At 67.7% G+C, this 115,343-nt stretch carries 102 protein-coding genes, 1 tRNA gene, 1 other RNA gene and 1 pseudogene (2 of these 105 cut by a window edge); 57 read left to right on the forward strand and 48 right to left on the reverse strand.

Translation table 11 applies throughout. The features are described from left to right. On the reverse strand, positions 1-666 hold the 5' portion of the coding sequence (locus tag ACT86A_RS14525) for a phosphotransferase (RefSeq protein ID WP_445092637.1). The gene continues 225 nt to the left of window position 1, outside the view; the window shows 666 of its 891 coding nt (coding positions 1-666); the start codon lies at positions 664-666; its stop codon lies off the left edge, out of view. Between the two features lie 439 nt (positions 667-1,105). Here ACT86A_RS14525 and ACT86A_RS14530 point away from each other — a divergent pair, with 439 nt between their 5' ends. The 4 genes from ACT86A_RS14530 (at position 1,106) to ACT86A_RS14545 (ending at position 2,770) form a co-directional block, all read left to right on the forward strand. Further along, positions 1,106-1,237: a helix-turn-helix domain-containing protein gene (locus ACT86A_RS14530; protein WP_445092792.1), complete on the forward strand. Its 132-nt coding sequence runs from the start codon at positions 1,106-1,108 to the stop codon at positions 1,235-1,237. 203 nt (positions 1,238-1,440) lie between these two features. Continuing rightward, on the forward strand, positions 1,441-1,764 hold the full coding sequence (locus ACT86A_RS14535) for a FitA-like ribbon-helix-helix domain-containing protein (protein ID WP_445092638.1): 324 nt from the start codon (positions 1,441-1,443) through the stop codon (positions 1,762-1,764). Further along, positions 1,764-2,189: a PIN domain-containing protein gene (locus tag ACT86A_RS14540; RefSeq protein WP_445092639.1), complete on the forward strand. Its 426-nt coding sequence runs from the start codon at positions 1,764-1,766 to the stop codon at positions 2,187-2,189. The genes ACT86A_RS14535 and ACT86A_RS14540 overlap by 1 nt, the downstream gene beginning before the upstream one ends. 404 nt (positions 2,190-2,593) lie before the next feature. Next, positions 2,594-2,770, forward strand: a complete 177-nt coding sequence (locus ACT86A_RS14545) for a hypothetical protein (protein ID WP_445092640.1) — start codon at positions 2,594-2,596, stop codon at positions 2,768-2,770. Between the two features lie 371 nt (positions 2,771-3,141). Here the strand turns inward: ACT86A_RS14545 and ssrA are convergent. The 4 genes from ssrA to recQ form a co-directional block, all read right to left on the reverse strand. Continuing rightward, positions 3,142-3,512: a transfer-messenger RNA gene (gene ssrA, locus ACT86A_RS14550) on the reverse strand. Positions 3,513-3,876: 364 nt separating this feature from the next. Then, the gene (gene smpB / locus ACT86A_RS14555) at positions 3,877-4,350 is read right to left on the reverse strand and encodes an SsrA-binding protein SmpB (RefSeq protein WP_445092641.1); all 474 of its coding nucleotides are present in this window, start codon (positions 4,348-4,350) and stop codon (positions 3,877-3,879) included. Between the two features lie 56 nt (positions 4,351-4,406). Beyond that, complete coding sequence (locus tag ACT86A_RS14560; protein WP_445092642.1) at positions 4,407-4,649, reverse strand: WLR motif membrane protein; 243 nt, start codon at positions 4,647-4,649, stop codon at positions 4,407-4,409. A gap of 158 nt (positions 4,650-4,807) precedes the next feature. Then, positions 4,808-6,682, reverse strand: coding sequence for a DNA helicase RecQ (recQ, locus tag ACT86A_RS14565; protein WP_445092643.1), 1,875 nt, complete (start codon positions 6,680-6,682; stop codon positions 4,808-4,810). A gap of 196 nt (positions 6,683-6,878) precedes the next feature. Between recQ and ACT86A_RS14570 the strand changes: the two genes are divergently transcribed. Together ACT86A_RS14570 and ACT86A_RS14575 are read left to right on the forward strand one after the other, a co-directional pair. After that, positions 6,879-7,916, forward strand: a complete 1,038-nt coding sequence (locus ACT86A_RS14570) for an NHL repeat-containing protein (RefSeq protein ID WP_445092644.1) — start codon at positions 6,879-6,881, stop codon at positions 7,914-7,916. A gap of 69 nt (positions 7,917-7,985) precedes the next feature. After that, positions 7,986-8,510, forward strand: coding sequence for a GNAT family N-acetyltransferase (locus ACT86A_RS14575; protein ID WP_445092645.1), 525 nt, complete (start codon positions 7,986-7,988; stop codon positions 8,508-8,510). Between the two features lie 246 nt (positions 8,511-8,756). Here the strand turns inward: ACT86A_RS14575 and hisN are convergent, their stop codons facing one another. Further along, positions 8,757-9,542 carry a histidinol-phosphatase gene (gene hisN, locus ACT86A_RS14580; RefSeq protein WP_445092646.1) on the reverse strand — a complete coding sequence of 262 codons (786 nt, stop codon included), beginning with the start codon at positions 9,540-9,542 and terminating at the stop codon, positions 8,757-8,759. A gap of 544 nt (positions 9,543-10,086) precedes the next feature. On the opposite strand from hisN, the gene prfB reads away from it, so the two are divergent. From prfB to ftsX, 5 genes are all read left to right on the forward strand, one after another. Beyond that, complete coding sequence (gene prfB / locus ACT86A_RS14585; protein WP_445092647.1) at positions 10,087-11,202, forward strand: peptide chain release factor 2; 1,116 nt, start codon at positions 10,087-10,089, stop codon at positions 11,200-11,202. Next, positions 11,203-12,063, forward strand: coding sequence for a mechanosensitive ion channel family protein (locus ACT86A_RS14590; protein WP_445092648.1), 861 nt, complete (start codon positions 11,203-11,205; stop codon positions 12,061-12,063). Positions 12,064-12,079: 16 nt separating this feature from the next. Continuing rightward, a complete protein-coding gene (locus ACT86A_RS14595) occupies positions 12,080-12,205 on the forward strand; it encodes a hypothetical protein (protein WP_445092649.1) in 126 nt (41 codons plus the stop codon). Positions 12,206-12,284: 79 nt separating this feature from the next. Next, complete coding sequence (gene ftsE / locus ACT86A_RS14600) at positions 12,285-12,974, forward strand: cell division ATP-binding protein FtsE (RefSeq protein WP_445092650.1); 690 nt, start codon at positions 12,285-12,287, stop codon at positions 12,972-12,974. After that, positions 12,974-13,879, forward strand: coding sequence for a permease-like cell division protein FtsX (ftsX, locus tag ACT86A_RS14605; RefSeq protein ID WP_445092651.1), 906 nt, complete (start codon positions 12,974-12,976; stop codon positions 13,877-13,879). Before ftsE ends, ftsX begins: the two co-directional genes overlap by 1 nt. Positions 13,880-13,994: 115 nt before the next feature. On the opposite strand, the gene ACT86A_RS14610 is transcribed toward ftsX, so the two are convergent. Next, positions 13,995-14,618: a Uma2 family endonuclease gene (locus ACT86A_RS14610; protein ID WP_445092652.1), complete on the reverse strand. Its 624-nt coding sequence runs from the start codon at positions 14,616-14,618 to the stop codon at positions 13,995-13,997. A gap of 193 nt (positions 14,619-14,811) precedes the next feature. On the opposite strand from ACT86A_RS14610, the gene ACT86A_RS14615 reads away from it, so the two are divergent. The 6 genes from ACT86A_RS14615 (at position 14,812) to ACT86A_RS14640 (ending at position 23,596) form a co-directional block, all read left to right on the forward strand. Continuing rightward, positions 14,812-16,200, forward strand: coding sequence for an acyl-CoA dehydrogenase family protein (locus tag ACT86A_RS14615; RefSeq protein ID WP_445092653.1), 1,389 nt, complete (start codon positions 14,812-14,814; stop codon positions 16,198-16,200). Positions 16,201-16,230: 30 nt separating this feature from the next. Next, on the forward strand, positions 16,231-17,460 hold the full coding sequence (locus tag ACT86A_RS14620) for an acyl-CoA dehydrogenase family protein (protein WP_445092654.1): 1,230 nt from the start codon (positions 16,231-16,233) through the stop codon (positions 17,458-17,460). Positions 17,461-17,597: 137 nt separating this feature from the next. Next, on the forward strand, positions 17,598-19,223 hold the full coding sequence (locus tag ACT86A_RS14625; RefSeq protein ID WP_445092655.1) for an acyl-CoA synthetase: 1,626 nt from the start codon (positions 17,598-17,600) through the stop codon (positions 19,221-19,223). Between the two features lie 181 nt (positions 19,224-19,404). Continuing rightward, positions 19,405-21,063 (forward strand): acyl-CoA synthetase, encoded by a 1,659-nt coding sequence (locus tag ACT86A_RS14630; protein ID WP_445092656.1) that lies wholly within the window; start codon positions 19,405-19,407, stop codon positions 21,061-21,063. 191 nt (positions 21,064-21,254) lie between these two features. Continuing rightward, on the forward strand, positions 21,255-21,815 hold the full coding sequence (locus ACT86A_RS14635; RefSeq protein WP_445092657.1) for a hypothetical protein: 561 nt from the start codon (positions 21,255-21,257) through the stop codon (positions 21,813-21,815). Between the two features lie 314 nt (positions 21,816-22,129). Next, entirely contained in the window at positions 22,130-23,596 is a 1,467-nt protein-coding gene (locus ACT86A_RS14640; RefSeq protein ID WP_445092658.1) for a PepSY-associated TM helix domain-containing protein, read from the forward strand. Positions 23,597-23,711: 115 nt separating this feature from the next. Here ACT86A_RS14640 and ACT86A_RS14645 read toward each other — a convergent pair whose 3' ends face one another. Next, positions 23,712-24,239, reverse strand: a complete 528-nt coding sequence (locus tag ACT86A_RS14645; RefSeq protein WP_445092659.1) for an ArsI/CadI family heavy metal resistance metalloenzyme — start codon at positions 24,237-24,239, stop codon at positions 23,712-23,714. A gap of 96 nt (positions 24,240-24,335) precedes the next feature. Between ACT86A_RS14645 and ACT86A_RS14650 the strand changes: the two genes are divergently transcribed. Further along, positions 24,336-24,695 (forward strand): Rv2640c family ArsR-like transcriptional regulator, encoded by a 360-nt coding sequence (locus tag ACT86A_RS14650; protein ID WP_445092660.1) that lies wholly within the window; start codon positions 24,336-24,338, stop codon positions 24,693-24,695. 107 nt (positions 24,696-24,802) lie between these two features. On the opposite strand, the gene ACT86A_RS14655 is transcribed toward ACT86A_RS14650, so the two are convergent. Further along, the gene (locus ACT86A_RS14655; protein ID WP_445092661.1) at positions 24,803-27,265 is read right to left on the reverse strand and encodes an FHA domain-containing protein; all 2,463 of its coding nucleotides are present in this window, start codon (positions 27,263-27,265) and stop codon (positions 24,803-24,805) included. Between the two features lie 565 nt (positions 27,266-27,830). On the opposite strand from ACT86A_RS14655, the gene ACT86A_RS14660 reads away from it, so the two are divergent. Then, positions 27,831-28,283, forward strand: coding sequence for an SRPBCC family protein (locus tag ACT86A_RS14660; RefSeq protein WP_445092793.1), 453 nt, complete (start codon positions 27,831-27,833; stop codon positions 28,281-28,283). A gap of 48 nt (positions 28,284-28,331) precedes the next feature. On the opposite strand, the gene ACT86A_RS14665 is transcribed toward ACT86A_RS14660, so the two are convergent. The 3 genes from ACT86A_RS14665 to galK all read right to left on the reverse strand — a co-directional run bounded on the left by ACT86A_RS14665 (position 28,332) and on the right by galK (position 31,659). Beyond that, complete coding sequence (locus tag ACT86A_RS14665) at positions 28,332-28,589, reverse strand: hypothetical protein (RefSeq protein WP_445092662.1); 258 nt, start codon at positions 28,587-28,589, stop codon at positions 28,332-28,334. Between the two features lie 12 nt (positions 28,590-28,601). After that, positions 28,602-30,332 (reverse strand): sodium:solute symporter family protein, encoded by a 1,731-nt coding sequence (locus ACT86A_RS14670; RefSeq protein ID WP_445092663.1) that lies wholly within the window; start codon positions 30,330-30,332, stop codon positions 28,602-28,604. 199 nt (positions 30,333-30,531) lie between these two features. Further along, complete coding sequence (gene galK, locus ACT86A_RS14675; protein WP_445092664.1) at positions 30,532-31,659, reverse strand: galactokinase; 1,128 nt, start codon at positions 31,657-31,659, stop codon at positions 30,532-30,534. 166 nt (positions 31,660-31,825) lie between these two features. Here galK and ACT86A_RS14680 point away from each other — a divergent pair, with 166 nt between their 5' ends. The 3 genes from ACT86A_RS14680 to ACT86A_RS14690 all read left to right on the forward strand — a co-directional run bounded on the left by ACT86A_RS14680 (position 31,826) and on the right by ACT86A_RS14690 (position 34,502). After that, on the forward strand, positions 31,826-32,380 hold the full coding sequence (locus ACT86A_RS14680; protein WP_445092665.1) for a pyruvoyl-dependent arginine decarboxylase: 555 nt from the start codon (positions 31,826-31,828) through the stop codon (positions 32,378-32,380). Then, positions 32,377-32,946, forward strand: coding sequence for a hypothetical protein (locus tag ACT86A_RS14685; RefSeq protein WP_445092666.1), 570 nt, complete (start codon positions 32,377-32,379; stop codon positions 32,944-32,946). Before ACT86A_RS14680 ends, ACT86A_RS14685 begins: the two co-directional genes overlap by 4 nt. A gap of 89 nt (positions 32,947-33,035) precedes the next feature. Further along, positions 33,036-34,502 carry a diguanylate cyclase domain-containing protein gene (locus ACT86A_RS14690; protein WP_445092667.1) on the forward strand — a complete coding sequence of 489 codons (1,467 nt, stop codon included), beginning with the start codon at positions 33,036-33,038 and terminating at the stop codon, positions 34,500-34,502. Between the two features lies 1 nt (position 34,503). Here the strand turns inward: ACT86A_RS14690 and ACT86A_RS14695 are convergent, their stop codons facing one another. The 9 genes from ACT86A_RS14695 to ACT86A_RS14735 form a co-directional block, all read right to left on the reverse strand. After that, complete coding sequence (locus ACT86A_RS14695) at positions 34,504-35,253, reverse strand: DUF6319 family protein (protein ID WP_445092668.1); 750 nt, start codon at positions 35,251-35,253, stop codon at positions 34,504-34,506. A gap of 132 nt (positions 35,254-35,385) precedes the next feature. After that, positions 35,386-36,588: a ketopantoate reductase family protein gene (locus tag ACT86A_RS14700; RefSeq protein ID WP_445092669.1), complete on the reverse strand. Its 1,203-nt coding sequence runs from the start codon at positions 36,586-36,588 to the stop codon at positions 35,386-35,388. Continuing rightward, on the reverse strand, positions 36,585-37,346 hold the full coding sequence (locus ACT86A_RS14705; RefSeq protein WP_445092670.1) for a DUF1684 domain-containing protein: 762 nt from the start codon (positions 37,344-37,346) through the stop codon (positions 36,585-36,587). Before ACT86A_RS14705 ends, ACT86A_RS14700 begins: the two co-directional genes overlap by 4 nt. Before the next feature lie 2 nt (positions 37,347-37,348). Then, positions 37,349-39,073, reverse strand: coding sequence for a dipeptide ABC transporter ATP-binding protein (locus ACT86A_RS14710; protein ID WP_445092671.1), 1,725 nt, complete (start codon positions 39,071-39,073; stop codon positions 37,349-37,351). Next, positions 39,070-39,969, reverse strand: coding sequence for an ABC transporter permease (locus ACT86A_RS14715; RefSeq protein WP_445092672.1), 900 nt, complete (start codon positions 39,967-39,969; stop codon positions 39,070-39,072). Before ACT86A_RS14715 ends, ACT86A_RS14710 begins: the two co-directional genes overlap by 4 nt. Before the next feature lie 2 nt (positions 39,970-39,971). Next, a complete protein-coding gene (locus tag ACT86A_RS14720) occupies positions 39,972-40,928 on the reverse strand; it encodes an ABC transporter permease (protein ID WP_445092673.1) in 957 nt (318 codons plus the stop codon). A 30-nt stretch (positions 40,929-40,958) separates the two neighbouring features. Then, positions 40,959-42,650, reverse strand: a complete 1,692-nt coding sequence (locus ACT86A_RS14725) for an ABC transporter substrate-binding protein (RefSeq protein WP_445092674.1) — start codon at positions 42,648-42,650, stop codon at positions 40,959-40,961. 65 nt (positions 42,651-42,715) lie between these two features. After that, complete coding sequence (locus ACT86A_RS14730; RefSeq protein ID WP_445092675.1) at positions 42,716-43,894, reverse strand: acyl-CoA dehydrogenase family protein; 1,179 nt, start codon at positions 43,892-43,894, stop codon at positions 42,716-42,718. Beyond that, positions 43,891-45,078 carry an LLM class flavin-dependent oxidoreductase gene (locus tag ACT86A_RS14735; protein WP_445092676.1) on the reverse strand — a complete coding sequence of 396 codons (1,188 nt, stop codon included), beginning with the start codon at positions 45,076-45,078 and terminating at the stop codon, positions 43,891-43,893. Before ACT86A_RS14735 ends, ACT86A_RS14730 begins: the two co-directional genes overlap by 4 nt. Positions 45,079-45,347: 269 nt before the next feature. Between ACT86A_RS14735 and ACT86A_RS14740 the strand changes: the two genes are divergently transcribed. Both ACT86A_RS14740 and ACT86A_RS14745 read left to right on the forward strand, forming a co-directional pair. After that, positions 45,348-46,229 carry a LysR family transcriptional regulator gene (locus ACT86A_RS14740; RefSeq protein ID WP_445092677.1) on the forward strand — a complete coding sequence of 294 codons (882 nt, stop codon included), beginning with the start codon at positions 45,348-45,350 and terminating at the stop codon, positions 46,227-46,229. Continuing rightward, positions 46,229-47,098, forward strand: coding sequence for a sulfurtransferase (locus tag ACT86A_RS14745; RefSeq protein ID WP_445092678.1), 870 nt, complete (start codon positions 46,229-46,231; stop codon positions 47,096-47,098). The genes ACT86A_RS14740 and ACT86A_RS14745 overlap by 1 nt, the downstream gene beginning before the upstream one ends. A 5-nt stretch (positions 47,099-47,103) precedes the next feature. Here the strand turns inward: ACT86A_RS14745 and ACT86A_RS14750 are convergent, their stop codons facing one another. Beyond that, on the reverse strand, positions 47,104-48,456 hold the full coding sequence (locus tag ACT86A_RS14750) for an FAD-binding oxidoreductase (RefSeq protein ID WP_445092679.1): 1,353 nt from the start codon (positions 48,454-48,456) through the stop codon (positions 47,104-47,106). 233 nt (positions 48,457-48,689) lie between these two features. Here ACT86A_RS14750 and ACT86A_RS14755 point away from each other — a divergent pair, with 233 nt between their 5' ends. Further along, positions 48,690-49,688: a DoxX family protein gene (locus ACT86A_RS14755; RefSeq protein WP_445092680.1), complete on the forward strand. Its 999-nt coding sequence runs from the start codon at positions 48,690-48,692 to the stop codon at positions 49,686-49,688. A 99-nt stretch (positions 49,689-49,787) separates the two neighbouring features. Here the strand turns inward: ACT86A_RS14755 and ACT86A_RS14760 are convergent, their stop codons facing one another. Both ACT86A_RS14760 and ACT86A_RS14765 read right to left on the reverse strand, forming a co-directional pair. Continuing rightward, the gene (locus ACT86A_RS14760) at positions 49,788-50,177 is read right to left on the reverse strand and encodes an STAS domain-containing protein (protein ID WP_445092681.1); all 390 of its coding nucleotides are present in this window, start codon (positions 50,175-50,177) and stop codon (positions 49,788-49,790) included. Between the two features lie 143 nt (positions 50,178-50,320). Next, complete coding sequence (locus ACT86A_RS14765; protein WP_445092682.1) at positions 50,321-51,115, reverse strand: SDR family NAD(P)-dependent oxidoreductase; 795 nt, start codon at positions 51,113-51,115, stop codon at positions 50,321-50,323. A gap of 548 nt (positions 51,116-51,663) precedes the next feature. Between ACT86A_RS14765 and ACT86A_RS14770 the strand changes: the two genes are divergently transcribed. Both ACT86A_RS14770 and ACT86A_RS14775 read left to right on the forward strand, forming a co-directional pair. Continuing rightward, positions 51,664-51,885: a hypothetical protein gene (locus ACT86A_RS14770; RefSeq protein WP_445092683.1), complete on the forward strand. Its 222-nt coding sequence runs from the start codon at positions 51,664-51,666 to the stop codon at positions 51,883-51,885. Positions 51,886-52,005: 120 nt separating this feature from the next. Beyond that, entirely contained in the window at positions 52,006-52,683 is a 678-nt protein-coding gene (locus ACT86A_RS14775; RefSeq protein WP_445092684.1) for a class I SAM-dependent methyltransferase, read from the forward strand. Between the two features lie 38 nt (positions 52,684-52,721). Here the strand turns inward: ACT86A_RS14775 and ACT86A_RS14780 are convergent, their stop codons facing one another. The 3 genes from ACT86A_RS14780 to ACT86A_RS14790 all read right to left on the reverse strand — a co-directional run bounded on the left by ACT86A_RS14780 (position 52,722) and on the right by ACT86A_RS14790 (position 56,588). Further along, a complete protein-coding gene (locus tag ACT86A_RS14780; protein WP_445092685.1) occupies positions 52,722-53,513 on the reverse strand; it encodes a PIG-L deacetylase family protein in 792 nt (263 codons plus the stop codon). 395 nt (positions 53,514-53,908) lie between these two features. After that, entirely contained in the window at positions 53,909-55,258 is a 1,350-nt protein-coding gene (locus ACT86A_RS14785) for a TIGR01777 family oxidoreductase (protein WP_445092686.1), read from the reverse strand. 523 nt (positions 55,259-55,781) lie between these two features. Beyond that, on the reverse strand, positions 55,782-56,588 hold the full coding sequence (locus ACT86A_RS14790) for a VOC family protein (RefSeq protein WP_445092687.1): 807 nt from the start codon (positions 56,586-56,588) through the stop codon (positions 55,782-55,784). A 589-nt stretch (positions 56,589-57,177) separates the two neighbouring features. Between ACT86A_RS14790 and ACT86A_RS14795 the strand changes: the two genes are divergently transcribed. Continuing rightward, entirely contained in the window at positions 57,178-57,720 is a 543-nt protein-coding gene (locus tag ACT86A_RS14795) for a YaeQ family protein (RefSeq protein ID WP_445092688.1), read from the forward strand. 149 nt (positions 57,721-57,869) lie between these two features. Here the strand turns inward: ACT86A_RS14795 and ACT86A_RS14800 are convergent. Beyond that, positions 57,870-57,943: transfer RNA gene (locus ACT86A_RS14800), tRNA-Met, on the reverse strand. Between the two features lie 512 nt (positions 57,944-58,455). Here ACT86A_RS14800 and ACT86A_RS14805 point away from each other — a divergent pair. Next, positions 58,456-58,998 (forward strand): transglycosylase family protein, encoded by a 543-nt coding sequence (locus ACT86A_RS14805; RefSeq protein ID WP_445092689.1) that lies wholly within the window; start codon positions 58,456-58,458, stop codon positions 58,996-58,998. Positions 58,999-59,073: 75 nt separating this feature from the next. Here ACT86A_RS14805 and ACT86A_RS14810 read toward each other — a convergent pair whose 3' ends face one another. Beyond that, the gene (locus ACT86A_RS14810) at positions 59,074-62,073 is read right to left on the reverse strand and encodes a UPF0182 family protein (RefSeq protein WP_445092690.1); all 3,000 of its coding nucleotides are present in this window, start codon (positions 62,071-62,073) and stop codon (positions 59,074-59,076) included. Positions 62,074-62,285: 212 nt separating this feature from the next. Between ACT86A_RS14810 and ACT86A_RS14815 the strand changes: the two genes are divergently transcribed. After that, complete coding sequence (locus ACT86A_RS14815; protein ID WP_445092691.1) at positions 62,286-62,867, forward strand: PPA1309 family protein; 582 nt, start codon at positions 62,286-62,288, stop codon at positions 62,865-62,867. Positions 62,868-63,198: 331 nt separating this feature from the next. Here the strand turns inward: ACT86A_RS14815 and ACT86A_RS14820 are convergent, their stop codons facing one another. Then, positions 63,199-64,224 carry a YlbL family protein gene (locus tag ACT86A_RS14820; RefSeq protein ID WP_445092692.1) on the reverse strand — a complete coding sequence of 342 codons (1,026 nt, stop codon included), beginning with the start codon at positions 64,222-64,224 and terminating at the stop codon, positions 63,199-63,201. A 128-nt stretch (positions 64,225-64,352) separates the two neighbouring features. Between ACT86A_RS14820 and ACT86A_RS14825 the strand changes: the two genes are divergently transcribed. From ACT86A_RS14825 to ACT86A_RS14835, 3 genes are all read left to right on the forward strand, one after another. Next, positions 64,353-65,759, forward strand: a complete 1,407-nt coding sequence (locus ACT86A_RS14825; RefSeq protein WP_445092693.1) for a zinc-dependent metalloprotease — start codon at positions 64,353-64,355, stop codon at positions 65,757-65,759. Positions 65,760-65,847: 88 nt separating this feature from the next. After that, the gene (locus ACT86A_RS14830) at positions 65,848-66,723 is read left to right on the forward strand and encodes a hypothetical protein (RefSeq protein ID WP_445092694.1); all 876 of its coding nucleotides are present in this window, start codon (positions 65,848-65,850) and stop codon (positions 66,721-66,723) included. Positions 66,724-66,740: 17 nt separating this feature from the next. Next, positions 66,741-68,114: an ABC1 kinase family protein gene (locus ACT86A_RS14835; protein WP_445092695.1), complete on the forward strand. Its 1,374-nt coding sequence runs from the start codon at positions 66,741-66,743 to the stop codon at positions 68,112-68,114. 413 nt (positions 68,115-68,527) lie between these two features. Here ACT86A_RS14835 and ACT86A_RS14840 read toward each other — a convergent pair whose 3' ends face one another. The 3 genes from ACT86A_RS14840 to ACT86A_RS14850 form a co-directional block, all read right to left on the reverse strand. Then, positions 68,528-68,851 (reverse strand): WhiB family transcriptional regulator, encoded by a 324-nt coding sequence (locus ACT86A_RS14840; RefSeq protein WP_445092696.1) that lies wholly within the window; start codon positions 68,849-68,851, stop codon positions 68,528-68,530. A gap of 137 nt (positions 68,852-68,988) precedes the next feature. Further along, complete coding sequence (locus ACT86A_RS14845; RefSeq protein ID WP_445092697.1) at positions 68,989-69,327, reverse strand: hypothetical protein; 339 nt, start codon at positions 69,325-69,327, stop codon at positions 68,989-68,991. A gap of 125 nt (positions 69,328-69,452) precedes the next feature. After that, positions 69,453-71,603 (reverse strand): ATP-dependent DNA helicase UvrD2, encoded by a 2,151-nt coding sequence (locus ACT86A_RS14850; RefSeq protein ID WP_445092794.1) that lies wholly within the window; start codon positions 71,601-71,603, stop codon positions 69,453-69,455. 148 nt (positions 71,604-71,751) lie between these two features. On the opposite strand from ACT86A_RS14850, the gene ACT86A_RS14855 reads away from it, so the two are divergent. Beyond that, the gene (locus tag ACT86A_RS14855) at positions 71,752-71,982 is read left to right on the forward strand and encodes a mycoredoxin (protein WP_445092795.1); all 231 of its coding nucleotides are present in this window, start codon (positions 71,752-71,754) and stop codon (positions 71,980-71,982) included. 46 nt (positions 71,983-72,028) lie between these two features. Here the strand turns inward: ACT86A_RS14855 and nudC are convergent, their stop codons facing one another. From nudC to ACT86A_RS14875, 4 genes are all read right to left on the reverse strand, one after another. Beyond that, a complete protein-coding gene (gene nudC / locus ACT86A_RS14860) occupies positions 72,029-72,934 on the reverse strand; it encodes an NAD(+) diphosphatase (protein ID WP_445092698.1) in 906 nt (301 codons plus the stop codon). Positions 72,935-72,980: 46 nt separating this feature from the next. Further along, the gene (locus ACT86A_RS14865) at positions 72,981-74,036 is read right to left on the reverse strand and encodes a potassium channel family protein (RefSeq protein ID WP_445092699.1); all 1,056 of its coding nucleotides are present in this window, start codon (positions 74,034-74,036) and stop codon (positions 72,981-72,983) included. 293 nt (positions 74,037-74,329) lie between these two features. Beyond that, positions 74,330-78,715, reverse strand: a complete 4,386-nt coding sequence (locus ACT86A_RS14870) for an ATP-dependent helicase (protein WP_445092700.1) — start codon at positions 78,713-78,715, stop codon at positions 74,330-74,332. 76 nt (positions 78,716-78,791) lie between these two features. Then, the gene (locus ACT86A_RS14875) at positions 78,792-82,175 is read right to left on the reverse strand and encodes an ATP-dependent helicase (RefSeq protein ID WP_445092701.1); all 3,384 of its coding nucleotides are present in this window, start codon (positions 82,173-82,175) and stop codon (positions 78,792-78,794) included. 180 nt (positions 82,176-82,355) lie between these two features. Here ACT86A_RS14875 and ACT86A_RS14880 point away from each other — a divergent pair, with 180 nt between their 5' ends. The 11 genes from ACT86A_RS14880 (at position 82,356) to ACT86A_RS14930 (ending at position 92,950) form a co-directional block, all read left to right on the forward strand. Further along, a complete protein-coding gene (locus tag ACT86A_RS14880) occupies positions 82,356-83,132 on the forward strand; it encodes an alpha/beta fold hydrolase (protein WP_445092702.1) in 777 nt (258 codons plus the stop codon). Between the two features lie 32 nt (positions 83,133-83,164). After that, positions 83,165-83,476 carry an MGMT family protein gene (locus ACT86A_RS14885; RefSeq protein WP_445092703.1) on the forward strand — a complete coding sequence of 104 codons (312 nt, stop codon included), beginning with the start codon at positions 83,165-83,167 and terminating at the stop codon, positions 83,474-83,476. A gap of 55 nt (positions 83,477-83,531) precedes the next feature. Further along, positions 83,532-84,287, forward strand: coding sequence for a VOC family protein (locus ACT86A_RS14890; protein WP_445092704.1), 756 nt, complete (start codon positions 83,532-83,534; stop codon positions 84,285-84,287). An 82-nt stretch (positions 84,288-84,369) separates the two neighbouring features. Next, the gene (locus ACT86A_RS14895) at positions 84,370-86,112 is read left to right on the forward strand and encodes an NTP transferase domain-containing protein (RefSeq protein ID WP_445092705.1); all 1,743 of its coding nucleotides are present in this window, start codon (positions 84,370-84,372) and stop codon (positions 86,110-86,112) included. Positions 86,113-86,652: 540 nt separating this feature from the next. Next, entirely contained in the window at positions 86,653-86,823 is a 171-nt protein-coding gene (locus ACT86A_RS14900) for a hypothetical protein (RefSeq protein ID WP_445092706.1), read from the forward strand. Between the two features lie 192 nt (positions 86,824-87,015). Further along, positions 87,016-88,815 carry an S-methyl-5-thioribose-1-phosphate isomerase gene (gene mtnA, locus ACT86A_RS14905; protein WP_445092707.1) on the forward strand — a complete coding sequence of 600 codons (1,800 nt, stop codon included), beginning with the start codon at positions 87,016-87,018 and terminating at the stop codon, positions 88,813-88,815. Continuing rightward, positions 88,812-89,387, forward strand: a complete 576-nt coding sequence (locus ACT86A_RS14910; RefSeq protein ID WP_445092708.1) for a 1,2-dihydroxy-3-keto-5-methylthiopentene dioxygenase — start codon at positions 88,812-88,814, stop codon at positions 89,385-89,387. Before mtnA ends, ACT86A_RS14910 begins: the two co-directional genes overlap by 4 nt. Beyond that, positions 89,384-90,076 (forward strand): acireductone synthase, encoded by a 693-nt coding sequence (mtnC, locus tag ACT86A_RS14915; RefSeq protein WP_445092709.1) that lies wholly within the window; start codon positions 89,384-89,386, stop codon positions 90,074-90,076. The genes ACT86A_RS14910 and mtnC overlap by 4 nt, the downstream gene beginning before the upstream one ends. A 160-nt stretch (positions 90,077-90,236) precedes the next feature. Next, complete coding sequence (locus ACT86A_RS14920) at positions 90,237-91,397, forward strand: Fic family protein (protein ID WP_445092710.1); 1,161 nt, start codon at positions 90,237-90,239, stop codon at positions 91,395-91,397. Between the two features lie 21 nt (positions 91,398-91,418). Further along, the gene (locus ACT86A_RS14925) at positions 91,419-91,607 is read left to right on the forward strand and encodes a Txe/YoeB family addiction module toxin (protein ID WP_445092796.1); all 189 of its coding nucleotides are present in this window, start codon (positions 91,419-91,421) and stop codon (positions 91,605-91,607) included. A gap of 173 nt (positions 91,608-91,780) precedes the next feature. Continuing rightward, the gene (locus ACT86A_RS14930; protein ID WP_445092797.1) at positions 91,781-92,950 is read left to right on the forward strand and encodes a Fic family protein; all 1,170 of its coding nucleotides are present in this window, start codon (positions 91,781-91,783) and stop codon (positions 92,948-92,950) included. A 573-nt stretch (positions 92,951-93,523) separates the two neighbouring features. Here the strand turns inward: ACT86A_RS14930 and ACT86A_RS14935 are convergent. Together ACT86A_RS14935 and ACT86A_RS14940 are read right to left on the reverse strand one after the other, a co-directional pair. Further along, the gene (locus tag ACT86A_RS14935) at positions 93,524-94,939 is read right to left on the reverse strand and encodes an MFS transporter (RefSeq protein WP_445092711.1); all 1,416 of its coding nucleotides are present in this window, start codon (positions 94,937-94,939) and stop codon (positions 93,524-93,526) included. A gap of 219 nt (positions 94,940-95,158) precedes the next feature. After that, entirely contained in the window at positions 95,159-95,992 is an 834-nt protein-coding gene (locus ACT86A_RS14940; RefSeq protein WP_445092712.1) for an oxidoreductase, read from the reverse strand. A 105-nt stretch (positions 95,993-96,097) separates the two neighbouring features. Between ACT86A_RS14940 and ACT86A_RS14945 the strand changes: the two genes are divergently transcribed. Then, entirely contained in the window at positions 96,098-97,075 is a 978-nt protein-coding gene (locus ACT86A_RS14945) for a LysR family transcriptional regulator (protein WP_445092713.1), read from the forward strand. Between the two features lie 951 nt (positions 97,076-98,026). On the opposite strand, the gene ACT86A_RS14950 is transcribed toward ACT86A_RS14945, so the two are convergent. Both ACT86A_RS14950 and ACT86A_RS14955 read right to left on the reverse strand, forming a co-directional pair. Next, on the reverse strand, positions 98,027-98,665 hold the full coding sequence (locus ACT86A_RS14950) for a Uma2 family endonuclease (RefSeq protein ID WP_445092714.1): 639 nt from the start codon (positions 98,663-98,665) through the stop codon (positions 98,027-98,029). 180 nt (positions 98,666-98,845) lie between these two features. Continuing rightward, entirely contained in the window at positions 98,846-99,298 is a 453-nt protein-coding gene (locus ACT86A_RS14955; RefSeq protein ID WP_445092715.1) for a VOC family protein, read from the reverse strand. 340 nt (positions 99,299-99,638) lie between these two features. Here ACT86A_RS14955 and ACT86A_RS14960 point away from each other — a divergent pair, with 340 nt between their 5' ends. The 11 genes and pseudogenes from ACT86A_RS14960 to ACT86A_RS15010 all read left to right on the forward strand — a co-directional run bounded on the left by ACT86A_RS14960 (position 99,639) and on the right by ACT86A_RS15010 (position 107,221). After that, positions 99,639-100,334 (forward strand): hypothetical protein, encoded by a 696-nt coding sequence (locus ACT86A_RS14960; protein ID WP_445092716.1) that lies wholly within the window; start codon positions 99,639-99,641, stop codon positions 100,332-100,334. A 5-nt stretch (positions 100,335-100,339) separates the two neighbouring features. Continuing rightward, the gene (locus ACT86A_RS14965) at positions 100,340-101,632 is read left to right on the forward strand and encodes an SRPBCC family protein (RefSeq protein ID WP_445092717.1); all 1,293 of its coding nucleotides are present in this window, start codon (positions 100,340-100,342) and stop codon (positions 101,630-101,632) included. Next, the gene (gene gvpJ, locus ACT86A_RS14970; protein ID WP_445092718.1) at positions 101,629-102,039 is read left to right on the forward strand and encodes a gas vesicle protein GvpJ; all 411 of its coding nucleotides are present in this window, start codon (positions 101,629-101,631) and stop codon (positions 102,037-102,039) included. The genes ACT86A_RS14965 and gvpJ overlap by 4 nt, the downstream gene beginning before the upstream one ends. Then, entirely contained in the window at positions 102,039-102,833 is a 795-nt protein-coding gene (locus ACT86A_RS14975) for a GvpL/GvpF family gas vesicle protein (RefSeq protein WP_445092719.1), read from the forward strand. The genes gvpJ and ACT86A_RS14975 overlap by 1 nt, the downstream gene beginning before the upstream one ends. A gap of 3 nt (positions 102,834-102,836) precedes the next feature. Then, positions 102,837-103,061 carry a gas vesicle protein GvpG gene (locus ACT86A_RS14980; RefSeq protein WP_445092720.1) on the forward strand — a complete coding sequence of 75 codons (225 nt, stop codon included), beginning with the start codon at positions 102,837-102,839 and terminating at the stop codon, positions 103,059-103,061. Between the two features lie 34 nt (positions 103,062-103,095). Further along, positions 103,096-103,428, forward strand: coding sequence for a gas vesicle protein GvpO (gene gvpO / locus ACT86A_RS14985; RefSeq protein WP_445092798.1), 333 nt, complete (start codon positions 103,096-103,098; stop codon positions 103,426-103,428). Continuing rightward, positions 103,425-103,862: a gas vesicle protein gene (locus ACT86A_RS14990; protein ID WP_445092721.1), complete on the forward strand. Its 438-nt coding sequence runs from the start codon at positions 103,425-103,427 to the stop codon at positions 103,860-103,862. Before gvpO ends, ACT86A_RS14990 begins: the two co-directional genes overlap by 4 nt. Then, positions 103,852-104,643 carry a GvpL/GvpF family gas vesicle protein gene (locus ACT86A_RS14995; protein WP_445092799.1) on the forward strand — a complete coding sequence of 264 codons (792 nt, stop codon included), beginning with the start codon at positions 103,852-103,854 and terminating at the stop codon, positions 104,641-104,643. Before ACT86A_RS14990 ends, ACT86A_RS14995 begins: the two co-directional genes overlap by 11 nt. Then, positions 104,640-104,849, forward strand: a pseudogene (locus ACT86A_RS15000) (gas vesicle protein); the annotation flags it as partial. The gene ACT86A_RS14995 and the pseudogene ACT86A_RS15000, both read left to right, overlap by 4 nt. 136 nt (positions 104,850-104,985) lie before the next feature. Continuing rightward, positions 104,986-105,291: a gas vesicle protein K gene (locus ACT86A_RS15005; RefSeq protein WP_445092722.1), complete on the forward strand. Its 306-nt coding sequence runs from the start codon at positions 104,986-104,988 to the stop codon at positions 105,289-105,291. Positions 105,292-105,517: 226 nt separating this feature from the next. Beyond that, positions 105,518-107,221 carry a metallophosphoesterase gene (locus ACT86A_RS15010; RefSeq protein ID WP_445092723.1) on the forward strand — a complete coding sequence of 568 codons (1,704 nt, stop codon included), beginning with the start codon at positions 105,518-105,520 and terminating at the stop codon, positions 107,219-107,221. Here ACT86A_RS15010 and ACT86A_RS15015 read toward each other — a convergent pair. The 7 genes from ACT86A_RS15015 to ACT86A_RS15045 form a co-directional block, all read right to left on the reverse strand. Beyond that, entirely contained in the window at positions 107,197-107,562 is a 366-nt protein-coding gene (locus ACT86A_RS15015) for a TfoX/Sxy family protein (protein ID WP_445092724.1), read from the reverse strand. The two genes, ACT86A_RS15010 and ACT86A_RS15015, sit on opposite strands and share 25 nt — an antisense overlap. Positions 107,563-107,819: 257 nt before the next feature. Continuing rightward, on the reverse strand, positions 107,820-108,587 hold the full coding sequence (locus tag ACT86A_RS15020) for a sirohydrochlorin chelatase (protein ID WP_445092725.1): 768 nt from the start codon (positions 108,585-108,587) through the stop codon (positions 107,820-107,822). Beyond that, the gene (locus ACT86A_RS15025; RefSeq protein WP_445092726.1) at positions 108,584-109,822 is read right to left on the reverse strand and encodes a uroporphyrinogen-III synthase; all 1,239 of its coding nucleotides are present in this window, start codon (positions 109,820-109,822) and stop codon (positions 108,584-108,586) included. The genes ACT86A_RS15020 and ACT86A_RS15025 overlap by 4 nt, the downstream gene beginning before the upstream one ends. Next, positions 109,819-110,229, reverse strand: coding sequence for a nitrite reductase small subunit NirD (gene nirD, locus ACT86A_RS15030; protein WP_445092727.1), 411 nt, complete (start codon positions 110,227-110,229; stop codon positions 109,819-109,821). Before nirD ends, ACT86A_RS15025 begins: the two co-directional genes overlap by 4 nt. 64 nt (positions 110,230-110,293) lie before the next feature. Then, positions 110,294-112,819 carry a nitrite reductase large subunit NirB gene (gene nirB, locus ACT86A_RS15035; protein WP_445092728.1) on the reverse strand — a complete coding sequence of 842 codons (2,526 nt, stop codon included), beginning with the start codon at positions 112,817-112,819 and terminating at the stop codon, positions 110,294-110,296. Positions 112,820-112,848: 29 nt separating this feature from the next. Beyond that, the gene (locus tag ACT86A_RS15040) at positions 112,849-114,402 is read right to left on the reverse strand and encodes a nitrate/nitrite transporter (protein WP_445092800.1); all 1,554 of its coding nucleotides are present in this window, start codon (positions 114,400-114,402) and stop codon (positions 112,849-112,851) included. 274 nt (positions 114,403-114,676) lie between these two features. Next, positions 114,677-115,343: the 3' portion of an MFS transporter gene (locus ACT86A_RS15045; protein ID WP_445092801.1), read on the reverse strand. 473 nt of this gene lie beyond the right edge of the window; only the last 667 of its 1,140 coding nucleotides appear in the window; its start codon lies off the right edge, out of view; the stop codon is at positions 114,677-114,679.

Genomic DNA, 115,343 nt, shown 5'->3' on the forward strand with positions numbered 1-115,343 from the left:
GATCGCGGCGGCGGTCCAGCACTCGATCGCCGTGTGCACCAGATCCCACTCCGGCGGGCCGATCACCGCCCGTCCCAATCCGGCCAGGATCACGTCGCCGTCGTCGCCGACCACCACTCCGTCGCCGCCGCCCGCGCCCTGGACAACCGACCAGGGCAGGCCCTGCGGAAGCACCTTCCAGCGGCCGCGCAATTCCTCCAGGTGTTTGCGCAGCCAGCGCCGGTCGTCCTCGGTCACCGTCTGCGCGGCGGCGATGTCGTCCTCCACCCGAGCCAGGGGCGACATCCGACGTAGTTCGAAACCCGGCAGCGGCAGCCGATGCAACTGTTCCAACGCCTGGGCGACATCGCCGGGCGTGCCGGGATGATGCGGCGGCAATTCCTGCCAGAAAGTCACCGGCCGTCCGTCGACCACGACCGGCTGCGGGATATTCGGGATGACTCGCGTCGCGGACACCCCACATGTCTCCAGCCATCGAGCCACGGCGACTTCCCGCGAGCTCGCCAGCTTCTGTTCCCGCCCACCGATCCGCACGACAATTCCGTCGCGCAGCCGGTAGACCCCCGGCGCGTCCACCGGCTCGGCATCGCTCGCGTCGATTCCGACGCCCACACAGGCGGCACGCAGAATCGACTGCATGCCGTTGCCCGTGACATCCGAGGTCATGACAGCTCCCCGCAACCACCTCGGGGGCAGTAGCACCGCATCTCGACTTCGAGCATCATGGCTTCTAGCATCATCCCAGCCATCCAGATACCGGGGGGCTAACACCCCATTTTCCCTGGTCGATTGACATTGATGCGGATATTCCACCAAGCTCAGCAATCAAACAGAATCCGCCAGATTCGCCCGAATTGCCCTGTTGCCCAGCTTCAGCACCTCGCCTGTACCCGGAAACGGAACACCATCGCCCGCAGCCGCGCAGCGGCGATGCCGCCGCCCGACTGCCGCAAAGAGTTACTCGAACCGGACCGATCTGCTGGAGGACTTCGCTGATCTGCGGCAACGGATCGAGGGAAGCGGGCCGCTCGGGTCGCAGTGATCACGGCCACGGACATCGGGCGGGCCAAAGAAGCATCTGAGCCCTGACGAAGTCGCCGAGATCATTGAGAAGTACGAGGCGGGCGCGTCGATGGTCCAACTGAAGGCTGATCACCACATCGCGAAGCGGACCGTGGCGAGGGTGCTTCGCGGGGCTGGGGTGACGATCAGGCCGAGGGGCGGACAGCGACGTTGAATGGCAATCATTCGATCCGGTCAGCATCAACTCTGTGTCTTTGGCCCCGCGTTCAGCGACCAGAACATTAGGCGGCAAACGCTAACCGCGTCAGCGGGTCAACGGGTCAACGGGTCAACGGGTCAACGGCAAAGAACATGGCATCCCCCGTGTTGGTCGTCAAAATGAGTGCAATCTGAGGGCATTCCGATATAATTGACGTCATGGCGACGATCAAGACACCGAAGACCCAGAAGGCGCGTAAGGCGACCGCCAAAAGCACAGTCGCCAAGGCGACACCGACTAACCTGAATGTTCGTAACCTCGATCCCGCCATCAAGGCGACCATTCAGCGCCGGGCCGCCCGTCACGGCCGGTCCATGGAAGCCGAGGTACGGGACATTCTCACTCGCGCCGCTACCGAGGGCGACACCTCCACACCAAGCCCGCTATCCGGAGCCGCCCTGCTTGCCCGGCTGGCCGAGCTTCGGCAAGCCCTTGATGGTGATGTGCCGGAAATCGGTGTGCGGCACGAGAATTCGAAATAGTGCTCATTCTCGACACCAACGTGATCGCAGCGGCCATGACACCGGAAAAGTATCCAATCGTGGCCGCCTGGTTGGTTACCCAGCCGACCGTCTACACGACTTCCGTCACGGTCATGGAGACCCTCAACGGCATCTACGCGCTCGACAAGGGTAGGAAGCGCGCCGCGCTCGACGTCGCGGCCGATGCCGTGTTCGCGCCCCTCGAGGCAGCTGGGCGGGTGCTGACGTTCGACTACGCTGCCGCCTTCTACTACGCGACACTAATGATGAAACGACCCAAACCAACGGCCGGTGAAGTCCTCGACGCACAGATCGCGGCCATCGCCCTGGCCCAGGACGCGACGCTGGCGACCCAGAACGTGAAGGACTTCGCAGGTAAGGGTGTGAAGGTGTTTGACCCGTCCACGGGCACACACCACGGATAGATACTGAACCGCGCGTCCACCTGCCGCGCAGATGCATCTCGTAGACGCTTGCTGTGTATGTCGGCCACTCCCGTTCGAGGACGGTCAGAAGCTGTGTGCCGCAGACCCTCGCGTTCACGAGATCCGGTCTAACCAGGTCTAACCATGACCGCGATCGAGCTTGCTCGCTACACCGTGGTCGCAGCGAGCCTCGTTGCTCAGTCAGTGTTCACGTTCTGCTCGGCGCATATGACCACTTACGCGACGATGACCCAGGGCTCGGCTCGCCAGGTGAGCGAGCGCACGTGGTCCCGGTGCCCACAATGCGGGGAGTCCGACGGCCCGCGATACCCCACCGGGCAACCGATGAAAGTCGGACTGGCACCGTGAATAAGTGGGGCACGCGCGAGACGAAACCTACCCAGGTGGCGATCGCGCCCGAGGCCGTCGCCCTCGGGCAACTGAGGTACGCGCCCGGCGTGCGGGACATCGACGCCGATGACCTGATCAAGGCCGCGGAGGAGTACGGCGTGATCGGCAGTGCGAGCGTGCGTAAGCTGCGCAAACTCCTGCTCGATCTCAGGTTCCCCGAAAAGAGCTGAGACCTGGGGGATTGTGAAGCTATTCACTCCAAAGTGACCGAAGGGGAATATGAAGACGCACGCATGGCGGACACTCGAGGAGTACAAGAGGGAAACCCGCTATGGCGGCCCGCACGGGACCTCACCCCCCCCCGGCTCCAGCACGGACTACTTCCAGACAGCACACCCTGCAACCCGCCAGCAGCGCTGTCTCTTCCAGGCAAAGACCGCCCTCAGACGTAACCCCAGCAGTCACACCAGCCCCAGGAGTCAAGAACACCCCATTGAGTTCAAACACCGACCAGTTGCCATTATCGCCGCTCAAAGACAATCAGCGAAACGCTGTCATATGACAAAAGAAGCCGCAGGTCGCTGACCTGCGGCTTCTCTTTGGGTGGAGCTGCCGGGAATCGAACCCGGGTCCTCCGCCGCGTCTTCAGGGCTTCTCCGTGTGCAGTCCGCTGTGCCTCTACTCGGATCTCCAGGTCCCGCGAACAAGCCCGGATGACGATCCCAGTCGCTGTGCGATGTCCCGTCCTACTCCGCGACCGAGCAGGACGGTGAGCCCTCTAGCTGATGCCGGCACCGGAGCCGAGGGCATACCCCGGGCCGACAGAGACGCTCTGCTGATTAGGCAGCGAGAGCGTACTCGCGCTGATGAGAATCGGCGCTTAATTGGTTGCAACGACGCTTACGGTGGTCTCTTGCCTGCACCGACACGCTTCCCCTGAATCTACGTACGCAGTCGAAACCGTTCAGCCCCGTACGCCCCGGCACCTTGCCGGGCTGTCCATACTAACACCGCTCAGCGGCCCGGATCATCCCGATTATCGGGTGCGCCGGACGCGACGTCCGGACTCGGATCGGCGGGCTTCGGCGCAAGCCGGACCACTACCGAGCCGGCAGTTCCCGCGCGGCGGGCGCTGTCCACTGGTCGTCGACCGCCGCGACGTGCGCCCGACCCTGACACCGCTGCAGCGGGCCGACGATACGACCGGGACGGGACCACGGGCCGGCGTCGCAGAGAACCACCCCGCGTCTGGTGACGAACGTCGGCCGCGTGTGCCCCCAATGGGGCGCCGCCGCCGAGGCGCTGGACACGAACGGGAGCAGCGCGAGCAGAGTGGTCAGCGCATGCCTTTCACCCGGCGTCCCAGTTCACGGGTCACCTCGCGCTCGGCGGTCCGCCTGGCCAGGTCCTGGCGCTTGTCATAGTCCTGCTTGCCCTTGGCGAGAGCCAGCTCGACCTTCACCTTGCCGTCGGAGAAGTACATCGACAGCGGAACCAACGTCTGGTTGCCCTCGCGCGACTTGCCGACCAGCCGCTCGATCTCACGCTTGTGCAGGAGCAGTTTGCGCACCCGGCGCGGAGAGTGGTTGGTCCAGGTGCCGTGGCTGAACTCCGGGATGTGCAGCCCACGCAGCCACACTTCGCCGTTGTCCACCGTCGCGAACGCGTCCACAAGGGATGCCTTGCCCTCACGCAGGCTCTTCACCTCGGTGCCGACCAACGCGATCCCGGCCTCGTAGATGTCCAAGATCGTGTAGTTGTGGCGCGCCCGGCGGTTGGTCGCGATAACCTTGCGCCCCTTCTCCTTCATAACGGTCCACTCTAAGTGACGTGGCAACCGGTTTATTCCCGCAGGTCGCGGAGCCGCTAGTGGGCGCGGCCCAGCACGAGATAGAGCACGAGAACGGCGAAGAACGCGACGAGCAACACCACCGTCGACATCCGCGGCACACCAGGACGGTCCGACGGCGGCCGGCGCCGCAGCCACACGCCCTCCACCGCGGGATCGATCCTGTTGCGGACAGTCGGCGCCGCGTCCGGGGTCTCGCCACCCGATAAGACAGCGGAAAGATCGCCGCCGTCATCACTGGAACCCTCATCCGGTGCCATAACCCAGCACGGTAGCCGCCGCGACAGCGACACGCCTTATTCCCGCGCGGCGCAACCCAATTGGAACCCGGGCCAGGCGGCCTCGAAAGGCCAGGGCGGGAGGGGGACGCTGGTGCGCATGTTGTCCACCACAATGTTTCGTGAGCACCGGCAGCGGCTCAGGCCTCGGCGAGTACTTCGAGCACCTGCTCGCCGTACTTCGCGAGTTTGTTTTCGCCGACACCGTTGACTTTGCCGAGTTCGGCGAGGTTCGTGGGCTTGTGTGCCGCGATCTCGCGCAGGGTGGCGTCATGGAAGACGACGTAGGCGGGAAATCCCTGTTCCTTGGCGGTCGCCGCGCGCCATTCGCGCAGCTTCTCGAACAGCGGCAGGTCGGCGGGCGTCATCTCGGCGGCCACCGACCGGGCGGCCTTCGCGGCGCGCGCAGACTTGGTTATCCGCTCGGACTCACGGCGCAGCAGCACCTGGCGTCCGTCGAACAGCACCTCGCTACTGGCTTCGGTGAGCGTCAGCACTCCGTAATCGCCGTGTACGGCCAGCAAGCCATGGGCCAGCAATTGCCGGACCACGCCGCGCCATTCCGTATCGCGCAGATCGGTGCCGATGCCGAAGACCTTCAGTTCGTGATGGTCGTGCTGCAGGATCTTCGGGCTCTTCTTGCCGAGCAGGATGTCCACGATGTGGCCGGCGCCGTAGCTCTGCCCGCGTTCGCGTTTGAGCCGCAGCACCGCCGACAGCAACTTTTGCGCGGCCACCGTGCCGTCCCAGGATTGCGGCGGCGACAGGCAGGTATCACAGTTGCCGCAGGGCAACCCGGGTTCGCCGAAGTACGCCAGGAGCTGGGTACGGCGGCAGCTCACCGCCTCGCACAGCGCCAGCATCGCGTCCAGGTGCAGCTGCAGCTGGCGGCGATGCGCGGCGTCGCCCTCGGAGGCATCGATCAATTTGCGCTGCTGCACCACATCGCTGAGTCCGTATACCATCCACGCGGTCGAGGGCGATCCGTCCCGGCCCGCGCGACCGGTCTCCTGGTAATAGCCCTCGACGGACTTGGGCAGGTCGAGGTGCGCCACGAAGCGTACGTCGGGCTTGTCGATGCCCATACCGAAAGCGATGGTCGCCACGACGACGAGACCGTCTTCGCGGAGGAACCGCGACTGGTTCGTCGCACGGGTGCGATTGTCCAAGCCGGCATGATATGGCACGGCGGTGATGCCGTTCTCGGTGAGGAAGGCAGCGGTCTTCTCCACCGAGTTCCGCGAGAGGCAGTAGACGATGCCCGCTTCCCCTGGATATTCGGTCTTGATGAATTCCAGCAGTTGCCGCTCGGGGCGGTTCTTCGGCTCGATCCGGTACTGGATGTTGGGCCGGTCGAAGCTGGACACGAAGCGCCGGGCCGCGCCGAGGTCGAGACGCTGGATGATTTCGTCCCGCGTCTTCTCGGTGGCGGTCGCGGTCAGCGCGATCCTCGGGACGTCCGGCCACCGCTCGTGCAGCATGGACAGGCCCAGGTAATCGGGCCGGAAGTCGTGGCCCCACTGGGAGACGCAGTGCGCCTCATCGATGGCGAACAGCGCCACCTTGCCCCGATCCAGCAACCGCGTGGTGGATTCCAGCCGCAACCGCTCCGGCGCCAGGTACAGCAGGTCGAGCTCGCCCGCGACGAATTGCGCCTCGACCGTGCGACGTTCGTCGGGGTACTGGGTCGAGTTGAGGAATCCCGCACGCACACCGAGAGCACTGAGCGCGTCCACTTGGTCCTGCATGAGCGCGATCAGCGGCGAGACCACCACGCCGACGCCAGGGCGTACCAGGGCAGGCACCTGGTAGCACAGTGACTTGCCGCCGCCGGTCGGCATGAGCACCAGTGCGTCACCGCCGGCGATCACGTGCTCCACGATGGCGCTCTGATCGCCACGGAAGCTGTCGTAACCGAAGACTCGGCGTAGAACCTGTTGCGCTGCAACGGATCCGGCGTCCGCACCGGACGCCTCGTCGATCGCTACAGCCGCGAAATCATCGGGGGGAGTCACCCGGCCCATCCTACGAGCGCTCGGTCCCGGTGGTATCGGTACGGTCCGGCGTTCACCCTGGTCGACCGCCGAGTTGTGCACCTGGGGATAACTGGATTCGGCTCACCCGATCGCAGCCCTCTGACGTGCGGATTTCCAGCACTGGCTGGAAATCGCCCACCTTACTGCCCCTTTCCACGCTGTTATGTTGTCGCTCATGGCAACAGGGATAGGCGATACCTCCGCCTGCGCTCCGGCCGTGCGCGGGGTGATGACGGACTACGTCCGGCTGCGCCCATCAAGAACCCGGGCGCGAGCGGCACTGCTCTGCGCCGTCGTCGTCGCAGGAGTCGCCGCCGCGATGCCGACAGCGCAGGCGGAGACATTTCCCGCCACCTGTTCGGACGGATGGGAAGCCACCACGGTGGTCGAGGGCGTCGGCAATCTGGAGAACCTCGATTCCGATGGGCACGGCGGCTTCTACGTCACCGGGATCATGGATGGGTACCTTGCGCACGTCGACCGCACCGGACGATTCGAGAAGCTGGTCACCGATCTGCACCGGCCGGCGGGCGTGCGCGTCGCGGGGCGGTACGTCTACTTCCTCACCGGTGACGGACTCAGCGAGCCGCCGGGCACACTCCAACGCTACGACACCGAATCCGGCGTGGTGCACGTCCTGCTGACCGGCCTGAACGGGCCCAACGGTCTGCTGTTGCTGCCCGATGGCAGCCTGCTGTTCACCACCATCGGCCTTGCCGGTCCGAACGGAATCTCGCGCTACTGGCCCGAGACGAACGAGTACGAGCGGGACTGGTCGAGCCTGCCCCCTGCCAACGGCGTCGCGCTGGCCGCCGATGGAAAGTCGGTCTACGTCGACACCATGACGCTGCAGATCCTCCGCGTCCCGCTGGACGATCCGGCGCACCCGGGTCCCGTCTCCGGCATCCCGGAACTGGTCGCACTGCCCGATGACATGGAGGCCACCCGCGCGGGCACACTCTTCGTCACCGATCACATCCTCGGCGCCGTCTACCAAGTGGATACCGCCACCGGCGCCACGTGCGCGATCATCACCGGCCTGATCAAACCCGGCCCCTTCCGCAATCCACCCGACGGTGCCACATCGGTACGCATCGACCGCGACGGGGAGTCCATGGCACTGTTCGTCACCAGTATGGACGGCACCCTGCGCCGCCTGCGCCCACCGGCTGGGGTTGATCTCACCCCGGCGACACCCCGCCGAGCTGGATAGGTCCGACACTCTCGGAGACGGCTGGTACGCACAACCGTGGAAAGGACGATCGTGGTCGAAGCGGCACCCATGGTGGCAGCAACCGCGGCGGACGCCGACGACGTCGCACGGCTGCGCGACCGGCTTGCGCAGTGGATGGTCGACAACCGCATCGGACAGTGGGTGCCGGGAGAGTATCCGGCGAAGATCGTGGCAGAGGAAGCGGCGCGGGGTGAGTGGTACGTATGGCGCGACGAGTCGGCGACGCTGGCGGCCGCCGTTCGCCTCATCTGGCGGGACCCGGAATTCTGGGGTGCGGACGACGGCACCGATGCCGGATACATCCACGGCCTCATGGTCGCTCCGGAACGGCGCGGCCGCGCCATCGGTCCGCGGATCCTCCAATTCTGCGCCGACCGCACCCTCGACCGCGGCATCACCCGGCAACGCCTGGATACCGCGTCGAACAACCAGGTTCTCCGAAAGTACTACGCCGTACAGGGTTTCATCGAACTCCGGGAAACAACGCTGCCGCCCCAATTCCATGGCACCAGCCACGTCATCCTGATGGAGAAAACCCTGAGCACACCGGCCCAGGTAGTCGAGAGCCCATAGGTGCAGGACGTGGTCCTGATCGGACGCCGGCCGGTGACATCGAGTCCCTCACGAACCAGCCCCGGCGCGGCTGCTCGACGGTCACGAACACGGTGGCATCCGGCCGTGCACACCGCGCCCGCCGTCACGACCGGGCGCGGTGCCCACAGTGCAACCTGTTCGACGGCGCCGCCGTTTCTGCGCCCGGCGGCGCGAGGAGGTCGACGCCGAACAGCAGGAAGCGACGCCGGTGCGGGACGGAATCAATCAGCCATGGAGGCGGTGCAGAACCTCGTCGTGGAGCAGGCCGTTGGTGGCGATGGCATCGCCGCCGTGCGGACCGGGTGTGCCGTCCAAGGAGGAGAAGCGGCCACCGGCTTCGCGTACGAGGATGTCCAGGGCGGCCAGGTCCCACAGGGATACTTCGGGTTCGGTGGCGATGTCGACGGCGCCCTCTGCCAGCAAGCAGTAGCTGAGGAAATCGCCGTAACCACGCACGCGCCACACCTCGTCGGTCAGCGCGATGAACCCATCGCGCATGCCGCGCTCGCGCCAACCGGACAGGCTGGAGAACGCCAGGCTGGCCGAGTCGAGTTCGGCGACGGCCGAGACCGAAATCTTCTCAGCCTGCCGGGCGTCGAAGCTCGACCACGCCCCCGACCCTGCGGCGGCCCACCAGCGCCGGACCAGCGCGGGGGCACTCACCACGCCGACGACCGGCTCCCCGTCGACCAGCAACGCGATCAGTGTCGCCCAGATCGGCACCCCGCGCACGAAGTTCTTGGTGCCGTCGATCGGGTCGACCACCCACTGCCGCCCGCTGAATTCGGCGGCGCCGCCGAATTCCTCGCCGAGCACCGAGTCGTCCGGCCTTGCCTCGGCCAGCACCTGCCGGATCGCCTTCTCCACCGCCAGGTCGGCGTCCGACACCGGCGTCAGGTCCGGCTTGGCGTCGACCTTCAGGTCCAGCGCACCGAAGCGAGCCCGGGTGATGGCCTCAGCCGTGTCGGCCAGCCGCAGGGCAAGTTCGAGATCGGAGGAATGCTCAGCCACGCCCCGCACCCTATCTGTCCAGCCGACCATACTGACCGCCATCCCGCTGGATGGCGGACCGGGAGCGAAGCCGAGTTCAACCCGACATCCGCCAGATCACGCGCTCATGTCTGCGCCTCGCCGGCGCTCAGCTCCGGCAGAACCGCGACGAGATCGGCAGCGTGCTTCCCCAGGACTCGGCATCGAACTGGTAGGTGGCTCGCATCACGCCGAGCACATATCGCCTCGCGCAGGAGAGAGTCGCCGGGTACCGAACGGAGTTCGACAAAGGTACTCGTCACCAAGTGAATCCGACGGCTGGTGGCCGCCTCGCTGATCAGGACACCAACTGCACCAATCGCGGTAGACGTTCAGGGTAGGAAACCATGACGCGTCCAGCACACCGCACCCACCCGGTGCCGGGTGAAGGGCGAGCACACGACATTCGGGCGATCGGCCCACTCGAACCAAGGGTCGCGCAGCACAGACGCGCCGGTGCCGTGCCGGATCACCCCGCGCACACTCGTGTGCCGCGCCGGTCGCGGGGCAGCTAGGCTTGACGATCGTGCATCCTGATGTTTCCGCTGATCTCGCCGAACTCGACGCCACCCTCAAGACGGTCGAATCGGTCCTCGACATCGACGAGCTGCGCCGTCGTATCGATGAGCTCGAGCATCAGGCGGCCGACCCCGACCTGTGGAACGACCAGGACCACGCGCAGCAGGTCACCAGTGAGCTCTCGCACGCCCAGGGCGAGCTGCGCCGGGTCGAGGAGCTGCGCCAGCGCCTGGATGACCTGCCGGTGCTCTACGAGCTCGCCGAGGAGGAAGACGGCGAGGGCAAGGTCACCGCGCTGGCGGAGGCCGACGCCGAGCGGGCCGCGCTGCACGGTGACGTGGAGGCGATGGAGGTCCGCACGCTGCTGTCGGGCGAATACGACAAGCGCGACGCGCTGGTGAACATCCGTTCCGGCGCGGGCGGCGTGGACGCCGCCGACTGGGCCGAGATGCTCATGCGCATGTACATCCGCTGGGCCGACCGGCACAAGTATTCGGTCGAGGTCTACGACACCTCCTACGCCGAAGAGGCGGGCATCAAGAGCGCCACCTTCGCGGTGAAGTCGCCGTACGCCTACGGCACCTTGTCGGTGGAGATGGGCACGCACCGTCTGGTGCGAATCAGCCCGTTCGACAATCAGGGTCGCCGCCAGACTTCCTTCGCCGAGGTCGAGGTGCTACCCGTGGTCGAGACCACCGACCACATCGAGGTGCCGGAGACCGAGATCCGCGTCGACGTGTACCGCTCGTCGGGTCCCGGCGGTCAGAGCGTCAACACCACCGACTCCGCGGTCCGCATCACCCACCTGCCCACCGGCATCGTGGTCACCTGTCAGAACGAGAAATCCCAGCTGCAGAACAAGATCTCGGCCATGCGCGTGCTGCAGGCCAAGCTTCTGGAGCGCAAGCGGCAGGAGGAGCGCGCCCAGATGGACGCGCTGAAGACCAACGAGGGCGCGTCCTGGGGCAATCAGATGCGCTCCTACGTGCTGCACCCCTACCAGATGGTCAAGGATCTGCGGACGAACCACGAGGTCAACAACCCGTCGGCAGTGCTCGACGGTGAGATCGACGGATTCATCGAGTCCGGTATTCGCTGGCGGATGCGGGAACAGGCGAGCTAGATGAACATCGCGGATATACAGGTGATCGCCTCCGCCGGTTTCACCACGTGGCTGCGCGGTGCGGGCCTGGAGATCGTGCTGCTCATTCTCGGGGCCGTGCTGTTCAGCCGGTTCGCCACCTACATCCGGGACCGAGTCACCCGCAGGATCGACGCCGGATTCCACAGCAGCGACGCGCTGGTGCGCACCGAGGCGGCGAAACACCGGCACGCGCTGGCCCAGGTGATCACGTGGGTGGTGCTGACCATCGTCTATGTGCTGATCACCATGGAGGTGCTGCGGCGCCTCGGTTTCGCCGTCACCGGCTTGGTCGCGCCCGCCGCGGTGCTCGGCGCGGCACTCGGTTTCGGCGCGCAGCGCATCGTCCAGGACATTCTCGCGGGATTCTTCCTGATCACCGAGCGACAGTACGGATTCGGCGATGTGGTCCGCATCGCGGTGACTGGAGCCGCGGAGCAGGCCGAGGGTACGGTCGAGGACGTCACGCTGCGGATCACCACGTTGCGCAACGCGGACGGTGAGGTGATCACCATACCCAACGGCCAGATCGTGAAAGTCACGAATCTATCGAAGGATTGGGCGCGCGCCGCGATCGACGTGCCGGTGGCCGCGAGCGCTGACATCACCAGGGTCAACGAGATCCTGCACGAGGTCGGTACAAAGGCGTACGGAGATATTCGTCTGAAGCCACTGTTGCTGGACGAGCCCACTGTGATGGGTGTCGAAGACCTCACCGTCGACCAGATGAACATCCGAATGGTTGCCCGGACTTTGCCCGGCAAACAATTCGACGTCGGACGCGAACTGCGGGTGCGTGTCGCCGCAGCCTTGCGCCGGGAGGGAATCAGTGAGACCACGTAGATCCACCGCGATCCTGATGGCCACCTGGGTCGCCACATTCGTGCTGTATGTATTCGTGAAACCAGATAAAACGACCACCGTGCCGGCCACGCTGGTCAACGCCATTCCGGTAGGGATGCTCACCGAGCCGCAAAACCAGTGAGCAGGCGGATGCGGCGCCGCGATGCTGCCACCGCTGACCGACGCCGGCCGCGCGCGGTTGCTGGTTACACTGGCTCCCCGTGATAACCATGCGGAACGTTACCAAGTCGTATCCGACCTCGACGCGGCCCGCGCTGGACAACATCACCGTCGATGTGGGCAAGGGCGAGTTCGTCTTCATCATCGGACCGTCCGGCTCGGGTAAGTCGACCTTCATGCGATTGCTGCTCAAAGAAGAGTCACCCACGGCCGGCGAGATCAGAGTCGCCGACTTCCGGGTCGACCGGTTGCCGGGCCGCAAAGTGCCCAAGCTGCGCCAGCGCATGGGATGCGTCTTCCAGGACTTCCGGCTGTTGCAGCAGAAGACGGTCTACGAGAACGTGGCGTTCGCGCTGGAGGTGATCGGTAAGAAACGCCAGGTCATCGAGCGGACCGTCCCCGAGGTGCTCGACATGGTGGGTTTGGGGGGAAAGTCCGATCGACTACCGACCGAGCTTTCCGGCGGCGAACAGCAGCGGGTGGCGATCGCACGCGCGTTCGTGAACCGGCCGCTGGTATTGCTGGCCGATGAACCGACCGGCAACCTCGATCCCGACACGAGCGCCGACATCATGATGCTGCTGGAGCGGATCAACCGCGTCGGCACCACGGTCGTGATGGCCACCCATGACAACCACATCGTCGACGCGATGCGCAGGAGGGTGGTCGAGCTCGATCACGGCCGCCTGGTGCGCGACGAGGCGACCGGCGTCTACGGGGTGGGCCGATAATGCGCGCGAGTTTCCTCTTCGGCGAGGTCGCGGCGGGGCTGCGCCGCAATGTGACGATGACCATCGCGATGATCCTGACCACCGCGGTCTCGCTCACCATGCTCGGTGGCGGTCTGCTCGCGGTGCGCATCGCGGACAAGACCGAGCAGTACTTCCTGGACCGCCTCGAGGTGCGGATGTACCTCACCGAGGAGGTCTCGGCCAACGATCCGGACTGCTCGCAGGACCCGTGCCGCTCGCTGATGGCCGATCTGAAGGCGACCGGCGGCGTGGAGTCGGTGCAGTTCCTCAACCGGGACGAAGCCATCCGCGAGGCCAAGGAAAAAACCTTCAAAGACCAGCCCGAGCTGGCCAAGTACGTCAGCGAGACGCCGCTGCCCGCGTCGCTGCGCGTGAAGATGGCGGACGCGCAGCTGTATCCGACGATCTACGAGAAGTTCTACGATCGGCCCGGCGTCGGCATGGTCCGCAACGACAAGGACATCGTGGACCGGCTGGTCAGCCTGTTCGACGGGATGCGCAACGCGGCGTTCGGACTGGCCGTGCTGCAGGCGCTGGCCGCGTTGTTGCTGATCGCGAACATGGTGCAGATCGCCGCGTTCACCCGGCGCACCGAGGTCGGCATCATGCGGCTGGTCGGCGCGACCCGCTGGTATACCCAGTTGCCCTTCCTGCTCGAAGCCGTGGCCGCCGCGCTGGCAGGCTCGGTGCTGGCGATGCTCGGTCTACTCGCCGCGCGCCCCTTGGTGATCGACCGCGCCCTCGGCGACCTGTTCGCCAGCAAGGTCTTCCCCCGCATCACCGGCGACGACATCGCGATGACCGCACTCGTCATCGCACCGGTCGGCATAGTGTTCGCCGCCCTGACGGCATACGGGACGTTGCGGTACTACGTGCGCGAATGATCGTCCGAGCCGGGATCGCTGCATCCGTTACGACCGGCTCGTCCACCCTCTACTACAGCCAGCGTAGAAAGTACGGTCGGCGTAGATAACCGGCCGGCCGGACCGCTGTGGGGTGTCACAGCACCAGATCAGTCAGCTGGTTCCAGTCGAGTTGGATCCGAATCGGCAGGTCGACGGCGAATGCGGTGCCGGGCTTCAGGACGCGGGCGAGGCGATAGTGCCCGACGCTGTGGTCGAGGCCAAAGGTCTCGATCGAGGTCACTTCGCTGTCCGACACGCTGACCAGCCAGTACCACGGGATACCAGCAGCCGCGTATTCGCCCATTTTCTCGAGGCGGTCGGTCTTGACGTGGCTGGGCAAGATGACCTCGACGGCGATCTTCAGATGCCGCGCGGGTACCGGTCGGACATCGGCGGGTACGCATTCGAACAACGCGATGTCAGGACGCCGAATGGTCGCCCGGGGCACCTCCCAGAGCACCACATCGAAATCGTGGTTGGCGTCCAGGCACGCCGACGGGTCTTCGCCCATGTGTTCGCGGGCCGCGGTCTCCAGCATCGCGAGCAGCCGGTGGACGGCTTTCTGATGTGCCCGGGTCGGTGATTCGCAGCGCACCGCATCGCCATTCACGACCTCCACCAGGCGGCAGAATTCCGCTGGAAGCTCGCGCCAGATGTCGACCGTGATCGGCTCGGGTTGGACGTTGTCCGGCCGTGCCCAGTCGAAGATCGCTGACATGAGGCGGATTGTAGTCGTGGACCACACCCCCAAGCCTCGTTGCCGGAAGCCGTCTCGCCGACGCCGAGTCCGTGTCCTGCCGGCCGAAGCCGATTCGGCAACCTCGACGCCTTTCTTACTCTGAAGTAAGATTGTCTTACTCAAGAGTAAGATTGCGGATAGCGCGCACCACCCATCCGAGGACAGGTAGCTGATGAGCACTCGAGACAACGCAACGAGGCGACGTCCGGACACGTCCGCGGTCGGCCTGAGTCAACCCAAGCGGGATTGGATGGGCGCGGCGATGCGAGTCATGACGACCATCACCGGCTCGGAACTGGTCGAGAGGTACAACCTGCGCAAGCCGATCGAGCGCGTCACCTACGAGGGCACCAAGACCGGCTTCCGCACACTCGGCGCTGCGACCCGCGCCTTCGCCAAGGTTGCCGGTACCGGCACACCGCAGCGCCTGGCGGCCAGCGAGGCGAAGGACAGGAACTACTTCGATCTCACCCCGACCGATGAGCAGCGGATGATCGTCGAGACGGTGCGAGAATTCGCCGCCGAGATCCTGCGCCCGGCCGCCGCCGCGGCCGACAAGGCGGCCGAAACCCCCCGCGATCTGCTCGGGCGGGCCGCCGAACTCGGCATCACCCTGATCAACGTGCCGGAGGAACTCGACGGCGCGGCCGCCGAACGCGGTGCGGTCACCAACTCGCTGGTCGCGCAGGCATTGGCGCACGGTGACATGGGGCTGGCCCTGCCGCTGCTGGCGCCCAGCGGCGTCGCGGTCGCTCTCGCGCAGTGGGGCAGCGATGCACAGCAGAAGACGTATCTGCCCTCGTTCACCGGGGAGAGCGTGCCGCAGGCATCGGTCGTGATCAGTGAGCCGCGCGCTCTGTTCGACCCGTTCGCGCTGCAGACGAAGGCAGTGCGCTCGCCGAGCGGCTACCGCATCTCGGGCGTGAAGTCCCTGGTACCCGCCGCCGCCGACGCCGAACTGTTCCTGGTCGCCGCCGAGTTGGACGGCCGTCCCGCACTGTTCGTCATCGAGTCCGACGCGCCCGGCCTGGTTGTCGAGGCCGACCCGAGCATGGGTCTGCGGGCGGCCGGACTGGGACGGCTGCTCCTGGACAACGTGACGGTCGCCGCGGACGCCATCCTGGGCGACGGTGACGCCACATCCCGCGCCGAGGAGTATGCCGACGCCGTGCGCCTGGCCCGCCTCGGGTGGGCCTCGCTCGCCGCCGGCACCGGGCAGGCGGTGCTGGACTACGTGATCCCGTACGTGAACGAGCGGGAAGCGTTCGGCGAGCCGATCTCGCACCGCCAGGCGGTGGCATTCATGGTCGCCGATATCGCGATCGAACTCGACGGCCTGCGGCTGGTGACCCTGCGCGGCGCCGCCCGGGCCGAGCAGGGTCTGCCCTTCGGCCGGGAAGCGGCGCTGGCCAGGAAGCTGGCCGCCGACAAGGGGATGCGGATCGGTCTCGACGGTGTGCAGTTGCTCGGTGGCCACGGCTACACCAAGGAACACCCGGTCGAGCGCTGGTACCGCGACCTGCGGGCGATCGGCGTCGCCGAAGGTGTCGTGCTCGTCTAGCCGGCTCGTTCCGTTTTCCAGGAGACCGCAATGATCAACCTCGAACTCCCCAAGAAGCTGCGGGCCAGCGCGAACCAGGCCCACCAGGTCGCGCAGGAGATCTTCCGCCCGATCTCGCGCAAATACGACCTCGGCGAGCACGACTACCCCGTCGAGCTGGACACCATGGCCGCCATGGTCGAAGGTCTGGCCGACTCCGGCACCCAGCAGATCGGTGGCGCCGCCGGTGGCCGTTCCGGCGACAGCGAGACCGACCGCCACGCCACCGAACTGCTCGGAAACACCAACGGCGGCAATATGTCCGCGCTGCTCAACGCGCTGGAGACATCGTGGGGCGACGTAGGCCTGATGCTGTCGATTCCCTACCAGGGTCTGGGCAACGCGGCGATCGCGGCAGTCGCCACCGACGAGCAGCTCGAGCGCTTCGGCAAGGTATGGGCGTCGATGGCGATCACCGAGCCGTCCTTCGGCTCCGACTCCGCCGCGGTGTCCACCACCGCCGTGCTCGACGGCGACGAGTGGGTGCTCAACGGCGAGAAGATCTTCGTCACCGCAGGTCAGCGCTCGACCCATATCGTGGTGTGGGCCACGCTCGACAAGCGCCTCGGCCGCGCGGCGATCAAGTCGTTCGTCGTGCCGCGCGACGCTCCTGGCTTGTCGGTAGCGCGGCTCGAGCACAAACTCGGCATCAAGGCATCCGACACCGCGGTGCTGCTGCTGCAAGACTGCCGGATTCCGAAGGACAACATCCTCGGCAGCCCGGAAGTCAACGTGGACAAGGGTTTCGCCGGGGTGATGCAGACCTTCGACAACACCCGCCCCCTCGTCGCCGCGATGGCGGTCGGCGTCGCCCGCGCCGCGCTCGAGGAACTGCGTTCCATCCTGACCGCCGCCGGCGTGCAGATCTCCTACGACACCCCGGCCAACAGCCAGCACGCCGCCGCCGCCGAATTCCTGCGGATGGAAGCCGATTACGAGTCCGCCTACCTGCTCGCGCTGCGCGCGGCGTGGATGGCGGACAACAAGAAGCCCAACTCGCTCGAGGCGTCGATGTCCAAGGCGAAGGCAGGCCGGACCGGCACCGACATCACCCTCAAAGCGGTCGAATTGGCCGGCACCATCGGTTACTCCCAGCGCACGCTGCTGGAGAAGTGGGGCCGTGACGCCAAAATCCTGGATATCTTCGAAGGCACCCAGCAGATCCAGCAACTCATCGTGGCGCGGCGCGTCCTCGGCAAGACCAGCGCCGAACTGAAATAGTTTGGTAGATCAACCGCGTCCGCCCGGCAGATTTACTGTGACCTACGCCACGAGGCACTGCTACGGTGGCGGTCGATACGCCGTACCGGTTCGCTAGGTCGAGTACCGAAGCGAGGGTCTTGTGGAGGTTTTTCGACATGAAGGTGATCCACGCCCTGGAGTTCGTGAAGGCGCTAGGGGTGCTGCGGAAAGGGGGCATCAGCGATCCCCGCGATCCGCTGGAGACGCTGCGGACGATGAAGGAGTCGAAGATCCTCGGCCCGCAGGCCACACTGATCCGGCACTCGGCCCGCGTAGCACCGGACGCGCCGGGCATCGCCGACGAGGCGGGCACGCTGACCTACCGTGAGCTGGATGAACAGTCGACCGCGATCGCGCGGGGGCTGCGGGCGGCAGGCATTACCGAGGGCACGGTGATCGCCGTGCTGGCGCGCGACCACCGCGGCCTGATCCTGTCCATGGCCGCGGCGGGCAAACTCGGAGTCCGGATCGCGCTGATGAATACCGGGTTCGCCAAACCGCAGTTCGCCGAAGTGTGCGCGCGCGAGAAGGTCAAGGCTGTGCTGCACGACAGCGAGTTCCTCGGCCTGCTCGACGCGCTGCCCGCGGACCTGCCGCGCTATCTCACCTGGGTCGACGAGGGCACCGAACTGCCCGCGAGCGCGCAGACGCTCGCGGACCTGATCGCGTCCAACTCGACCGAGCCGCTGCCCGCACCGGGCAAGCCGGGCGGCTTCATCATCCTGACCAGCGGCACCACCGGCCTGCCGAAAGGTGCGCCGCGCACCAAGGTCACTCCGCTGTCCACGGCGCAGTTCGTCGATCGCATCCCGTTTCCGCGCCAGGGCACCCAGGTGATCGTGTCGCCGCTGTTCCACAGCACCGGACTGGCCACTTGGCTGGTCGGCGCGGCCTTGGCCAACAAAGTGGTGGTGCGCCGCCGCTTCGATGCCGAGGCGACCTTGAAGTTGATCGCCGAGCACAAGGCCGACATGCTGGTGGCGGTGCCGACCATGTTGCACCGGATGGTCGAGCTCGATCCGGCGATCCGGGCCGCGTACGACACGTCGTCGCTGAAGGCGATCGTGCTGGCCGGTTCGGCGCTGTCGCCCGAGCTCACGATCAATGCCACCGAGGTGTTCGGGCCGGTGCTCTACAACCTCTACGGCTCGACCGAATGCGCGGTCGCGACGGTCGCCGAGCCGGCGGACCTCGCCCTGGCTCCCGGCACCGTCGGACGCCCGCCGATCACCTGCGAAGTGCGGCTCTACGACGACAACGACCAGCAGGTCACCGCCGTCGACACCACCGCGCGCATCTTCATCCGCAGCGGCGCACCGTTCGAGGGCTACACCGACGGCCGCACCAAGCAGATCATCGACGGCTACATGTCCAGCGGCGACGTCGGCCACTTCGACGCGAACGGCCTGCTCATGGTGGACGGCCGCGACGACGACATGATCGTCTCCGGTGGCGAGAACGTCTTCCCGCAGGAGGTGGAGAACCTGCTGCTGGAGCGACCCGACATCTTCGACGTGGCCGTGGTCGGCGTGGACGACGTCGAGTTCGGCAAGCGACTGCGCGCCTTTGTCGTCCCCGCGCCGGGCCACACGCCCGACGGGGCGGAGATCAAGTCGTACGTCAAGAGCAACCTCGCGCGCTACAAGGTGCCGCGTGAGGTGATCTTCCTGGATGACCTGCCCCGCAACGCGACCGGAAAGCTACTGCGTCGCGTGCTGGTGAACTACGAGGCCGAAACCTGATCGACGGGCCCGGTGAGATACACACACGACGACCCCGCCCTACCGATGGGTAGAAGTCGGCGAGATATATGACACCTTCGGTCACAGCTGCTTGCTAGTGTTGGCGACAACACTGGCTTTCGAGATCGGCACGTGAACCACTCGGAGGACGCCGGGTGGCACCGCCGGAAGGTTGTCGCAGATGTCTCTGTCCCTCCCCTCGCCGGCCGACACCGCCCGCAAGGCCGGTGATCTGGCCCGCGGCGTGAACGTGATGGTGAAGCGGCGGCTGTTCAATCCGCTGCGCCCGGACCAGGCGGTGCGCTCGGCGCGCAATATCCTGAAATTCGGCCCGTTCGCCGGGGTCGTCATGCACGCCGCGCAGACCAGGCCGCACGCCGTCGCCATCGTCGACGAGCGCGGCGAGCTGAGCTTCGGCCGGCTCGATGACGAGTCCAACGCCTTGGCCCGCGGACTGCGGGCCCACGGCATCACGTCCGGTGACGTGGTGGCTGTCCTGGCCCGCGACCACCGCGGCATGGTGCTGAGCCTGCTGGCCACCGGCAAACTCGGCGTGCGCGCGGTGCTGATGAACACCGGCTTCGCCAAGCCGCAGTTCGCCGACGTGGCCGAGCGCGAGCAGGTGAAGGCGGTGCTGCACGACAGCGAGTTCATCGACTTGATGAGCGCCGTCCCCGCCGCCATCCCGCGCATCCTGACCTGGGTCGACGAGACCGACAATGCCGATCCGACGATTGCGACCATAGATTCACTGCGCACGGGCCGTTCCACCGCGCCGCTTCCCGCGCCCGCCAAGCCCGGCGGCATGGTTATCCTGACCAGCGGCACCACCGGGACGCCGAAGGGCGCGTCCAGGGACCGGGTGAGCCCGCTCGCCTCCGCCCAGTTCGTCGACCGGGTGCCGCTGCCCGACAACGGCACCATGATCATGGCGGCGCCGATCTTTCACGGCACCGGATTGTCGCAGTTCACCCTCGGCCTCGCCCTCGGCAACCGGGTCATCTTCCAGCAGCGCCGGTTCGACCCAGTGCGAACCCTGGCCGATATCGCCCGGTACAAAGCGGATTCGCTGGTCGTGGTGCCCACCATGCTGCAGCGCATCCTGGACCTGGGCGACGACGTGCTGGCCGAGTACGACGTGAGCAGTGTCAAGGTGATCTTCGCGGCCGGCTCGGCCATCGCGCCGGACGTGGTGACCCGCACGCTGGACTACTTCAACGACAGCCTCTACAACCTCTACGGCTCCACGGAATGCGCCGTGATGACCGTCGCGACGCCCGCGGACCTGCGCAAGGCACCGACCACGGCGGGTAAGGCCCCGGTCGGCATCCGAATCGTGCTGCTGAACGGGAACCGCGAGCCGATCACCGAGCCGAACGTCACCGGAACGATTTTCGTGGACAACGGCTTCGCCTTCACCGGCTACACCGACGGCCGCACCAAGGAGATCGTCGACGGCATGATGTCCAGTGGCGACGTGGGGCATTTCGACACCGATGGACTGCTCTACGTCGACGGCCGCGACGACGACATGATCGTCTCCGGTGGCGAGAACGTCTTCCCGCTCGAAGTGGAGAACCTCATCGCGGGCCGCGACGACGTTTTCGAAGCCGCGGTGGTCGGCGTGGACGACCGCGAATTCGGCAAGCGGTTGCGCGCGTTCGTGGTCGCGGGCCCCGATTCGAAGCGGGACCCGCGCGAGATCAAGGACTACGTCAAGGCGAACCTGGCCCGCTACAAGGTCCCACGTGAGGTGGTTTTCCTCGACGAGCTGCCGCGCAACGCGACCGGCAAGCTGCTGCGCAAATCGTTGATCGAGAGGGAGATCGACGCGGGCTGATCCGCGTGTTCGCTGATCTGTGTGTTCGCTGATCTGTGTGTTCGCTGATCTGTGTGTTCGGAGCCCTCCGGGGCCGAGCGGACACTCGCTCCGTAAGGCGACTTGTTCCGCTTGGAAAGTGCAGGTCATGGCCTTTTTCTAGCGCGGGCCGCCCGGCCGGTCGCGCGCAATTCGTCAGCTATCATCATCGCGTGAGTATCGAGTTCCACCGGTCTGCCGCGGGTCGACGCGGCGCCATCGCGCGAGTGCGCGGTGGTTCGGCCGGTGCGATCTCCGGCGCTGTTTCCGTCGCGGCACACGGATGGGCGTCCGGCGGAATGCCGCCCGATACAACCACATTGACGCTGCTCGCTGCTTCGTCCGCCGTTATCGGCGCCTTGGTGGCGGGGTTGGCCCCGCTGCGCGAGCACTCGGCCGGGCTGATCGCCGCGCTCGTGGCCGGACAGCTACTCGGTCACTTCACCCTGGGAATCAGCTCGGGACACGTGCATCACGGTGATGTCCAGCTGACCCCCACCATGCTCGCCGCACACCTGCTCGCTGCGGTCGCCGCCTGCGTCGTGATCCATGGCGCCGAGACCGCGTACCGGATCGGGACCGCGGTGGTGTCCCGCGTGCTGCGGGTGCGCCACACTCCTGCGGTCGCGGATAGCGCACCGCTGCGGACGATCCATCGCGACCGCGTCATCCTGCGTGTGCTCGCGGCCGAATCACTGCGCACACGTGGTCCACCACTTCCGATCGCTGTCTGATCTTTCCCACACCCGGTGTACGGGAGCATCGTGGCGTGAGTATTGCTCGCGTTCAGGGCTTTCCGCCGTGCGCGGTAATTGCCGCGCCGCCTCGCACCCACGCCTGAGCGCGCAGAAACGATGCCGCCAGGACTGCGGCTGGACCGCGTCCGCCTGAGGACGCCGTCGTTCGCCACGTCCAGGTCTTCTATCGCCGAACATCGCTGCGCGTCGAACGTACCGGCCATCTGTCCGGTGTGCGCAAGACCGCTTTCCGCTCAGCAGGTAACGGCGTGCGTCCGGCCCGGGTTCCCCCTGTCAGAAACGAGACGATCGTGAGTACAACAGAAATCACCACGTCCGACGCCGAGTTACCCACGGTGTCGGACACCTCCGCCGACCCACGCCGATCCGCGAGCAACGGTCTGTACGCGCTGGCCCTGCGACTGCACTTCTACGCGGGTGTGTTCGTCGGACCATTCATCCTCATCGCCGCCGTCACCGGCGCGCTCTACGCGATCTCGCCGACACTCGAGTCGTTCGTGTCGCGCGACCTGCTGAGCGTCACGCAGAACGGAACTCCGAAACCACTGTCGCAACAGGTTGACGCCGCTATCGCCGCACGGCCGGACCTGCAGGTGGTCGCCGTCGCACCGGCGCCCGGCGCCGAGGACACCACCCGCGTACTGTTCAACGATCCCGCGCTGGGCGAGTCCGAGCGCCGCGCGGTATTCGTCGACCCGTATACCGCGCGGCCGGTGGGCGATTCCGTCGTCTATGGCAGCTCTGGCGCGCTGCCGATGCGCACCTGGATCGACAAACTGCACCGCGACCTGCACCTCGGCGAGCCCGGCCGGATCTACAGCGAGCTCGCCGCATCCTGGCTGTGGATTGTGGGGCTGGCCGGACTGGTCATCTGGGTGCGCCGTGTGCGGCGCCGACGCGCCCGCAATAGCTGGGGCTGGCTGTTCGCGGCCGACCGATCGCAACGAACGCGCGGGCGCACACTGAATTGGCATGGCGCGGTGGGCATGTGGGTGCTGCCCTTGGCGCTGCTGCTCTCGGTGACCGGCATGACCTGGTCGACGTACGCCGGGGCGAACATCACCGAGCTGCGTCAACAGCTCAGTTGGACCACCCCCACGGTCAGCACCACAGTGCCGGGAAATGCTGCGCCCGGGCATGATTCGGGCTCCGATCACCACAGTGGCACTCACGCGGCACCCGCACCCGTCGACTCGACCAACCGGATCGCCCAACTGGATCAGGTCTACGCGACGGCCCGCGCCGAAGGCATCACTCGAGCGGCCGAGATCACGATCCCCGCCGCACCCGGAAAAGCATTCGCGGTGAAGGAACGCCGGATACCCGGCACCTACACCGTCGACGCGGTCGCTATCGACGGCGCTACCGGCGCGGTCACCGATCGCCTCGCCTACGCCGACTGGCCGCTGATGGCCAAGCTCACCAACTGGGGCATCCAGTTCCATATGGGCCTGATGTTCGGGCTGCTCAACCAGTTGTTGCTGCTCGCGGCGATGATCGGGCTGATCACCGTGATCGTGCGCGGCTACCTGCTGTGGTGGCGCAGGCGACCGACTCGCGACGCGGGACGGTTCGCCATGGGCCGGGCTCCGCGGCGTGGCGCGTGGCGCCAGAGCACGCCGTGGCTGGTCGTGCCCCTGTTCGGCGCGGCGCTGGTGGTCGGCTGGTTCGTCCCGCTGGTCGGGTTGAGCCTGCTCGCCTTCCTCGCCGTCGACCTGCTGATCGGTCTCCTCAGGCGGGTACGCGCCACCTCGTAGTTCACCCAGACAGTGCGTGCGGCACAGCGGCCCCGGTCCGGGACACTGAATTGTCACGAACCGGAGCCCGCTCGCGCGTACGGACGAACACCGGTGAACTCGCTCCGGTGGTGGGTCAGTTGCAGCAGGTGGCACCGGAGCTGATGGCTTCCTGCTTCGCGGTCGAACCACAGCACGCGCCCTCCGCGACGGCTTCCTCGGCGGTGCCGCAGCACGCCTGGGCCGGTTCGGCGGCGAGGGTGGCCGCGCCGGCGAGTTCGGGTGCGGTGCCGAAGCTGTCACTGTCGGCCAGGACGGTGTAGACCTCCCAGCGTTCGTTGTCCGGTGCGGTGACCCAGACCTTGTCCTGGGTGGCGAAGCAACAGGTCGTGGCGATCTGCTCCTCGGTGCACAACCCCGCTTCGGACAGGCGGGCGATTTCGGCGTGGACCTGGTCGGAGGTTTCGACCTCGACACCGAGGTGGTTGACGCTGCCGCCGTGGCCGGGGTTCTCGATCAGCACCAGTTTCAACGGTGGTTCGGTGACGGCGAAGTTGGCGTAGCCCGGCTTGCGCTTGGCGGGCTCGGTCCGCAACAGAGTCGAGTAGAACTGCACGGCCTGGTCGAGGTCGTCGACATTGAGGGCGAGCTGGATGCGGGACATGATTACCTCCACTTGTGTGACATATATCGAAGAAGTGTTCAACGCCGAGTCTGCCACCTTTTCGACATATGTCAATAAAGTCGATAGAGTGGATGCATGCCCAAGACACTGCCCGTGATCGACATGTCCGCCCCGGTCTGCTGCACGCCGGTCGCGGCTGGGCCGGTCGACGACGCCGCCGCGCTGGAAGTAGCGCTGCGGTTGAAAGCGATCGCGGACCCGGTGCGGGTGAAGTTGCTGTCCCTGCTGCTGACCAGCACCCCCGGCGAGGAGCACAGCGGCGAACTCGCCGCAGCGGTGGGGCTGTCGGAGTCGACGGTCAGCCATCATCTCAGCCGGCTCCGCACCGCCGGGCTCGTGGAATCCGAGCGCCGTGGCATGAATACCTTCCACCGCGCCCGCCGCGATGCCCTGGCGGCGTTGTGCGTGGTGCTCGACCCCAACTGCTGCCGCTGAACTACACCCAGGGGCGTCCGGAGCCGGGAGTGCGTCCAGTCGGCGTCGACACCGAACGCCGTGCCGATCTGCGCAAATGCCGCACGCCGCCGCGCGCGGTGTCTGCGTCAGATTCTGGCGGGACGGGCACCGCGGCGTCGTGGGCGCAGCTGGTACAGGCGGTACCAAGCGAGCGCGAGGAAGATGGCCGCCAGACCGGCGACGACGCCCATGTCGAGCAGCCAGGTACCGAGGGAGTGTTTCCACAGCGGGTCGGGTCCACCCGGATGCGGCGAGAGCGTGTCGAGGTCGAGGGTGGCGGCTCCCGCGCCGAAGCCCCAACGGGACGGCGACAGGTAGGCCAGTTGCTCCAGGACGGGGGTGCCGGGCAGCCGCACCAGCCCGCCGGTGAGCACCAGTTGCGCCATCGAGAGCACGATCAGCAGCGGCAGTGTCTTTTCCGAGGTGTTCACCGCCACCGACACCAGCAAGCCCATCGCCAGCGACGCGATGCCCAGCAGTGCCATCGCCAGGATCAGCTCCAGTTCGACCGAGGTGAAGACCCCTTTCGGGGGCATAGTCTCCCCGATGGTGCCGATCACGAACAACACGGCCGCCTGCAGAATGGTGATCACGCCCAGGACCAGAAGTTTCGACAGCAAATAGACCCCGGCCGACAGGCCGGCCGCGCGTTCTCTGCGGTAGATCGTCTGTTCCTTGACGATCTCGCGAATCGAGTTGCCGGTGCCGACGAAGCACGCGGCGAACATCAGAACCATGAGCTTGGTCGGGGCATCGGTATTGGTTCCCGGCGCCCCGGTGAAACCCTCGCCCGACGGAATCGCGGCGATCAAGCCGCCCAGCAGCAGCGGCATCACACCGAGCAGCGCCAAATAGCTGCGGTCCGAAGCGATCACCGCTAGATATCGCCGGCACAGCGTGCTGAGCTGGCTGAACTTGGATTGCGGCGCGGGCGGCGGCGCCGGTGGGCGCTGCACTTGCGCCGGGCCGACATCGTCGGTCAGCCCGACCGCCACGTAGTGCTCGAAGCGCGGCGAATCCCGGAACTCGCCGGCCCAGTCGCGGTCCTCGTCGCGGTCGAATGCCTGGAACACCTCCGCCCAGCTGTGTTGCGCGAACTGCTGCAACCCCTCCGCGGGCGGCCCGTAATAGGCCAGCCTGCCGCCCGGCACCAGAACCAGCAGGCGGTCACAAGAATCGAGATTCGCGACGCTGTGGGTGACGACGATGACGGTCCGACCGTCGTGGGCGAGTTCGGACAGCATCTCCATGACCGTTTTGTCCAGGCCGGGGTCGAGGCCGGAGGTCGGTTCGTCGAGGAACAGCAGAGACGGTTTGGTCAGCAGTTCCAGGGCAACGCTCACACGCTTGCGCTGCCCGCCGGAGAGTCGATCGATGCGGGTGTCGGCGTGCCGGGCCAAGCCGAGTTCTTCCAGGACCTCATCGACCCGCTGCTCACGCTCCGCGGCGCGTGTATCACCGGGGAAACGTAGTTCGGCCGCGTAGAGCAGGGCGCGTCGCGTCGGAAGCTGGTTGTGCAGGATGTCTTCCTGCGGGACCAGCCCGATCCGGTGGCGCAGCTCCTCGTACTCGGTGTACAGGTCGCGTCCGTCGTAGCGGACCGTCCCCTCCGTCGCCGGCCGCAGCCCGGTGACGGCACCGAGCAGCGTCGATTTGCCCGCTCCGCTGGGTCCGATGACACCCACGAGCGAGCGCTGCGGAATGGGGAAGCTCACGCCGTCCAGGAGCACCTTGCCTTCCGCTGTGCGCACGATGAGGTTCTGCACCGAGACCGAGATGTCACCGGTGTCGACGGACTCTCGCAGCTCGTCGCCGACCAGCCGGAAGGTGGTGTGCCCCATGCCGATCAGGTCGGATTCCGACAGCTGCGCGGCTTCGACCCGGGAACCGTTGACGTAGGTGCCGTTGTGGCTGTCGAGGTCGACGACGCGATACCTGCCCGCGCCGATCACCTGTAGCTCTGCGTGATGGCGCGACACCATGAGATCGGGCACGACAACATCGTTGTCGGCGGCGCGTCCGACCCGCAGTGTGCCCGAGATGGTCCGTACCACCGCGCTGGGGCGGGCCGCCGGAGGCGACGATCGCGACACTCGCCGGGGACCACCCGGACCGAACTTCGTCACCGTGGCTTCATCATCGAGGTCGTAGCCGGGATCGGGGACGATCATCGTGTCCCCACCGTCATCGCCCGGCGTCTCGGGCTCGGCGACGGCGGATGTTTCCAGCGAGCAGGCCAGCTGCTCACCGTCCATGGCGTGACCGAGCTGGAACGTCTCGTCGTGGTCGATCAGCATCCGCTCCACGCGGTGACCGTCGAAAAAGGTGCCGTTGAGGCTGTGCGCGTCCTCGATTTCCCAACCGTTGGATCCCCGCTCCAGCACGGCATGCAAGGAAGACACCCGCGGATCGGTGACCACGATATCGGCGGCCGGATCGCGCCCGACCTGGTATGCGCCTCCGGCGCGCAGCCGATAGACGCGTTCTCGCGTCTGTACCACGAGAACCGGCGACTCGGAGAATTCCGTGGAGGAGCGCTCATCCGCCATAACGGGAGTATACGACCGCACCGCACGGTCGCCGCAATAGTCAGCCACGCGCACATCCCCGCACAGTGCCCGATTTATCCAGTTTCACACTCTGACACATCGGCCCTGACCAGCAGAAACCGATTCGTAGAGCAAATAATCGACGATATTTCAACGTCGTACTACCCGGCACCGAAGTCACTGAACGGCAACGCGGTCGAGCTTGCATTGGAAATGGCGGCCGAATTCGCGCCGAGAATCAAACCCGGACGCAATTTCGTCGCCGAAGATTTCCCACTTTGTTTCATCGCGCACATTTCACGTCGACACCGTGCCCGGCGACGATCAGCCGCGTTCACGTTGCGAGGCGGGTGCCCAATCCGCTTCGCGCGCTCCGGGTACGGTTCGACCGAGCCGCACCCGGCACACGATCTCCGGCGAAGGCGGTCGGCGCTGGTTTGTGCGCACTCTGCCCGGGTACGCGACCACATGTTCCGAGTCGCCCCCACGGGAGCGCTTGTCAACCGAAGACGCCTGGCCGTGCGTTTGCGTGGTCCGGCGAGGAAAGGGGTAGCAAGTGAGCACAATGGCCGCCACGGTGGACGTCGAGGTCCCGGTTCGCACCGCTTACAACCAGTGGACGCAGTTCGAGTCGTTTCCACAGTTCATGGAGGGTGTGGAAGCTGTCGACCAGCTCGACGACCGGCATACGCACTGGCGTGTCCATGTCGGCCCATCGACACGGGAGTTCGATGCGACGATCACCGAGCAGCATCCCGACGAACGGGTCGCGTGGAGGTCCGACAGCGGACCCAACCACGCCGGCGTCGTCACATTCCATCGGCTCGACGACACCCACACCAGGGTCACCGCGCAGATGGATGTCGATCCGGAAGGGTTCGTGGAGAACGTCGCCGACAAACTCGGCGTCCTGAAGCACCGGGTCAACGGTGACTTGCAGCGCTTCAAGCACTTCATCGAGGGTCACGGCCACGAAACCGGCGCTTGGCGCGGTGACATTCCCCGCCCGGGCGCCTGATCCGTGACAACCGGCGGCGCGACCCGCACCCGGGGGCGCCGCCGGGTTTCATTCCGCGTCCGTGGCGGCGGCGGTGTGGTCCGCGGGCCGGTGCGGTTCAGGAGGCACTTGGACCGGACGCAGCAGTGTCCAGACCAGGAAGGCCAGCGCTACCACGCCCATGCCGATCCCGGACCACAGGTTCACATTGACGCCACCGGTCTTGGCCTGCTCGGCCGCGGTGTCGTGCACCAAGCCGGTGACGACGAGCACGACCGCGTAACAGCCGAGTAGCGCGCCGACAATGGTGCGGATGTCGAAAAGCATTGCGGCAGCTCCTTATCCGACGAAAATGTTGAGGGCGATCACGAGTACGAGCGCGATGCCCGCCAGCAGGACCGGACGCTGATACCAGGGCAGCGTGCCGGCCTCGGGGTCGGTGCGCACCTCCTTGGGCGTCTGCGAGTACACCAGCCCGATCAACTCGGCCGCCGGCTTCGGCTGGGTCACCTGGGTGACCGCCACACTGACCACGATATCGACCACGAACGCGACACCGGCCGCGAGGAAACTCGATCCCTGGCCGGATAATTCGAACACCTTGGCCTGGTGCAGGATGAAAACGACGATCGCCGAACCTGTTCCGCAGATCAGACCCATCCAGCCCGCGGCGGGGGTCATCCGCTTCCAGAACATGCCGAGGATGAAGGTGGCGAACAGCGGCGCGTTGAAGAAGCTGAACAGCGTTTGCAGGTAGTCCATCATGTTGCTGAACCCGGAGGCGATGAACGCGGTGAAGATCGCGGCTACGGTCGCGCCCACGGTGGCCAGCCGGCCCACGCCCAGGTAGTAGCCATCGGACTGCTCGCGCCGCACGTACTGCTGCCACAGGTCGTAGCTGAACACGGCGTTGAACGCGGACACGTTGGCCGCCATGCCTGCCATGAACGCCGCGAGCAGGCCGGCGAGCCCCACGCCGAGCAGACCGTTGGGTAGCACGTCCTTCATCAGATACAGCAGTGCCTGGTTGTAGGTGGTGTCGCTGACGACATCCGGATTCGCCGTTTCCGCCGCCTTGTACTCGGCCATCTGCGGCACCAGGACCGCGCTGATCATGCCGGGAATCACCACGATGAGCGGGATGAACATCTTCGGGTAGGCGCCGATGATCGGGGTGCGCCGCGCCGCCGAGATGGAGTGCGTCGCCATCGCGCGCTGCACCTCGACGAAGTTCGTGGTCCAGTAGCCGAACGAGAGCACGAACCCGAGTCCGAACACGATGCCGAACACGGACAGGACGTTGTCGCCGAACCCGCTCAGCGCGTTGCCCGGCCAGGACTCGAGCTGCTGCGCGCCGCCCGGCGATGCGATGACCTTGTCCCGCAACCCTTCCCAGCCGCCGACCTGGTGCAGACCGACCAGGGTGAGCGGCAGCAGCGCGGCCACGATGACGAAGAACTGCAGCACCTCGTTGTAGATCGCGGCCGACAAGCCGCCGAGGGTGATGTAGGACAGGACGATCGCCGCGGCCACGATCACCGATACCCACAGCGGCCAGCCCAGCAGCACGTTCACGATCGAGCCGAGCAGATACAGGTTGACGCCCGCGATGAGAATCTGCGCGATGGCGAAGCTCGACGCGTTGACCAGGTGGGCGCCGGTACCGAAACGCCTGCGCATGAATTCCGGCACACTGCGTACTTTCGACCCGTAGTAGAACGGCATCATCACCACGCCGAGAAACAGCATCGCCGGAATCGCGCCGATCCAGAAGTAGTGAAAGGTCGGGAACCCGTACTCGGCGCCATTGGCCGACATGCCCATGATCTCGACCGCGCCCAGGTTGGCGGAGATGAACGCCAGACCGGTCACCCAGGCGGGCAGTGAGCGGCCGGACAGGAAGAAGTCGATGCTGGAGGACACGCGCTGCCTGGCCAGCAGACCGATCCCCAGCACGAACACGAAATACAATGCGACCAGCGCGAAATCGACGGGCTGCGCGTCCAGGCGCAGCGTCTCGGCGGCCTGGAAATGTGTGGCCGGCGCGGCCGAGTGCGATACGAGCGGCACGGCGGCTGGTACGGATGAATCGGCAAGCGGCACAGCGTCCTCCTGGCGGTGAAACCGAGCGACGAGCGCGATCGTGCGTCCTGCGGTCCGGTTGGCGCCTGACCGCCGCGTCGCCCGCCGAACAGTGTCGGCTGACACCTACTGTGCGCGATCGTGCCCCGCCCGCGTGGCACATTGACCCAGAAACCTGGACGTCCGCTCAGCCGACGCAGTGCGCTCCGGCCGCCGCTATCACCACGAACGTGCGAGGATCGGGCAGGCCCGCGTCCGCGAAACGTCGTCGCACCGCTGTCACCACGCCCCCGGTCTTCTCCCGATCGACCAAGGCGATGACGCTCCCGCCGAATCCGCCCCCCACCATGCGAGCACCGTGGGCGCCCGCGGCCAGCGCGGTATCGACCGCGGCGTCCAACGCTGGGGTGGAAACCTCGAAATCATCGCGCAGCGAGGCGTGACCCTCGGTGAGGATCGGGCCGATGCCGCGCGGGTCGACGCCATCTCGCAACTTCTCGGCAACCGCAAGTACCCGGGTGTTCTCGGTGACCACATGCCTGGCCCGGCGGCGCAGCACGGCGTCGGCGATCCGGTCGGTGTCGGCCGCGGAGGCGATGTCGCGCAAGGCGGCGACGCCGAGTGCCGCAGCCGCCGCCGCGCATTCGGCACGGCGTTCGGCGTATCGGCCGTCGACCAGCTGGTGCGGCTGCCCGGTATCGATCACCAGCAGCTGCAGCCCGAAGCTGTCCAGGTTGAACGGGATCTGCTCGTGGGCGACCCCGCGCGGCGCGTCGGTGTCGGCGGCGAAACCCCGGACGTCGAGCAACAGCGCGTGCCCCGCTGTGCACAGAATCGCGGCCGACTGGTCGAGCAGACCGGTCGGCGCGCCGGCATAGTCGTTCTCGGCGGACCGGGCTACCTCGATCAGCACGCGGTCGCTGACGCCGGGCGCGAACAGGTCCCGCAGCGCGACGGCCACGGCACACGACAGCGCCGCCGACGATGACAATCCCGCGCCGATCGGCACCTCGCCGTCCAAATCGAGGTCGACGCCCGGAATCCGGATCCCGCGCCGGGCGAACTCGGCGACCACACCGAGCGGATAGCGTGACCACCCCGGCACCCGCGCCCGCTGCGCGGCAAGCTCGGACACCGCGATGAGCACCGGCTCGCCGGGTCGCTGCCGCGAGCCGACGCGCACCCGCCCGTCGGTGCGCGCCGCCGCGGTACAGCGCATCACCAGCGGCAACGCGATCGGCAGGACGTAGCCGTCGTTGTAGTCGGTGTGTTCACCGATGATGTTGACCCGCCCCGGGGCCACCCATGTCCGCAACCTGGTACCTCGCTGTCCTCGTCGCTGCTGCCAGGCTACGAGACACGCCGCGGGAGCAGTGCGTTCGGCGGGTAGAGGTGCGCGATCGGCGTTCGTCCCGCACAGTCGATTTCGACGCCAAGTCCGGCCCGCAGATCTGTGGCCGCACCGGATTCGGGAGGGCAGCATGATTCACGACACCCCGCGCGGCGAGCGGCGCGCGCGGCCGAGGACCGATCGTTCGCGTCCGCTTCCCGCGCCACTGACGATCGAGGTAGGCGCGACGACCGGAGTGGGGTCGACCGCGATGTCGGCATTCGACGCGGCACTGCGCGGCCTCGGCGTGGGCGAGGCCAATTTGATCCGGCTGTCGTCGGTCATCCCGCCCCGCGCGACCGTCGAACGCATCGGCCGGGTGCGCAAGCCGATCGCCTGGGGCGACCGCCTGTACTGCGTGTACGCCGCCCGGCACGTGGACCGGCGCGGGGCGAGCGCCGCGGCTGGGATCGGCTGGGCGCTGCGCGACGACGGCTCCGGTGCGGGGCTGTTCGTGGAACACGAGGCCGAGACCGCCGAGGAGGTGACCGCCCTGATCCGAGCCAGTCTGGCCGACATGACCCGGCACCGCGGCGACGGCTTCGGCCCGGTTCAGCTGTGCACCGTCGACACCACCTGTACCGGCGATCCGGCCTGCGCGCTGGTCCTCGCGGCCTATCACACCAGCCCGTGGGGCCCGCGATGAACGAGATCTCCGTGACCGTCGAGACCGCGATCGCGGACGAACGCATCGAGATGTTCCACCGCCTGTACGAGGAGGCGTTCGGCCCGCTGCGCGCGAAAGCCATCGCTCGGCAGGTGCTGCATCCCGCCGAGTTCCGCGCGGAGATGAGCGACCCGCGGGTGCAGAAGCACGTGGCGCGCGACGGCTCTGGTGAACCGATCGGGGTGACCACGCTGACCAGGCACCTCGAGACCGTGCCGTGGATCAGCCCGGACTATTTCGCCGTCCGCTACCCCGAATACGCGGCTCGGGACGCGATCTACTACGCGGGTTTCACCCTTGTTACGCCAACTGCCCGACAAGGGGCGGCGTTCCATGCCATGATCACATCAGTTGTCCAGATTTTGGTTGCCGAGCGCGCTGCGGTCGGTTGGGACATCTGCTCGTACAACAACACTCGGTTCTCGTTTGCCGACAGTCTTCGGTCGGTGCTCGACGAACAGGCGAACGTCGAAGTCGCGGTAGAGGATTCACAGATCTACTACGCGGCCCGGTTCATCGGGGATGGAGCGACCAAGGGGGCCTGATGATATCCAGCGAATCGCCGGCGGGCGACCGCCGACGCCTCGGATTTTGCTGGTACGCAGTACTTCTGGGCGGCAGCGCAGCCGCGATCGTGACCCACCTGGCGATCGACTCGCCGCTGGTATCGTTCGTGACGTTGGTGGTCATCGTCGGCGAGACCCTCGCCATGATCGCGGTCGGACTGCACGTACACCGGCCGGCGCAGCCGCTGCCATGGTACCTGCTGTCGGCCTCCGCGGTGCTGTTCGCGATCGGCACCACGATGCGCGAGACCTCCGGTCACTGGCTGCATCCGATCGACCTACATCCGATCGACCTGCACCCGATCGACGACGCGTTCACCCTGCTCGGCTATCTCGGGGTCGGTCTCGCCGCGTTGATCTGGCTGTGGCCGCGCCAAGTCCACGGCGACTACGACCTGCTGCTCGACTCCGCCCTGATCGGGCTCGGCGCCCTGCTCGCCTCCTGGACGTTTCTCATCTCGCCGATCCTGCAGTCGACCGAACCCGGGCTGGACGCGCTGGTCGCGGCGACCTACCCCGTGCTCGACGCGCTGCTGCTCACCCTCGTCGCGCACTCGATGGCCACCTCCACCCGCGCGGAGACGTCGCTGTGGCTGCTGCACGCCGGGTTGATCGCCATCCTGCTCGGCGATCTGGGCTACAGCCTGGAGATGGCGAGAGCCACGAGCTTCGGCCGCGAGTTCCTGCTGGCTCCCCTGCTGGCCGCCTACGCCACCGTGGGAGCCGCGGCGCTGCACCCCACCATGGCAACGCTCGGTGCGCCGCGGCACATCCACCCGCACCACTCCAGGCAGCGCGCCAGCCTCATCGCGATCGCGCTGATCGTGGCCTCGTTGGTTCCGGTGGTCGGATCCAGCCTGGACTGGCTCGACCGCGTCGTGGTGTCGTCGCTGTTCGCGCTGTTGCTGATCGGCATGCTGGTGCGCAGCGAGCGTGCCATCGTGCGCAGCGCCCGCAGTGAACGGCGCGCGCAGTACCAGGCCGACCACGACATGCTCACCGGTTTGCTGAACCGGGCCGCGCTGCTGCGCGCGCTGCGCCAGCACCGCGAACGGTGGGCCGAGCAACCAATCTGCCTGCTGTTCATCGACTTGGACGACTTCAAGCGGGTCAACGACAGCTACGGACACGCGGTGGGCGACGAGCTGATCACGACCGCGGCGGCCCGGATCCGGCGTGTGGTGCGCCGCGAGGACCTCGTGTCCCGCTACGGCGGCGACGAATTCGTCGTGTTGTCCCCGCTCGCACGGCCGGAGGCATCCCTGCTGGCCGAGCGGCTGATCGGTGCGTTCGTCCGGCCGTTCGGGCTCAGCGCGGGCGAGATTCCGATCACCGCGAGCGTCGGGATCGCCTGCGCGGGTCCGCGCGGCACCAACGCCGCGGTGCACAACCTGATCCGGGACGCGGATGCGGCCATGTACCACGCGAAGCAGTGCTCGCTGGGTTACGCGTTCCACGAGGACGCGCGGCGCGAGCCCGCCACCGAGCGCCGGGCCTGGCGCGCGCCGACCCGGTCCACCAGCACCGCGGTGTGACTCAGTCGCTCAGTTCCTCCAGCAGGCGCCTGGCTTCCGCGAGCTCGGCCTGCAGCTGCTGCACTTTGGCTTCCTGCGCTCCGCGCAAGGTGTCCAAGATCCCGGCAACCACCTCGGCGACCTCCGGGTGCAGGATCTTGGCCGCCTGCGCGACCGCGGAACTGGCCACCGGCAGCCCGCGCACCGTGCGCTTCTTACCACTCACCACATCGACCGACCACTCGCCGTCGGCGGTGCCGGTCAGCGTCACCGTGACTTCGGGCGCCTTGGGCTTGCGGGCGGCGGGAGCCTTGGCGGCTTTCGCCGCGCTCGCCGCAGGCACCTGCTTGGCCGCGCCTTTGGCGGCGCTGTCGGGTTCGCTCGCTTCGGCAGCGCTCGTCAGCGGCTTCGGGGTCGGGGCGCTCGCGGGCGCGGGGCTCGTCACGCTCGACGACTGGGTCACAGCGGATTCCTTCCTGGTTGTCGACTTCGGCTGGGCAGCGGCACCGGCCGCCGCTCGCGGCGGCTTGGTCAAGGTCACCTCGGTCGGCGAGAAGGACAGTACATCCTTCGACCCGGTCGGCCGGATCTGCAGGAAGTCCCCATCGGCCGGATCGCCGAGCGCGATCACCTTGCCCGAGCGCCCCTCCGGGACGCCGACCGCGGCCGCGGTGAACCACACCATGGGCGGGCGACCGCCGGCGAGGTCTGTGGCGATCTGTTGAATCTCGCTGTCCGACAGGGGTTGCGGCTTGGTTCGTGGCAACGGCATGGTGACTCCGAGCGATGTTCGTGGTTGGCTGCGTGCACAGATGATGCCGCACCGCGCCGACAGATTCTCGGGGCAGGGTCGAATCCGGCCGGATAACCCCCGATCTGCCCAATCAGCGAATTTCTGGTTACATTACCGTCGCCCCCGTCCCCCGGCGGCCGATGGCGATGGGGCGAGTACATCCTCCGCCGCAACGGCATGGGCCCGATCGCACACTCCCGGTCCGAGTTTCTGGTCCCGTGCGCGGCGGATATTATCGGCGTCGCCGACCAGAACGCGGGCTGATACCGGTCCCTCGAGGTCACGATCACCGAGACGACTGCGCCGGCTGGACCAGCGCTGCGAGTTCGTCGAGTCCGGGGACGTCCAACCCGCCCCGTTCGCTGCCGCCCGGCCCAGGATCTGCTGCAATCGGGTGTTGAGTGGCGCGTCGACGCCGGATTGCCGTGCGAGCAAGACGATTTCGCCGTTGAGATAGTCCACCTCGTTGGATGCCGCGCCGCGCGCGAAACTCTGCCAGGTCGATTGCTGGCCCGGTACGACACCGGTTGCAGCGCTGAATCCGTTCTGGGCTTGGTCACCGCGCAAAGCCGCCGGTTCGTGGTAGGCGATATCTGCCGCCGTCAGGACCGTCCGGGTCTCGGCGGCCAATGCGGCACCGACCGCGTCTTTCACCGACGATTCACCAGCGAGGACTTCGAGGCCGTTGCGCACGCTGTGCAGAATCTTCGCTGCCTTGTAGGGCGATACGGCCGAGACCTGCCGGACGAGAAAATTCGCCTGGCGCAGGTCCTCGACAAAGGTTTCCAGCGGCCGCTGTCCGACCGACCGGTCACCGCTGGCAACTCCCGCGATCACACTGCCGACGTAAGGGGAGCCGCCGACACGGATCTCGCCGAGCTGCACATAGCGGGCGGCGATCAGGAAGACCGCACCGATCACGATCTCGAACCAGCGCGCGGCCGTCCGTTCGGCATCGAGCCCATTCTGCAGGGTGACGACCGGCACGTGCTCGGCGGCGGTGCCGATCACGTCCCCAGCACTGTTGCGCACCTCGCGCCACGCCATGGCCTGCGCGGCGTCACGGACATCCTGGGTCTTCGTCGCGAGTACCAGGATGTCGCCGGTACGGAACCGCACGTCGTCGGTGACAGCCGCAACGGGGAGCCGGACGCTTCGGCGGCCCGATGCGGTGTGATAGCTGAGCGGGTGGGCCGCGAGGTGCTCGAGGGCAGATCCTCGGGCGATCACCAGGATGTCGTGCCCACGCCCGGCGAGTTCGACCGCGAGGCTTGCTCCGACCGCGCCCGCGCCGACGATCACATATCGTGTCATCGCCGCGTCCGCTCACTACGCCGCAAACGCGTTTCACCAGCCCTGATCGGGAAGCCGAGCCGGTTTTCGGGCGGCGGCAGCGGGCACAAATAGTGCGCGGCGAATGCACACGGCGGCAGATAGGCGCGGTTGAAATCTACCGTCACACGACCACTGTCGTCCGGAGCAGCCACTGTCAAGAATCGAAATCTCGCGGTTTCCCGCCCATTCGTGGTATCGGCGAAGGTGATCTGCACATCGCCCACCGAGGTTGTCGTACCCCACAGTGTCACGTGGTGGCCGTCGATGGTCAGCCGGATGCGCGCGGCAGCGTTGTCGCTGACGAAGCCGTCGATGTGATTCAGCTGGAGTGCCTGCGCCGCACCTTCGATCACACCGTCGAACACCCACGCCGGGTCTGGATCGAACGCGTCGACCGCTTCCAGTCCGAGCCGAGTCGGCGCCTGCGGGTCGAAGACGCGGAGGGCGACCCGTCCGGCCCGGACCAGCGACTGAACCACCAACCCGCCGACGCTGTGTCGCGTGCCCGCAGCCAATTCGAGGTGCAGTCCGTCCGGTCCGTCGGCGACTGCGCCGCCCGCCGCCGCGGCCCAGGTTCCGGGCAGGCCCTCGATCCGGGTCGGTTCGGCGAGGAGCCAGTGTGTGCCGGTCACCGCGGCCAGTCCGTCCGGCGCGGTAGCGAGAGCATTACGTTCGGCGCGCCACTGCTGCCAGTCTGCCAACCAGTTGCCGGAGGTCGCGGTTATCGATGCGGTCACGTCTAGGGCTTTCTCTGAGTTCGGTGTTCTGAGTTCGGTGTGCCGGCGATGCTCGCGCGAGGCTGTCGCGATGCGGACCTGCGGCCGGGTATCGCCGCGAGTAATCGCTGCGTGTATTCGTCTTTCGGATTGCGGTAAACGTCGGCGACCGAACCGGATTCGACGACTTTGCCGTGATCGAATACGGAGACGGTGTGGGCGATCTGCCCGACGACCGCGAGGTCGTGCGAGACGAACAGATAGGTCAGTCCGAGGCGTTGCTGTAGATCGACCAGCAAGGTGAGAATCTGTTCCTGCACAAGCACGTCCAGCGCCGAAACCGGTTCGTCGAGCAGAACCAGCTCGGGCTCGAGCGCCAGCGCACGGGCTATCGCGACACGCTGTCGTTGCCCCCCCGACAATTCCGTGGGTAGCCGATCCACGAACGTCGTCGGCAGCCCGACCTGGTCGAGCAGTTCGAGGGCTCGCGCCCGGCGACGGGCTCGGTTCCCGATCCGAAAGGACACCAGCGGCTCCACGATGCTGTCGCCGACGGTGAACCGTGGATCCAGCGAGGCGAACGGATTCTGGTGCACCAGTTGGAACCGCCGACGTAACGGGCGCAGTTGGCGCCAGGTCAGTCCGCTGATGTCGGCGCCGCCGAAACGCACGCTGCCCGACGTCGCCTTCGTCAGTCCCATCGCAATGCGCAGCGTCGTCGTCTTTCCCGATCCGGATTCACCGACCAGCGCGTGGCTGCGCCCAGCCGCCACCCGGACCGAAACGCCGTCGAGCGCGAGATGTTCGTCCCCTCTCGTGGACCGGAATTCCTTGCTGACCGAATCCAATTCGAGCAGTGGATCGCTCGCCGCCACCTCATCGGCGTGCAGAACGAACCGAGGTTCGATAGCGCCGCCATGTGCCAGCGCCCCCATGGCACCGATGAGCCGGCGGGTGTAGGCATCTTCCGGCGCGACAAGAATGTCCGCGGGCGCGCCCTCCTCGACGATCCTGCCCCGACGCATCACCAGCACCCGGTCAGCGCGGTCGGCCGCCACGGCCAGGTCATGGGTGATGATGAGCAGGGCCGTCCCTTTGTCCCGCACCAGCGATTCCAGGTGATCGAGTGTCCGGGCCTGCACGGTGACGTCGAGCGCGCTGGTGGGCTCATCGGCGATGATCAGGCCGGGTTCGCCCGCGAGTGCGATCGCGATCAGCACGCGCTGCCGTTGTCCGCCCGACAGCTCGTGCGGGTACCGGCGAACGTGTCGATCGGGCTCGTCGAGTCCGGCTTTGCGCAGGATGTCGATGACTTCGGCCTCGACCTGTGGTCCGCGGATGCCACGCAGTCGTACCGCCTCGGCGACCTGAGCGCCCACCCGTTGGGTCGGGTTGAGGCCGACCATCGGGTCCTGGGGAATAAGACCGACCGTGGAACCGCGCAACGCCCGAACGCTGCTCTCCCGGGCGCCGACGATGTCGGTACCCGCGACCCGGACCGAGCCGCCGGTGACGCGGGCGCGGTCCGGGAGCAGACCGATGATCGCGTTCGCGATGGTGGTCTTCCCGGAACCGGATTCGCCGACCAGCGCGACGATTTCGCCGGAACGAATCCGCAGCGTCACATCGCGGACCGCGGGCACGACCACACCGTTCGAGGCGTACCCGACACGCAGGCCGTCGATCTCGACGATCGCCTCGGGCACTGCGGCGCGGATGGCCGGAACTTTGCGCACGCTGGTCGTCATCGCTTCGGCTCCTGCAACGTCTTGGCGATGTGGTTCAGCGATAACACCGTCAACACCACCATCCCGCCCGGCAGCAATGACACCCACGGCGCCGTCACCAAATAGTTGCGGCCATTCGCCACCAGCGAACCCCATTCGGCGGCAGGTGGCGCCGCACCGAATCCGAGGAAGCTCAGCGCCGCGACGGCGATGATCGCGGTGCCGAAATCCAGGACCGACAGCGCGAGGACCGGTCCCCACGAATTGGGCAGCACGTGCCTGATCAGCACGCGGCTCCACGATGCGCCGCCGGCTCTCGCGGCTTCGACGTACGGAAGGGTTTTGACGCGCAACACCTCCGAGCGCGTCGTCCGTGCGAAGCCCGGCAGAATTCCGACGCCGACAGCGATCGCCACCGGAATAGTGCCGAAGCCCAGCACCGTGACGATCGCCAGTGCCGAGAGCAGTCCCGGAACCGCGAGCAGCACATCGACGCCACGCATCAAGACCGAATCGGTGATGCCACCGAAGAACCCCGATATCACGCCCAGGGTCAGGCCGGCCACGAAGGCGATACCGACCGCGATCAGCGCCGCCTGGACGGTGAGCGTCGCCCCGAACAGCGTTCGCGCCCACAGATCACGCCCGACATCGTCGGTACCGAAAAAGTGGGCGCCGCTCGGCGGCCGAAGGCGCTCCACCGGTGCGGTGGCGTACGGGTCGTAGTCGGTGAAGACGCTCGGCACAAAGGCGGAAGCCACGACGAACGCGACAACGACCACCGCACCGCCGAACAGTGGCCGCCGAAGAAGCTTCGCCGCCCGCAAGCGCCGCCGGGTCCTTCCATCGTGCTCGACGGCAGGAAGAGCCCGTGCGAGTACTGTCTCGTCGATATCGCTGGTCAGTGTCTGCACCATTGTCAGCTCGCTTCCGCGGCAGAAATTTGCGTAATCCGGGGGTCCAGCAAGGGGTAGAGCAGATCGATGATCAGATTCACGATCACGAATCCGGTGGCCGCGACAACCACGATCCCCAGCACTACCGGAACGTCCTTGGCCAGCACCGCTTCTTGAGCGAGCCTGCCGATTCCGTTGCGGTTGAACACTGTTTCGACCACGATCGCGCTGGTTACCGTCAACCCGATCAGTAATCCGATGACGGTCAGCGCAGGAGCGGCCGCGTTCCGGAACGCGTGCCGCAGTTGCACTTGCCCGCGGGAGAGCCCCTTCGCCCGGGCCGTGACGATGTACTGCTCGCGCAGCGTCTCGTCGAAACTGCGGATCAGCACCTGAGCGAGCTGGGCCGAAGCGGGAATCGCCATGGTGACGACCGGTAGCACCAGATACTTCCAGCCGCCGCTCCCGGTTGATGGCAACCAGCCCAGGTCGAAGGCGAAGAACTGGATGAGCACGAGTGCCACCACGAACGACGGAACCGCGATACCCAGCGCCGGGAGCCGGTCGAGAAACATGCGCAGCGGCCGAAACCGAACCAGCGCCGCCAAGTACGCGACCGCGGTGCCCATCAGCACCGCGAGCACACCGGCCAGCGCGCTCAGGGTGAGCGTGCCGCTGATTCGATCGCGGATCAGATCGGTGACGGGCACCTGTTTGGCGATCGAGATACCGAAATCGCCGTGCGCGGCACCGGCGAGCAAGGAGAAATACTGGTCCAGGACCGGACGGTCGAGTCCGTACCGTTCTCGCGCGGTGGCCAGCTGCTGCGGTGTCAGGGAATCGACCTCGATCCCGGCCGCGCTGAGCTGGATGGCGACCGGATCGCTTGGCAGCAGATAGAGCACGATGAAGGTGATGGTGAATGCTGCCCAGAGCACCACGACGGCCTGGCCGACACGGCCCACGATATATCTGGTCATCGCCGTTGATTCCTCCTTCCGGTGCCGGGCCTACGGCTGGATCCAGGTGTCGTTCAGGGCCAAAAAGCTTTCGGAAGTGAAGCGGAATCCGTTGACCCGGTTTCTGATTCCCGCGTACTGCAGCCGTTCGAACAATGGGAACGTGACTCCCTCGTCGATGAGCAGGGCCTGCAGTTCGGCGTAGGTCTGTTGGCGCTGCTTCTCATCGGTGGTCTGCACGGCACGGGTGAACAAGTCCCGGACGCGCGCGGCGGTGTCGGGTTTCTGGGCATTCCGTGCCAGCGCCTTCGAATTCGCCAGCTGCTCGACCAGAATGAATTGCAGCGCACCGGGATCGGCGCGGGTGAAGTAGTTCTCGATGAGATCGTATTGCCCCCCGGCGATTGCGCCGGGCCGTTCGGCGACGGTCACCACCTTCAGCTGCACCTCGATGCCCACCTTGCGCAGCTGATCCTGGAACAACTCGGCGCCGACGCTGGTCGCGGTGACCAACTGCGTCAGCGTCAGCCGTTTGCCATCCTTCGACCGGTACTGATCGCCGGGTGCGATACGCCATCCCGCCGCGTCGAGAATGCGCCCCACCTCCTGCGGATCAGCATTCAGCTTGCCCGACTGGGCTGCGAAATACGGGGTGGTGCTGTCGAAGGCGCCCGCCACTACCGGGTAGTCCGGTCCGTAAACCGTCGCGGCGTAGGTCTTCGAGTCGATAGCGCGGTACAGCGCCTTGCGCACCTGGTCGTCGGCGAGCGGATGCCCGTCGGAGACATTCGGATACAGCGCGTACGAGACGCCGGGCAGCGGGCGTGATCGCAGATAGCTTCCCGAGCGCGTGATCAGACTGCGGTCTTCCACCGAAAACGGGTTACGCGGCCAGGCAATATCGATTTGACCGCTGACGAGGTTACCGGTGCGCACGCTGTCCTCGGCGACGTAGGAAACCTTCACCTTGTCGAGGTGTGCCTCGCCGGTGTTCTTGCTCAACTTGGAGCCCCAGTTGTACCCGGCCCGGCGGCTCAGTGAAACGCTTTCGCCCGGCGTGTAATTGTCGAGGACGAAAAGCCCGGAGCCGACGATCTTACCTTGGCAGCGCTGCTCCGGAGTCTTCTGGAATGATGCGGGCGACAGCAATGCCAGGTTGGTGGTCGAAGTTGCTTGCAAAAACGACGAATTAGGCTGCCCGAAATGGAATTTCACTGTTTTCGGGTTCAGTACTGCCGTGGATTCCAAGCCCACGATGTAGCTCGCACCGTAGGCGGCGCCACCGGTCTGACGAACCAGATCGGCGAAGGCGTCGAAATTCGTCTTCACCGCCGCGGCGTCCAGCGGCGCGCCATCGGCGAAGGTGACGCCGTCGCGCAGGGTGAAGGTGTAGTCGCGACCGTCCGCGCTGATCTGCCAGCCGGTAGCCAGCCACGGAACGATTTCCCCGGTTTCGGGATCCTGATCGGTCAAGGAATCAGCGAAATTACGGATGAGGGAACGATGTTCGATCCAATACACCTGGAACGGGTCGATGCAGGCGAAAGCGGCGTTATCCGGGAAGAAGGCGATGTTCAGCGTGCCACCGCGGACGGGGTCCCGACCTTCCCCGGAGGGCCCACTATCCGTGCCGGCCCCGCCGCAGGCGGTGGTGACCATCGCGGTGACCACGGCAAGCGCGGTGGCGGCGGATCGCCATCCGAACCTTCGGCGGCGAGTCCTGGCATGAGTGAATTTCGGCATCGGTGGTGATTCCTCGGGGTGCGGCAGAACCGGTGACCATGTGGTCCCGGGATGGAAGGCGCGGGCTAGTTGTCCGGGAAGAGCGACGCGCGTCCTGCGGCGAGCAGCGCGGTATCCTCTTGCGGCGGGTGAACCCGCACACACAACACGTCACGCAGATGTCGTTCGAGTGGATTACTGCGGGTCAGTGCGGCGTTACCGAGTGCCGCGACCGCTGTTTCGACGGCTGTGATCGCCGCGCGCGCGATCAGAACCTTGACCGATGGCAGTCGTTGTGCGACGCCGGGCTCGTCGGCGGCGAGCCGGTGCAGCGTTCCGTACAGCAGTGTTTCGGCTTGAACGATCTGCGATTCGATTTCGCCGGCCACCGCCTGGATGCGTTCAGTCTCGGCAATGGGACGCCCCAGCGCGGACGGAACCCTGGTGCGGGCGAACGCGCCGAACGCGGTCCGAGCCGCACGCGCGACACCGACGTACAAGGCCGTATGCCCTAATGTCGCCGGCCCGGACGTCGCGGCGGGGTCGCGATACACACCGTTCTGAAACGGAATCTCCAGAAAATTCCCCTCTGGCACCGCGACATCGTGATAGCTGACATCATGCGTATTGGACGCACGAAGCCCGAGGTGGTCCCACGTGTCGTGCCATATGACGCCTTTCGAATCGCCCGGCACGATGAAGTGGCCGACACGGGGCGGGGTTTCGTCGGTGATCGCCCATACCAAATGGTGGGCCAGTGCACGTCCGCCGGTGCCGAATGTTTTGCGCCCTTTGAGCGTCCACCCGGTGGCGGTACGCAGCGCGATGGTGGCCGGAAGGCCGCCGCGGGCCGGGGCGCCGAGTTCCGGTTCCGCTCGGATGACATTGACCAGTGCTGGGCCGCGCGCCGATTGCCGCACGAGGTCGGCGTACAGTTCGTCCGGCCACTGCCCGTTTTTCGCTTGTACCTGATGTGCGGCCAGATTGTTGGCGGCGATCAAGGCAACCGAAGGGTCGCCTTCACCCAGCGCCACCAGAATTCGCACAACGTCGAACGGGCCGAGTTCAGGACCGCCGAATCGTGCGGCAACCGTCGCCGTCAGATATCCGCCACGATGCGCCGCCTGCAATCCGGCGATCGGAATATTTCCGGTGCGGTCGTAATCCACGGCGGTGGTGGCTAATTCGGCCGTCAGCGCCGCCAGCGCGACATGCGAGGTGTCGGGAACTGTCAGCGTCGGCCAGTCGGACGACACGGCGGTCACGGCCGGCCCGCCGCGGCCAGCGCGCCCGGATTCTCCGCCTGCAAACTGCCACGCCGACCGGTGGCCTCGCGATGGGCGAGTTCCTGTCGCACCAGCGGCAGGACATAGCGCCCGTAGTCGATGACGTCGTTGAGGGTGTCGTACCCACGGATCGATACCAAGCTCGCGCCGAGGTCGATGTAATCGACGATCGCCGCGGCGACAGTCTCGGGGGTACCGACCAGCGCGGTCGACGCTCCAGCCGCGTTGGTGACCGCTGCCGTACGGGTCCACAGCGCGCGATCGTAGATATCCCGGCGGTTGGCGAATTCCAGCGCCCGCTGTGATCCGACGTTCTGTGGCGTTCCGGAATACCGAGTACGGATCGGGCTGGCTTCGAAGGTGTGCGCGATGCGCTCGACGTACCGGTGTGCCTTCGCCCAGGCCAGATCGGCGGTGCGATCGATGATCGGGCGGAAGGTGACCCAGATGCGCGGTCGGTCGGCGCGACCGGCGGCTTCCGCGATCGCGTGCACACGCTCGATCTGGGCCCTGATGTCGGCCAATGGCTCGCCCCAGAAACTGAAGATGTCCGCCTTGTTCCCGCCGACGGTGAACGCGGCATCGGACTGTCCGCCGATCGAGATCGGAATCGGCGCCGCGTAGGGCGCGAACCCGGGTCCGAAGTCATCGAACCGGTAATGCTTCCCGCGGTGCGAAAACGGCTGGGTCTCGGTCCACGAACGGCGCAGCACGTCGATGAATTCCGCAGTGCGCGTGTACCTCTCGTCCTTGGGCAGGTAGTCGCCCTGCCGCGCCTGTTCGGCGTCGCTGCCGCCGGAGATCAGGTGGACGACCGCCCGCCCCTCGGTGAGCTGGTCGAGCGTAGCGAGTTGCTGGGCCGCGACGGTCGGGAACACAGTATTCGGTCGCACCGCCACAATCGGCCTGAGCCGTTCGCTGAGCTGCCCGACCGCGGAGGCCAGCACGAACGAATCGGCGCTCGACGATCCGTACGGCAACAGCGTCGCATCGAATCCGGCGTCCTCCAGTGTCCGGACGTACCGCCGCAGGAAAGGCAGATCAATGCCTCGCGTGGGGATCGGCTCGAGCTCGGTGGAGGGGTTCGGATGCGTGAGGCTGATGAATTCCACCTTCGGTGCGGCGGTGACCGGTACCGGGTCCCCGATGGGATCGACGGTCATGGTGGTCCTTTCCGGTGGGCGAATCACGGGTTCGCTACGTGCGAACCGACTTCGAGAAGGCTCGATGCGAAAAGTCATGGTAGGGATTCGATGCCCGGGCAATCCAGGGTTCGGATCGCAAATTTTGATTCGCATTGCCGATAGCAATTGATAGTCCGGCGCGAGTCATTCATTTCGATCTCGCAGATTTAAAGGGTAGGCACGTCGATCGGTGTGCGGTCATATTTATGGTGGGATATTTCGTGTCGATTCGAAGGCGGCTGATTGGTATGTCGGATCCCTTGGATTTGACGCATCTGCGCACACTGGTGGTCATCGCCGAAACCGGCGGCTTCCGGCGGGCGGCGGATGCGCTGCACCTGAGTCAGCCGACCGTCAGCCAGCACATCCGGATGCTCGAACGGCGGCTGAAGCTCACGCTCGTCGAAAAGGACGGGCGCAGTTCACGCTTCACCGCCGACGGGGAACGCCTGGTACTGGAGGCACGGAAGTTGCTGGACGCCCAGGACAAGGTGCTCGCCCAGTTCGCCGGATCCGCTCCGCTGCGAATCACGATCGGTTCGACCGAACACGCGGCCGATGGACTGCTGACCGAATTGCTCGGAGTACTGCGCGCCGCGTACCCGGAAGCCTATCTGCACTTCCGGATCGACCGGTCCACGGTGCTGACCGAGTCGGTTGTCAAGGGCGCATTGGACCTCGCAGTCGTATTGGGCGGTAATACGGTCGAGCCGGTGGGGACCGCGGTGGGCGAACTCGGGCTGCGGTGGGTCGCCGGCCCGGGGTGGCAGCTGCCGCCCGCGCCGGGACCGATTTCGCTGGTGGCCTTCGAGGAACCGTGCGGGTTACGACGCCGAGCCGCGCACAAGCTCAGCGAGTTGGGCTACGACGTAGCGGTCACCGCCGAATCGGGAAATCTGGACGGCGTGCTGGCCGCCGCGAAAGCCGGGCTCGGGATCGCATTACTCCCATTTCTCACCGCCCCGCCCCGCGGTGTCGTCCACATTCACGAACTGCCTGCGATGGGCGCGATCGATGTCCGGCTGGTGGCCCGCCGTGGGCTGGGACACGATCTCGAGGCGACGGCGGTCGAGGCGATCACGACGCATTATCGGGCGATCGCGGGCCGTCGACTGCGCGGGGTCGCGTGATGGCTTCGCGCACGGACACTGTGATCACCACCGCGGAACTCGCGGCACTCGTCGACTCGGGGGCACCGCTCACCATTCTCGACGTCCGTTGGCAACTGGGTCGGCCCGACGGCCGCGCCGCGCATAGCGACGGACACATTCCCGGCGCGGTATACGTCGATTTGGAGACCGAGCTTTCCGACCATACTGTCGCTGGTCGTGGACGTCACCCCCTGCCGTCCGGTGCCTCCGTACAGGCGGCGGCCCGCCGGTGGGGAATACGGACCGGAGTACCCGTGGTGGTCTACGACGACTGGAATCGGGCGGGCTCGTCGCGCGCCTGGTGGGTGCTGCGTGCGGCCGGAATACCCGACGTGCGCATTCTGGACGGTGGATTGGCCGCTTGGATCGCCACCGGAGGCGACCTCGCGATCGGCATCGAACAGCCGCCGGCCGGCGACATCGACATCCGCCACGACAACCTGTACGCCGGTGCCCTACCGACACTGGCCGCCGACGACGCTGCCGCGCTGACCACGAGTGGCGTTCTGATAGATGCCCGCGCGCCGGAACGGTTCCGCGGCGACACCGAGCCGGTCGACCGGGTTGCCGGGCACATCCCCGGCGCGGTGAACATTCCCAGCGCGGCCGTCCTCGACGCGGACGGATTTTTTCGCCCCGCAAACGAACTCGACAGTGTGTTCGCCGCAGCCCGACCTCGGGCGGCCCAGGCAGTCGGCGCCTACTGCGGTTCCGGGGTCACCGCCGCAGTGGACATCGCCGCACTGCGCATCATCGGGATCGAGGCGGCGCTGTTCCCCGGCTCCTGGTCGCAGTGGAGCGCGAGCCCGGCCCGGCCGGTGGCGACCGGTGACACCGAACGGGACTGACCTCGTCAGAGGACCTTGCCCGGATTGAACAGTCCGCCCGGATCCAGTGCATCGCGCACTCTGCGCTGGATCTCCACCGAGTCCGGTCCCAGTTCGCGCTCGAGCCAGCGTCGCTTGAGGACGCCGACGCCGTGCTCTGCGGTGATCGTGCCGCCCAAATCCAGTGCCGTCGAGAAGATCGCGTCCGCCGCTGCCTCTGCTCGTTCGACCGCCGCATCGTCGTGCTCGGGGATGACGATGATCGGATGCAGATTGCCGTCACCGGCGTGACCGAAGGTGAATATCCGGCTCGCATGCCGATCGGCGATCTCGGTGATGCGCCGAACCGCGTCCGCGATCCGGGATCTGGGCACGGCGATGTCCTCGATCAGCACTCGGCCATGCCGCTGCAGTGCCGGCAGCGCCGCCCGACGAACGGCGAGCAGTTCATCCGCGGTCGCGGCATCGGCACCGACGGTCAGGCGAGAAGTGAACTCCCGGAACGTCGCTGCGACCACCTCGGCCTCGGCCTCGGCACCGAATCCGTCGGTCTGCGCGACGATGAACGCACCCGCCGCATCGGTCCGCACGCCCAGGAAATCCTGCGCCTCCCGAACCGATGCCGCATCGAGCAGCTCCAGCATCGCTGGACGTACGCGCGCGGCCAGCACGGCTGACGCCGCCGACGCGGCTGCCTCGACATCGTCGAAGTGCGCGGCGATGGTCACCGTCCGAACCGGAAGCGGCTGCAGCCGGACCGTGGCCGACACGATCACCCCGAGTGTCCCCTCCGAACCGGTGAACAAGCTCGTCAGATCGAACCCCGCGACGCCTTTCACCGTTCGACGTCCGGTCGTCAGCAACCTGCCATCCGCCAGCACCACATTCAGGCCCAAGACCGAGTCGCCGGTCACGCCGTACTTTACGCAGCGCAGTCCGCCCGCGTTCGTAGCGATATTTCCGCCGATGGTGGAGATCGCCGCGCTGGCGGGATCCGGGGCGTACCGCAGGCCGTGCCTGCGCGCCGCGTCATCGAGTACCGCGGCACTCACACCGGCCTCGACCACCGCCAGCTCGTCGGTCGGCGAGATCTCCAGAATGCGGTCGAGCCGGCTCACGTCCAGAACCATCGAGCCCGTCCCGGCACTCGCCCCGCCCGCCAGTCCGGTTCCCGCTCCCCGGACCACGACCGACAGCCCGGCATCCGCCGCGAAACTCACCGCCCGCCGGACATCGTCGACGTTCGCCGCGATGATCAGAACCCTCGGCTCACCATCCGGCCGATTACCGGACCGGTCCGCCCGGTAGGCCACTGGGATGTCGTCCCCGACGAGCACACGACCAGATATCGTGTCGGCCAACGTCGTCGATACCGTCATTGTGTACTCCTTCGGCCCCGGTGCACGCGGCCGTCACGTCGTTCAGGTCAGCAATCCATCCTCTCCGATGGCCTGAGATCCGGCGGTCCAGCAACGATCGGAATATCCGATCGGATCCGATCGAGCCATCAGTTGTATCCACGTGGGTGGCGTTCACCTGGTTGCCGGGGGTGTTTGGTCACGTGACTTGCGGGAATCCGGTCGGTAACAGTATCGAGAGAAGGGGTTTTGTCATGTTGTTGCGCCGACTCGCCCGGCCGCTACTGGCCGCCGCGTTCATCGTCGATGGAGTCGATACGCTGCGGCGCCCGGACGAGCGGGTCAAGACCGCGACCGAACTGGTCCAGCGGGGACAGCGCCAGCTTCCCGATCAGATCGCCGGCAAATTGCCCTCGGATCCGGCGACCGTGGTGCAGATCAACGCGGTCGCCCAGGTGGGCGGCGGCGTCTTGCTGGCGCTCGGGAAAGCGCCGCGCCTGGCCGCCCTGGTGCTGGCCGCGACCGTCGTGCCCGCGACCGTCACCGAGCAGGATTTCTGGAACGAGCAGGATCCCGCGCGGAAGTCCGCGAAACGTACCGCGTTCCTGAAGGATCTCGGGCTGCTGGGCGGCTTGATGATCGCCGCCGCCGATACCGAGGGCAAGCCGTCGCTGGGCTGGCGCGGACGCCGTGCCGCGCGCGACGCGGCCACCACGGTATCGGCCGCGCTGCCGTTCGGGGCCACCTCGAACGGCACCACCGGCGCCGCACTGCGCAAGCACGCGCACGACGCGGCCGAGCGGGCGCGGGCACTCGGGGCCGGCGCCGCCGGCAAAGGCGCGGAGCTGGCGGAGACGGCACAGCGACACGGACCGGAGTGGGCGGAGGCAGCGAAGGAGCACGGCAGCGAGCTGGCCGAGTTCGCGAAGGAGCACGGAGCCGAATGGGCCGAACTCGCGAAGGAGCACGGGGCCGAGTGGGCCGAACTCGCCAAAGAACGTGGTACCGACTGGGCTGAACTGGCCAGAGAACGCGGCGGGCACCTCGCGGACCTGGCCAAGCAGCGCAGCGCGGAGTGGGCCGAAATCGCGAAGGAACGTGGAGCCGAGCTGACCGAACTCGCCAAGCACCGCGGACCCGAGATCGCGGGCGGCGCACGCGAGCGCGGTGCGCACACCGCCCACCTCGCGCGTGAGCGCGGAGCCCGGGCCGCACACGCCGCGCGCGAGAAAATCGAAGCACACCGCCACTGAGCCGGCGTCCGCGCCGAGCGCGTCGCGACCATCCGGCCCCTGGCGGGAGTCCCGTTCGTCGGCCCAGGCGACAAACGGGACTCCCGCCGACGGCACGGATCACGCGGTCTCGTCGTAGCCGGGCGCGATATCGGCGAGCGCGGCGTCCAACGAGCCGACGCGATGGAATCCAGTGGACAAGCCGGTGATCTCCATAGCCCGGCCCACCGAGCGCACGTTCGCGATCAGGATGATGCGACGGTGTGCTCGCGCGGCTTCGGCTTGCGCCTCGACCAAGACGCTCAGCCCCGCCGCCGCGAGGAACGTCACTGGGGACAGGTCGAGCACAAGCGTTGTGGTGTGGCGTAGGCACCCGCGGGTCAGTTCGGCGCGAAACCGCGGAGCGGTCGCGAGGTCGATTTCGCCGACGACCATCAGCATCGTGACGTCGTGGCGCGGTCGGCACACCGAAAACCTGAGCGGGTCAGTTCGTTCGGTGTGACGGGACATGCACTGACTCCTGGCCGGACGCGGGCACTGCACAGACCGTGTGTGCTTCCAGTGAAGCACTGTGCGACAGGTCGGTACAAGCACAGCCGAATGAACTTCGTTCGCGGCCCGCCTCTTCCGGCCCACGCAAGTGGCCGCGCCGCTCAGGACAGGTTCGCGCTGCCGCCACACGAAATCGTCACCGCTTCACCGTTGAAGTGGCGGCCGTGCTCGGAGACCAGCAGGAGCACGGCCTCGGCGACTTCGGCGGGCTCGATCAGATCCCCGTTCGGCGGGCCGGATTCGATGATGGCCAGCCAGTCCGCTTTGGTCGGGTTCTCCTTCTCCGGCACCATGAGCCGCCAGGTGGCGGGGTTCTGGATCATGTCCGTGTCCACGCCCGCGGGCAGCAGCGCGTTCACCGTGATGCCGTACTCCGCTACCTCCAGCGACAACGATTTCACCAGACCGAGCACGCCCCACTTGCTCGCCGCGTAGTGTCCCGCGTTGCGCATGCCCATCCTGGCCACGATGGACGAGGTGGCCACGACACGGCCCCAGCGGCGCTCGATCATATGCGGCACCACCGCACGGAAGCTGTGGAATATGCCGGTCAGGTTGGTGTCGATCATGTCCTGCCACAGTTGCTCGTCCATCTCGGCGATGGGCGCGGCGGACGCGATACCCGCGTTGGCGATCAGGATGTCGATGCGATCGAATTCCGCGATCGCGCGCTCGGTCACCGACCGCATCTGCTCGAGGCTGCGCACGTCGGCCTGCACCGCGATGCAGCGGCGGCCGGTCCGCTCGACCAGTTCGGCGGTCCCGGCCAGGTCGTCGGGGGTGCTCAACGGGTAGGGAAGACCGGGCACGGGTGCGGCGATATCGCACACCACGATATTTCGCACCCGCGCCGGCCAGTGCCAGCGCGTGTGCGCGGCCCTGCCCACGAGCGCCACCGGTGATCACCGCCACCCTGCCGTCGAGATTCCCCATGTCGGGCCCCTCATCAGTCGGTACCTGCTGCGGCCACCATTCATCGTGTCACGTGCTGGTTCGCTCGGCTCCCATTTTCGGCGGCATGCGGCAGGAGCGGCATGCGGCGGGGATTCGGTTCGCGTCCCCGGTTACGGCTCCCGGCCCCGCAGACGCGCCGGATTTCGCGCGAATGGGTGCCGTGGCGATGGCCGAACCGTCCCCCGCAGGTCCGGGCCAACTCACCACAGCGCACCCTTCGGCGGGGCCGATGCGTCGAAATCCACAGGGGCAGTGAAACAATGCCTGCGGTCCCACTTCGGAGCGGGCACGGCTACGGCACGGCAAGCCGACCCGACTGCGGCAGGGACTGGCGCGTGCAACCCCTCCGACCTGGTCCAGTGACGAAGTGAGTGCAAGGTACGCTGCGCCCCGGAACGATCCCGCCCGTGCCTCCTCGTCGTTCCGGGGCACGGCCCAGCGCACCCACCATGGTTCCTGGAGCCCGATGACCGATTGTGAGTACCTTGGCGTGAATCTCGACCGACAGCTCGGCGCCACACACCCAGCGCACGATAGCCCGACCGAGCACGATTGCGCAGTCGCCGACCGGATCACCGGCCACCGGTTACGCAGACTCATCCACACCGCCCTCGGCCTCTCCGACGACTCCATCGACTTACTGACCGCCATGACCGGTCGTCTGCGTGCCGCCGAGGGCATGCTTCCGCGCGACCCGCTCGACGACTGTTGACCTACCCGCACAGGTAGGGGCGACCGGCCGATCAGCAGCACACCGGGCGACCACCGACTTTCGTTGCCGAAGCGGCAACGATATTTGCCGTTTCGCACAGGCGGGTGGATCGTCGAGTTCATGAGCTCCACACATCACCAAGAGCACGGAACGACGCCGACCACGATCGAGTATTGGGAGAGCTTCTACTCCGAGCGCGAGCAGGTCTGGTCGGGGCGGCCCAACGTCCTGCTCGTGCGGGAGATCGCCCCGATCGCACCGGGTTCGGCACTGGATCTCGGCTGCGCCGAGGGCGCCGACGCGATCTGGCTGGCCGAGCACGGCTGGCAGGTCACCGCCGCCGACGTCTCGGAGACCGCGCTCGCCCGCGCGCGGGCCGGCGCACAACGGCGGGGGCTGTCGGAGCAGATCGATTGGCAGCGCCACGATCTGACCGAGAGCTTCCCGCCCGGGCGCTTCGATCTCGTCACGGCACAGTATCTGCACTCACCGCTCGCCCCGGATGGTGCGCGAACGAGCATCTTGCGCCGGGCGGCGGAGGCTGTGGCGCCGGGCGGGCTGCTGCTGATCGTCGGGCACGCCGGTTGGCCGACCTGGATGCTGGAGCCGCACGTCGACATGCACTTCCCGACCACTGCCGAGGTGCGTGCGGGACTGGCGTTGGATGCCGCCGAATGGCAGGTGGAGGTCGACGAGGTCGTCGAGCACGAACACTTCGGGCCGGCGGGACAACCGGGCACCCGAAGCGACAACATCCTCCGAGTTCGCCGGGCGCCTCGCCCGGCGGCCGCACCATAGCCAACGCGGCCTCGCGCAAGCGGCGGTAACTGCCGGGTTCAGCGATCCGCAGGCTGGAATATGTCATCCAGCGGGCCGTTCGCGACTGGGCTGGCGCCTTCCTCGGCGAACCATTCCCAGCGCATGACCCGGGCCAGAACGGGGGTGGGCGTGCGAAGTAGCACGCGCGCGATGGTGGCGAAACGGCTGGAGCTCCCGATGATTGAACGGTGCGCGGACAGCGCGATTTTGCGTTGCGCGGCAAAGGCGCTGACGTCGACACGATGGGTGATTTCCGACCGCGGGATGTAGAGCGCAGCGCAGTCGTAACCCAGCGGAATCCGCAATCGTTCGAGTAAACCGACCAGGCCAGTGACGTATTCGCGGGGGAAGGTGGCGTCCAGGACGCGCGACACCCCGGCCAGTTCGGCCGCGCGCTTGCCGACCTCGTGCACGCGGACGTGATCGCGGTGCCCGTAGCCGCCGTTGCGGTCGTAGCTGAGCAGAACATCCGGATTTTCTTCGTGCAGGATCGCGGCCAACCGCTCGGCCGCTTCCTCGGGATCCGCCCGCGCGAACCGTACTCGATCCAGCGGGTCCGCATACAGCACCGCGCCATGACCGCTGTCGGCGTAACCGAGGTGCGCCACCCTCGCCACGCCGAGGGCCGACGCGCTGGCCGCCAACTCGCGCAACCGCACGGCTTTCCGGCCATCCAGATCGGCCATATGACCACCGGCGGCCACGACGATCACCGTCCGGTGCCCGGCGGCGGCCAACCCGGCGAGGGTCCCGCCGGTCAGCAGGGTCTCGTCGTCCGGATGCGCGTGAAATGCCACAACGGTCGCCATTACCCCAGTGTGGCAGGGCCGCTCACGACAGTGGCCGACTGTAGTGGCCGCCGCATGATGTTCGTCGCGGTGTCCCCAGGTGGACCGAGAACGCCGATCAGGTCGATTACCTGCGAGGTAATCGACCTATGCCCGGACAGCCCGGTCACCAAATGAGCAGAATCAATGCCTTCTGCACGGTGTCCAGAATGCGGCCGATGGTGATCGCGATTTCGACGGTGCCCATGACGAGCCTCTTTTCTGGGATGGCAAATCTCGCCATATCATTCAAGCTCCGCCGAAGCGGAATCGGAAGCCCGAGCCCCGCCCGATTGATGCACGGCCCGAACTGGAGGTGCACCAAACCTGTGCTGCCACCGTCCCCCAGCCACTCAGGGCGGGCCGGATCGAGGTGGTCAGCTTGCGGGCCTGCCCAACAGATGACGCAGGGCCGGTTCCAGTGCGGGCGTGCGAAACTGGTGACCGGACTGCACCAGACGGGCTGGAACGACACGCTGGCTCGCGGACGCCAGCTCCCGGTTTCCTTCGCGACCGAGCAGCAGCGCGGGTCCGAACCGGGGTACCGGGAGCAGTGCGGGACGGTGCAGCACCCCAGCCAGCACCCGGGTGTATTCGGCATTTCGAACCGGCTGCGGCGCAACCGCGTTGACCGGCCCGGATAGGTCGGTATCCCATAGCGCGCGGTAATAGACGTCGATCAGGTCATCGATCCCGATCCACGAAAGCCACTGTCGGCCATTGCCGATCCGCCCGCCCAACCCTGCCGTGAACAGCGGGCGCAGCAACCGCAGCGTGCCGCCGCGCGGGGACTGCACGATCCCGGTGCGCACACGAACCACCCGGACGCCTGATTCCGCGGCGGGAACCGATGCGGCCTCCCAGTCGTCGACCAGCTCGGCGAGAAAGCCGTCGCCTCGCGGCGCGTGCTCGCTCAGCGTCTCGTCGCCGCGATCAGAGCCGTAGTAGCCGATCGCGGAGGCACTGACGAAGACCGGCACCGCCGACCGCGCCGCTACCTCGGCCAGTTTGCGGGTCGGCCCGATCCGGCTGTCGGCGAGTGCGCGCTTGTGCCGTTCGGTGAACCGCCCCGCGATGGATGCGCCGGCCAGATGCACCACCGCGTCCACGCCGTCGAGCAGATCCGGCGCGGGATCGGCAGTGTTCCATTGTCGTTCGTCCGCGGCCCACGGTGGGTGGCGGACCAGCCGCACCACACGGTGCCCACCGGTGGTCAGGTACGCGGTCAACGCCGAACCGACCAGGCCCGACGACCCGCTCACCGCGATGGTCCTGCCCACGAACCCGGCCCGCGTCGCCCGCGTATGCGCGGCCAGATCGTCGGCGAGCTGACGATGCCGATACGCGAACATGGGACGTAGCACCGCGGCGGGCACCGGCGCGTCCACTTGGTCCACTACCCGGGTGTGCCGCTCGTCGACTACTTCGAAATCGTGGGTGTGCCGCCAGGGCAACAGCCCGGCGGGCAGCGAACCGATTCCGTCGACGGTCACCGCGTCGACGAACCGGTGCGGCGGGTCGTATTCCTCGGGGTCGTGGCGGGCCACCCAACGCAGTCCGCCGGGCAGACCGAGCACCGCCTGTCCGTCGGACAACGAATCCGATTCGGCCCGCGGTGACACCGGCTGCCAGGGTGGGGCGAGCCGGGCGAGCGCGCCGGGGCGGGCGTGCCAGGCGAACACCTCGGACCGCGGGAGATCGATGACGCTCGCGTACTCGATGCCCATTCCGCGACTGTAGTGCGAAACCAACCGACCGCATCGTTTGCTGACCGTTTGCTGTTTCGAAAAATTTCCAAACCGTAATACACGGTCTACATCCGATTTGCCCGGATACCGGGCACCTGGCGCCCGGGTCACAGCCTTATCGACGGCTGTCGCGGCGTCACAGCGCCCGACAAGGCGGCGGTCGAACTGTTCGCCGACGCGGCCGAGGGGGGCGCACCCGGTCGGCCCGCGCGCCATAGCGGCTGCGCGGGGCCGTCGAGCTTTCGCCCGCGCCCGCACCTGCGCATTCGGCCGCGAATCGGTCCGGTCGACGTGCCTACCCTGAGCACGGTTGGCCTCCCCAGAAGGGTGCGCCCGACCGGCGGCGCAGCTTGGTGCGCGCAACGCCTGGCCGTGAAGGACCCGGCGCGGTGCGGGTGTTCCGCACCCCGATCCAGGCCCGCGTGTGGCCACGCGCGGCCCGAGTGAGCCGGTCGGTCGCACCGCGACATGACGGCGCGTCGAACCCACGCGCCGGCATGGATCAGGCGCCGGTCGGCGGTTCCCCGACCGTGGTGGTGGGATCGATGATGCCGAAGACCTCGCCCTGCGCGCCCTGCACAATGCCCATGCGGCCGAAGGGGCTGTCCGCGGGGCCCGACATGATCGTCGCGCCGAGATCGCGGGCTTTGTCGAGCGCCGTGTCGGCGTTGTCCACCTGGAACCAGGCCAGCCAGTAGGACGGGTCGTCGCCTGGCCGCTGGGTCGAGTCGTTGATGCCGCCGCCTGGCTCACCGTCCGGTGTCCGGCTGAAGGTCGAGTAGACGAAGTTCTTGCCATCGCCGATTTCGGTGTAGTGCCAGCCGAAGACCTTCGCGTAGTACTGCTGTGCCTGCTTGTAGTCGGCGGTGTGCAGCTCGTTCCAGCAATAGGCGCCGTGCTCATTGTAGATGCCCGCACCGCTGTGGGCCTTCGACTCCCACACGCCGAATACCGCGCCGGTGGGATCGGCGGCGACGAACATGCGGCCGACATCGAGGACGTCGAACGGCGCCATCATCAGTGAACCGCCCGCCGCGGTGACCTTCTCCGCGACGGTGTCGGCGTTGTCGGCAGCTATGTAGGTGGTCCACACCGAAGGCATCGGCATGCCCTCCGGCTTGGGTCCGATACCCGCCGCCACGCGGCCATTGCGCATCGCCATGAGGTAACCGCCCGCTTCGGGCGAGGTGTCTTGGATCTCCCAGCCGAAAAGCTCGCCGTAGAAAGCGCGGGCGCGGGCGGGGTCATCGACCTGGCAGTCGACCCAACAGGGCGTTCCCTGCGGCCAGCTTCCATCATGAGTGGGCATTACAGTGCCTCCTGACATGGGTTGCCGAGGTGCGGCCGAAAGGGCCGACACCAGGCTGGTCAACCACCAGCACTTCGCTGGGTCAGCCCGCATCGGCCGGCCGCTCCGGCTCACGTTTCCCTTGCCGCGATTCCCCCGCGAACATCCCCCAAACAGATCAGTCCCCGGTAGTCTCCATCGAAACCGTGAGTCTCAGTCGTCGCCGACGACTCCGTATTTCGACTGGCTTGCCGGGGGCCTAGCCGGATCTTGAAGCTATGTCGTCACTGCCAGCAGACGTCTCTACTGACAATGTGCACTTCTCCGGTGTTCCGGTGTAAATTCCTATTTTCCCCCCGGATCTCGCTCCAGTCAAGAGGTCTCAGGCCGAATTATGGCTATTTTTCCCCGCGGGCGCAGGAGAGCGGCGGATCACCTCGGTCGTCACCACGGTGCACACCCTGAGGAACCGCGGATCAGCTGCGCGCCCACCGCAGGGTTCGCGAGCGGTTCGGCCGGAAGCATGTCGCGCGCGGTCCAACGGTGCGATGCACCGAGCTCGGCAGTCTCGATCGAGCAGACGAGTGGGCTCGCTTAAGCTCCTACTGTTATGGCCCTCAGCGCAACCCTGTACAACTTCGCCGTCCAGCTGTCCGACATCGATCGCGGTGTCTATGTGGAGTTGGAGTTGCGGGCCGCGCGCCATCCGTCCGAGACAGCCGAGTTCATGCTGACCCGGCTGCTGGCCTACTGCCTCGAGTACGAGGAGGGCATCACCTTCAGTGACGGCGGCGTGTCGTCCACCGACGAGCCCGCGGTGCTGGTGCGCGATCGCACCGGGCGAGTCACCGCCTGGATCGAAGTCGGCGCGCCCGATGCGGAGCGCGTACACCGAGGCAGCAAACTGGCTGACCGGGTCGCCATCTATACCCATCGCGACCCCGTCAAGGTCCTGGCGCAACTTGCCGGCAAGCGGATCCACAGCTCCGAGGCGATCCCCCTCTACAGCTTCGATCGCGGCTTCATCGATTCCGCCGTCGCCGCGGTCGAACGTCGCAACTGCGTCACCATGTCGATCACCGAGCGCCTGCTGTACCTGGACTTGAACGGTACGGTTCACAGCACATCGATCGCCGAACAGCGGCTCGGATAGCCCTGGCGTGACGAGGTCTCGGGACCCCTCATCCCGGGTTGTTTCATACCCACGGCGCGGCCGCGCCGGATTCTTGCGGGAAGGGCTGAGGCCCGGGGGAAATAGCTCAGGCCAGGGAGATCGGTGATCTCCCTGGCCTGAGCCCTTTGTAGCGGGGACAGGATTTGAACCTGCGACCTCTGGGTTATGAGCCCAGCGAGCTACCGAGCTGCTCCACCCCGCGTCGGTGAACATAACATTACACATCAGTTCCCAAGAACTGCAAATCGCCAGTTCAGCGGGGTTTTCGCAACATTGACGGATGCCGTGCCGTCGCGGTGGCAGGCGGTTGAGCGCTCATGTCCCGAGGACCACAACCACCGAGAAACGACCGCCCTGCCATATAGACACCATGGGACCCGTTCAAACGTGACACATATCACCATTTCTCGGTGATCTCGGACACATAACGATGCGATAACTTCTCCGTCGCTCAGCGCGTTGCCAGGTTTACCACCTCGCGAAATGCCGATATCCGAGTCATTTACTTTCTGCAATTCTAGCGTTATCGAGATGTGATCTGCTGAGATTTCTTCGTTACCGTCAGTCCACGGCCCCGATCAACCGTGACGGGCTCGAACTCGAACCGCCGAACACCGGTAACCCTGTCCCGCGGTTCGAGGATCCCCGACGACCTGGGGACAGGGACACGGCAGCTCCATCGCCGTGCCGGCGGGCGCAGGGAGGGAATCGACCATGACTGAGAACCGGAAGTTCAGCACCCGCGCCCTCGGCTTCGCCGCCATCACCGGCGCCATTGTTGCCGTCCCGTTCGCATTCTCCACCGCTACGGCCACCGCCGCACCCACGCACGACTGGGACGGTGTGGCGCAGTGCGAGAGCGGTGGCAACTGGGGGATCAACACCGGTAACGGCTACTACGGTGGCCTGCAGTTCTCCCAGAGCACGTGGGCCGCCAACGGTGGCCGGGGCTCCGCGCACAACGCGAGCAAAGAAGAGCAGATCCGCGTCGCGGAGAACGTGCTCGCCACGCAAGGCGCCGGCGCCTGGCCGACCTGCGGCAAGTACCTGCGCGCCGGCACCTCCGAGCCCGAGCCCGCCGTCCAGCCGGAGCCCATCCCCGCCGCGCCCGCTGCGCCTGCACCGAGCGAAACCAAGACCGTGGTCGACCAGGCCAAGTCCGCGGCGAACGAGCTGGCCAAGCGGTATGGCCTCGGAGGCCAGTTCGAGCAGATTCTGCAGCAGAACAGCACGCTGATCGATTCCTTCGGCCGCTGATCCAGCAAAAGACGCCGCCATCGCAAATGATGGCGGCGTCTTTTGGTCGTTCTACCTCAGCAGCGTCCTGCTACCTCAGCGGCTCGCGTCCTGATAGGCCTTCACCGCGGCATCCAATTCGTCGAGCGCACGGCCGAAGTCCTGGAAGTTTCCGCTGCGCATAGCGTTTCGGACATTCTCGATCTTCCGGTTCAACTCGGCCGCCGCGGCGTCCTTGGCGGCGGACGATCCGGTCGCGGGCGGCGGGACGGACGCAGGCGGCGGGGTTGCGGCGCTCGTCCCGTTGTTGCCCTGGTCGACGGGCGGAGCAACGGTGCCCGGCTTCGGCCTGGTGCCCGAATCACCGCCGAACGGCGTGGCCAGCGCGCCCGCGCCGGGGATCACCTGGTTCAACGCCTCGGCCAGGGTCGAGGCATAGCCCACCTTGACACTGCCCGCCTCGTCCCGATAGCTGACCAGTACCCGCAGCAGCTGCGGGAACGTCGCGGTGTTCGGACCCGTGTTGCGTTCGTTGTAGAACGGCTCCACATAGAGAATGCCGCCATCGGCGACCGGCAATGTCAGCAGATTGCCATACTTGATCTTGTTCGAATTGGACAGCAGCGTTTTCTCGCGGGATACCTCCGGCGCGGTCGTCATTCGGTTCTGGGTCTGCTGCGGGCCCAATGTCTGGGTGTCCGTGGGCAATCGCAGAATCGTGAATTTCCCGTATCCGTCCGGATCCGACCGCACCGAGATATAGGCCGACAGGAACTGCCGGTTGTAGCCGACCATGGCGCTGGTCAGATTGAAGATGGGCTTGCCCGTTTTCGGGTCACCCAGCAATACGTAGTACGGAGGCTGGCTCGCGGTAGTTCCGCCGTCGGTGGTGGGGTCGGCCGGGACCGACCAGAAGGCGTTGTTGGTGAAGAACTCGCGCGGGTCGTCCACGTGATACTTGGTCAGCAAGTCGCGCTGCACCTTGAACAAGTCCTCCGGGTAGCGGAAGTGCGCCCGCAGTTCCGGCGAGATCTCGCTCTCGGGCTTCACCGCGCCGGGGAACACCCCGCGCCACGCCTTCAGCACCGGGTCCGACGAATCGACCTCGTACAGGGTGACGGTGCCGTCGTAGGCGTCGACCGTGGCCTTGACCGAGTTGCGGATGTAGCTGACCGACTTGCGCGGAATCAGTCGGCCGGTCTTCTTGTCGATGCTGTCCTCGAGCGCGCCCTCCAGCGAGGTGCTCTGCGCGTACGGGTAAGCATCCAGCGTGGTGTAGGCGTCGACGATCCAGACGATGCGTCCGCCGACCACAGCGGGGTAGGCGTTGCCGTCGGTGGTCAGCCACGGCGCAACCTTCTGCACCCGCTCCCGCGGGCTGCGGTTGTAGATGATCTTGGATTCGTCACCGATGGCCGAGGAGAACAGGATGTTGCGCTCCGCGTACTTCGCCGCGAAAGCGAGGCGGTTGAGCCAGTTGCCGATCGGCACCCCGCCCCGGCCGGAGTAGGTGTACTGCGCGGTGTCGGAATCGTATTCACGCGGACGCTGACCGTCCATCGCGCCGACGATCGCGTAATCCGGATTGGACTGTGAGATCAGCTCGCCGAAGTACACGCGCGGCTGGTCCACTTTGATCCGCTGCTTGTCCGACGGCGTGAACAGATCGCCGACCATGAAGATCGGGTAGCCGCTGTCGCTGCTGCCTCCGGTGGCGTTGGGATCCTCCGATTGCGGCTTGTTCACCCGATTGGCGGGGGCGGCGACGAAGCCGTTGCCGTGGGTGTAGACGGTGTGCCGGTTGATCCAATCGGTCTGGTTGCCGCTCAGCGCCGCGGGCGAGAGCTCACGGGCGGCGACGATGTAGTCCTGCACGTCGCCGTCGAGGTTGTAACGGTCGATGTCCAGCGACTCGGGGAAGCCGTAGAAATTCTTCAGCTGACGCAGCTGGGTGAAAGTCGGCGAGAGGATGTTCGGGTCGAGCAGCCGCGCATTGCCGATGGTCGCGGCGTCCACCGGAACGTCGAGCGGACTCTTGCTGCTCTCGCCCTTGTAGTCCTTGTAATCGATCCTGTCGTTGGTGATGCCGAACGCCTGCCGGGTCGCGGCGATATTGCGTTCGATGTACTCGCTCTCCTTGTCCGCGGCATTGGGACGTACCGAGAACTGCTCGACCACCAGCGGCCACACCGCACCGACCAGGACCGAGGACAGCACCAGCAGCGCGGCGGCCATCGCGGGCACGCGCAAATCGCGCAACACGATGCCGGCGAAGAAGGCGACCGCGCAGATCACCGCGATGGACAGCAGGATGAGCTTGGCGGGCAGCACCGCGTTGATATCGGTGTACGAGCCGCCGGTGAAGGTGGGTTCTTTGCGGCTGCTGGACAGCAGTTCGTACCGGTCGAACCAGTATGCGATGGCTTTGAGCAGCACGAAAAGCCCAGCGAGCACGGCAAGTTGGATGCGCGCCGGACGGGTGAGCGTGCCCTCGCGCCCGGACAGCCGCAGACCGCCGAAGACGTAGTGGGTGACCAGGCTGGCGAAGAACGCGATGACCACCGCGACGAACAGCCAGTTCAGCACCATCCGATAGAAGGGCAGATCGAAGGCGTAGAAGCCGACATCGAGACCGAATTCCGGGTCGGTCTGGCCGAACGAGCCGCCGTTGAGGAACAGTTGCACCGTCACCCAATTCGACTGCGCCACCAAGCCGGACAGCAGGCCCAGCAGCACCGGGATGCCGACACCGAACAGCCGCAACCTGCTCATCACAGTGGTGCGATACCGCGCGATCGGATCGTTCGGTCCGGCCACCGGCACGAATACCGGCCGCGACCGGTACCCCAGCAGCAGCGCCAGCCAGACCACCGAGCCGACGAACACCGCCACGACGATGAACAACAGGACGCGAGTGCGCAGTACGGTCAGATACACATCGCGGAAGCCGACCTCGCCGAACCACAGCCAGTTCGTGTAGGTGTCCGTCAGCCGCGGCCCGAGCAGCAGCAGCGCCGCTAGGACGATGGCCGCCAGCAGCAGCACACGGCTGCGTCGGGACAGCGAAGGTAAGCCGGTGGGGGGCCGCATGCCCACGATGCCACTCTCCAAGGTCCGGCGACGCTCGCACCGATACGCCCGGCCGATGCGCCGCAGTCGGATGTTGCGGGTGGTCCGTACGGGACCATCTCGGCCCCACTCTACGGAAATCGGACACCTTGCAGCTGGCAGGGTTGCGCTTGCCACGCCGAACCGGCGATCATCCGGGTCCGCGGTTGTCCTGAACGCCCGTTTGATTGGATGTGTCTGTGACACCAGATCTGCACGCCGAACTCGTCCTGGCCCGCGCTGTCCGGGAGGTGGCGGAATTCGTGGATGCCGAGGGGTGGGGTCGCCCGCCGCAGATGTTCGCGCTGGTACCGACGGCGGACCTGGTCGCGGCGCAGCCGGAGCTGGAGGATCACCTGAGCGCAGGTGACGAGCTGACGCCGGTCGCCCAAGAGGCATTCCCGGACGACATCACCGGCGGATCGATGGCGCTGGACGAGTTCCTGGCCACCACCAGCTGGCCGCCCGCCGTCCAGGGATGCGTGCTCGTGCAGGAGATCGTGGTGCTCCCGCCGGACGCGGAGTCGACGTTGGACGATGCCCTCGGCCCGCTGCTGGCCGACCACGATGCCGCCGACGCGGCCGCGCGCGCCGCGGCCGCGGCGCACCCGGAGCGCCGGGCGGCGCGGTTGTTCGCCGCGGTACTGCGCGCCGGCGGCTCGCTGTGCCTGCTCCAACTGCGACCCGACGACGACGCCGACGACTTCGGCGACCTCGATCTGCGCACCTACCCGAACCTGGCGCCGAACCTGGTAGAGGCGCTGCACCACACGTTGGACTGACCGCAGCGCACTGGGGAGTACGCTCGTCCGCCCGGGGTGAGCGCACAGCCCTGGTTGCCGGCATCGGCGTGTCGCGGCCGCCGCAGAATGCCCGCGCAACAATTGATTTCGTGACCACACGGGCAACTCACCAGGATCCCGAATCGGCAGCGGCACCGCGACGCACGACTCGAACGCAGATCCCGGCTCATACGCTGGAAGACCAGCGAAGCCGGGACGGTAACTCACCGCGGACACCCGACGCTGATGCGACGCCGGACGCGCGACCTGTCGCCGAACCCCGCGTCACCCGACTTGAACGGCCAGCAGCTCGCAGCGGTGGACGAATCCCTTATCCGCAGCTGACCGGCTGTTTGCCCATGGTGATTTCATTGAGCGACTGCACTGCGCCGGTGAGATTCTCGACCTTCACCAGCCGCAGACCATCGGGGGTCCGCTGTCTGGCCTCGTTGCAGTTGGCCGCGGGAACCAGAAAGGTCTCCGCCCCTGCCTCGCGCGCGGCCATCATCTTGTACTGGATGCCGCCGATCGGGCCGACCTTGCCATCCTGATCGATGGTCCCGGTGCCCGCCACGAACTTGCCGCCGTCCAGCTCGCCCGGGCTGAGCTTGTCGATCAGCGCGAGACTGAACATCAGGCCCGCCGACGGGCCGCCGATATCGGCGAGGTTGAACGCGACCTGCATGGGTGGGCGAGCACCCTCGCCCGGCGTCACACCGAGGTAGCCCTTGGTCGCGTCGCCAGGGCGGGCGCCGAGCGTGATCGTCGCGGTCTGCTCGGCATTGTCTCGTCGGTAGAGCACGGTGACCGGGCTACCGGGCGCCTGCGCGGTCACCGCGGAGACCACGTCCTTGGGCACGGTCACCGGCGTGCCGTTCACACTGATCAGCTCGTCGCCGGCGCGCAGCACACCACCGGCTGGGCCGTCGTCGGCGACTTTGCGCACCAACACGACTGTCGGCAGCCTCAGGTAGTGCAGGGCGGCGACCTCGGCATTACCTTCGGAGGCCTTGAAGTCCTCCTGGTTGGACTTGTCGATCTCCTCGCGCGACACGTCGGGCGGGTAGATCTCCGAGCGCGGCACCAGACCGTGCTTGCCGCTGGCCCAGAAGCCGAATGCCTCGAAGATGCTCAGCCCGTCGCGCACCGATACCGTGGTCATGTTGAGATGCCCGGTGGTCGGATCGACCTCTGTTCCCTTGACATCGACGACCTCCTTGCCGTCCACCTTGCCGAGCGTGTCGAAGGTGGGGCCGGGACCGAGGGCGACGAACGGTACGGTCAGCACGCTGCCGACGACACCGAGCACGAGCACCGGGATCAGGGCGGCCACCAGGGTGAGGATCCGACGATTCACCCAGACCACAGTAATGACAGCGGGCGCTGGGAAGTGGCAGAGGCGGTCATTTCGCCCACGCGCGTCGCCGCCGGGTTTCGCGCCGCGCGAACATCGAGGCACGGTGCCACGCGCGTAACGTGAGGGGTATGAGTGACCTTCCCTTCGGATTCTCGAACCGCGATGACGACGAACGCAAGCGCGGCGACGAGCCGAGCGGTCCCGGTCCGAACGATCCGTTCGGGATCGGTGGGTCCGGCGCGGGCGGATTCGACCCGGCGCAGCTCGGGCAGATGTTGACCTCGCTCGGCCAGATGCTCAGCGGCATGGGGCAGCCGGGCTCGGCGCAGGCCGGACCGGTGAACTACGACGTCGCCAAGCGGCTGGCCCGCCAGCAGCTCGGCGCGACCGTCGCCCCGGTGACCGCGGGCACCGCGAGCGCGGTCGCCGACGCCGCGCACCTGGCCGAACTCTGGCTCGACGGCGCGACGACCCTGCCCGCGGGCGCCACCAGGACGGTCGCGTGGACCGCCAACGATTGGATCGAGCAGACCCTGCCCACCTGGCAGCGGCTGTGCGACCCGGTGGCCGAACAGATATCCGGGATGTGGACGGCATCGCTGCCCGAGGAGGCCAGACAATTCGCCGCGCCGATGGTCGGCATGCTCGGCCAGATGGGCGGTCTGGCTTTCGGTTCACAACTCGGCCAGGCGCTCGGCCAGCTCGCCAAGGAGGTGCTGACCTCCACCGACATCGGCCTGCCCTTGGGGCCGACCGGCACCGCCGCGCTGCTGCCCGCGGCGATCTCGGAGTTCAGCGCGGGGCTGGAACAGCCGGAAAGCGAGATCCTGGTGTTCCTCGCCGCGCGCGAAACCGCGCACCAGCGGCTGTTCGGACACGTGCCGTGGCTGCGCCAGCAGGTGCTCGGCGCGGTCGAGGATTACGCACGCGGTATCCGGATGGACTTCTCCGCGCTGGAGCAGGCCGCGCAGGGCATCGATCCGATGTCGCTGACAGATCCCGCGAAGCTCGAGGAGATCCTGTCCCAGGGCACGTTCGAGCCGCAGACCACGCCGGAGCAGAAACAGGCGCTGGAACGCCTGGAAACGCTCCTCGCACTGATCGAAGGCTGGGTGCAGGTGGTGGTCACCGACGCCGTCGGCGACCGGTTGCCCGGCGCGGGCGCATTGGCCGAGACCCTGCGCAGGCGGCGCGCCACCGGCGGGCCCGCTGAGCAGACCTTCGCGACACTGGTCGGCCTGGAGTTGCGTCCGCGCAAACTGCGCGAGGCGGCGGCGCTGTGGCGCAGGCTCACCACCGATGCGGGCATGACGGCGCGCGATCAGGTCTGGTCGCACCCCGATCTGCTGCCGGATTCCGGCGACCTGGACTCCCCCGCCGGCTTCATCGACTCGGTGATCGGCGGTGGGACAACCCCGTTCGACGATCCGTTGGCGCAGCTGGCCCAGACCGAGGCCCGCGAGCAGGCCGAACGCCAGGGCAAGGACGGCGGTTCCGGCCCGGACCTGGGCAAAGAGGGCGACGCACCAGTGTGATGATCCACCCTGTGGATGACCCGAAACCCTGTGGATAACCCGCGGTTTCGAACGACGTCACACATTCCGCGTTCCGCATACTGCTGGCATGACAACGATGTGTCGCGGACCACGGTTGCGTCCGAGGGTAACCGTCTTGGTTCGCCCGACGGGCGTCGTGCAGCTCGGATGTGACCCCGAGACCGCCGTGACGCTCGGTCCGGAAGGTATGGACGCTCGAGCCGTCCTGGCTTTCCTGCGCCTGCTGGACGGCTTGCGCACCGAACCGCAAATCATCTGGCGAGCCGGCGAATGCGGGATCGATCCCGAGCGCGCTATGGCGCTGCTCACCCTGATCGATGAAGCCGGACTGCTCGACCATCCCGAGGACCGTGCCGGACTGGCGCTGGCGGTGCGGGTACACGGGCTCGGTCCGCTATCCGACGCTGTCTCGGCCGGGCTGCACGCACTCGGCGTGCGGCCGAGCCGTTCCCGGGACTATCCGTCCGGCGCGGCGACGGTACGCACCTGGCGGGCGGACCTCGTGGTGCTGGCCGACGCACTGATGCCCGATCCGCGATTGGTGAACGACCTTCTGCTGCACCGAATTCCGCATCTCCAATTGCGGATTCGGGACAATAAGGGTGTCATCGGGCCGCTGGTGCTGCCCGGCGCCACCAGCTGCCTGCGCTGCGCGGACCTGATCCGCTCGCAGAACGACGCCGACTGGCCGCATCTGGCCGCCCAGCTGCTCGGCCGGGTCGGCTATGCCTCGCCCGCCGGAATCGCCGCGACGGTCGCGGTCGCCCTCGGCGAACTGGAGGCGATCCTGGATTGCTCGCCACGCCGCACGCCGGCCACGTTGAACGCGACGGTGGAATTGGATCTGGATTCACATGTCCGCGATCGGCGGGAATGGCACCGTCACCCGGCGTGCGCGTGCGCGCGAGTACCCGCGAACCTCAACGCCGGCGCACGTCGGTGAGCGGATCGTCATGGCCGATGCACGGGTCCGTCCGCCATGATGGGTACGTGTCAGAGATCGCGCGCCGTCGCTCGTCCCGCAACGCCAAGCTGGCCAGGATTCCGCTGGGCATCGCCGGCCGGGCCGCTGTGGGATTCGGCAAGAAGCTCGCCGGAGGCGACAAGACCGAGATCAACGCCCAGCTCAACCGGAAGGCCGCCGAGCAGTTGTTCACCGTGCTGGGTGAACTCAAGGGCGGCGCCATGAAGTTCGGACAGGCGCTCAGCGTGATGGAGGCCGCGGTTCCGGAGGAGTTCGGCGAGCACTACCGCGAGGCGCTGACCAAATTGCAGGCCGCCGCGCCGCCGATGCCGGCCGCGACCGTCCATCGCGTGCTCGACCAGCAGCTCGGCACCCGGTGGCGCTCCCGCTTCGGTGCGTTCGACGACATCCCGGCGGCATCGGCCAGCATCGGGCAGGTGCACCGAGCGGTCTGGTCGGATGGGCGACCGGTCGCGGTGAAGGTGCAGTATCCCGGTGCGGACGAGGCGCTGCGCGCGGACCTCAAAACGCTGTCCCGGATGACCGGCCTGGTCTCGTCGGTGTTCCCGGGTGCGGATGTGAAGCCGATCCTCGCCGAGATCACCGAGCGCACCGAAGAGGAACTGGACTACCGCAACGAGGCGGCCAACCAGCGCGCCTTCGCCAAAGGCTTCGACGGACACGGCGAAATCGCGGTGCCGAGGGTGGTGGCGAGCGCACCGAAAGTGATCGTCACCGAATGGCTGGACGGGACCGCCGTTTCGGCGATCATCAAGCAGGGCGGCGAGAATCCGGCGGGCACCCGTGCGTTGCGCAATCGCGTCGCGGGCCTGATGGCCCGATTCCACTTCTCCTCACCGGAGCTGGTCGGACTGCTGCACGCCGACCCACATCCGGGCAATTTCATGATGCTGCCCGACGGCCGACTCGCCGTCATCGATTTCGGCGCCTGTGCGCCGATGCCCGCGGGCTTCCCCCCGGAACTGGGCCGGATGCTGGCCCTCGCGGTGGCGGAGCGCTTCGCCGAGCTCACCGAGCTGCTGTACGACCACGGCTGGGTGATCCCGGGCCGGACCGTCACCCAGCAGGAAATCGCCGACTATCTGCGGCCGTTCACCGATCCGATCCGCGCCGACTCGTTCCACTTCACCCGCAGGTGGATGCAGCAGGTAGCGGGTAAAGCTTCCGAGTTCTCCAGCCCGGAGATGAAAACCGCTCGGGCACTGCAACTTCCGTCGGAATACGTGATGATCTTCCGGGTGCTCGGCGGTTCCGTGGGCATCTTGGCCCAGCTGGATGCCGAGCTGCCGTTCATGCAGCTCGTTCGCACCTGGATGCCCGGGTTCAGCGAGGAACGCACTGCCTCCTGAGCCCTGATCATCCCGCCTGCACACCGGCCCAACCGCAAACACAAACTGCCTGCCCATCGCACCACCAACCCCGCCGAGTACGAGTCCTACGAGCACCGTTCGCGGCCCGTCTCGCGTCCGAGTGGCCGAAGCGCATGCGACGCAGTCGCGAGTCTCGGTCGCTCGGACGCGAGACTCCCCGGGGCCGCGAACACCCGGCGCCGTAGGCGCTGGAAATCAGACAGAGCCGCCCACCTGAACATGGTGAGCGGCCGGCCTGCTTTCTCGTTCGTTGGTTCGGCTCATGCCGGAGTCGACCGAGTCGAGCACATCGCCCGGAGGGAGGGAAGTCATTCCCCGACTCGCGCCGTGGCCGTTGTCGGCGTTCGCGCGCCCTACCTGGTTACGCGAATCGCCGACTCCGGGCCTGACGCTCATGCCAGGACCGCGACCTTGCGCGGACGACCACGCGGACGCTTGCGGGCGATCACGACACCCTGGTCGAAGATCTCACCGCCCCAAACACCCCATGGCTCACGCCGATCCATGGCGGCGCTCAGGCAGCCCTTGCGGATCGGGCAGGTCGCGCACAGCGCCTTGGCCTGTTCCAGCTGGACCGGGCTCTCGGCGAACCAGAGATCCGGATCACCGGCTCGGCAAGGCAGGACCTTGGTGGACTCCTGGGGACGCGTAGTCGACGCCACGGTTCGGCATGTCACGTCAGTAGCGGCCGGCGGCCAACCCTGTGCGGTGAACACGTCGTTCTCCTTCAGCTCGTTTGCAGCGGTTCGTTTCGTAGTCCGCGAAACCGGTGCCGGGTGGCTGAAGGGCCGGAGAAAATTGGCCACGGTTTCGCTGTCGTGCGATCCGTGGCCAGGAGGTCGGGAGGAGTTCCCTACCTAGGTCGACATCTGTGTCGAATCCTGTTCACGGTCGCTGGGTGTGCGGTGCGCAGGCGTGCTGCCCGCGGAATTGCTGGCTCGAAGCCGAACTCATCCGCGATGACGCCGACTGCTGCTTCGGCAGCCGTCGGGTGCCAGCCGTCGCTGGGCTTGCCCTGGATATGGGTGCGAACGGAGGACGGCATGGCAGTGGAATTCACTTTCGTGCCGAACACGCCGCGAGCACTGATTCCGGACAGGCCGATCCCCTGCAAAGCGAGGATCCCCCGGGAGGCCGCCATGGGCGCATACACCGCAACGCCATTGGCGTCGAAGTTCATGATGTTGTCCATTGCTCTGCCTCCCTCCTGTACTCGTTGGTGTCGGTGACGGTGTGTCGTGACTGTGCGCGCCGAGATGCCCTCCCGGTGCGTGAAATCCACCATAGGCAACTTCACCCACCGCGACAACCTATTTTCTACCTGCGGTTTTGTGATGTGGATCGAATCCGGGACGCGACGATCGCGAGCACGTCCGCGCCGAACTGGTCGATCTTCTTCGCGCCGATACCCGCGATCGAGGCCAGCGCGGCGTCGTCAGCGGGCAGTTGTTCGGCGATCGCGGTGAGCGTGGTGTCGGTGAAGACGACGAATTCGCGGACGCGCAACGCCTCCGCCTGCTCCGCGCGCCACTCTCGCAGTGCGGCAAGCAATTCCGCGTCCATCTCGGCTGGGCAGCGGCGGCATCGGCCGAGCATGGTCGGGTAGGTACCGATCAGCGGTTTGGCGCAGACCCGGCAGGTCGGCCGGGGTTGTCCAGACGCCGCGGCTACCGGTGCCGCGATCCGCGAGGCGGGCGAGTCGTCCGGGACCAGGCCGTTGAGGAACCGGGAGCGCCGCCGGGTGCGCCTGCCACCCTCGTTCCTAGCCAGTGCCCAGGACAACCGCAACTGCTCGCGCGCCCTGGTAACCCCGACGTAGAGCAGCCGGCGCTCCTCCTCCAAGGCGGCCGCGTCGGCGACCGACCCGTCATCGGCGAGGACGTGCTGGATGGGCAGGGTGCCATCGGAGAGACCGACAAGGAATACCGCGTCCCATTCCAGCCCCTTGGCCGCGTGCAAGGACGCCAACGTGACGCCTTGCACCGTGGGTGGATGCCTGGCCTCGGCGCGGGCGGCGAGTTCGCGCAACAACCCGGTCAGATCGAGACGATCGTCCTGGCCGACCAATTCCTCGGTCAGGCGCACCAACGCCACCAGCGAAGACCAGCGCTCCCGCGCCTGGGCACCCGCGGGCTCGGTGGCGGTGAGGCCGATCGGGGCGAACGCCGCGCGAACCAGTGCGACCAGGGCACTACCGCTGCGCGCCTGATCCGGTAGATCGTCACGGGTCGCGACCTGACGCAGCGCCTGCACCGCCTGCTTGACCTCGGCGCGCGCGAAGAAGCCCTCGCCACCGCGCACCTGGTAGGGGATGCCGCGCTCGGTGAGTGCCTGTTCGTAGCTCTCGGACTGGGCGTTGATCCGATAGAGCACCGCGATCTCGGCGGCGGGCGTGCCCGCTTCGATGAGCCGGGCGATCGCCTTGGCCGCTGCCGCCGCCTCAGCGGGAGCGTCGTCGTACTCGGCGAACGTGGGCTCGGGTCCGTCGGGCCGCTGCCCGATCAGTTGCAACCTGGTCCCCGCGATACGACCGCGTGCCGCGCCGATCACCCGATTGGCCAGCGACACCACCTGCGGAGTCGATCGATAGTCACGCTCCAGCCGCACCACGGCCGCGTCGGGGTATCGGCGGGAGAAATCGAGCAGGTAGTTCGGCGTGGCACCGGTGAACGAATAGATCGTCTGGTTGGCGTCGCCGACCACGGTGAGGTCGTCGCGGTCGCCGAGCCACGCGTCGAGCACCCGCTGCTGCAGCGGCGTGACGTCCTGATATTCGTCGACGACGAAACTGCGGTAGCGGCCACGGAATTCGTCGGACACCGCCGGATAGTCCTCCAGCACCGCCGCGGTATGCAGCAGCAGGTCGTCGAAGTCCAGCAGCAGCCCGTCCGGTGTGGCCTTGAGCTTCTCGTAACCGGCATACACGTCGGCGACGCGCATGGCGTCATACGGTGTCTCCCGGCGGCGCTCGGCGACCGCGGCCAGGTAGTCCTCCGGGGCGATGAGCGACGCCTTCGCCCATTCGATTTCGCTCAGCAGGTCACGAACGCTGTCGGTGGACGTGGCCAGCCCCGCCCGGTTCGCGGCCTGCGCGACGATCGGGAACTTGGCGTCGATCAACCGCCACGGCACGTCACCGACGACCTGCGGCCAGAAGTACTTCAGCTGTCGCAGCGCGGCCGCGTGGAACGTCCGCGCCTGCACCTTCGTGGCTTCGCCGCCGAGGCCGAGCGCACGCAACCGGGTGCGCAGCTCTCCCGCCGCTCGCGCGGTGAAGGTCACCGCGAGTACCTGGTCGGCCTTGACGTGCCCCTGCGCGACGAGATGCGCGATGCGGTAGGTGATGGTCCTGGTCTTGCCGGTGCCCGCCCCCGCGAGCACGCACACCGGACCGCGCGGCGCGCGCACGGCGGCGGCCTGCTCGGGATCGAGCTGGGCGGGATCGAGTGCGGGCACGGGGTCCATCATGGCAGCGTCCACCGACACACAGCGTGTCGCCTTCGCGCGCTGCCCGGCATCCGTGCCGGCACGTCCGAGCTGGAACAGTACGAGCTGGAACAGGGCGAGGTACTTCAGCGTTGCATCATCCGTGACTGACGCAAACCCCGCTGTGACGATGTACTCGACCACCTGGTGTGGCTATTGCCGCAGACTGAAGAAGCAGCTGCAGGAGGCCGGCATCAGCTACGCCGAAATCGACATCGAACAAGATCCGGTGTCGGCCGAGTTCGTCGGCAGTGTCAACGGGGGCAACCACGTCGTGCCCACCGTGAAGTTCGCCGACGGCTCCACCGCGACCAACCCGTCGCTGGCGGCCATCAAGCAAACCCTCGCCGATCTGTCCTGATCACCAGCTCCGCGTGGGCCGTGCCGGCCCGCGCGGCAGCGTGCGCTCAGTCGGTCGCCGCCCAGGATTCGACGATGGTGCGTGCGATGGAGATCGAACCGGGCAGCAGCAGGCGAGACTCCTCGCTGCGCATCGACCAGTCGCCCACCGACAGCGCCGCGCGCACCTGGGCGCGGGTGAACCAGTTGGCCTCGGCGATCTCGCCGTCGGAGAAAGCCAGCGGCTGATCGGGATCGGCGACCGCCGAGAAGCCGAGCATCAGTGAGCGCGGGAACGGCCACGGCTGGCTACCCAGGTAGCTGATCTCGCGTACGTCGAGGCCGACCTCCTCGCGCATCTCCCGCTCGACGCAGCGCTCCAGCGACTCGCCCGCCTCGACGAACCCGGCCAGCAGGGAAAACCGCGACGTCGGCCAGCTGTGCTGGCGCGCGAGCAACACCCGATCGCCGCCGTCGTGGATCAGGCAGATCACCGCGGGGTCGATCCGGGGGAATTCCTCATAACCGCTCTCGGTGACGCGCGACCACCCGGCCTTGGACACGGCGGTCACCGCGCCGTCCGCGCCGTTGAAGCCGGCCCGGTCGTGCCAGTTCAGCAGCGCGATCGCGGTGGAGAGCAAACCGGCGGTGCGGTCGTCGATGCCGGTGCCCGCGAGCGCGCGCAGGTCGGTGAGCGTCCCCTCCAGCTCCGGATCGCGGACCGCCCACAGGTGGGTGCCGTCCTCGATGCCGAGGAATACCGCGGCCGGGCTCGGCTGCGCGGACAACTCGAGCGCGGCGTCCAAGACCAGCGCGCCGGCATCGAAGCGCACCTCGCCGCGCCGATTGATCCGCAAGAGTTTCGCCTCGCTCCACCCCTCCCGCAGAGCTCCGGCATCGCTTCGGATCTCCTCCGCGCGATGGACGGCGGAACGGGACAGGAGCGGAACACCATTGAGCTGAAACGCAGGCACGGTTCGAGACTATCGCGCTCGAGTCACCGTCCTGCCCGCCGCGGTGTCATTTGCCCACTCGGCGAATGTACAGCAGCTTGTCGCCCGCCTCGATCGCGTCCACCTCGGGCTCACCGACGCGGACCAACACTCCGGCGCGCACCACACCCAGCACGATATCGCTGAGATGCCGTGGCGAACCGCCGATCTCGGCCGGCTCCACCTCGCGTTCGGCGACCGCGAACCCCTCCTGGGGCGTGAGCAGGTCCTCCATCATCTCCACCACGGTCGGCGTGGTCGTGGCGATGCCGAGCAACCGGCCCGCGGTCTCCGAGGACACCACCACCGAATTCGCCCCCGATTGCCGCACCAGGTGGGTGTTCTCCGCCTCGCGAACCGCGACCACGATCGCGGCGCTGCGGTTCAGCTCGCGGGCGGTCAGGGTGACCAGCACGGCCGTGTCGTCCCGGTTGGTGGCGACCACGACCGACGCGGCGTTCTGCACGCTCGCCAGCCGCAGCACATCGGACTGGGTGGCCGAGCCGTGCACCGTGACCAGCCCGGCGTTCGCGGCCGCTTCCAGGGCCACGACGTCGGTGTCGACCACGACGATGTCTCCCGGCTGCACCCCGTCGCCCAGCATGGCGTCGATCGCGGTCCTCCCCTTCGTGCCGTATCCGACGACCACGGTGTGATTGCGCACGCTGTGCCTCCATCGCTGAATCTTGAGAGCCTGCCGAGAGCGTTCCGTCAGCACGCTGAGCGTGGTTCCGACGAGGACGATCAGGAACAGGACGCGCAGCGGGGTGATGATGACGATGTTCACCAGCCGCGCCTCGGCCGTCACCGGGTGGATGTCGCCGTAACCAGTGGTCGACAGCGACACCGTGGCGTAGTAGAAGGCATCCAGTAACGACAGTTCATTACCCGAATTGTCGTGATAGCCATCGCGACCGAGATACACCACGACTGCGGCCAGGACCAGCAGCGCGGTCGCGAACAGCACCCGCCTGATCAGCGAAATCCACGGACTGATCTGCACTTCCGGGATGCGCAGCACCCCGACCAGCGCGAAATGCGGACGACTGGCCAACCCGAGGCTACGTGCTCGATCACCGAACACCGGACCCCCCGGTGTCCGTTTCCGCCGCACCTGCGACGGCGCGGGTTCGCAGCCCGGTCGTCGCGCGAGCGGGCAATGCTCGGTCTCGCTTCGTTCGGAAACCGGAGCGCGGCCCAGTGGCCGGGTGGCCGCTCGTGTCGGTCATCTCCGGTATTTCTAGTCGCTCCGGCACAGCACGGCAGCCTACTGTGTTCGCTCTTGCGGCGCCGACGGGCGGCGCTCGGAAGGATCGGCCGCACCTCGCGCGTGATGGCCGTGCGGCTACGCAGGCTCGGCGTTGTGGCTTGCGCCGATCACCCGGTCGCCGGCGGTGCCTCAACCGGCGCGGCATGCCTGATCAGCTCGGCCAGTTCGGCAGCGCCGGGCAGCGTGCCCGGCGCGATGGTGCGCCCGGTGCGTACATAGTGGAACGCGGCGCCGATCCGAGGCAGCATCTCCTGTTCGGATCGGCCCTCGCGCGCGGCCGTCAACCGCGCCCAGGCCAGCCGATAGACCGCCAGCTGCATGGCGACCGCCGGTTCCTCGGCGGGGCTCGGCTCGGCGCCGGTCTTCCAGTCGACCACGATCCAGCGCCCGCCGGGTTCGGCGAACACCGCGTCCATCCGGCCGCGGATCACGGTGCCCGCGATCGAGGTCTCGAACGGGATCTCGACCTCGATCGGGCTGCGGTTGGCCCACGGCGAATTCAGGAACGCCTCCTGCATCGCGGTCAGCTCGGTGTCCACCCCGGCATCGGCCGCGCTGTCGGCCGCGCCCGGCAATTCATCGAGGCCGAGCAGCCGGGTAGCGCCGAACCACCGCTGCACCCAGGCATGGAACGCGGTGCCGCGGCGGGCCAGCGGATTCGGCGGGTAGGGCAGCGGGCGGCGCAGGCGGGCAGCGAGTCGCGCCGGGTCGGCGCGCAGCTCGACCAACGCCGTCGCCGCGATCTGACCGGGCAGCTCGACCGCCTCGGCGGCGGCAGCGCTCCCCTGATGCTCGGCCAGCAGCGCGTCGACATCGGCGGCCCAGCCTTCGGGATCGTCCGGGTCCGGCGCGCGGTGTGCCGGCTCGAACGGACCGGCGTCTTCCGGTGGCGGTGCGGCGAATCCGGAGGCGAAGGCCGGCTCGTCAGCCGATAAATACTCCTCGACCGGGTCGGGTGCGGCGCCGTAGTAGGGCTCGAGATCCGCGTACGGGTCGGCGTATTCGGTTGTGGTGACATCGAAATCGGGCGGGTCGGCGAAATCGTCCCATGGGTCCGGCGGGAATTCGTCGTCTGGCGGGTAGGCGTGGATCGCGTCCTGGCCAAGGGCGCTGTCGTCGGTAGCGGGCGTATCCCCAGTCACTTCGCCGAGCGATTCGGCGCTGCGGGCGTCGCTATGACCGAGCGAACCGGCCGCACGCGCCGCCTCGAGCGAACGCGCGTCGCCCTCGTCGGCTTCGTCGTGGGATTCCGCGATACGGTCGGCCGTGGCGCTGTGCGCATTCCGGCCGCCGGGTGCGTCGGCTGGGCGCGCACGGAGATCGGCGAGGGCGGCGCGGACGAGCGCGGCGCCCTGTTCGATGGGGTGGCGGCGGGCACTGAGGGGGTCCCGGGGCCACTCGGCGGTGGCCGGGTTGTCCGTGAAGGGGTTGCCGGCGTCGGGCGCGGGCGGGTCGTCCCACCGGTCGACCGTCAGGACGTTGTGCGCAGGGTTGTCGGGGTCCTCGTTCGCGCGCTTCAACTCCAGCAGGAAATCCGAGGGCCCCTTCGGGGAGCTACCGGTCTCCGCCCAGTGGTGCGCCGAAACCAGCAGCACGCGTTCGGTTCTGGTGAGCGCGACGTAGAACAGCCGGCGTTCCTCGTCGATCCGGCGGCGTTCCAGCGCTTCTTTGTGCGCCTTGATCGCGCGGTCCAGGTCGGCGCGGTCGCACAGGTCGGTGAGGTCGAGCACCGGAACTCCGTCGGCCGCGTCGTCCTGCCTGCGGTCACCCCGCAAGGACGTGGGCAGCTCGGCGAGCGCGCCCAGCCAGGTGCCGGAACCGACCTTGGACGGGAACACGCCCTCCACCACGTGCGGGACCGCGACGATCTCCCACTCCAAGCCCTTCGCCGCGTGCACGGTCAGCACCTGAACCCGGTCCTTGGCGACTTCCACCTCGCCGGGTTCCAGCCCGTTCTCGACCTCCTCGGCCGCGGCGAGAAACGCGAGCAGCCCGCCGAGTGAGGCACCGGAGTCGGCGGCGTACCCGGCCACGACCTCGGCGAAAGCGTCCAAGTGTTCGCGTCCGGCCCCGGTCCCGGCCATGGCTCGGCGCGTCTGCGTCTCCACGCCGACGCCGATGGTGCGTTCGACATCGGCGACCAGTTCCGCCAAGGGCTGACCGCTGCGTTCGCGCAACGCGGCCAACTCCCGGCCCAGCTCCTCGATGCGGGCGAAGCCGGCATCCGAATATCGTTGTGCCGGACCGGGATCAGCGATCGCGTCGGCCAGACCCGCTTGTTCCGCCGGTTCCGGCGCCACCTCGCGCAGCGCCTCGTCGAGTGCGGCGCCGTCGGCGATCCCGGCCGCGGTGCCGGATGCCGGACGCTGGATCGACAAGTCCCTGGCCCGGCGAGCGAGCGCGGCGATGTCGGCGACACCGACGCGCCAGCGTGCGCCGGTCAGCACGCGCATCGCGGCGCTGCCCGAGCCCGGCTCGGCGATCAACCGTAAGGTCGCGACGATGTCGGCGACCTCCGGCGTGGCGAGCAGGCCGCCGAGCCCGACGATCTCCACCGGGAGTCCCTGCGCGCGAAGCGCTTCCGCGAGCGGCGCCGCATCAGCGTTGCGGCGCACCAGCACCGCCGAGGTCGGCGGCGGCTGTTGGTCCGCACGCCGGGCAGCCCACTGCGCGGCAATCCGCTCGGCCACCCACGCACGTTCGACGGCCACGGTCTCGGTCAGAGCCAGCGCGACGACACCCGGCGCCGCGTCGGGTTTGGCGCGCAACGCGTCGACGGTGCCGCCGCCGCCCTCGATCGCCTTGCGGCGCAAGGGTTCCGCGACCAGATTCGCCAGCGCCAGAGCTTCCGGCGGATTGCGCCAGCTGGTCAGCAACGCCAAGGTAGGCGCGGGAACGTCGGGCGCGCTCGGAAAATCGGTGGCGAATCTGGGCAGATTCGCCGCGGACGCGCCACGCCAGCCGTAGATCGATTGCATCGGATCGCCGACCGCGGTCACCGCCAGGCGCTGCCCGTCAGCCGGCTCGGGTGGTATCGACGGTTCGGACCGCCCGTCCGGCGCGCCGGTGCCCCGCCGCCGATGACCGGCGTGCGAGTCGTGCGCACCAGCACGCTCCGGCTGCCCGTCCCCGGTCCCCGCGTGGTCGTAGTCGTACGCACCGGCACGCTCCGGCTGCCCGTTCCCCACGTCGAAGTGGTCGTGGTCGTGCGCACCGGCACGCCCCGGCTGCCCGTTCCCCACGTCGAAGTGGTCGTGGTCATGCGCACCGGCACGCTCCGGCTGCCCGTCCCCGGTGCCCGCGTGGTCGTGGTCGTACGCACCGGCACGCCCCGGCTGCCCGTTCCCCGCGTCGAAGTGGTCGTGCGTACCGGTGCGCCGCAGCTGCCCCGCGCCGGACGTGGACTCCGACCGCGCATCCCGCTCGCGCGAATCGGAGCGCATCCGCGCATTGGGCGGCGCCACGTCCGGCGAACCAGGGGCATAGCTACCGGCAGGCGGCGGCGGATCGACCGGCGCGCGCGCTGCGTGCTCCCCCTTGTGCGCACCGACGCGGACGGGTGTGCTCGCGGGAGCCCAGTCCGGGCTCGCCGGCGATCCGCCGAACAGAGCGGCGAGCAGGACTCGCTGGGCATGGCCGGTGTCCTGATATTCATCGAGCAGGACCAAGCGGAAGCGGGCGCGTTCGGCCGCGGCCACTTCGGGGTGTTCGGCGGCCAGCCGCGCGGCGAGCGACATCTGCGCGCCGAAATCCAGTGCGCCACGGCGGCGCAGCGCCACGGTGAGCTGTTGCACCAGCGGCACCAGCGCCACCCGTTCCCGCTGCACCTGGACGATGTTCAGCAGAGTTTGGCTCGGTCCGCCGCGCTGGCGCGGACCCGCGGGCAGCGTGCGCACCAGCTTCTCCAGCTCGGTGTGCGCCTCGGCCAATTCCTCGGGCTCGACCAGATGTTCGGCCAGCTGCCCGGACAGCGCGAGCACCGCCTCGGTGACCGACACCGGCGTGCGTTCGGTGTCCAGATCGCCGTCCCAGGTCCGGACCACGTGGTGGGCCAGCTGCCAGAGCTGGGTTTCGGTGAGCAGCGTCGCCGCGGGTTCCACCGGGAGCAGCAGCCCGTGCTCGGTGAGCAACCTGCCCGCGTAGGAGTGGTAGGTGCTGATTTCCGGTTCCGCGCCGGTCAGCTGGGCGCGCAGCTGACCGGTCGGGTCGAGTTCGCGCAGCAGGGGCGCGCCGGCGAGCCGGGCCAGCCTGGTGCGGATGCGCGTGGTCAACTGCTGTGCGGCTTTGCGTGTGAAGGTCAGCCCGAGCACCTCGTCGGGCCGGACGATCCGGTTCGCGACCATCCACACCACGCGCGCGGCCATCGTCTCGGTCTTCCCCGCGCCCGCACCCGCGACCACCAGGGTCGGCCCGGGCGGCGACGCGATCACCGCCACCTGCTCATCGGTGGGCTGCGGCAGTCCCAGCGCCTGCGCCAGCTGATGCGGGGTCACTCGGCCGCCGGTCACGGTGGCGCCCCCGTGGTCGGCGGCGGCGCCACCGGCAACACGACTACCGCGGACATCGCGCTCACTCGTCCGTCACCTGCCTGCCCCGGTCCTGCACGGGGCAGCTGCCCGCGACCGCGCAGTGGCGGCACCCGTCGTTGCGCATGGCGAGGTAGCTGGGTCCCTGGCTGGCCGCGGCGGCGTCGTGGATCGTGTCGCGCCATTTGTCGAGAGCCTCCGCGTCCAGCGGGGGCTGCATGCGCTGGGTGGCGCCCTCCGTCTTGCTCGGTTTCGCGACGTACACCAAACGCGCCCCGCCTGGCTCGACTGTTGCGTTGGATTCGCTTGTGGCAGAGGTATTTTCGTTACCGGAATCGAGCGCGCCGTTGGCTGCGGCGACCTGGTAGGTCGCCAGCTGGGCATGATCGGCGGCGGCCTGCTTGGTGACCGGAGACTTGCCGGTCTTCACGTCCACGATCACGAAGCGGCCTTGCGCGTCCCGTTCCAGCCGGTCGACGCGGCCCCGGATCCGCACGGCGCGTTCGTCTTCCGCGCGCGCGGGCAGCACGCAATCGACCGGCACTTCGACACCGGCCTGGGTGAGTTCGCCGCGAGTATTGCGCACCCAGGCCAGGAAGGTCTCCAGCATCGCCTCGGCGCGGCGCAGCTCCTGCCGCGAATGCCAGCCGGTACCGGGATCTACCGTCTGCCAGGCGCGATCCAGCGCCGCACGCACCTGCGCCTCGGGCACGTTGCCGGCCAGCGCCTGCACCAGCGTGTGCACCAGGTTGCCCTTGACCGCGTGCGGGTTGTCGCCGTCGGTGCCGCCGTGGCGTTCCAGCGCCCAGCGCAGCGGACAAGTACGCAGCAGTTCGACGGTGGAGGGTGACAGCGCCACCGCGCCGTCGTCGTCGGTCCACAGCGGACGCCGCGAGCTGAGGTCGGCGGTGCCGTACCAGTCGTCGGGATGGCTACCGCGCACACCCGCGTCCGCCAGCCGCGCCAGCTGAGCCGCGGCCCGCCGCTTGCGATCCGGATCGGCGTCCGGATCGCAGACGACGCCGCGCAATTCGGCCACCAGAGAGTGCATCACCAAAGCACGCCCGGGGTCGACCACGGGCAGCGCGCCGGGTTCGCCGTCGTCGTCGTGCCCGAGCAGCTCGGCGAGAAAGCGTGACGGCACCAGGTCGCGTTCCCCCGAGACCGATTCCACGGCCGTCACCAGCAACGATCGTCGGGCCCGGCTGCACGCGACGTACAGCAGCCTGCGTTCCTCGGCGAGGATCGGCGCCGCGCGGCTGACCCGCTCCCCGGCATCGGACACGCCCGCGACGAGATCGACCAGGTCCTCGGTGTGCAGCAGCGTGCCCCGCGAGCGTGGGTTGGGCCAGATCCCTTCCTGAACGGCGGCGACGGCGACCACGTCCCACTCCCGTCCGGCAGCGGCGTGCGCGCTCAACAACGCGACCGCCTCGCCCGGCGCGGTGCGGGGTGCGGCATCGTGCGGAATCTCCTGCTGCGAAAGGTAATCGACGAAACCTTCGATACTGGCCCGTGGCAGCCGATCGACGTAGGCGGCGGCAGCATCGAACAGCGCTACCGCGGCGTCCAGATCGCGGTCGGCCTGCATGCCGACCGCGCCGCCGCGGTTCGATTGACCCACCCAGCGCCGTTCCAGGCGGGAACCGGTCCACAGCGCCCACAACACGTCCTCCAGGCCCGCGCCACGTCCCCGCACCGTGCGCGCCCGGTTCAGCGCGTCCAGCACCCGGCGCAGCGGCGCGGCCTCGACCTCGGTGAGCCGGCTCAGGATCGCCGCGTCACCGGCTCCGATGAGCAGTTCACGCAGCACCTGCGCGGAGGGACGGTCGATGTCCGCGTCTCGATCCGGCGGCGAATCATCGGGCGTCTCGGCGGTTTTCGCCCCGGATCCGGAGACCTGGACAGCCGCGCGCCGGATGCCGCGCCGCAGGCGGCGCAGGGAGATCTGATCGGCCCCGCCGAGCGGCCCGGCCAGCAGGTCGAGCGCATCCTCCGGCTCGAACTGCGGCTGCGCTGCGTGCCCTGCGGCCTCGCCCGCCAGCAGGGCACGTAGCGCGAGCAGCATCCACGCCGCGCCGCGCCTGCGCGCCAGCGGCGTGTCGAGCGCGGGCTGCTGCACCGGCACGCCCGCTGCGAGCAGGGCGCGGCGCAGCGGCGCCAACGACAGCGGGACCGAACGGACGATCACCGCCATCCGCGACCACGGCACCCCGCCCGTGAGGTGCGCGCGGCGCAGATGGTCGGCGATGAGCGCGGCCTCTTTCGCGGGTGTGGCGAGCACGCGAACCCGCACCTCGGCGCCGTCGTCCGGCGTTGCCGCCTGCTCGGGCACCGGAAAGCGCTGCGGCGCAGCGCCCGGCAGCCGGGCGGCGATTCGCGCGACCGCCAGCTGCAGCTGACCGCTGAGCCGATGGTTGTCCCGCAGCACGAGGCGCTGCCCATCCGGCACGTCCAGGTCGGCGACGAACCGCGCGTCCGCACCGCGGAAGGCGAAGACGGCCTGATCGGGATCGCCTACGATCACCGTGGTCCGCGCGCTGCGCCCGATCGCCTGGACCAGGATCGCCGCCTGTGGGTCGAGGTGCTGGGCGTCGTCGACCAGCAGGTATCTGATCCGGGCGCGTTCGGCGGCAAGCAGGTTCGGGTCGGCGGCCAGCGCGTCCAGCGCCGCGCCGACCAGTTCGGCGGCGTCCAGCGCGGGCGCTGTCGCTTCCGGCGCCTCGACGCCGACCGACCAGCGCAGCAGCATCGTCTGTTCGTAACGCAAGGCGAATCTGCCCGCCGCCACCCACTCCGGCTTGGCCTGCTCGCGGCCGAGCCGGACGAGGTCCTCCGGCCCGATACCGCGCTCGGTGGCGCGGAGCATGAGATCACGCAACTGCTCGGCGAATCCGCCGAGCGCCAGCGCGGGCCGCAGTCGCTCCGGCCACAAGCCGTCCGCGCCCTCGGCGATATCCGCCAAGTCGCCGCGCAGCATTTCGCGCAGCACGGCGTCCTGTTCGGCACCGGTCAGCAAACGGGGCGGCGGGTTGCCGTGCGCTATCGCGTGCCTGCGCAGCACGGAGAAGGCATACGAGTGCACCGTGCGCACGAGTGGCTCCCGCGTGGCGCCGGGCACACCCCCCTCGGCACCGGGCTCGGATCCGGCCAACCGCGCGGTGATGGCGTCGCGCACCGCGTGGGCCGCCTGCTTCGAATGGGCCAATACCAGCACGGATTCGGGATCGGCCCCGGCGGTGATGCGTGCGGCCGCGATATCCACGAGCAAGGACGTCTTGCCCGTGCCCGGGCCGCCGAGCACCTGCCAGGGCCGCTGTCCCGGGCGCGGCGGCTCCTCCTCGGCCGCGGCGTCCACGAGCGCGCGAACGTCGACGCCCCAGTCTCGCGGCCGGGGCGCCACCACATTCCGGCGAACAAGTCGCACCGCGCCATCCGATCGCACCACGCGGGCTATTTCAACAGACGCGACCGACACGCCGGTACGGCCCTCCGCACAACCGGCGCGGCAGGCCGAAGACACAGTGCACACTCGCGCCACGACGCAGCCGAACGCCGGCGAGGGGCGCGGTCGTGCGCGATCGCGATGCAGGTCCACAATGAGCCGGTGTCTGTTCTGAATGTCCATCGGTTCGGTCCGACCACCGGACCGTTGGTGCTCGCCCTGCACGGCGTGACCGGTCACGGCAAACGCTGGGAAGACCTGGCCACCCGGCATCTGCCCGACGTCCGCGTGCTCGCCCCCGACCTGCGCGGACACGGTCGCTCGACCGGGCTGCCGCCATGGAACTTCGAGACCATCGTCGCCGATCTCGTCGAACTGCTCGCGGCGGAGGCCGACGGACCGGTCGTGGTGGTGGCGCATTCGTTCGGCGGTGCGTGCGCACTGCATCTGGCGCAGCGTCATCCGGACTTGGTGCGCAAGCTCGTGCTGCTCGATCCGGCCATCGCGCTGGAGCCGGAATGGCTCAGCGAGATCGCGTTGTCCACGCTGGTCTCGGCCGACTACGACAGCGTCGAGCAGGCCCGCCAGGACAAGCTGGACACCGGGTGGGGGGATGTGGCGCCGCGGCTGCTGGAGGCCGAACTCACCGAACATCTGATGCCGACCGCCGATGGGCGTTTCGGCTGGCGGATGAGCCTGCCTGCGGTCAACTCCTACTGGGGCCAGCTGGCCCGCCACTGGGTGCTGCCGCCGGTCGAGCTGCCCACCGTTCTGGTCCAGGCGATGAAAGTCCATCCGCCGTTCGTCACGCCGGAGTTCCGCGCGGCGCTCACCGAGCACATGGGCGCCAACCTGACCGTGCTCGAATGGGATTGCGATCACATGGTCGCTCAGGCGTATCCGGCCGAGACCGGCGAACTCGTGCGCTCGGTGCTCTGATCGGCGATTCCGACGACCGATGCCGACGACCGATGCCGACGACTGACGCCCAGATCGAGCAGGTGCGCGCGCTGGTGGCATCGATCCCGCCCGGCCGGGTGGCCACCTACGGCGACATCGCGGCCGCCGTCGGCCTGTCCACGCCGCGCACGGTGGGCTGGATCATGCGCACCGACGCCGCCGACCTGCCCTGGCACCGGGTGCTCGGCGTGAGCGGCCGACCGGCCGCGCACCTGGCCGATCGCCAGCTGCGCCTACTCGCCGACGAGGGCGTGCCGGTCCGCGACGGTCGCGTCGACCTGCGCGCGGCCCGCTTCTCGTTCCCCGATCGCCCGGACCGGTGAACGCGGCCTGCCGGAAAGAACTCCGCGATCGACCGTTGGCCAGTACCGTTGGCCCATGCCCACCCGCCTGGCGTGTGTCGTCTTCGATGCCGACCGGCCGCGGTCGGTCGCGGACTTCTGGGCCGAACTGCTCGGGTGGAGCGTGATCCTCGAGGGTCCGGACCGCGTGGACGTCGCGGCCGCCGAGGCCGACGGCCCCGGCCCGGCGCTGTCCTTCCTGCCCGCGCTGCGGGCCAAGATCGGCAAGAACCGCCTGCACCTCGACCTGGCCACCCGCTCGCTCGAGCACCAGCGCACCCAGGTGGACCGGGCGCTGGCACTGGGGGCGCGACCAGTGAACATCAGCCAGGGCGCGGTGCCGTGGACGGTGCTCGCCGATCCGGAGGGCAACGAGTTCTGTGTACTCGAACCCAGGGAGCAGTACGTGGACACCGGCGCCGTTGCGGCGATCGTGGTCGACACGCGCGACCCGGCGCGGGTGGCCGAATTCTGGTCGGTCGCCACCGGCTGGCCGTTCGCACACCGTGGCGCGCGACTGGCGGGGCTGCGTGCGCCGTCCGGTCTCGGCTCCTGGCTGGAGTTCGTGCAGACCCCGGACGCCGGGTCCGGCCGCACCAGGCTGCATCTGGATCTCACCTCGCTCGCGGCCGACGATCAGGCCGCCGAGCTGGCCAAACTGCATGCCGCCGGCGCCACCCCGGTCGATCGGGCCGCCCCGGCGCCCGACCGCGAGACCGATCTCGTCCTCGCCGACCCGGAGCACAACGAGTTCCGCCTGCTACGGTCCGCTCGATCCTGGTCGAACGCCTGATCAGCGCCGTCCGCTGCGGGGCTTCCCGGCACCGACGAATTAGCATGGCCGCCATGGTGTACATAGCTCGAGGTCGTGGCGCGTGACGGCCACCGACGCGATCGTGCTCGCGGGCGGCCGGGCCAGCCGGATGGGCGGTGTGGACAAACCCGCGATCATCATCGGCGGCCGGTCCATGCTCGAGGTGTCGCTGGCCGCGGTCGCACCCTGCGCGCACACGGTGGTCGTCGGTCCGCACCGACCCGAGCTGTCGCCGGAGATCATCCAGGTCAGGGAGGTGCCGCCGGGATCGGGGCCGGTGGCCGCGATCGACACGGGGTTGCGCGCGCTCGGCTCCGCCGCGCCGCTGGTGGTGGTGCTCGCCGCGGATCTGCCGTTCCTGTCGGAGGGGGCGATCGCCGAACTCGTGCGACACGCCACCGAGTCCGGCGCGGATGCGGTCTTCGCGGCCGACGAATCGGGCCGGCCGCAATACCTGCTCGGCGTGTGGCGGCGCTCGGCGCTGGCGGGCGCGCTGAACGGGCTCGGCGCGCTGATCAATCAGCCGATGAAGGCCCTGGTGCCCGCCGACGCCGCGATCATCCCGCTGTCCGGAGTCGGGGACTGCGACACCGAGGAGCAGGTGCGGCAGGCCCGGGCCGCGGTCGAAGCACCGCGCAGCTATCCGCCGCTCGACCTCGCGCAGGCGCGCACCATCGTGCGGGGCGGACTCACCCGGTTGATCGCGTACGAGGCCGACCTGCGTTCGGTGACCGGCGCCGCGCTCGCGGGCGGGCTGACGGCGGCCGGGCCGCTGCCCCGGTTCGACGTGTCCGCGATGGACGGCTACGCGGTGGCCGGCGACGGGCCGTGGCGCTTACGCCGCGATATCGGCTTCGCGGGCGGGCGGCGTCCGGTGGGGCTGCTGTCCGGCGAGGCGGTGCGGATCGCGACCGGCGCGCACGTTCCCGATGGCACCACCGGTGTGCTGCGGGACGAGTTCGCGCAGATCGCCGACGACACCCTCCAGCGGCTGCCGGACACCGCGCCGCGCGACGACATCCGCCGCCGCGGTGAGGACCGTGCGCTCGGCGATCTGGTCGCGCCGGAGGGCACGCCGGTCACCGCGGCGCTGATCTCCGCGGCCGCGAGCGTCGAGGTCACCACGGCGCGGGTGCGCGGCCCGGTGCGCGCGCGCATCGTCATGACCGGTGACGAGATCCGCAGCGAGGGTCCGCTGCAGGCCGGCCAGACCCGCGACTCGATCGGCCCGATCCTGCCGGGGCTGCTGTCGTGGTATGGCATTCGCGCGGCCGATCGGGTGCACCTGCGCGACACTCCACACGGCTTCGACGAAGTCCTGGCCGCCGCGCTGAACGGCGACCTCCTGGTGATCGTCGGCGCGACCGGCGGCGGGGCCGCCGATCAGCTGCGTGCCGCGCTGGCCCGAGCCGGCGCCGAAATCCTCGTGCCGCGTCTGCGGCTACGTCCCGGCGGTTCCACCATCGTCGCCGAGCTAGCCTCCGGCACGACGGTGCTCGGCCTTCCCGGCAATCCGCTCGCCGCCGTCGCGACGCTCATGGCGCTGGCGCCCGCGATCGTCGAGGGACGTACCGGCGCGGCACCGGCGCGTCCGCTGCGCGGGCCGCTGCGCAACGCCGCGGCGATCGCGGGTCAGGTACCGCGTATCGTCCCGGCCCGTGCCGCCGACGAGGGCGGATGGGTCGGCGACGCGACTATTCGCACCGCCCATCTGGGGGGACTGGTCGATCGCGACGGCCTCGTCATCGTCCCACCTGGCGCCATCGACGACACGATCGTGGAATTCCTCCCGCTGCGCTACTGAGCGTCGAGAAGACGTCCGGCATGTCCTCGAGCCCGCGGACCGCTGCGATCCATCAGCCTCGGGGAGAACGAAAATGGCTGTGATACTTGGGATTCCGACCATAGCACTTGAGTGTCACGCATCCCACTCGCTACCCAGCCCGCAAGTCTCATGGAACCTATTGCGCCGCAATCCGTTTCATGTTGCTACGACAGGACCCCAGGCGATCGACCGGATGAACTCCGACAGCGGAATTGAATTGGTCGCCGAATAAAGCGTCCGCGTTCAGCGGAACCATACGGCCACCCAGGAACCCCACGAGTGGTCTGATTACATTTCGATAGAGTCGGGCACGAAAGGCCCTAGAAAATGTATCATGCTTCGCCCACCGAGCCGGATTAGCTATTGAATACCTGCATCAATAACGCTTCTACCTGGTGCAATACAAACATTCGGCCGCTGAGGACCATATTTTTCACTTTCTCTTCCGTTGGCCATATCTGCTCGCTATCGTTTGAGTTGTTAGGCGAATATCAATCCCCCGGAAAGGACCGTGTGGAGATGGCTGAAAAGTCGAAGAAAACGCCTAAGAAAATGCCGAAGCAGATGCCGAGGCAGCAGCAGCAACAGCGCCAGGAGCAGGGCATGCCCGAAGGCGCGAACCCGGAAAGCCGTCGGGGCAGCAAGCCCGAGGCCGACCGGCGCGGCGAGCAGGACCGCCGCTACAGCTGATCTGCGCCACGCCGCGCCGCCGGTCCCCCACTCCTCCCGGGGCCGGCGGCCGCGGTCTGTTCGTCGCGCGAACGCGCCCAGAAGCCGCGCGCCGACGCGCCAGGGGCGGCCTGACGCGATTGCGGGCAAACCCGCGCTGTCCGATACCGTCGACCAGGCACGACCCGGTTCGACGCGATAAGGATGCGCCTGATGGACGACAGCTCTCTGGTCTGGGACGACGGCGCGCTCGTCACCATCGACCAGCGCGGACTGCCACACGAGGTGCGTGAGCTCCGGCTGAGCACGGTCGACCAGATCATCGAGGCGATCCGAACGCTGGCCATCCGCGGCGCGCCCGCCATCGGCATCGCCGGGGCGTTCGGTGTGGTCATCGCCACCGCCGCGCACACCGTCGCGGGCGTGGTCGACGAGACCGCGGTGCAGGCCGAGGCGGATCGGATCGCCGCCGCCCGCCCGACCGCCGTCAACCTGGCCTGGGCGGTGCGACGGGTCCGGGCGAAGGTGGCGGGTGGCGCGGACGCGGTGCTCGCCGAAACGCTCGACATGCTGGCCGAGGACGGCCGGGTGAACCGGGCCGCCGCCACCCACGCCGCCGACCTGGTGCAGCGGCTGTGCCCCGGCCGGCCGCTGCGGGTACTCACCCACTGCAACACCGGCAGGCTCGCGACCAGCGCGTTCGGCACTGCGATCGGCACGGTACGGGTCCTGTTCCAGCGCGGCGCGATCGAGCAGGTCCTGGTCGACGAGACCCGCCCGTTGTTGCAGGGCGCGCGCCTGACCACCTGGGAACTCGCCGAGGCGGGTATCCCGCACCGGCTGACGATCGACTCCGCGGCGGCGTGGGCGATGGCGACCGGGCAGGTCGACTGCGTGCTCGTCGGCGCCGATCGGGTCACCGCCAACGGCGACGTCGCCAACAAGATCGGCACCTACGGCCTCGCGCTGGCCGCCCGGCAGCACAGCATTCCCTTCATCGTGGTCGCCCCGGAGTCGACCCGCGACCCCGATATGGCCACCGGCAGCGAGATCGTCGTGGAGCAACGCGCGGCCCATGAGGTCACCGGATTCGGCGGTGTGGCAACGGCTCCCGCGGGAACCGAGGTCTTCAATCCGGCCTTCGACGTGACGCCGGCCGAGCTGGTGACGGCGGTGGTCACGGAGAACGGCGTGGTGCACCGCAATGATCATTCGCGCGACGCCACGATCGCGGTCGACCCCCGTGAGCTCCGAACGGGTCCGTCGCACGACGCGGCGACCGGGGACGTCCCTGCCGAACCCCGAGCCGGCGCCGCACCCAGCGCGGCGACCACGGACGATCCTCGCCGGTCGCGAACCGCCCCCTCGCCAGGCGCGGCGATCGCGGAGGTAGCCCGCGAGCTCTACCGGCGCGGATGGATGCCGGGAACCGCGGGCAATATCTCGGTCCGCACCGGCGCGACCGCCGTTGTCACCGGCAGCGGGCTGTCCAAAGGCGAGCTCACCGAGCGCGACATGGTGACCGTGCGGGTCGCGGACTCGGCGCCGATCTTCGACCACGGGCGCAAGCCCTCGGCGGAGACAACGATCCACACCGCCATCTACCGGACCCGTCCCGCGCAATCGGTGGTGCACATCCATCCGCCGTTCGCCACCGCGTTGGCCACCCGCGCAGCGCTGCCCGGCACGTTGAGCACCCTTCGGATCACCGACTACGAGCTGATCAAGGGTCTCGGCGGCGGTGACCCGGCCGTCGTCGACATCCCGGTGTTCCCGAACTGGCCCGACGTGCCCAGCATCGGCGCGGACATCGAGCGCTACCTGCTCGAGCACCCCGACGCCGCGCCGGTACTGTTCATCGCCGGGCACGGGATCACCGCATGGGGGGATAATCTCGCTCGAGCGCGCGATCGCGCCGAATGCCTGGAAGCGTTGTGCGAGCTCGTGTCCCGCACCGGCAGCCCGGCGGCATTCGGCCCGCGCGACGACATTCTCGAGATTGGACTGACATGACCCTGTTGCAGGTGATGGCCGCCGACAACCCGGCCGACGTGCGGGTACGCACCACCGACGACGAGCTGATCGGCACCGAACTGGCCCGGCACGGCATCACTTTCGGCCGTTGGCCGGTAGTCGAGAACGCCGCGTCGGTGTCTTCCGACGACCTGCTCGCCCACTACGCGAGCAACGTCGCCGCCTTGAACGAGTCCGGCCGCTACCAGCACATCGACATCGCCCGCATCCATCCCGACGACGCCGACCCGAACTGGCCGCAGGTCGCCGCGGGCGCACGCGGCAAGTTCCTCGACGAGCATCGGCACGCCGAGGACGAGGTGCGTTTCTTCGCCGCCGGACGCGGCTGCTTCTACCTGCACCTGGGCCACGAGGTCCTGGCGGTGGTCTGCGAAGGCGGCGACCTGCTCTCGGTGCCCGCGGGCACGCTGCACTGGTTCGACATGGGCGAGCGCCCGGACTTCATCGCCATCCGCTTCTTCGAAGAAGCCGACGGCTGGGTCGGCGACTTCACCGGCGACCGGATCAGCAGCGGCTTCCCGCCCCTCGACGAGCTGCTCACCACGCCGTGATCACCGCCATCGTCCTCGACATCGAAGGCACCACCAGCCCTACCGCCACCGTCCGCGAAGACCTCTACGGCTATACCCGCCAACGACTTCCGGCCTGGCTGGCGGAAAACAGCGCCGGGCCGGCAGCATCCGTACTGACCGCGACCCGCGACCTGATCGCACGCCCGGACGCCGACCCGGCCGAAGTCGCCGCGATCCTGCGCGACTGGCTCGACACCGACGTCAAAGCCGAACCCTTGAAGACCGCCCAAGGCCTGATCTGCGCCGAAGGCTTCCGCACCGGCGCCCTGCACGGCGAGTTCTTCCCGGACGTACCACCCGCACTCGAGGCATGGCACGCCGCCGGCCTCGCGCTTTACATCTACTCCTCAGGATCGATACGCAATCAACAAGATTGGTTCGCCTTCGCACGCAACGGCAGCCTATCCGGGTTGATCAGCGGGTACTTCGACCTGTCCACCGCAGGCAGCAAACGCGATTCCGCTTCCTACGACAAGATCGCCGACACCATCAGCACACCACCCGACAACATCCTGTTCCTCTCCGACCACCCCGACGAACTCGACGCCGCCGTCACGGCAGGCTGGCGGGTCATCGGACTGGCCCGCCCCGGCGAGCCCAATCCCCCACGTCCACCACACCATTGGGTCGACACATTCGCCGACATCAACCCGGTCGACCAGCGCTGACTTCCATCGCCCCAGCTGCGCAGCGGTGCGCAGATCGAGGGTGGCGAGCAGCGCCGTCGTTCTCGACATAGGTCACCATCCACTTTTCGAAGTCTTCACGGTTGCTCGGCCAACCTGCGCCAACGGTCAAGCACATGACGGTGCCGCCAAGATTGACGCAATGATTACGTCACCCTATGGTTGCGCTGTGCTGTTCCCGACACCCTCCCTGACCGTCGCCGATATCCGTGTCCTCTCCGAGGTGGAGCGGATGCGCGCGGAACTACGCCATGAGCTTCAGGCCAAACCCAGCAAATGGGCAGGTGGCCTCCGCGAGTTCCTCACCGCGGACGCCGTTGCGGCCTCGAACTCCATCGAAGGGTTCAGGGTCTCGACCGTCGACGTGGAAGATCTGATCGCAGGCGAACGGGACGTTGAGGTCTCCGAGGAAAACAAGGCCGAAACGCTCGCCTACGAGCGGATGATGACCTACATACAAACGCTGCATGACGTAGATGATTTCGCCTACAGCAATGGCTTCCTCAACGCGCTGCATTGGATGCTGCAAGGGCACCGGCACACCGAACGCCGCCCGGCCGGGCAGTGGCGCCGCGGCCCCGTGTACGTGACGGACCCCCGCGACCCGAGTATCGCCGCCTACACCGCCCCCGACGCCGATCAAGTGCCGGCGTTGATGGGAGAGCTCACCGACTGGCTCAACTCCGATGACGGCACGCATTCGCTGGTGCGCGCCGCGATGGCCCACTTGCATCTCGTGGCCATCCACCCGTGGGCGGACGGCAACGGACGGATGTCACGATCACTGCAAACATTGATGATCGCGCGGGAAGGTGTTCTCGCACCGGAGTTTTCGTCCGTCGAAGCGTGGCTCGGCAGACCTGGCAATACCTGGGAGTACTACCAGGTGCTCGGCCGTCGGGGCAGTACTTATCGGCCAGATCAGGACGTGTCCGAATGGATTCGGTTCAGCTTGGCCGCCTACCACCAGCAGGCCCAAACCGTACATGCCCGTTGGGTTCGGTCCGGCGCAGTGTGGACAATGCTCGAGGAATACGTCACGGGTATCCGCCTGGATGAAAGAGTCGTCAGCGCATTGCACGATGTCGCGATGTCCCGCAGGGTCCGCCGAACTCGCTACGAACAGGCCGAAGGACTGAGCCTTCAACAGGCACAACGCGATCTGCGCGACCTCGTCGCACTGGGGGTGCTCGAGCCGGTCGGCCGCACCCGAGCTCGCTTCTACACTGCTGGACCGGGCTACCCGATAGACGTGCTGGAAGTCGCAGGCACCCCGGTCAGCCTGGAAGACCCCTACCGATAGCAGCGCCAGCCGCCTTCGCACCTGAAGTCCGCGAACAAGATGATCGCTGCCGCGCTCGCCGATCCGTTCTCCGGCGTCGGGAAACCGGAACCACTACGGCATCAGCTCGCTGGGCATTGGTCACGGCGTATCACCCAAGAACATCGCCTCGTCTACAAAGTGACCGACACCGAGTTGATCGTGGTTGCGGTCGGTGGCCACTACAACTGAATCGGTCGGCGCTGCCCAGTCACCGCAGCGCACTCCGAATTCCTTCCCAGACGTCGTCCCTTGATGCAGCCGAATCCGTGGCGCCTCCTTGGTGCCCATGGCTTACATTCCAGCGCCAAAACTCGACGAGAATGTAAGTAAATATGCCTTAGACTTACATAGTGCGCTCGGAAATGTTCGCAAACAGCCCAACAGGTGCTCTTGTGCCGATCAGCGGAACGGACCCGCGCTGGGGTGAATGGTCGCATGTGGCTTTTGTGCCCGATCCGCTACCCGAGGTCACTCCCGAACTGAGCGTGCGGACGTTCAATGCCGTAGCCAAGGCACGAGCGGCACTCGCGGCACTTGACGCGTCCGCACGTCACCTACCCAACCCGGCACTGCTTCGACAGCCTGCGCTCCGTCAAGAGGCGCAGAGTACCTCCGCGCTGGAAGGAACCTTCGCGCCGCTGGAAGACGTCCTGGGTGTGGATACCGATGAGCAACCTGCCGACGCGGCAATGCGCGAGGTGTTCAACTACGTCATTGCCGCCGATCAGGCATTCAACTGGGTAACTGACGGTCGGCCACTTACAGTAGGGATGCTCGAATCCCTCCAGGGGATTCTGGTCGGCGGCACCGCGGCCGACACTGGTCAAGCCGGGCGAATCCGGACTTCCCAAGTGGTCATCGGAAGCCACCGTGGTGCCCGCGTGCACGATGCCCGCTTCATCCCGTCGCCACCCGGAATCGGCTTGGAAGGACGGGTCCGCGACTGCATCGAATGGGTCATGCGATCCAACGACGCCATCGACCCGCTGGTCATGGCGGGGATGGCGCATTATCAGTTCGAGACGTTGCATCCGTTCAACGACGGGAACGGCCGCATCGGCCGTTTGCTCATCGTTCTGCAGCTGCACCGGTCCGGAGTTCTGTCGGAACCCACGCTGACCGTGTCGCCATGGTTCGAGGCCAGGCGTGCCGAGTACTACGACAGGCTGCTCGCGGTCAGCGCGACAGGCGACTGGGACGGATGGATCAGGTTCTTCGCCGAAGGGGTCGCGGCCTCGGCAAACGCCACGGCTACACAGCTCACGGATCTGATCCGCGTACAAAATGACCTGAAGGCCCGGGTGCGTGCGGCTGGGCTCCGGGCAGAGAACGCGATGCGGTTGATCGATTACGCGCTCGCGCAGCCGATCTTCACCGTCCGCAATGTAGAACGGCACCTCGGCGTGACCTACACCCGGGCCAATGCACTCGTCGGACAACTTGTCGACGCCGGCACCCTTCGCCAACACGGGGACAGCTCATACGGTCGGCGCTTTACCGCACCTGAGGTGCTCGCCATCCTGCTGCGCTGACAACTCGGCTGTACGGGTTGAGACTGGCAGAGTCGCTTATCCAACTGTCGCAAATTCTCGAGCGTCGGCGCCGACACTCCCTGGCCTGGCACGGAAAGAACCACGCCGGTGAGATCGCTGCCTGGCAGCGGATCCCCAACCAGCTCCCGGTCGTCTGCGAACGCAGTTCAGAATGAGTGATGTGTCGGTTTGGTCTGCTGCGCAATGTTTTTGAGAACCAACCGTCACTGGAGCGAACGCCGAACACGCCGCCCACCACCACGATTGCGGCCGCGCGCAGGATCACGACCGGCACCGGGATGACAGGCGGCCCGCCGGTCCAGTCCCGCGATTCCGATCAGCCCGACGCGCAGAGTGGTGGGCGATGCTGTGTTCGAACAATTTCGTGCCCATGACGCTCAGCATCACCTGCGCGGATGACGCGGCGGCGCGGTGTTGAAACGGGGACCACCTATGAAATGGCCGCCGCCTCGCCAGCGAGCCCGGCGCGCTATCAGATAACAGACTCCGGGACTGTAGAAGTACGGGACTCACGGACTTTGTAATTTGCCCGGGCAGAGAACACCGCCCGGCTCACGCCTCCGCACCGCGGCGCCCGTCCTGCGGCAGCGTCAGCGTCGCGCCCGCCGTCAGTACGAGCCCGGCCGCCGCGAGCAGCATGCTCCACCGCATGCCGGCCAGGAACGTGTCCGCCCCCGCCAGCAGCGCCCCGAAGACTGCCACCGCGATCGCCCCGCCGACCTGGCGGCCGGTGTTGAGCACTGCTGATGCGGTGCCCGCCCGGTCGCCGGGTACCGCGTCGAGCAGCATCGCGGTCAGCGCCGGCACCGTCAGCGCCCCACCGAGGCCGACCGGCACCATCAAAGCCGCCACCACCCATACGTTGGTGTGCGCGCCGGCTGTGAGCAGCACCAGTAGCCCCGCGGTCCCGATCAGTTGTCCCGCCACCATCGGCACCCGCGAGCCGAACAGCTCAGCTAGCTTCGCCGAGGCAAGGTTCACCACCGCGACCAGTGCCGTCATCGGAATGAACATCAGGCCCGCGTGCAGCGCGGTCTGCCCACGCTCCTGCTGCAGGTACAGGCTGAAGATGAAAACCCCACCGTAGTAAGCGGCATTGAGCATGAAGCCGACCACCAAAGACACCGCCACCACCCGCGAGCGGAACAGCGGCAGCGGGAGCATCGGGTGCGCTCCCCTGGCCTGCGCGGCGAGGAAGGCAGCTGCCGCGGCCGCGGCCACCAGCAGCGACACCACCACAAACGGCCGGCCGAACCCCTCGGCGCCGCCCTCGATCACGCCATACGTCAGCGCGCCCATCGCGACCACCGCCGTCACCTGCCCGACCGCGTCCAGCCGCGAGGGCAGCCGCGGAGAGGCCGGCACCCGGGCGAGCAGGGCGAGCGCCAGCAGGCCCGCCGGGAGATTGACGAAGAAGATCCACCGCCAGCCCACGGAGGCGGTAAGCGCCCCGCCGAGCACCGGCCCGGCCGCCACCGCAACCGCGCCGCCCACAGTCCAGATAGCGATCGCCCGAGCCCGCTTTGCCTGATCGGGAAAACCCTGCCGGACCAGCGCCAGCGACGCCGGCATCATCACCGCCGCCGCACCCCCCTGTACCAGCCGCGCCGCCACCAGCACGCCGAGCGCGGGCGCCAGTCCGCACGCCGCTGAGGCCAGCGCGAAGAGCACAATGCCGCCGCCGTACGCCCGCCGGGCCCCGATACGGTCGGAGAGGGCGCCCGCGGAGAGCATCAGGGCGGCGAAGATCAGCGTATATCCGTCCACCACCCATTGCAGGCCGGACATGCCGCCGCCGAGGCCGCGTCCGATGTCAGGTAGCGCGACGGTGACGATCAACGCATCCAGCGAGATGAGGAAGAAGCCCAGCAGGGCGGCACCAAGCACTGTCGGGGATCCGCCCCGGGCCGCCTCTGGCGCTGAGCCCGCGGTGCGGGCGGCCTGGGAGGACTCGAGCAGCGATTTCATCAGGACACTCCTGGAGACGTTCTTGAAGGTGTACGACCGAGACTGGAAGCCAGGGGGCGACCACGGACAGACCGGCCTGCAGCGGGGAGCCATGTGCCGGGTGCGACAAGGCCCGGCCGCCCGGCGTAGCGGTACGTGCGGTCAGCCTGCTGCCTGGGTCTCCCGCCGCGCCTGCGTGGAGACGGCGGGCGGGAACAGGGGCGGAGGCGGCTGAAGATGTCAGTCGTCAAAGTCGGTCGAGCGGGTGAGCTTTTCCCAGGAGCGGAGTTCGGTGCGGCTACGGTCGAGGTGGTCGATGATCGCGTCGGCGGCGTCGTCGCCGAGCGGCAGACGCAACGGCGGTTCGGCGGCGTCCAGAGCGGTGAGGATGGCGGCCGCGGCCTTGGCCGGGTCCCCGGGTTCCTGGCCGCTTCCGCCCGGCAGCCCAGAAAGGACGGGGCCCACGGTGTCCTGGTAGGCGTCCAGGGCCGCGGAGGGCCGCAGTGCTGCGGCGCCGGCGAAGCCGGTACGGAACGCGCCGGGCTCGACGATCAGCACCTGAATGCCGTGCGGGACGACCTCGGCGGCCAAGGCCTCGGAGAGCCCCTCCAGGGCGAACTTGGTAGCGCAGTAGGCGCCGACTCCGGCGAAGGCGAACCGCCCACCCATACTGGTCAGCTGCACGATGGCGCCCGATCCCCGGCGGCGCATGTGCGGCAGCGCGGCCCGGGTGAGCGCGGCAGGGCCAAAGAAGTGCAGGTCCATCAGGTCCCGCAGCTCCGCGTCGGTGGTCTCCTCGACCGCCCCCACCATGCCCCGTCCCGCGTTGTTGACCAGGACGTCGATCCGACCGTGCCGAGCTGCCACGCCGTCGACCGCGGCTTGGACGCCCGCGATGTCGGTGACGTCCAGCGGTAGCGCCTCGACCTGGTCCGGGTGCGCGGCGACCAGGTCGTCGAGCAGCGCAGTGCGGCGGGCGGCGGCGACCACGATGTCGCCCGCAGCCACCGCCGCTTCGGTGATCGCCCGGCCGAACCCGCTGCTCGCCCCGGTGACCAGCCATACCTTGTTCATGTTCTTCTCCTTGTGCCGGGTGCTCCGTTGTTTTCTCGGCGGTCCGTGTGTGAACTATCTTGCGGGGCACACCGGTTGCACGTCCAAGATCCGCTGTGATAACCGATGGTTATGGACGTTCACGGACGGGACCTGAGGTACTTCGCCGCAGTGGCCGAGGAGCTGCACTTCACGCGCGCAGCCGAGCGCCTGTACGTCTCGCAGCCCGCGTTGAGCAAGCAGATCAGGATGCTGGAGAAACAGGTGGGGGCCCCGTTGTTCGAGCGCGACCGGCGCGAAGTGCGCCTGAGCGCGGTCGGTGCAGCGCTGCTGCCGCATGTTCAGCGCGTTCTCGTGGAGTGGGAGGCAGCCCAGGAGGCAGTCGCCCGGGTCGTGGCCGACCGGGCGGCCGTCCTCGTCGTGGGGATGAGTACCAGCCCGGGTCGTGGGGGCGTGCTGCCTGCGATCCGCTCCCGCTTCACCGCCGCGCGCCCTGCTGCCCGCCTCAGACTTCGCCAGGTTTCCTGGCACGACTCGACCGCCGGGCTCGCCGACGGCACGTGCGACGCGGCGTTCGTCTGGCTCCCGCTGCCCGATCCGGACCGCTACCGGTGGGTGGTGGTCGCCGAGGAGCCCCGCCGGGTCGCGATGGCCGATACTCACCCGCTCGCCGACCGGGAGATCATCGACTTCACCGACCTGCTGGACGAGCCGTTCCTCGCTCTGCCCGACAGCGCCGGGCCACTGCGGGACTACTGGCTTGCCACCGACGCCCGCGGCGGGAAGCCGACACTCATCGGCGCGGAGGTGGCAAGCACCGAGGAGACGTACGAGGCGCTCGTCGCGGGTCTCGGCGTGGTCCTGCTGGCGGCCGGGAACACCCCGCTGATCACCCTCGGCGGAGTTGTCACCCGTGCGGTGAGGGGCATCTCACCCAGCCGCTTCGCCCTGGCCTGGCGCGCCGACGACCGCCGCCCGCTCGTGGCGGAGTACGGGCGCGCGTGTGAGCTGGCGACCGAGACAAACGGACTAAAGGCGGGGCGCAGTCGCGAGATGCGCTGGGATCCGCTCCCGACGACGGGGGAAGGACCGAACTCCTTGTAGTAGCCGCTACACCGTCGCTCAGATCGCCGCCGAGTTCGGCGTCACCAGCCCCACGCCCTACTCCGGTGGGTGAGCTTGTTTTCCATGCACCACAACAGGAATCGGCGCAAAGAGGCGCGTCGGTGTTGGCAGTGTTCCAATCGATGATCCGAATTCCGTTGTTGACCAACGGAATTGTCAGAAATCGTCAGAGCAATTCGCAAACTATCGCGAAATCGCATCCGTTGCGATTGGCGGCGCTTGGAGCATCCGAGAGGAAGGTCGCGCTGAGCGGAAAGGGTGAATCCCGTTGCTGTGCTGGTGATTTCATGACTACGTAACTGATGAGGGTTTGCCCGGATGCGGGCATTTCGCGCCCGGCGGACGGCACATTCCGACCTCGATCCTGGAGAACGTGGTCATCGTGAGATCTGTTGGGATCACCCAGGTTTCCTACTCCCGGGGTCGAACGCTGAGCGTTCGAGGCAGTGCGCGTGGTCGCCGGGCTCGACCAACAGCAGCATTGAAGCCCGACACCGATCCGCACCGCAGCAGTCGACAGGGCACGCCGGGCAACGGTCACCACAACCTGGCACGCCCTCTCGGCGCACCAGATAACAGCGTCTGCGCTCGACCGCCGGCCGCTCGGCGACGGGACGTCGAAACGGGTCGTCGATCTGGTGAAACCGGGAGATGGGGGAACACTCCGCGTGCTACCCGGCGAGCGGATCGGCGCATATTCGCGAACGAATCGCGGATTTATTGGGGACGCCTTCGAGAAATGGTGGCGGTCGGCAATGGAGTGGACGAGCTGATTCACCTGGCCGCCATTGCCTTCGGGTTGGAGAGCAGGCGCGCCGCAATCGTGGACAGCACCTTCTCCGGGGTTCCACTCGGCCTGCAATGCCGTGGGCTTGGAGTCGACGCTGAGCTGCCCATCGAGAAGACCTCGTATTCTGGCCGAGCCGCGCGCTACTCGATATCGAGATCCAGTTCTTCCCAAGTGATTTCGAATTTGAGTGGGTCGATGACCGATATCGCGACACCGGGATCGTGTCCCCGCAGCGCAACCCGCTCGGTCACATAGACACCCTCCGTGGTCAACCGTAGTTGCTCGATCGAGGAGACCGGACCGTCGTCGTTGACCATGCGCACGATCCAATAGTGCTGGATGCCGAGTTTGGCGTACTCGGCGCGCTTGTCGACGCAATCCGCGGTGATCGTTCCAGGTGAGACGACCTCGACCACGAGCACGGTGTCGGCCGCGATCGGCTTCGTCCGCCACTTGGCACGGGCATCCTCGATACAGCGATACACAATGACGTCCGGGCGTCGGAAGCTGAAGGGTACTTCGGAGACCAGCATGTCGAGCTCGCCACTTGCACGCAGGCACGGATCCTGCGATGGACGATCACGGACCGCGTCACGCAGCGCTCGCTGGAGATTGTGGGCAATCGAGACGTGGTTGGGTGAGGGCGATTCGCAGTGCACCAGCATGCCGTCTTTGACCTCGATCGCCTGTGCCAAGTCCATCGGCATCGCGAGGTACATGTCCATGTCGATGACCGGAATCGCGGTACGCATCCACGACCAGTCGTATGCCTCACTCACGCCGATCAGCGTAGTGCCTCCCCGACGAGCATCATGCCCGTACAACCAGCGCTGCGGACAAGCGCTTCTACACCGACTACACCCCCGCGTGGGAATCGCCCGCAACGTCGGCGCCGACAACGCTGCCGGGCGCCGCGCAACCCCGACCGGACAATGGGGTCCGGCCGGGATTGCGGCCCCTCACGCGTTGTCGTAGGCGTCCTGCAAGGCCTTGATGTCCAGTTTGGACATCGTGCGCAGGGCCGCGCCGACAGCGATGGTCTTGGCGGGATCGTCACCGTGCAGCAACTGCGGCAGCGCCGCGGGGACCACCTGCCAGAACAAGCCGTAGCGGTCGGTGAGCCACCCGCACGGGCCCGGGTGGCCGCCTTCGGTGAGGGCATCCCACAGACGATCCACCTCGTCTTGGGAGTCCACGACCACCTGCAGCGACGCCGCGTCGGTGAGCGGGTGGTCCGGTCCACCGTTCATGATCGTGACCGTTTGGCCGTCCAACTCCAGCGAAACGATGAACGCCGACCCGTCGCAATTGCGGGAGATGTCGAGCACCTGCGAGTTCGGGATCACCGAGGTGTAGAAGTCGGCCGCTTCCTCGGCGCCGTTCTCGAACCAGAAGAACGTGTTGACGGACATGATGGGCTCCTCGTGGGTTGCTGTGTGAGCTGCTGTCACCCCTTGGTCGAAGCGAACGGCATGGGTTCGACCTAATTCGCGAAACTTTCTCGAGAAATATTTTCGCCCCTGTCGGCAAGGCCGGACACCCGGAAGTCGCTGGGAGACACTGCACAATCCGATCTGGCGCCCTTTCCGCAGGCAGAACCGGCATCGAATCAGGTAACCAAGTATGCGCTGGCAGGTTTGGGTGGTGCGATGTGGTCAAACCCGCCCACGTGGGGCAAAGAGCGCCTCGGCTGCCTTCCTCTCTCCACGCAGCGGCAGCCGACGCAAGCAAGGAGTGATGATGAAGGGCGGAGTGAAGCTAGCTGTAGGGGTGGGTGCCGGGTACCTGCTGGGCCGCACACGCAAAATGCGCCTGGCGTTGACGCTGGCGGGCGCGGCGATGGCCAGGCGGTCTTCCGGCGGGATCACCCAAGAACTGTTGGAGCGCGGGACGTCGCTGCTCAAATCGTCGCCGGAGCTGGCCGGGATCACCGATACCGTCCGCGAGCAGTTGATGGGCGCCGCACGGGCCGCTGCGGTCACCGCCGCGAGCAACCGCATCGATGCGTTGAACGCCCGCCTGCAACAGCGGGCCGCGATACCCGAGGCGGAGGAAGAACTTCTGGACGAGACCTCGGCGACCGACGAAGAGGAGTACCCCGACGAGACGGCCGAGGGCGACGAGCAGGGGTACGCCGACGAGGACATCGAGGACGAGTACCCGGAAGAAGAAGACGAGTACCGGGAAGAAGAGGACGAATATCCGGAAGAAGAAGAGCCCGAAGTAGAAGCAGAGATAGTAGCGGACGAGTCCGAGGGGAGTCGGGACGAGTCCGAGGAATCCCGCGCGCCTGCCCCGGCACGCCGGACGGCGTCCGCCACCCGGCGTCGTGGCGGTGAGTCCCGCCTCCGGAAAACCGGTGCACCCGAACGCGCGGCGGCATCGTCTCGTCGGCGCCGGATTCGTGCCGAGGCCGAGGAAGCGCCTATACGGCGCACGAGGAGGTGAGTCCGATGGCGTCGAGAGCTCTGTCGGACGCAGCGGACAAGGCGGGAAAGACCGCCGTCCGCGCTACGGAAAGGGCGGGCAAGTCCGCCGGCCGCGCGGCAACTAAGGCGGGCAGGACTGCCGCCCAGGCTGCGGGAGGAGCGGGCCGGACCGCCGGCCGCGCTACGGGAAAGGCGGGCAGGTCCGCCGCCCGCGCCGCGGGAAAGGCGGGCACGACCGCAGGCCGCGCCCCAGGCCGGGCAGGCGCAGCAGCAACCCGCGGCGGCGCGGCGGCCCAGAAGACGGTTCAGCAAGCCGCCCCGACCGGCCTGCTTCAGCAAGCACTGCAGAACTTGGCCACAACCGTGGTCGACCGCGCTCTCACGGGAGTTACCGGCAAGCTGTCGAACACGGCCGACCGTTTGAACGAGTACGCCGAAGGAGGCGGAAGTCTGCTGGCGGCGGTAACCGGGGCGGAAAAGCTCGCCGGCGGCGCATCGCCGCTCAAGGCGGCGATGAGCGGCGGGTTGGCGCAGGTCACTCATACGCTGCAAGACAAATTCCAGGAAGCCAAGGGGAACCTGATCGGCGGGAAGGGGAAGGGAGCCGCGGGCAAGAAGCTGAAACTGACGAACATCATCGAACAGATCGACGTCGGCGTTCCGATAGAACTCGCCTACGACCAGTGGACGCAGTTCGCGGACTTCCCGAAGTTCATGAAGAAGGTCGAGCAGGTCGAGCAGGTATCCGACGAGAAGCTCGCCTGGACCGGCAAGGTGTTCTGGTCCCGGCGGTCCTGGGAATCCACCATTGCCGAGCAGGTGCCGTACGAGCGGATCGTGTGGCGCTCCAAGGGGCACAAGGGATACATCGACGGCGCGGTGACCTTCCACGAACTCACGCCGGACCTGACCCGCATCATCCTGGTGCTCGAGTACCACCCCGGCGGACTGTTCGAGAAGACCGCCGACCTGTGGCACGCGGTCGGCCGCCGCGCTCGCTTGGAACTCAAGCATTTCGAGCGGCACGTGATGACCCAGAGCGCACTGCACCCGGACGACGTCGAAGGCTGGCACGGCGAGATCCACGACAGCAAGGTCGTCAAGGACGACGAAACCGCCCGTCGCGAGGAGCGGGCCGACGCCGAAAAAGAGGACGCCGAAAACGACGACACGGAAGCCGAAGAAGAACCCAGAGACAACGTGCGGGACGAGCACGAGGCTACGGGCACCGAACCCGAGGCGCGCCGTCGACCCGACACCCAGCATCGCAGCACCGCCGCACGCCGACACAGGGACAGGCAAGGAGAGCGCACATGACTATCGAACCCGTAGGAGGCGGAGGCGGAGGCGGCACAGGCACAATGGCGCGCCCGAACTCGTCCAGCTTGGCCGACGTCATCGACACGATTCTCGATAAAGGACTGGTCATCGACGCGTTCGTGCGCGTGTCGCTGGTCGGTATCGAACTTGTGACCGTCGACGCCAGGGTCGTCGTGGCCAGTGTCGATACGTATCTGCGCTTCGCCGAGGCGGTCAACCGGCTCGAAATCGGCACTGAACCGAAGGGCCTGACGGATCTGGTCGGCGACGTGACCAGCGGTGCCGCGAAGCACAAGACGAAAGGCGCGCTAGAGGCCGCGGGCGAGAAGGTCTTGGGCTTCCTCGACGAGGTCGAGGACCGGCGCCAGCCTGTGCGGCGGCCGTCGAAGCGCAAGGAGGAATGATGACCACGCAGCACGCAACCGAAGCCCGGGAAACCGAGAGCGGTCAGCGCACCGGCGTATACGTCTACGGCATCGTGCCGGCCGACGTGGAGCCCGAGGAGCACGCCGCCGGGGTCGGCGACAGCAGCATCGATGTGGTGCGCCACGGCGAGATCGCGGCGCTGGTCAGTGCCGTCCCCGTCGACCGGAGGTTCGGCACACCCGATGACCTGACCGCGCACGCGCGGCTGCTCGACGGAGCGGCCGCCGTCGCTCCGGTGCTGCCGCTGCGGTTCGGAGCGGTGATGTCCGATCCGGAGTCGGTGGAAAAGGAACTGCTCGAGGCACACGAGGAGGAGTTCCGCACCGCTCTCGAGGAACTGGAGGGCCGAGCGCAATTCGTGGTGAAGGGACGTTATGTCGAGGGCACGATCCTGCGGGAGGTGCTCGACGAGAATGCCGAGGCAGCGCAGCTGCGGGATGAGATCCGCGACAAGCCGGAAGACGCCACCCGCAATGCCAGGATCGCTCTCGGCGAGATCGTCGATCAGGCGGTCACCACCAAACGCGCGGCGGACACCCGCCGGATGCTCACCCTGCTCGAGCCGCTGACTTCCCTGGTCAACCAACGCGAGCCCACCCACGAAGAGGACGCGGTCCACGTCGCGGTCCTGCTGGAACTCGCCGAGCAGGGTGATCTGGAGGATGCGTTGCGTCAACTCGCCGACGGGGAATGGGAAGGGCGCGTGGAGCTGAGCCTGCTCGGACCGATGGCGGCGTACGACTTCGTGACGAAGCGCGCCCCCGAGGGCTGACGCATGGGGTTGATCTCGTCGATCCTCACACTGCCGCTCGCGCCGGTCCGGGGCGTGATCTGGCTCGGTGATCTGATCCAGGACCAAGTCGAGCAGCGGTTGCACGATCCCGCCGCCATCCGCCGTGAACTCGAGCTGATCGATGAGGCGGCGGCGTCCGGTCAGCTCTCCGAACAGGAGCGCGAGCAGGCCCAGCAGGCGGTACTGGATCGCACGCTGCAGCCGTAGCGACGGCACCGCCGGATGAAAGGGAGTGACCAGCGTGAGCCGCAATACCACGCATGAAGAATCCGAGGACGTCGACTCGCAAACAGGTCAGCAGCCTCTGGGCGCGGCGCAGGCGGCCGCGGCGGCGGTCGAGGACCTGGTGGAGCTGACCTCGCGGCAGCCGGAGGGCGTCACCTCCATGGAGCCCACCGACGACGGCTGGCTGGTGGAGGTAGAGGTGCTCGAGGACCGCCGCATTCCCTCGTCGTCGGACATGCTGGCGCTCTACCAGGTCGAGACCGACCTGGACGGGAATCTGCTGGCCTACCGCAGAACCAGGCGCTATGCGCGCAGCAGCACCGAGATCGGCGGAAGGAATCAGCGATGACGGTGGTCGGAGGTGGACCGTCCGCGCCGCAGCCGTATGGCGGCGGTCACCAGTCGACCAACCTCGGCGACATCCTCGAGCGGGTGCTGGACAAGGGCCTGGTGATCGCGGGCGATATCCAGGTGAACCTGCTTGACATCGAACTTCTCACCATCAAGCTGCGATTGGTCATCGCGTCGCTGGAAACCGCCAAGGCAGTGGGGATCGACTGGTGGGAGACCGATCCCTGGCTCAATAGCAAGGCCCGCACGCTCGAGCGAGAGGATCACGATCTCGAACTCGAGAACCGGAAACTCCGCGACCGGATCGCCGAACTGGAGGCCGCGGACGACCGTCGCGTACCTCTCGAACGCCGCAGCGCGTCCGAAGCGGACGGCCGCCGGAAGTCGCTGGATCGCCGCAGCGAGCCCACGCAAGCGAGGGATCGTGACTGACGGCGTCTGGTTGTACGCGGTGACACCTGCCGGAAGCGTCGATCAGGAGCTGGGCGAGCTCACCGGGGTTGCCGGCGAGCCGGTGCGGACGGTGTTCTCGAATGGCTTGGCGGCTGTAGTCGGTTCCGTGCCGCTCGAGGTGTTCGGTGCGGAGCCGCTGCGCCGGAACCTGGAGGATCTGGACTGGCTGGCGGAGACGGCCCGGGTACACGATGCCGTTGTCTCGGCCGTGGTGCGCCGGGGTCCGGCCGTCCCGCTGCGGCTGGCCACCGTTTTCCTCGACGACGAGCGGGTACGCGGTCTGCTCGAAGAGCGGCGAGCGGATTTCGATTCGGCGCTGATCCTGGTGAGCGGCCGGACGGAATGGGGGGTGAAGGCCTATGGCGACCGCGCCGCACTCGTCTGCGCCGTGGCCGAAGCCGCGAGTCGCGACGAGGCCGGTGGAAGAGGAACGGGCACAGCGTATCTGGCGCGCCGACGCGCCCAGCTGGCCGCGCAGGAGACCGTCGAACGGGACGCCGCGCTGCGGGCCGAGGAGATCCACGCGCGGCTGGTCCGGCACGCCGCCGCCGGTCGCCGTCAGCCGGCGACGGACCCGGCGCTGTCCGGCCGCCGAGAGTGGATGGTGCTCAACGGCACCTACCTGGTGGATGACGACCGCGCCGACGATTTCGCGGCGATGGTCGACGAACTCGGCAACGAATTCCCCGGTATCCGACTCGAACTCACCGGTCCGTGGCCGCCGTATTCGTTCGCGGGCGTCGAAAGGGAACCGGCATGAGCCACCTCGCCGAGAACGTCCCCGGCGAGCGCCGCGTCGCGCTGATCGACCTGCTGGACCGGGTGCTGGCCGGCGGGGTGGTCATCACCGGCGACATCAGGCTCTCCATCGCAGACGTCGATTTGGTTCAGATCTCCCTGCGCGCTCTCATCTCATCCATCAGCGCCCTGTCCACACCCGCGTTGGACACCGCCGCACGCGGCGCGTTGGACACCGCCGCACACGGCGCATTGGACACCGCCGCACACGGCGCATTGAACTCCGCCGCACACGGCGCATTGAACTCCGCCGCACGCGGCGCATTGGACACCGCCGCACGCGGCGCGCTGCAGCCGCCCCCAAATGACTGAATTCGGCGGCATCCCACCGCGTATCGACACCGACCCTGAATCCGTCGAGCGCGGGCTCGTCACACTGGTGCTCACCCTGGTCGAACTCCTCCGCCAACTGATGGAGCGGCAGGCGCTGCGCCGCGTGGACGAGGGAGACCTGACCGACGCGCAGATCGAGCGAATCGGCACCACCTTGATGCTGCTCGAGCAACGCATGGACGAACTACGAGACCATTTCGGTCTCACCCCGGAGGATCTCAACATCGATTTGGGCCCGTTGGGCACCCTGCTGCCCCGATACCCGGACGAACGCTGAGCTCAACGGCACTGAAATCAATGGCACCGAAATCAACCGCACTGCGATCAACGGCATCGAGATCAACGGCATATGGCAGCGGAATTTCGCGCGAAGCGCCCATTTCTCACGAATGCCATATATCAGGCATCGGCCTGGCATCGAATCCAATTGTTCGCGTAGTGTTTTCGCGCACGGTGCGAATGTCGAGTTGTTCAGGTCGCCATGCACGTACAGCATCGGCGATATGCCGTCCACACCGCTGAATCCAGCAGGCGATATTCCGGACACCGGAATCCCGGGCCGTCTCGCCGCCGACATGACAATGCCCGAGCAGTACGAATGGCATCGCGCCTACCTGCGCCGCCATCCGGTGTCACGGCGCAACATCCTGCGGGGCACCGCGGCAGCCGCGGCCGCGGCGGCGGTCGGCGCCGCACCGTTCGGCAGTCGCGCATACGCCGAGGAGGCTCGGCTCGCGGTCGGCGGCCGACGAGTGGCATTCGGACCGGACGCGGCGAGCCAACTGCGTTTCGCGGCACAGCTGTCACGGCGACCGGCGGGCGCCACGGTGTATCTCGACCACGGACCCACCCCGGCGCTCGGCGCGACGGTCGAGGCCGAGGTGCGCAATCTGCTCACCCAGGTGCCGACGGCCGACGGCGGAGTCCTGGCGGCCGAGCAGTACTACGTCCACGCACCGGTGGATGGCCTTCCGGCCCGCGTGCCGCACTTCTACCGCTGGCGTACCTCGGACGGTTTCGTGGGCGATCTTCGTGCCGCCGCACCCGCGATGCCCACTGGGCGGGCCGCGATTCTGCCGTTCCGCTTCACCATGATGGGCGACCAGGGCACCGACGAGACACCCGCGCTGCCGGACGGCGTCGCACCCGGCGACTACGACGACAGGTACTACAAGGCCGATAACGATCCAGCCGCACCGCACGCGGGCAACGTGCTGCGCCAGATAGCCGCGGCCCGACCGGATTTCCACATCCTCGCGGGCGACATCGCCTACGCCGACCCGTCCGGCGCGGGCAAGCCCGGGCAGTTCGTCGCGCACGATGGCCAGCTGTCGAACGGATTCGACAAGTACAACCCGTACGTGTGGGATGTCTACTTCAACGCCATCGAAGCCAGCGCCGCCCAGACCCCCTGGATGTTCGCTACCGGCAACCACGATATGGAAGCGACCTACGGCGACCACGGCTACGGCGGACATCTGGCGCGGCTCGACTTCCCCGGCAACGGTCCGGCGGGCTGCCCATCGGCGTACTCGTTCACCTACGGCAACGCCGCAGTACTCTCGCTGGACGCGAACGACGTGTCCTACGAGATCCGCGCCAATACCGGCTATTCCGGCGGGGCGCAGACGAGTTGGGTGGAGCGCACGCTGGCCGCCTACCGCGCCGACCCCGATATCGACTTCATCGTCTGCTTCTTCCACCACTGCGCGTATTCGACCACCGAGGCGCACGCCAGCGACGGCGGCGTGCGCGACGCCTGGGCCGGATTGTTCGACCGCTATCAGGTGGATCTGGTGCTGCAGGGCCACAACCACGTGTACGAGCGCACCGACCCGATCCGCGCCGGGAACGCGACGAAGGTCGCGGGTGACAATTCGATTGTCTACCCGGAGACCGACGGAACCGTCTACTACACCGTGGGCGGCGGCGGACGTCCCCGCTACGACTTCCAGCCGGGTTCGCGAGAGTCCTTCCGCGGCAATGAAATACCCGATACCACCGGGCCGAACAGCTATGTCTGGACACCCGGCGGCAGCAAGCAGGACGAGCCCGCGCCGTGGTCGCGGGTCCGCTTCCGCAACTACTCGTTCCTGCGCGTCGACGTCCGCCCCGGCGTCTTCGCCAGCGAGATGGAGGTGGTCGCGGTCGACGAGTACGGCCGCGAATTCGACCGGGTGCTCTACCGTCGCCAAGTCCGGCCCTGAGTTCGGCTGCTTCTTCTTTTCGGTGGGAGGGTGCGGGCGTAGGCGAGGCCACGCTCCACCCATTCCCGAAGGATCTCGTCGTCCTCGGCGGCCACGGCGACATGCAGCCAGCCGACCATCTCGCGTCCGCCCATGACCATGGGTTCGACCCCGTCACCGACGAGCCGCTCGCCTTCGGCCGGATCGACCCGAACCAGCAGACCGCCCTGTCTGCTGGCCGCCACCGCCATATTCCCGCCGATCAGGAAGGCCAGGCCGCCGAACATCTTCCGCTCGGTGAGCTCCGGACCGGGTGCGATCAGTTCGCGGATCCGCTCGGCCAGCTCCTCGTCGTATGCCATGGCCGCATTGTCCGCCGGGGGTACGACAGGTTCGCGGCGTGCGCTGTGCTCCGGCCTGTGGCATGACGCGATTCCTTGGTGGAACTCGCGGTCATCGGCGGCCCCGCAGCTGTCGACGGCCGCGATTCCTTGCTGGAGCTCGCGGTCACCGGCGGCCGCGCGGCTGTAGACGGCGCTCGGCGCGGGCGCGCCGGCATCCGGATGCGAGAGCCATGTGCGGGAGCGATCCCAGCACGGCGCGACCGGCTACTCGGCGTTCACCGGGCGCGCACCCGGGTCATTCCGTCGGCGGCGACGCGGTAACGGTCGGCGATGAGCCGGACCACAGCCGGGTGGACGCCGATGGGTTCGGCGACGCCGTCGGCGCCCGCATCGTGCAGGCGCTGCTGGAACAGCCCGTGCGCCAAGAGATACGAGGCGAGGAAAACCCGGCGAGCGCCCGCGGCGCGCAGTTCGGCGACCACCTCCGGGACGCGCGGCGCGCCGGTGGCGACGTAAGCGATCCGGACGCCGGTGCCGAGGTGTTCGGTCAGCAGCGCGGCCGCGCGCCGGACGTCCTGGCGGGCGCGAGCGTCCGAGGAGCCCGCGGCGGCGAAGATCACCGCGTCACCCGGGGTCCAGCCCGCGGCGCGCAGGCGCATCGTCATGATCCGCGCCAAGGCGGGATCGGGACCCATCGCGGGGGTGACCACCGTCGCGGGATGCGCGCTCTCGGCGACCTCGCGCGGTACGTCCTGATGGACGTGATAGCCCGAAGCCAAGAACGCCGGAACCACCACGGCGGGCAAGGTTTCCCCAGCCGACGTTTCCCCCGCCGACATCGCCAGATCACGCAGTACTTCCGACGGCGAGGGACCGAGCACGTCCACGAATGCCGTTCGCACCCAGGGGGTCGGCGCGGCACCGTGTCCCGCGGCACCGGCACCGAGTTCCTGAGACACCGCTTCGGCCAGCGCCGCGATCATCCGCACGCCTTTGGTGTTGCGGGTCCCGTGGGCTACCAGCACCAAGGCGGGCGCGCTCACCAACTCCCCGCAGCCTGGATGTACCGAGGTGCCCGGGTCGGCGTTCCGTTGCCGGGCACCTGCGGGCCTCCGGTCGCGCTGGGGCGTGGGTTGTCGGTGCATTCCGCCGGGTCCAGCGCGAGCCGGTACCCACGTTTGACCACGGTCTGGATCGCTTTCGGTGTGCCGAGACCGGCGCGCAGGCGGGCGATGGCGGTTTCCACCGCGTGCGTGTCGTCCCCGCCACCGGGCAGGGCGGCGAGCAAGTCCTCGCGGGAGACGACCCGGCCGGGTTGCCGAGCGAGCGAGCGCATCAGCGCCATCGGCGCGGGCGCCAGCTGACGCACCTGACCGTCGACCACCACGCACGCGCCGCGCACGCTGATGTGGTGGCCCGCGGCCTGAATCCGGTTGGCACGCCTGGGCAATTCCTCGGTGACGTGCCGAGCCAGCGCGCCCAGTCGCGCACGCCCGGGCATCGAGGTGCGCACCCCGAGCTCCTCCAGCGGGGCAGCCGTGATCGGCCCGACACAGGCGGGCAGCACCCGACCGCGCAGCGCGTCCAGCAGCCCTTCCAGCAGTCCGGTTTCCTTGGCACGCATCAGCATGGACGCGACCGCGGGCGCGCTGGTGAAGGTGACGCAGTCCAGCGCGGAGGTGACGATGCCCTCGATCAGGTGATCCATCGGGCCCTGGTCCTCCGGTGGCACCCAGCGGTATACCGGCACCGGCACGACATCGGCGCCCGCGCAACGCAGGACTTCGCAGAAATCGGGCACCGGCTCCCACTCGGTGGTGGCCCCGTGCAGCTGCACCGCGATCCGGACACCTTCCACGCCCTCCGCGAGCAGGTGGTCGAGCACCTCGGCGGATGACTCGGAGGCGGGTGACCATTCCTCGCGCAACTCGGCGGCGCGGATGGCGCCCTTGGCCTTCGGGCCGCGGGCGAGCACCCGGGTCGTGCCCAGCGTGTGGCGCAGATCCTCGGCCAGGCCCCAGCCTTCGGCCGCCTCCATCCACCCGCGAAAGCCGATGCCTGTGGTGGCCACGGTGATCTGCGGTGGATCGGCGACCAGCTGCCGGGTGACCCGTTCCAGCTCGGTGTCGTCGGCCAGCGGGATGATCCGGATGGCGGGCGCGGACACGATGCTCGCTCCGCGGCGTTCCAGCAGCGTGGTGAACTCCTCGGCGCGCCGGGCCGCCGTGATGCCGACCGTGAATCCGGCCAGGCCGGCGCCCGCGTCAGATGTTGTCATGGCGCCCATCCACCCGAGGAGTCGGGCACGGGGGCCACCGGCTCGCTGGAAATCGAAACGATGCCGTCGTCCACGCGCACGGCGTACACCGGCAGCGCCGCCGATTCGTCGTCCAGGCAGCGCCCGTCGATCAGCGAGAAACTCTGCTTCAGCAGCGGCGAGACGACGACGGGCACGCCGCCGCGATCGCCGACGATCCCGCGCGAGATGACCGCCGCACGGCCGATCGGATCGATATTGCCGACGGCATAAAGCATGCCGTTCGCCAGGAGGAACAAGGCGGCCTGTCGGCCGCCCTTCATCAACACCGCAGCGCCGCGGCCGGGAATCAGGTAGTCGAGACGGCACGCCCGCGTCCACCCGGTGGTGGTAGCTGCGGCGATGCCGGTGTTATCGATCACGGTCATCGGTGTCATCCTCCAAACGCCTTACCCATTAGTACCGACGTTCTGTTTCCATGCCGTTAAGCGATCATTTCCCCGGCGTGGCGACCGGCACCTCGGGCAGTCCCAGCAGAACGGGAACTTTCCGCTCACCGGATTCATCGAACGAGATCGTCGGATCGACCTCTTCCGGGGCGTTGACGAACGACACGAAGCGAGACAGCTTCTCTTCGTCTTCCAGCACGGCCGCCCACTCGTCGCGGTAGCCGGCGACATGCTGCGCCATCGCCGCCTCCAGATCGTCGGCGATGCCCAGGCTGTCCGCGCAGATCACCTGCGCGAGGTAATCGATGCCACCTTCCAGCGCCTCCTGCCACGACGCGGTGCGCTGCAAACGATCGGCGGTGCGGATGTAGAACATCAGGTACCGGTCGATGTACTTGATCAGCGTCTCGTCGTCGAGGTCGCCGGCCAGCAGCACCGCGTGCTTCGGGGTGAGGCCGCCGTTGCCGCCGACGTAGAGGTTCCACCCGTGCTCGGTGGCGATCACGCCGACGTCCTTGCCGCGCGCCTCGGCGCATTCGCGGGCGCAGCCGGAGACCGCCAGCTTCAGCTTGTGCGGCGAACGCAGGCCCCGGTAACGCTTCTCCAGCAGCACGGCCATACCAACCGAATCCTGCTGACCGTAGCGGCACCAGGTGGAACCGACGCAGCTCTTCACAGTGCGCAGCGACTTACCGTAGGCGTGACCGGATTCCATGCCCGCGTCGACCAGCCGCTGCCAGATCAGCGGCAGCTGTTCGACCCGTGCGCCGAACAGGTCGATGCGCTGCCCGCCGGTGACCTTCACATACAGACCGAACTCCTTGGCCACCTCGCCGATGGTGATCAACTGCTCGGCGGTGACCTCGCCGCCGGGCATCCGGGGCACCACCGAGTAGGTCCCGTTCTTCTGCAGGTTGGCCAGGAAGTGATCGTTGGTGTCCTGCAGCGCGGCCTGCTCACCGTCGAGGATGTGGTCGCTCGAGGTGGAGGCGAGGATGGAGGCGACGGTCGGTTTGCAGATGTCGCAGCCGGTGCCCTTACCGTGCTTGGCGATCAGGCCGGAGAAGGTGCGGATGCCGGTGACCTGGACGATCTGGAACAGCTCGGCGCGCGACTGCTCGAAGTGCTCGCACAGCGCCCGGGACATTTCCACGCCGGACTGCTCGAGCAGTTTCTTGATCATGGGAACGCAACCACCGCAGGAGGTTCCCGCGCTGGTGCAGGCCTTGATCGCGGGTACGTCGCAGGCGCCCTCCGCGATCGCCCCGCAGATCGCGCCCTTCGACACGTTGTTGCACGAGCAGATCTGCGCGTCGTCCGGCAAGGCGTCGGCGCCGAGTTCCGCGCCTGCGGGCGAGATCAGCGCGGCCGGTTCGGCGGGTAGCGGGCGGCCGACCAGTGGGCGCAGTGCCGAGTAGGCGGTGGCGTCGCCGACCAGGATGCCGCCGAGCAGGGTCTTCGCGTCGTCGGAGACGACCAGTTTGGCGTAGGTGCCCTTGGCCGCGTCGTGCAGCACCACCGACAGCGCGCCTTCGGTGCTGCCGTGCGCGTCACCGAAGCTGGCCACGTCGACGCCGAGCAGCTTCAGCTTGGTCGACATGTCCGCGCCCGGGAACTCACCCACGCCGCCGAGCAGCCGGTCGGCCACAATCTCGGCGGTGCTGTACCCCGGCGCGACCAGGCCGTAGCACACGCCTTCGACGGCGGCGCATTCGCCGATCGCCCAGATGGCCGGGTCCGAGGTCTGTAAGCCCAGGTCCGTGCTGATGCCGCCGCGCGGGCCCACCGCCAGGCCGGCGTCGCGGGCGATCTGGTCGCGCGGGCGTACACCGGCGGAGAACACGACCAGCCCGGCGTCGATCACCGTCTCGTCGGACAGCGTGACCCGCACTCCCCCGTCGGCCGCCGCGACCGAGGCGGTACCGACACCGGTGTGCACGTGCAGACCGAGGTCGGTGACCAGCCGCTCCAGGATGGCGCCGCCGCCCTCGTCGACCTGCGCGGGCATCAGCCGCGTGTTGTACTCGACCACGTGCGGGGTGAGCCCGAGCAAGCGCAGCGCGTTCGCGGCCTCCAGCCCGAGCAGTCCGCCGCCGACCACCACGCCCACCGCGCCGGGGCCGGCGGCTTCGGCGGCGGTGCGGATGCCGTCCAGGTCATCGATGGTCCGGTAGACGAAACACTCCGGGCGGTCGTGACCGGGCACCGGCGGCACGAACGGATAGGAGCCGGTGGCCAGCACGAGCGCGTCGTAGGCGAGCGTGTCACCGGCCGAGGTGGTCACTGTGCGGGCTTCCCGGTCGATCGATTCGGCGCGCTGGCCGAGCCGAAGTTCGACCAGGTCGTCACCGGCGTAATCGTTGCCCGGCAACGCGAGCGAACCGGCGTCCCAGCCGCCGACATAGGACGAGAGAGCGACCCGGTCGTAGGCCGGCAGCTGCTCCTCACTGAGGATGACCACCTGCCAGCGGCCTTCGGTGTCACGGGAGCGCAGCGCCTCGACGAACCGGTGCCCGACCATACCGTGGCCGACGACCACCGCGGTCTTACGAGCGACTGTGGCGTTCATCTGTTGGTCCTCCTGGACTGGATCGGATGTCAGGCGCGGGCCGACGAGCTGGTGGACTTGGACGGCGCGCTTGCGTGCGGACGGCCGGCTTCGACTTCGAGCACCAGCGTCTCGGCTTCGGTGACGACATCGGCTTCGGTCGCGACATCGGCATCGATTTCGGCGACGGCGCGGGTGACGGCGCGGGCTGTGGGGCGGCGCAGGAAGACCGCCCAGACCACCACCGCGCAAGCCACATAGAAGGCCATAAACACCCAGAACGCAGTGGTCGCGGACTTGGTCGAGGCGTAGGAGGAGCGCAGCACCAGGTTGATGGCCACACCGCCGAGCGCGCCGATCGCGCCGACGAAACCGATGAGCGCGCCGGAGGTGTTCTGCGACCACGCGGCCCGCGCGGCGGGGGTGGCGTCCAGGCTCCTGGACTTCGCGTCGAAAACCGACGGGATGATCTTGGTGACCGACCCGTTGCCGATACCGGACAGCACGAACAAGGCGATGAACCCGACGACCAGCGCGGTCATCACCGGACCGCTGGCCACGCCGTGGTTGCGGTCGGCCATCGTGCTCGCCACCGCGACCAGCACCGCGGCCCCCATCATGGCGCCGAACACGAACAGCGTGACCCGGCTGCCGCCGATGCGGTCGGCCAGCTTGCCGCCGTAGGGCCGGGCCAGCGAACCGAGCAGCGGCCCGAGGAACGCGATCTGCGCGGCGTGCAGCGTGGCCTGCGCGAGGCTGTCGCCACCGGCCTTGAAACCGATCTGCAGTACCTGGCCGAAGGCGAAGCTGTAGCCGATGAACGAGCCGAACGTGCCGATGTAGAGGAACGCGATCGCCCACGACTGCGGCACCTTCAGCGCCGTGCGCATGGAGGACAGGTCTGCTTTCTGACTGGGCAGGTTGTCCATGTACAGCGCGGCGCCGAGCCCGGCGAGCACAACGAACACCAGGTAGATCGCGCAGATCAGCGAGGCGTAGCTGTTGCCGAGGGCCGCGATGACCAGCAAGCCGATCAGCTGGATCACCGGAACGCCGATATTGCCGCCGCCCGCGTTCAGGCCCAGGGCCCAGCCCTTGAGCCGCTGCGGGTAGAAGGCGTTGATATTGGTCATCGAGGAGGCGAAGTTGCCGCCGCCGATGCCGGCGAACGCGGCGACCACCAGGAATGTCGTGTACGAGGTGCCCGGCTGATTGATGAAGTACAGCGTGAGCAGCGTCGGGATGAGCAGCAGGGCCGCGCTGAAGACGGTCCAGTTGCGCCCGCCGAACCGCGCGGTCGCGACAGTGTAGGGAATCCGCAGGAACGCGCCGACCAGTGTGGGCATCGCGACCAGGAAGAACTTGCCCGCGGGATCGATGCCGAACTTGTCGGTGGGCATGAACAGCACCATGACCGACCAGATCGACCAGATCGAGAATCCGACGTGCTCGGCGACGATCGACCAGATCAGGTTGCGCTTGGCGATGTCCTTGCCGCCTGCTTCCCAGGCAGCGACATCTTCGGCATCCCAATGCTCGATACGCGGCCTGCGGATCGTCGTCCGTGGCGCTTCCGAGCGGTTACGCGGCAGCGTGCTCAACAGGACCTCCCAAAGTCGGTTGGCCCCACGGTAGGAAATGGGTATTGCCGAAATGCTGCGCGAAATGACCGTCAAATCAACGGTTGCTCACGCTTCCCGATCACCCCGGGTGAGTTTCGGGTGAATGTTTCGCACAGGTGACACAGCGGTTTCCGCTCGTCACCGAATATCCGATCTCGAGTTCGGCGACTGTTGAGGTGTGGCACGCGCCATCCTCAGGCAGTTCACACGGCCACGCAACCCGAGCTGTGAGATTCGGGGACATCGGTGCGGACGCTCAGCTCCAAGTGTCTTCCAGCATGCGGGGTTTGCAGGCTTGCCAGGCGCCGATCAGCATCATGAGCACAGCCGCGGCGAGCAGGCCGAACGACGCCAGCCACCCGCCGGTCGCCGTGTGTAGCATGCCGAACAGCAGCGGCCCCAGACAACTCACCGTGTATCCGACACCTTGGGTGAAGCCGGACAGCGCCGCCGACCCGCCCGGCGTACGGGTGCGCAGGTTGATCAACGTCAGCCCCATCGGGAAGGTGCTCGGCCCGACGCCGAGCAGCACGACCCATAGCAGCGGCGCGGCCATCGGCGCGATCAACAGCCCGGCGAACGCGGCGAAGAACGCCAGCGCGCAGCCGACCACAACCGGGAACGGATTACGAAACCGCGCGACCACGGCAGGGGCGATGAGCGCGGCAACCAGGCCCACCACGGCGAACAGCGCCACCATCGCGCCACCGAACCCAGCGCTCGCACCCGCGTCGCGCAGGATCTTCGGCAGCCACGCGAAGATCGCATAGGTGGTCAGCGAGGTCATACCGAACATCCCCGCCATGCCCCAAGCGATCGGTGAACGCCACACACGTCCGCCGCGCGGCGCCTGCGCGGGCGCGGCCATCGGGCCGGTGTCGGCACGTCCCCGCAGCACACCGAGCCACGGCACGGCCGCCGCG

This window comes from Nocardia glycosmidis (genome assembly GCF_052545115.1).

Excerpts from the sequence above, each read along its gene's own strand:
- ACT86A_RS14630 (WP_445092656.1), top strand. The coding sequence starts at position 19,405 with ATGTCTCTGTCCCTCCCCTCGCCGGCCGACACCGCCCGCAAGGCCGGT.
- ACT86A_RS14980 (WP_445092720.1), top strand. The coding sequence starts at position 102,837 with ATGGGGTTGATCTCGTCGATCCTCACACTGCCGCTCGCGCCGGTCCGG.
- ACT86A_RS14620 (WP_445092654.1), top strand. The coding sequence starts at position 16,231 with ATGATCAACCTCGAACTCCCCAAGAAGCTGCGGGCCAGCGCGAACCAG.
- ACT86A_RS14615 (WP_445092653.1), top strand. The coding sequence starts at position 14,812 with ATGAGCACTCGAGACAACGCAACGAGGCGACGTCCGGACACGTCCGCG.
- ACT86A_RS14910 (WP_445092708.1), top strand. The coding sequence starts at position 88,812 with ATGACCCTGTTGCAGGTGATGGCCGCCGACAACCCGGCCGACGTGCGG.
- nirD (WP_445092727.1), bottom strand. The coding sequence starts at position 110,229 with ATGACCGTGATCGATAACACCGGCATCGCCGCAGCTACCACCACCGGG.
- ACT86A_RS14710 (WP_445092671.1), bottom strand. The coding sequence starts at position 39,073 with ATGACGACCAGCGTGCGCAAAGTTCCGGCCATCCGCGCCGCAGTGCCC.
- ACT86A_RS14845 (WP_445092697.1), bottom strand. The coding sequence starts at position 69,327 with ATGGACAACATCATGAACTTCGACGCCAATGGCGTTGCGGTGTATGCG.
- ACT86A_RS14825 (WP_445092693.1), top strand. The coding sequence starts at position 64,353 with ATGAGTGACCTTCCCTTCGGATTCTCGAACCGCGATGACGACGAACGC.
- ACT86A_RS14935 (WP_445092711.1), bottom strand. The coding sequence starts at position 94,939 with ATGAAATCGCTGCTCGAGTCCTCCCAGGCCGCCCGCACCGCGGGCTCA.
- mtnA (WP_445092707.1), top strand. The coding sequence starts at position 87,016 with ATGGACGACAGCTCTCTGGTCTGGGACGACGGCGCGCTCGTCACCATC.
- ACT86A_RS14975 (WP_445092719.1), top strand. The coding sequence starts at position 102,039 with ATGACCACGCAGCACGCAACCGAAGCCCGGGAAACCGAGAGCGGTCAG.
- ACT86A_RS15010 (WP_445092723.1), top strand. The coding sequence starts at position 105,518 with ATGCCGTCCACACCGCTGAATCCAGCAGGCGATATTCCGGACACCGGA.
- ACT86A_RS14680 (WP_445092665.1), top strand. The coding sequence starts at position 31,826 with ATGATTCACGACACCCCGCGCGGCGAGCGGCGCGCGCGGCCGAGGACC.
- ACT86A_RS14725 (WP_445092674.1), bottom strand. The coding sequence starts at position 42,650 with ATGCCGAAATTCACTCATGCCAGGACTCGCCGCCGAAGGTTCGGATGG.
- ACT86A_RS14990 (WP_445092721.1), top strand. The coding sequence starts at position 103,425 with ATGACGGTGGTCGGAGGTGGACCGTCCGCGCCGCAGCCGTATGGCGGC.
- ACT86A_RS14735 (WP_445092676.1), bottom strand. The coding sequence starts at position 45,078 with ATGACCGTCGATCCCATCGGGGACCCGGTACCGGTCACCGCCGCACCG.
- ACT86A_RS14700 (WP_445092669.1), bottom strand. The coding sequence starts at position 36,588 with ATGACACGATATGTGATCGTCGGCGCGGGCGCGGTCGGAGCAAGCCTC.
- ACT86A_RS14645 (WP_445092659.1), bottom strand. The coding sequence starts at position 24,239 with ATGTCCCGCATCCAGCTCGCCCTCAATGTCGACGACCTCGACCAGGCC.
- ACT86A_RS14575 (WP_445092645.1), top strand. The coding sequence starts at position 7,986 with ATGGTGGCAGCAACCGCGGCGGACGCCGACGACGTCGCACGGCTGCGC.
- ACT86A_RS14665 (WP_445092662.1), bottom strand. The coding sequence starts at position 28,589 with ATGCTTTTCGACATCCGCACCATTGTCGGCGCGCTACTCGGCTGTTAC.
- ACT86A_RS14855 (WP_445092795.1), top strand. The coding sequence starts at position 71,752 with ATGTACTCGACCACCTGGTGTGGCTATTGCCGCAGACTGAAGAAGCAG.
- ACT86A_RS14780 (WP_445092685.1), bottom strand. The coding sequence starts at position 53,513 with ATGGCGACCGTTGTGGCATTTCACGCGCATCCGGACGACGAGACCCTG.
- ACT86A_RS14775 (WP_445092684.1), top strand. The coding sequence starts at position 52,006 with ATGAGCTCCACACATCACCAAGAGCACGGAACGACGCCGACCACGATC.
- ACT86A_RS14755 (WP_445092680.1), top strand. The coding sequence starts at position 48,690 with ATGTTGTTGCGCCGACTCGCCCGGCCGCTACTGGCCGCCGCGTTCATC.
- ACT86A_RS14570 (WP_445092644.1), top strand. The coding sequence starts at position 6,879 with ATGGCAACAGGGATAGGCGATACCTCCGCCTGCGCTCCGGCCGTGCGC.
- ACT86A_RS14750 (WP_445092679.1), bottom strand. The coding sequence starts at position 48,456 with ATGACGGTATCGACGACGTTGGCCGACACGATATCTGGTCGTGTGCTC.
- ACT86A_RS14930 (WP_445092797.1), top strand. The coding sequence starts at position 91,781 with ATGTTCGCAAACAGCCCAACAGGTGCTCTTGTGCCGATCAGCGGAACG.
- ACT86A_RS14890 (WP_445092704.1), top strand. The coding sequence starts at position 83,532 with ATGCCCACCCGCCTGGCGTGTGTCGTCTTCGATGCCGACCGGCCGCGG.
- ACT86A_RS14885 (WP_445092703.1), top strand. The coding sequence starts at position 83,165 with ATGCCGACGACTGACGCCCAGATCGAGCAGGTGCGCGCGCTGGTGGCA.
- ACT86A_RS14720 (WP_445092673.1), bottom strand. The coding sequence starts at position 40,928 with ATGACCAGATATATCGTGGGCCGTGTCGGCCAGGCCGTCGTGGTGCTC.
- ACT86A_RS14835 (WP_445092695.1), top strand. The coding sequence starts at position 66,741 with ATGCACGGGTCCGTCCGCCATGATGGGTACGTGTCAGAGATCGCGCGC.
- ACT86A_RS14595 (WP_445092649.1), top strand. The coding sequence starts at position 12,080 with ATGGCCACCTGGGTCGCCACATTCGTGCTGTATGTATTCGTGAAACCA.
- nirB (WP_445092728.1), bottom strand. The coding sequence starts at position 112,819 with ATGAACGCCACAGTCGCTCGTAAGACCGCGGTGGTCGTCGGCCACGGT.
- ACT86A_RS14715 (WP_445092672.1), bottom strand. The coding sequence starts at position 39,969 with ATGGTGCAGACACTGACCAGCGATATCGACGAGACAGTACTCGCACGG.
- ACT86A_RS14965 (WP_445092717.1), top strand. The coding sequence starts at position 100,340 with ATGGCGTCGAGAGCTCTGTCGGACGCAGCGGACAAGGCGGGAAAGACC.
- ACT86A_RS15025 (WP_445092726.1), bottom strand. The coding sequence starts at position 109,822 with ATGACAACATCTGACGCGGGCGCCGGCCTGGCCGGATTCACGGTCGGC.
- ACT86A_RS14695 (WP_445092668.1), bottom strand. The coding sequence starts at position 35,253 with ATGCCGTTGCCACGAACCAAGCCGCAACCCCTGTCGGACAGCGAGATT.
- ACT86A_RS14920 (WP_445092710.1), top strand. The coding sequence starts at position 90,237 with ATGATTACGTCACCCTATGGTTGCGCTGTGCTGTTCCCGACACCCTCC.
- ACT86A_RS14685 (WP_445092666.1), top strand. The coding sequence starts at position 32,377 with ATGAACGAGATCTCCGTGACCGTCGAGACCGCGATCGCGGACGAACGC.
- ACT86A_RS14610 (WP_445092652.1), bottom strand. The coding sequence starts at position 14,618 with ATGTCAGCGATCTTCGACTGGGCACGGCCGGACAACGTCCAACCCGAG.
- smpB (WP_445092641.1), bottom strand. The coding sequence starts at position 4,350 with ATGAAGGAGAAGGGGCGCAAGGTTATCGCGACCAACCGCCGGGCGCGC.
- ACT86A_RS14655 (WP_445092661.1), bottom strand. The coding sequence starts at position 27,265 with ATGGCGGATGAGCGCTCCTCCACGGAATTCTCCGAGTCGCCGGTTCTC.
- ACT86A_RS14535 (WP_445092638.1), top strand. The coding sequence starts at position 1,441 with ATGGCGACGATCAAGACACCGAAGACCCAGAAGGCGCGTAAGGCGACC.
- ACT86A_RS14740 (WP_445092677.1), top strand. The coding sequence starts at position 45,348 with ATGTCGGATCCCTTGGATTTGACGCATCTGCGCACACTGGTGGTCATC.
- ACT86A_RS14940 (WP_445092712.1), bottom strand. The coding sequence starts at position 95,992 with ATGAACAAGGTATGGCTGGTCACCGGGGCGAGCAGCGGGTTCGGCCGG.
- gvpJ (WP_445092718.1), top strand. The coding sequence starts at position 101,629 with ATGACTATCGAACCCGTAGGAGGCGGAGGCGGAGGCGGCACAGGCACA.
- ACT86A_RS14830 (WP_445092694.1), top strand. The coding sequence starts at position 65,848 with ATGACAACGATGTGTCGCGGACCACGGTTGCGTCCGAGGGTAACCGTC.
- ACT86A_RS14790 (WP_445092687.1), bottom strand. The coding sequence starts at position 56,588 with ATGCCCACTCATGATGGAAGCTGGCCGCAGGGAACGCCCTGTTGGGTC.
- ftsX (WP_445092651.1), top strand. The coding sequence starts at position 12,974 with ATGCGCGCGAGTTTCCTCTTCGGCGAGGTCGCGGCGGGGCTGCGCCGC.
- ACT86A_RS14785 (WP_445092686.1), bottom strand. The coding sequence starts at position 55,258 with ATGGGCATCGAGTACGCGAGCGTCATCGATCTCCCGCGGTCCGAGGTG.
- ACT86A_RS14795 (WP_445092688.1), top strand. The coding sequence starts at position 57,178 with ATGGCCCTCAGCGCAACCCTGTACAACTTCGCCGTCCAGCTGTCCGAC.
- ACT86A_RS14760 (WP_445092681.1), bottom strand. The coding sequence starts at position 50,177 with ATGTCCCGTCACACCGAACGAACTGACCCGCTCAGGTTTTCGGTGTGC.
- ACT86A_RS15015 (WP_445092724.1), bottom strand. The coding sequence starts at position 107,562 with ATGGCATACGACGAGGAGCTGGCCGAGCGGATCCGCGAACTGATCGCA.
- ACT86A_RS14955 (WP_445092715.1), bottom strand. The coding sequence starts at position 99,298 with ATGTCCGTCAACACGTTCTTCTGGTTCGAGAACGGCGCCGAGGAAGCG.
- ACT86A_RS15005 (WP_445092722.1), top strand. The coding sequence starts at position 104,986 with ATGACTGAATTCGGCGGCATCCCACCGCGTATCGACACCGACCCTGAA.
- ACT86A_RS14850 (WP_445092794.1), bottom strand. The coding sequence starts at position 71,603 with ATGATGGACCCCGTGCCCGCACTCGATCCCGCCCAGCTCGATCCCGAG.
- ACT86A_RS14625 (WP_445092655.1), top strand. The coding sequence starts at position 17,598 with ATGAAGGTGATCCACGCCCTGGAGTTCGTGAAGGCGCTAGGGGTGCTG.
- ACT86A_RS14650 (WP_445092660.1), top strand. The coding sequence starts at position 24,336 with ATGCCCAAGACACTGCCCGTGATCGACATGTCCGCCCCGGTCTGCTGC.
- ACT86A_RS14660 (WP_445092793.1), top strand. The coding sequence starts at position 27,831 with ATGGCCGCCACGGTGGACGTCGAGGTCCCGGTTCGCACCGCTTACAAC.
- ACT86A_RS14945 (WP_445092713.1), top strand. The coding sequence starts at position 96,098 with ATGGTTATGGACGTTCACGGACGGGACCTGAGGTACTTCGCCGCAGTG.
- ACT86A_RS14590 (WP_445092648.1), top strand. The coding sequence starts at position 11,203 with ATGAACATCGCGGATATACAGGTGATCGCCTCCGCCGGTTTCACCACG.
- ACT86A_RS14805 (WP_445092689.1), top strand. The coding sequence starts at position 58,456 with ATGACTGAGAACCGGAAGTTCAGCACCCGCGCCCTCGGCTTCGCCGCC.
- ACT86A_RS14560 (WP_445092642.1), bottom strand. The coding sequence starts at position 4,649 with ATGGCACCGGATGAGGGTTCCAGTGATGACGGCGGCGATCTTTCCGCT.
- ACT86A_RS14900 (WP_445092706.1), top strand. The coding sequence starts at position 86,653 with ATGGCTGAAAAGTCGAAGAAAACGCCTAAGAAAATGCCGAAGCAGATG.
- ACT86A_RS14745 (WP_445092678.1), top strand. The coding sequence starts at position 46,229 with ATGGCTTCGCGCACGGACACTGTGATCACCACCGCGGAACTCGCGGCA.